This window comes from Amycolatopsis sp. NPDC049252 (assembly GCF_043197175.1).
Taxonomy (GTDB): Bacteria; Actinomycetota; Actinomycetes; order Mycobacteriales; family Pseudonocardiaceae; genus Amycolatopsis.
Window position 1 is genome coordinate 2,471 of record NZ_JBICSQ010000024.1, and the last position, 91,752, is coordinate 94,222.

99 protein-coding genes and 1 pseudogene are annotated in these 91,752 nt (G+C 72.5%); 59 read left to right on the plus strand and 41 right to left on the minus strand.

Annotated features, from left to right (window positions below; translation table 11 throughout):
- Window positions 1-182: 182 nt before the first annotated feature.
- The gene (locus ACGFMK_RS24505) at window positions 183-812 is read left to right on the plus strand and encodes a DedA family protein (RefSeq protein ID WP_392767357.1); all 630 of its coding nucleotides are present in this window, start codon (window positions 183-185) and stop codon (window positions 810-812) included.
- Window positions 813-1,049: 237 nt separating this feature from the next.
- Window positions 1,050-1,886 carry an undecaprenyl-diphosphate phosphatase gene (locus ACGFMK_RS24510; protein ID WP_392767360.1) on the plus strand — a complete coding sequence of 279 codons (837 nt, stop codon included), beginning with the start codon at window positions 1,050-1,052 and terminating at the stop codon, window positions 1,884-1,886.
- Between the two features lie 5 nt (window positions 1,887-1,891).
- Here ACGFMK_RS24510 and ACGFMK_RS24515 read toward each other — a convergent pair whose 3' ends face one another.
- Window positions 1,892-3,118, minus strand: a complete 1,227-nt coding sequence (locus ACGFMK_RS24515) for an alpha/beta hydrolase (RefSeq protein WP_392767363.1) — start codon at window positions 3,116-3,118, stop codon at window positions 1,892-1,894.
- Window positions 3,119-3,525: 407 nt separating this feature from the next.
- Between ACGFMK_RS24515 and ACGFMK_RS24520 the strand changes: the two genes are divergently transcribed.
- Together ACGFMK_RS24520 and ppdK are read left to right on the plus strand one after the other, a co-directional pair.
- Complete coding sequence (locus ACGFMK_RS24520; RefSeq protein WP_392767365.1) at window positions 3,526-3,903, plus strand: hypothetical protein; 378 nt, start codon at window positions 3,526-3,528, stop codon at window positions 3,901-3,903.
- 277 nt (window positions 3,904-4,180) lie between these two features.
- Window positions 4,181-6,862, plus strand: coding sequence for a pyruvate, phosphate dikinase (gene ppdK, locus ACGFMK_RS24525; protein WP_392767368.1), 2,682 nt, complete (start codon window positions 4,181-4,183; stop codon window positions 6,860-6,862).
- 62 nt (window positions 6,863-6,924) lie between these two features.
- On the opposite strand, the gene ACGFMK_RS24530 is transcribed toward ppdK, so the two are convergent.
- The 6 genes and pseudogenes from ACGFMK_RS24530 to ACGFMK_RS24555 all read right to left on the minus strand — a co-directional run bounded on the left by ACGFMK_RS24530 (window position 6,925) and on the right by ACGFMK_RS24555 (window position 12,400).
- Window positions 6,925-7,245 carry a hypothetical protein gene (locus tag ACGFMK_RS24530; RefSeq protein ID WP_392767371.1) on the minus strand — a complete coding sequence of 107 codons (321 nt, stop codon included), beginning with the start codon at window positions 7,243-7,245 and terminating at the stop codon, window positions 6,925-6,927.
- 270 nt (window positions 7,246-7,515) lie between these two features.
- Window positions 7,516-8,703 carry a GAF domain-containing protein gene (locus ACGFMK_RS24535; RefSeq protein ID WP_392767374.1) on the minus strand — a complete coding sequence of 396 codons (1,188 nt, stop codon included), beginning with the start codon at window positions 8,701-8,703 and terminating at the stop codon, window positions 7,516-7,518.
- 521 nt (window positions 8,704-9,224) lie between these two features.
- Window positions 9,225-9,989 (minus strand): annotated as a pseudogene (locus ACGFMK_RS24540) (IS5 family transposase).
- 118 nt (window positions 9,990-10,107) lie between these two features.
- Window positions 10,108-10,776, minus strand: a complete 669-nt coding sequence (locus ACGFMK_RS24545) for an NADPH-dependent F420 reductase (RefSeq protein ID WP_392767376.1) — start codon at window positions 10,774-10,776, stop codon at window positions 10,108-10,110.
- A gap of 4 nt (window positions 10,777-10,780) precedes the next feature.
- Window positions 10,781-11,737, minus strand: coding sequence for an SDR family oxidoreductase (locus ACGFMK_RS24550; RefSeq protein ID WP_392767379.1), 957 nt, complete (start codon window positions 11,735-11,737; stop codon window positions 10,781-10,783).
- 39 nt (window positions 11,738-11,776) lie between these two features.
- Window positions 11,777-12,400: an NADPH-dependent F420 reductase gene (locus ACGFMK_RS24555; RefSeq protein WP_392767382.1), complete on the minus strand. Its 624-nt coding sequence runs from the start codon at window positions 12,398-12,400 to the stop codon at window positions 11,777-11,779.
- 136 nt (window positions 12,401-12,536) lie between these two features.
- Here ACGFMK_RS24555 and ACGFMK_RS24560 point away from each other — a divergent pair, with 136 nt between their 5' ends.
- Entirely contained in the window at window positions 12,537-13,442 is a 906-nt protein-coding gene (locus ACGFMK_RS24560) for a LysR family transcriptional regulator (protein ID WP_392767384.1), read from the plus strand.
- A gap of 20 nt (window positions 13,443-13,462) precedes the next feature.
- On the opposite strand, the gene ACGFMK_RS24565 is transcribed toward ACGFMK_RS24560, so the two are convergent.
- The 3 genes from ACGFMK_RS24565 to ACGFMK_RS24575 are packed head-to-tail and all read right to left on the minus strand — an operon-like array spanning window position 13,463 to window position 15,783.
- On the minus strand, window positions 13,463-14,365 hold the full coding sequence (locus ACGFMK_RS24565; protein ID WP_392767387.1) for a TIGR03619 family F420-dependent LLM class oxidoreductase: 903 nt from the start codon (window positions 14,363-14,365) through the stop codon (window positions 13,463-13,465).
- Window positions 14,366-14,392: 27 nt separating this feature from the next.
- Window positions 14,393-15,016, minus strand: coding sequence for an NADPH-dependent F420 reductase (locus ACGFMK_RS24570; RefSeq protein WP_392767390.1), 624 nt, complete (start codon window positions 15,014-15,016; stop codon window positions 14,393-14,395).
- A 32-nt stretch (window positions 15,017-15,048) separates the two neighbouring features.
- Window positions 15,049-15,783 (minus strand): SDR family NAD(P)-dependent oxidoreductase, encoded by a 735-nt coding sequence (locus ACGFMK_RS24575; protein ID WP_392767393.1) that lies wholly within the window; start codon window positions 15,781-15,783, stop codon window positions 15,049-15,051.
- 127 nt (window positions 15,784-15,910) lie between these two features.
- Between ACGFMK_RS24575 and ACGFMK_RS24580 the strand changes: the two genes are divergently transcribed.
- The 5 genes from ACGFMK_RS24580 (at window position 15,911) to ACGFMK_RS24600 (ending at window position 19,652) form a co-directional block, all read left to right on the plus strand.
- Window positions 15,911-16,495 (plus strand): TetR/AcrR family transcriptional regulator, encoded by a 585-nt coding sequence (locus tag ACGFMK_RS24580; RefSeq protein WP_392767396.1) that lies wholly within the window; start codon window positions 15,911-15,913, stop codon window positions 16,493-16,495.
- A gap of 137 nt (window positions 16,496-16,632) precedes the next feature.
- The gene (locus ACGFMK_RS24585) at window positions 16,633-18,096 is read left to right on the plus strand and encodes a sulfatase (RefSeq protein ID WP_392767398.1); all 1,464 of its coding nucleotides are present in this window, start codon (window positions 16,633-16,635) and stop codon (window positions 18,094-18,096) included.
- Window positions 18,097-18,153: 57 nt separating this feature from the next.
- Window positions 18,154-18,546, plus strand: a complete 393-nt coding sequence (locus tag ACGFMK_RS24590) for a helix-turn-helix domain-containing protein (protein ID WP_392767401.1) — start codon at window positions 18,154-18,156, stop codon at window positions 18,544-18,546.
- A gap of 57 nt (window positions 18,547-18,603) precedes the next feature.
- Complete coding sequence (locus ACGFMK_RS24595; protein ID WP_392767403.1) at window positions 18,604-19,020, plus strand: VOC family protein; 417 nt, start codon at window positions 18,604-18,606, stop codon at window positions 19,018-19,020.
- Window positions 19,021-19,352: 332 nt separating this feature from the next.
- Window positions 19,353-19,652 carry a hypothetical protein gene (locus ACGFMK_RS24600; protein WP_392767406.1) on the plus strand — a complete coding sequence of 100 codons (300 nt, stop codon included), beginning with the start codon at window positions 19,353-19,355 and terminating at the stop codon, window positions 19,650-19,652.
- Between the two features lie 22 nt (window positions 19,653-19,674).
- On the opposite strand, the gene ACGFMK_RS24605 is transcribed toward ACGFMK_RS24600, so the two are convergent.
- Window positions 19,675-20,619, minus strand: a complete 945-nt coding sequence (locus ACGFMK_RS24605) for a LysR family transcriptional regulator (RefSeq protein ID WP_392767409.1) — start codon at window positions 20,617-20,619, stop codon at window positions 19,675-19,677.
- Between the two features lie 86 nt (window positions 20,620-20,705).
- On the opposite strand from ACGFMK_RS24605, the gene ACGFMK_RS24610 reads away from it, so the two are divergent.
- From ACGFMK_RS24610 to ACGFMK_RS24635, 6 genes are read left to right on the plus strand one after another with little or no spacing between them, the layout of a single operon-like run.
- Window positions 20,706-21,665 (plus strand): cyclase family protein, encoded by a 960-nt coding sequence (locus tag ACGFMK_RS24610; protein WP_392767411.1) that lies wholly within the window; start codon window positions 20,706-20,708, stop codon window positions 21,663-21,665.
- Between the two features lie 8 nt (window positions 21,666-21,673).
- On the plus strand, window positions 21,674-22,804 hold the full coding sequence (locus ACGFMK_RS24615; protein ID WP_392767414.1) for an FAD-dependent oxidoreductase: 1,131 nt from the start codon (window positions 21,674-21,676) through the stop codon (window positions 22,802-22,804).
- Window positions 22,805-22,823: 19 nt separating this feature from the next.
- The gene (locus tag ACGFMK_RS24620; protein ID WP_392767416.1) at window positions 22,824-23,762 is read left to right on the plus strand and encodes a VOC family protein; all 939 of its coding nucleotides are present in this window, start codon (window positions 22,824-22,826) and stop codon (window positions 23,760-23,762) included.
- The gene (locus tag ACGFMK_RS24625) at window positions 23,762-24,685 is read left to right on the plus strand and encodes a fumarylacetoacetate hydrolase family protein (RefSeq protein WP_392767418.1); all 924 of its coding nucleotides are present in this window, start codon (window positions 23,762-23,764) and stop codon (window positions 24,683-24,685) included. Before ACGFMK_RS24620 ends, ACGFMK_RS24625 begins: the two co-directional genes overlap by 1 nt.
- Entirely contained in the window at window positions 24,682-25,443 is a 762-nt protein-coding gene (locus tag ACGFMK_RS24630) for an SDR family NAD(P)-dependent oxidoreductase (protein WP_392767421.1), read from the plus strand. The genes ACGFMK_RS24625 and ACGFMK_RS24630 overlap by 4 nt, the downstream gene beginning before the upstream one ends.
- 2 nt (window positions 25,444-25,445) lie before the next feature.
- Entirely contained in the window at window positions 25,446-26,606 is a 1,161-nt protein-coding gene (locus ACGFMK_RS24635) for an alpha/beta hydrolase family protein (protein WP_392767424.1), read from the plus strand.
- A 129-nt stretch (window positions 26,607-26,735) separates the two neighbouring features.
- Here ACGFMK_RS24635 and ACGFMK_RS24640 read toward each other — a convergent pair whose 3' ends face one another.
- On the minus strand, window positions 26,736-27,302 hold the full coding sequence (locus ACGFMK_RS24640) for a CGNR zinc finger domain-containing protein (protein WP_392767427.1): 567 nt from the start codon (window positions 27,300-27,302) through the stop codon (window positions 26,736-26,738).
- Between the two features lie 140 nt (window positions 27,303-27,442).
- Here ACGFMK_RS24640 and ACGFMK_RS24645 point away from each other — a divergent pair, with 140 nt between their 5' ends.
- Window positions 27,443-28,372 carry an alpha/beta fold hydrolase gene (locus ACGFMK_RS24645; protein ID WP_392767429.1) on the plus strand — a complete coding sequence of 310 codons (930 nt, stop codon included), beginning with the start codon at window positions 27,443-27,445 and terminating at the stop codon, window positions 28,370-28,372.
- A 37-nt stretch (window positions 28,373-28,409) separates the two neighbouring features.
- Here ACGFMK_RS24645 and ACGFMK_RS24650 read toward each other — a convergent pair whose 3' ends face one another.
- Complete coding sequence (locus tag ACGFMK_RS24650; protein WP_392767432.1) at window positions 28,410-28,790, minus strand: VOC family protein; 381 nt, start codon at window positions 28,788-28,790, stop codon at window positions 28,410-28,412.
- A 3-nt stretch (window positions 28,791-28,793) separates the two neighbouring features.
- Window positions 28,794-29,540 (minus strand): ArsR family transcriptional regulator, encoded by a 747-nt coding sequence (locus ACGFMK_RS24655; RefSeq protein ID WP_392767435.1) that lies wholly within the window; start codon window positions 29,538-29,540, stop codon window positions 28,794-28,796.
- A gap of 49 nt (window positions 29,541-29,589) precedes the next feature.
- Between ACGFMK_RS24655 and ACGFMK_RS24660 the strand changes: the two genes are divergently transcribed.
- Complete coding sequence (locus ACGFMK_RS24660; RefSeq protein ID WP_392767438.1) at window positions 29,590-30,882, plus strand: APC family permease; 1,293 nt, start codon at window positions 29,590-29,592, stop codon at window positions 30,880-30,882.
- Here the strand turns inward: ACGFMK_RS24660 and ACGFMK_RS24665 are convergent.
- Entirely contained in the window at window positions 30,874-31,254 is a 381-nt protein-coding gene (locus tag ACGFMK_RS24665; protein ID WP_392767441.1) for a DUF6223 family protein, read from the minus strand. The two genes, ACGFMK_RS24660 and ACGFMK_RS24665, sit on opposite strands and share 9 nt — an antisense overlap.
- Before the next feature lie 186 nt (window positions 31,255-31,440).
- Between ACGFMK_RS24665 and ACGFMK_RS24670 the strand changes: the two genes are divergently transcribed.
- The 5 genes from ACGFMK_RS24670 to ACGFMK_RS24690 all read left to right on the plus strand — a co-directional run bounded on the left by ACGFMK_RS24670 (window position 31,441) and on the right by ACGFMK_RS24690 (window position 38,452).
- Window positions 31,441-32,556, plus strand: a complete 1,116-nt coding sequence (locus ACGFMK_RS24670; RefSeq protein ID WP_392767444.1) for a sensor histidine kinase — start codon at window positions 31,441-31,443, stop codon at window positions 32,554-32,556.
- Window positions 32,553-33,215, plus strand: a complete 663-nt coding sequence (locus ACGFMK_RS24675; protein WP_392767447.1) for a response regulator — start codon at window positions 32,553-32,555, stop codon at window positions 33,213-33,215. The genes ACGFMK_RS24670 and ACGFMK_RS24675 overlap by 4 nt, the downstream gene beginning before the upstream one ends.
- 179 nt (window positions 33,216-33,394) lie before the next feature.
- Window positions 33,395-34,339 (plus strand): ABC transporter ATP-binding protein, encoded by a 945-nt coding sequence (locus ACGFMK_RS24680; protein WP_392767450.1) that lies wholly within the window; start codon window positions 33,395-33,397, stop codon window positions 34,337-34,339.
- Window positions 34,336-35,691, plus strand: coding sequence for an ABC transporter permease (locus tag ACGFMK_RS24685; protein WP_392767452.1), 1,356 nt, complete (start codon window positions 34,336-34,338; stop codon window positions 35,689-35,691). Before ACGFMK_RS24680 ends, ACGFMK_RS24685 begins: the two co-directional genes overlap by 4 nt.
- 4 nt (window positions 35,692-35,695) lie before the next feature.
- Window positions 35,696-38,452, plus strand: coding sequence for a bifunctional YncE family protein/alkaline phosphatase family protein (locus ACGFMK_RS24690; protein ID WP_392767455.1), 2,757 nt, complete (start codon window positions 35,696-35,698; stop codon window positions 38,450-38,452).
- Between the two features lie 133 nt (window positions 38,453-38,585).
- Here ACGFMK_RS24690 and ACGFMK_RS24695 read toward each other — a convergent pair whose 3' ends face one another.
- The 8 genes from ACGFMK_RS24695 to ACGFMK_RS24730 all read right to left on the minus strand — a co-directional run bounded on the left by ACGFMK_RS24695 (window position 38,586) and on the right by ACGFMK_RS24730 (window position 44,756).
- The gene (locus ACGFMK_RS24695) at window positions 38,586-38,918 is read right to left on the minus strand and encodes a hypothetical protein (RefSeq protein WP_392767458.1); all 333 of its coding nucleotides are present in this window, start codon (window positions 38,916-38,918) and stop codon (window positions 38,586-38,588) included.
- 48 nt (window positions 38,919-38,966) lie between these two features.
- The gene (locus tag ACGFMK_RS24700; RefSeq protein WP_392767460.1) at window positions 38,967-39,533 is read right to left on the minus strand and encodes a hypothetical protein; all 567 of its coding nucleotides are present in this window, start codon (window positions 39,531-39,533) and stop codon (window positions 38,967-38,969) included.
- 50 nt (window positions 39,534-39,583) lie between these two features.
- Window positions 39,584-40,318: an FAD:protein FMN transferase gene (locus ACGFMK_RS24705; RefSeq protein WP_392767462.1), complete on the minus strand. Its 735-nt coding sequence runs from the start codon at window positions 40,316-40,318 to the stop codon at window positions 39,584-39,586.
- The gene (locus tag ACGFMK_RS24710; protein WP_392767465.1) at window positions 40,315-40,764 is read right to left on the minus strand and encodes an FMN-binding protein; all 450 of its coding nucleotides are present in this window, start codon (window positions 40,762-40,764) and stop codon (window positions 40,315-40,317) included. Before ACGFMK_RS24710 ends, ACGFMK_RS24705 begins: the two co-directional genes overlap by 4 nt.
- A 13-nt stretch (window positions 40,765-40,777) precedes the next feature.
- On the minus strand, window positions 40,778-42,169 hold the full coding sequence (locus tag ACGFMK_RS24715) for a ferric reductase-like transmembrane domain-containing protein (RefSeq protein WP_392767468.1): 1,392 nt from the start codon (window positions 42,167-42,169) through the stop codon (window positions 40,778-40,780).
- 50 nt (window positions 42,170-42,219) lie between these two features.
- Complete coding sequence (locus ACGFMK_RS24720) at window positions 42,220-43,599, minus strand: ATP-binding protein (protein ID WP_392767471.1); 1,380 nt, start codon at window positions 43,597-43,599, stop codon at window positions 42,220-42,222.
- Window positions 43,596-44,294: a response regulator transcription factor gene (locus ACGFMK_RS24725; protein WP_392767666.1), complete on the minus strand. Its 699-nt coding sequence runs from the start codon at window positions 44,292-44,294 to the stop codon at window positions 43,596-43,598. The genes ACGFMK_RS24720 and ACGFMK_RS24725 overlap by 4 nt, the downstream gene beginning before the upstream one ends.
- Window positions 44,295-44,528: 234 nt before the next feature.
- A complete protein-coding gene (locus ACGFMK_RS24730) occupies window positions 44,529-44,756 on the minus strand; it encodes a hypothetical protein (protein WP_392767474.1) in 228 nt (75 codons plus the stop codon).
- 183 nt (window positions 44,757-44,939) lie between these two features.
- On the opposite strand from ACGFMK_RS24730, the gene ACGFMK_RS24735 reads away from it, so the two are divergent.
- Window positions 44,940-46,229 (plus strand): acetyl-CoA hydrolase/transferase family protein, encoded by a 1,290-nt coding sequence (locus tag ACGFMK_RS24735; RefSeq protein WP_392767477.1) that lies wholly within the window; start codon window positions 44,940-44,942, stop codon window positions 46,227-46,229.
- A 64-nt stretch (window positions 46,230-46,293) separates the two neighbouring features.
- Here the strand turns inward: ACGFMK_RS24735 and ACGFMK_RS24740 are convergent, their stop codons facing one another.
- The gene (locus ACGFMK_RS24740; RefSeq protein WP_392767480.1) at window positions 46,294-46,425 is read right to left on the minus strand and encodes a hypothetical protein; all 132 of its coding nucleotides are present in this window, start codon (window positions 46,423-46,425) and stop codon (window positions 46,294-46,296) included.
- A 36-nt stretch (window positions 46,426-46,461) separates the two neighbouring features.
- Between ACGFMK_RS24740 and ACGFMK_RS24745 the strand changes: the two genes are divergently transcribed.
- A complete protein-coding gene (locus tag ACGFMK_RS24745; protein ID WP_392767483.1) occupies window positions 46,462-46,650 on the plus strand; it encodes a hypothetical protein in 189 nt (62 codons plus the stop codon).
- A 104-nt stretch (window positions 46,651-46,754) separates the two neighbouring features.
- Here ACGFMK_RS24745 and ACGFMK_RS24750 read toward each other — a convergent pair whose 3' ends face one another.
- The 6 genes from ACGFMK_RS24750 to ACGFMK_RS24775 all read right to left on the minus strand — a co-directional run bounded on the left by ACGFMK_RS24750 (window position 46,755) and on the right by ACGFMK_RS24775 (window position 50,703).
- Complete coding sequence (locus ACGFMK_RS24750) at window positions 46,755-47,363, minus strand: DUF4232 domain-containing protein (RefSeq protein ID WP_392767486.1); 609 nt, start codon at window positions 47,361-47,363, stop codon at window positions 46,755-46,757.
- The gene (locus ACGFMK_RS24755; protein WP_392767489.1) at window positions 47,264-47,929 is read right to left on the minus strand and encodes a phosphoribosyltransferase; all 666 of its coding nucleotides are present in this window, start codon (window positions 47,927-47,929) and stop codon (window positions 47,264-47,266) included. Before ACGFMK_RS24755 ends, ACGFMK_RS24750 begins: the two co-directional genes overlap by 100 nt.
- Window positions 47,930-48,256: 327 nt before the next feature.
- The gene (locus tag ACGFMK_RS24760; RefSeq protein WP_392767492.1) at window positions 48,257-48,919 is read right to left on the minus strand and encodes a DUF4232 domain-containing protein; all 663 of its coding nucleotides are present in this window, start codon (window positions 48,917-48,919) and stop codon (window positions 48,257-48,259) included.
- Between the two features lie 63 nt (window positions 48,920-48,982).
- On the minus strand, window positions 48,983-49,243 hold the full coding sequence (locus ACGFMK_RS24765; protein ID WP_392767494.1) for a hypothetical protein: 261 nt from the start codon (window positions 49,241-49,243) through the stop codon (window positions 48,983-48,985).
- 50 nt (window positions 49,244-49,293) lie between these two features.
- Window positions 49,294-49,770, minus strand: a complete 477-nt coding sequence (locus ACGFMK_RS24770) for a nitroreductase/quinone reductase family protein (RefSeq protein WP_392767497.1) — start codon at window positions 49,768-49,770, stop codon at window positions 49,294-49,296.
- A gap of 216 nt (window positions 49,771-49,986) precedes the next feature.
- Window positions 49,987-50,703, minus strand: coding sequence for a hypothetical protein (locus tag ACGFMK_RS24775; RefSeq protein WP_392767500.1), 717 nt, complete (start codon window positions 50,701-50,703; stop codon window positions 49,987-49,989).
- A 423-nt stretch (window positions 50,704-51,126) separates the two neighbouring features.
- Here ACGFMK_RS24775 and ACGFMK_RS24780 point away from each other — a divergent pair, with 423 nt between their 5' ends.
- Together ACGFMK_RS24780 and ACGFMK_RS24785 are read left to right on the plus strand one after the other, a co-directional pair.
- Entirely contained in the window at window positions 51,127-51,396 is a 270-nt protein-coding gene (locus ACGFMK_RS24780; RefSeq protein ID WP_392767502.1) for a hypothetical protein, read from the plus strand.
- Between the two features lie 166 nt (window positions 51,397-51,562).
- Window positions 51,563-54,208: a SpoIIE family protein phosphatase gene (locus ACGFMK_RS24785; protein WP_392767505.1), complete on the plus strand. Its 2,646-nt coding sequence runs from the start codon at window positions 51,563-51,565 to the stop codon at window positions 54,206-54,208.
- Here ACGFMK_RS24785 and ACGFMK_RS24790 read toward each other — a convergent pair.
- Window positions 54,180-54,437: a hypothetical protein gene (locus ACGFMK_RS24790; protein ID WP_392767508.1), complete on the minus strand. Its 258-nt coding sequence runs from the start codon at window positions 54,435-54,437 to the stop codon at window positions 54,180-54,182. The two genes, ACGFMK_RS24785 and ACGFMK_RS24790, sit on opposite strands and share 29 nt — an antisense overlap.
- Window positions 54,438-55,068: 631 nt before the next feature.
- Here ACGFMK_RS24790 and ACGFMK_RS24795 point away from each other — a divergent pair.
- Window positions 55,069-55,581 (plus strand): MarR family winged helix-turn-helix transcriptional regulator, encoded by a 513-nt coding sequence (locus ACGFMK_RS24795; protein ID WP_392767511.1) that lies wholly within the window; start codon window positions 55,069-55,071, stop codon window positions 55,579-55,581.
- A 5-nt stretch (window positions 55,582-55,586) separates the two neighbouring features.
- On the opposite strand, the gene ACGFMK_RS24800 is transcribed toward ACGFMK_RS24795, so the two are convergent.
- A complete protein-coding gene (locus ACGFMK_RS24800) occupies window positions 55,587-55,946 on the minus strand; it encodes a spore germination protein GerW family protein (protein WP_392767514.1) in 360 nt (119 codons plus the stop codon).
- 187 nt (window positions 55,947-56,133) lie between these two features.
- Between ACGFMK_RS24800 and ACGFMK_RS24805 the strand changes: the two genes are divergently transcribed.
- The 9 genes from ACGFMK_RS24805 to ACGFMK_RS24845 are packed head-to-tail and all read left to right on the plus strand — an operon-like array spanning window position 56,134 to window position 66,027.
- On the plus strand, window positions 56,134-57,027 hold the full coding sequence (locus ACGFMK_RS24805) for a class I fructose-bisphosphate aldolase (RefSeq protein ID WP_392767517.1): 894 nt from the start codon (window positions 56,134-56,136) through the stop codon (window positions 57,025-57,027).
- A 2-nt stretch (window positions 57,028-57,029) separates the two neighbouring features.
- Window positions 57,030-57,626, plus strand: a complete 597-nt coding sequence (locus ACGFMK_RS24810) for a 2-oxoacid:acceptor oxidoreductase family protein (RefSeq protein ID WP_392767520.1) — start codon at window positions 57,030-57,032, stop codon at window positions 57,624-57,626.
- Window positions 57,610-58,851 (plus strand): transketolase C-terminal domain-containing protein, encoded by a 1,242-nt coding sequence (locus tag ACGFMK_RS24815; protein WP_392767522.1) that lies wholly within the window; start codon window positions 57,610-57,612, stop codon window positions 58,849-58,851. The genes ACGFMK_RS24810 and ACGFMK_RS24815 overlap by 17 nt, the downstream gene beginning before the upstream one ends.
- Before the next feature lie 4 nt (window positions 58,852-58,855).
- Window positions 58,856-59,851 (plus strand): thiamine pyrophosphate-dependent enzyme, encoded by a 996-nt coding sequence (locus ACGFMK_RS24820; RefSeq protein WP_392767526.1) that lies wholly within the window; start codon window positions 58,856-58,858, stop codon window positions 59,849-59,851.
- Between the two features lies 1 nt (window position 59,852).
- The gene (locus ACGFMK_RS24825) at window positions 59,853-61,484 is read left to right on the plus strand and encodes an NAD(P)-binding protein (protein WP_392767529.1); all 1,632 of its coding nucleotides are present in this window, start codon (window positions 59,853-59,855) and stop codon (window positions 61,482-61,484) included.
- A gap of 16 nt (window positions 61,485-61,500) precedes the next feature.
- Window positions 61,501-61,767, plus strand: coding sequence for a DUF1876 domain-containing protein (locus ACGFMK_RS24830; RefSeq protein WP_392767532.1), 267 nt, complete (start codon window positions 61,501-61,503; stop codon window positions 61,765-61,767).
- Between the two features lie 11 nt (window positions 61,768-61,778).
- On the plus strand, window positions 61,779-62,291 hold the full coding sequence (locus ACGFMK_RS24835) for a flavodoxin family protein (protein ID WP_392767535.1): 513 nt from the start codon (window positions 61,779-61,781) through the stop codon (window positions 62,289-62,291).
- Window positions 62,292-62,314: 23 nt separating this feature from the next.
- Complete coding sequence (locus ACGFMK_RS24840) at window positions 62,315-63,415, plus strand: glutamate--cysteine ligase (protein ID WP_392767538.1); 1,101 nt, start codon at window positions 62,315-62,317, stop codon at window positions 63,413-63,415.
- Entirely contained in the window at window positions 63,412-66,027 is a 2,616-nt protein-coding gene (locus tag ACGFMK_RS24845) for a cation-translocating P-type ATPase (RefSeq protein ID WP_392767541.1), read from the plus strand. Before ACGFMK_RS24840 ends, ACGFMK_RS24845 begins: the two co-directional genes overlap by 4 nt.
- Here ACGFMK_RS24845 and ACGFMK_RS24850 read toward each other — a convergent pair.
- From ACGFMK_RS24850 to ACGFMK_RS24865, 4 genes are all read right to left on the minus strand, one after another.
- On the minus strand, window positions 65,987-66,271 hold the full coding sequence (locus ACGFMK_RS24850) for a hypothetical protein (RefSeq protein WP_392767544.1): 285 nt from the start codon (window positions 66,269-66,271) through the stop codon (window positions 65,987-65,989). The two genes, ACGFMK_RS24845 and ACGFMK_RS24850, sit on opposite strands and share 41 nt — an antisense overlap.
- Window positions 66,268-67,248, minus strand: coding sequence for a magnesium transporter CorA family protein (locus tag ACGFMK_RS24855; protein WP_392767547.1), 981 nt, complete (start codon window positions 67,246-67,248; stop codon window positions 66,268-66,270). The genes ACGFMK_RS24850 and ACGFMK_RS24855 overlap by 4 nt, the downstream gene beginning before the upstream one ends.
- Window positions 67,248-67,640, minus strand: coding sequence for a hypothetical protein (locus tag ACGFMK_RS24860; protein ID WP_392767550.1), 393 nt, complete (start codon window positions 67,638-67,640; stop codon window positions 67,248-67,250). The genes ACGFMK_RS24855 and ACGFMK_RS24860 overlap by 1 nt, the downstream gene beginning before the upstream one ends.
- Window positions 67,641-67,778: 138 nt before the next feature.
- A complete protein-coding gene (locus ACGFMK_RS24865) occupies window positions 67,779-68,630 on the minus strand; it encodes a universal stress protein (protein WP_392767552.1) in 852 nt (283 codons plus the stop codon).
- Between the two features lie 246 nt (window positions 68,631-68,876).
- Here ACGFMK_RS24865 and ACGFMK_RS24870 point away from each other — a divergent pair, with 246 nt between their 5' ends.
- A complete protein-coding gene (locus ACGFMK_RS24870; protein WP_392767669.1) occupies window positions 68,877-69,878 on the plus strand; it encodes a zinc-binding alcohol dehydrogenase family protein in 1,002 nt (333 codons plus the stop codon).
- 20 nt (window positions 69,879-69,898) lie between these two features.
- On the opposite strand, the gene ACGFMK_RS24875 is transcribed toward ACGFMK_RS24870, so the two are convergent.
- Window positions 69,899-70,093, minus strand: coding sequence for a hypothetical protein (locus tag ACGFMK_RS24875; RefSeq protein ID WP_392767555.1), 195 nt, complete (start codon window positions 70,091-70,093; stop codon window positions 69,899-69,901).
- Between the two features lie 183 nt (window positions 70,094-70,276).
- On the opposite strand from ACGFMK_RS24875, the gene ACGFMK_RS24880 reads away from it, so the two are divergent.
- Window positions 70,277-71,161, plus strand: a complete 885-nt coding sequence (locus ACGFMK_RS24880; protein ID WP_392767558.1) for a universal stress protein — start codon at window positions 70,277-70,279, stop codon at window positions 71,159-71,161.
- A 2-nt stretch (window positions 71,162-71,163) separates the two neighbouring features.
- Entirely contained in the window at window positions 71,164-71,793 is a 630-nt protein-coding gene (locus tag ACGFMK_RS24885) for a CBS domain-containing protein (protein WP_392767562.1), read from the plus strand.
- A gap of 78 nt (window positions 71,794-71,871) precedes the next feature.
- On the opposite strand, the gene ACGFMK_RS24890 is transcribed toward ACGFMK_RS24885, so the two are convergent.
- On the minus strand, window positions 71,872-72,105 hold the full coding sequence (locus tag ACGFMK_RS24890) for a DUF2188 domain-containing protein (protein WP_392767565.1): 234 nt from the start codon (window positions 72,103-72,105) through the stop codon (window positions 71,872-71,874).
- A gap of 45 nt (window positions 72,106-72,150) precedes the next feature.
- Window positions 72,151-73,158: an Acg family FMN-binding oxidoreductase gene (locus tag ACGFMK_RS24895; protein ID WP_392767567.1), complete on the minus strand. Its 1,008-nt coding sequence runs from the start codon at window positions 73,156-73,158 to the stop codon at window positions 72,151-72,153.
- Between the two features lie 164 nt (window positions 73,159-73,322).
- Here ACGFMK_RS24895 and ACGFMK_RS24900 point away from each other — a divergent pair, with 164 nt between their 5' ends.
- The 3 genes from ACGFMK_RS24900 (at window position 73,323) to ACGFMK_RS24910 (ending at window position 76,733) form a co-directional block, all read left to right on the plus strand.
- Window positions 73,323-75,614, plus strand: a complete 2,292-nt coding sequence (locus ACGFMK_RS24900) for a heavy metal translocating P-type ATPase (RefSeq protein WP_392767570.1) — start codon at window positions 73,323-73,325, stop codon at window positions 75,612-75,614.
- A gap of 98 nt (window positions 75,615-75,712) precedes the next feature.
- Window positions 75,713-76,546: a polyphosphate kinase 2 gene (gene ppk2 / locus ACGFMK_RS24905; protein ID WP_392767573.1), complete on the plus strand. Its 834-nt coding sequence runs from the start codon at window positions 75,713-75,715 to the stop codon at window positions 76,544-76,546.
- On the plus strand, window positions 76,539-76,733 hold the full coding sequence (locus tag ACGFMK_RS24910; RefSeq protein ID WP_392767575.1) for a hypothetical protein: 195 nt from the start codon (window positions 76,539-76,541) through the stop codon (window positions 76,731-76,733). The genes ppk2 and ACGFMK_RS24910 overlap by 8 nt, the downstream gene beginning before the upstream one ends.
- Here the strand turns inward: ACGFMK_RS24910 and ACGFMK_RS24915 are convergent.
- On the minus strand, window positions 76,724-77,341 hold the full coding sequence (locus ACGFMK_RS24915) for a hypothetical protein (protein WP_392767578.1): 618 nt from the start codon (window positions 77,339-77,341) through the stop codon (window positions 76,724-76,726). The two genes, ACGFMK_RS24910 and ACGFMK_RS24915, sit on opposite strands and share 10 nt — an antisense overlap.
- 154 nt (window positions 77,342-77,495) lie before the next feature.
- Here ACGFMK_RS24915 and ACGFMK_RS24920 point away from each other — a divergent pair, with 154 nt between their 5' ends.
- The 11 genes from ACGFMK_RS24920 (at window position 77,496) to ACGFMK_RS24970 (ending at window position 87,717) form a co-directional block, all read left to right on the plus strand.
- Window positions 77,496-78,305: a universal stress protein gene (locus tag ACGFMK_RS24920; protein WP_392767581.1), complete on the plus strand. Its 810-nt coding sequence runs from the start codon at window positions 77,496-77,498 to the stop codon at window positions 78,303-78,305.
- Between the two features lie 14 nt (window positions 78,306-78,319).
- Window positions 78,320-78,931: an HPP family protein gene (locus tag ACGFMK_RS24925; protein ID WP_392767584.1), complete on the plus strand. Its 612-nt coding sequence runs from the start codon at window positions 78,320-78,322 to the stop codon at window positions 78,929-78,931.
- A gap of 32 nt (window positions 78,932-78,963) precedes the next feature.
- Window positions 78,964-79,494, plus strand: coding sequence for a flavodoxin domain-containing protein (locus tag ACGFMK_RS24930; RefSeq protein WP_392767587.1), 531 nt, complete (start codon window positions 78,964-78,966; stop codon window positions 79,492-79,494).
- The gene (locus tag ACGFMK_RS24935) at window positions 79,491-80,900 is read left to right on the plus strand and encodes a DUF4389 domain-containing protein (protein ID WP_392767590.1); all 1,410 of its coding nucleotides are present in this window, start codon (window positions 79,491-79,493) and stop codon (window positions 80,898-80,900) included. The genes ACGFMK_RS24930 and ACGFMK_RS24935 overlap by 4 nt, the downstream gene beginning before the upstream one ends.
- Window positions 80,901-80,913: 13 nt before the next feature.
- Window positions 80,914-81,192, plus strand: a complete 279-nt coding sequence (locus ACGFMK_RS24940) for a DUF1918 domain-containing protein (protein WP_392767593.1) — start codon at window positions 80,914-80,916, stop codon at window positions 81,190-81,192.
- A complete protein-coding gene (locus tag ACGFMK_RS24945; protein WP_392767596.1) occupies window positions 81,176-82,087 on the plus strand; it encodes a universal stress protein in 912 nt (303 codons plus the stop codon). The genes ACGFMK_RS24940 and ACGFMK_RS24945 overlap by 17 nt, the downstream gene beginning before the upstream one ends.
- Window positions 82,084-82,491: a hypothetical protein gene (locus tag ACGFMK_RS24950; protein WP_392767599.1), complete on the plus strand. Its 408-nt coding sequence runs from the start codon at window positions 82,084-82,086 to the stop codon at window positions 82,489-82,491. Before ACGFMK_RS24945 ends, ACGFMK_RS24950 begins: the two co-directional genes overlap by 4 nt.
- A gap of 117 nt (window positions 82,492-82,608) precedes the next feature.
- On the plus strand, window positions 82,609-83,742 hold the full coding sequence (locus ACGFMK_RS24955; protein ID WP_392767602.1) for a CHAD domain-containing protein: 1,134 nt from the start codon (window positions 82,609-82,611) through the stop codon (window positions 83,740-83,742).
- A gap of 104 nt (window positions 83,743-83,846) precedes the next feature.
- The gene (locus ACGFMK_RS24960; protein ID WP_392767605.1) at window positions 83,847-84,458 is read left to right on the plus strand and encodes an HPP family protein; all 612 of its coding nucleotides are present in this window, start codon (window positions 83,847-83,849) and stop codon (window positions 84,456-84,458) included.
- Window positions 84,455-85,360, plus strand: coding sequence for a universal stress protein (locus ACGFMK_RS24965; RefSeq protein ID WP_392767608.1), 906 nt, complete (start codon window positions 84,455-84,457; stop codon window positions 85,358-85,360). Before ACGFMK_RS24960 ends, ACGFMK_RS24965 begins: the two co-directional genes overlap by 4 nt.
- Entirely contained in the window at window positions 85,357-87,717 is a 2,361-nt protein-coding gene (locus ACGFMK_RS24970; RefSeq protein WP_392767610.1) for a phosphoketolase, read from the plus strand. The genes ACGFMK_RS24965 and ACGFMK_RS24970 overlap by 4 nt, the downstream gene beginning before the upstream one ends.
- A 55-nt stretch (window positions 87,718-87,772) precedes the next feature.
- Here the strand turns inward: ACGFMK_RS24970 and ACGFMK_RS24975 are convergent, their stop codons facing one another.
- On the minus strand, window positions 87,773-88,234 hold the full coding sequence (locus ACGFMK_RS24975; RefSeq protein WP_392767613.1) for an ArsI/CadI family heavy metal resistance metalloenzyme: 462 nt from the start codon (window positions 88,232-88,234) through the stop codon (window positions 87,773-87,775).
- 83 nt (window positions 88,235-88,317) lie between these two features.
- On the opposite strand from ACGFMK_RS24975, the gene ACGFMK_RS24980 reads away from it, so the two are divergent.
- Genes ACGFMK_RS24980 through ACGFMK_RS25000 form a run of 5 tightly spaced genes read left to right on the plus strand, consistent with a single transcriptional unit; the run spans window position 88,318 to window position 91,735 of the window.
- Window positions 88,318-88,680 carry a metalloregulator ArsR/SmtB family transcription factor gene (locus tag ACGFMK_RS24980; RefSeq protein WP_392767616.1) on the plus strand — a complete coding sequence of 121 codons (363 nt, stop codon included), beginning with the start codon at window positions 88,318-88,320 and terminating at the stop codon, window positions 88,678-88,680.
- Window positions 88,677-89,726: an ACR3 family arsenite efflux transporter gene (gene arsB / locus ACGFMK_RS24985; protein ID WP_392767619.1), complete on the plus strand. Its 1,050-nt coding sequence runs from the start codon at window positions 88,677-88,679 to the stop codon at window positions 89,724-89,726. The genes ACGFMK_RS24980 and arsB overlap by 4 nt, the downstream gene beginning before the upstream one ends.
- Complete coding sequence (locus tag ACGFMK_RS24990; RefSeq protein ID WP_392767622.1) at window positions 89,723-90,130, plus strand: arsenate reductase ArsC; 408 nt, start codon at window positions 89,723-89,725, stop codon at window positions 90,128-90,130. Before arsB ends, ACGFMK_RS24990 begins: the two co-directional genes overlap by 4 nt.
- Window positions 90,131-90,173: 43 nt before the next feature.
- Window positions 90,174-90,500 (plus strand): ArsR/SmtB family transcription factor, encoded by a 327-nt coding sequence (locus tag ACGFMK_RS24995; RefSeq protein ID WP_392767625.1) that lies wholly within the window; start codon window positions 90,174-90,176, stop codon window positions 90,498-90,500.
- Complete coding sequence (locus ACGFMK_RS25000) at window positions 90,497-91,735, plus strand: GNAT family N-acetyltransferase (RefSeq protein WP_392767628.1); 1,239 nt, start codon at window positions 90,497-90,499, stop codon at window positions 91,733-91,735. Before ACGFMK_RS24995 ends, ACGFMK_RS25000 begins: the two co-directional genes overlap by 4 nt.
- The last annotated feature ends 17 nt before the right edge of the window (window positions 91,736-91,752 follow it).

A 91,752-nucleotide genomic window follows, 5' to 3' on the forward strand; every position in this document is an offset into this window, starting at 1 on the left:
GGGGGGGCGGGCCGGGCGGGCGGGGCGGGGGGGGGGGGGCGGGGGGCGGGGGGGGGGGGGGGGGGGGGGGGGGGGGGGGGGGGGCGGGGGGCCCCCCCCCCCCCACCCCTGCACTCCCCGTGCAATACGACACAGGTGTAGAAATACTACGTACGTGTCGAAGATGGAGGGCGGTCCGAGCGATGAACCCGTTGAGCGCGACATCCTGGTTGTCGAGCCTCGGCGCGGCCGGTGTGTTCCTCGTCCTGTTCGCCGAAACCGGCCTGCTGATCGGGTTCTTCCTGCCCGGCGACTCCCTGCTCTTCACCGCGGGCCTGTTCTGCACGACCAGCGCGACGGCCGCCGTGCACCTCTCCCTGCCCTTGGTGCTGATCGCGTCCGTCGCGGGCGCGCTCCTGGGTGCGCAGAGCGGATTCCTCATCGGACGGCGTGGTGGCCGCGCCCTCCTGGCCAGGACCCGCAACCAGCACCTGCATCGAGGGTTGACCAGGGCCGAAGAACTCTTCGGCCGCTACGGCCACGCCAAGGCCATCGTGCTCGCGCGGTTCATCCCCGTGGTCCGCACGGTCCTGAACCCGCTCGCCGGCATCCTCGCCGTGCCGGCCCGCACCTTCGTGGTGTGGCAGGTCGTCGGCGGCCTGCTCTGGTCGGTCGGCGTCACGCTCGCCGGGTACGTCCTCGGGTCGAGCGTTCCCGGGGTCGACCAGTACCTGCTGCCGATCATCGCGCTCGTCGTGATCGTGTCGCTCATTCCGCTCGGCCTCGAACTGCTCCGGAACCGCAAGCAGCGCAACGAGGCCGACGGCTCTTAGCCGGTCATCGGCACTTCGCCGCACTTCGGCGAACCCGGGCTTCGTCACCGTGAAACACGGCTGAACGCTGTCGTCGCGGATTTTTCCCGCCCGGAAGGGGCGCCTGCTCAGGCCGTCGGACGGTTGCCTATTCTGGCCACCGCACGACGGCCGAGCCCCCGCACCACTGCTTTCCCGCGCGGATCCGTTACGGATCCCGCCCCCAGACCGCCGTCCTCCTCAGAAGGAACAGTTCCCGTGAGCGTGATCGACATCGGCCAATCCGTGATCCTCGGCGTCGTGGAAGGCCTGACCGAGTTCCTCCCCGTGTCGTCCACGGGACACCTGAAGATCACCGAAGGACTGCTCGGCATTCCCGTCGACGACCAGTCCGTGGTCGGTTACACCGCGGTGATCCAGGTCGGCGCGATCGCCGCCGTGCTCGTCTACTTCTTCCGCGACATCGCGCGGTTCGCCGGAGCGTGGGGCCGGGGGCTCTTCAACGCCGAGGCCCGTCAGGAACACGACTACAAGTTCTCGTGGTGGGTCATTTTCGCGACGATCCCGATCGTGGTGGCCGGGCTGTTGTTCCAGTCGCTGGTCAAGGGTCCGTTGGCGTCGTTGTGGGTGGTCGCGGCCTCGCTGATCGGGGGCAGCGCGGTCATGTGGGTCGCGGACCGCTTCGGCACGGGCAAGCGCGCCGAAGGCGACGTCACCCTGCTCGACGCGATGCTCGTGGGCGCGTCCCAGATCCTGGCGCTGCTCTTCCCGGGGTTCTCCCGGTCCGGGGCGACGATCTCGACCGGCCTGCTGCGCGGCCTCGACCGCGTCGCCGCGACGCGGCTGTCGTTCTTCCTGTCGATTCCCGCGCTGACCGGTGCCGGGCTGTACGAGCTGAAGGACGCGCTGGGCGGCAGTCTCGACGTCGTGCCGCTGGTGGTCGGGACCATGGTGTCGTTCGTGGTGGCGTACGGGGCCATCGCGTGGCTGCTGAAGTTCGTGGCCGGCCACACGTTCACGGCGTTCGTCGTCTACCGGGTCGTCGTCGGTGTGGCGTTGCTGGCCCTGCTGGGCACCGGCGTGCTCCACGGCTGACCGGTTCAGGGTGTCGTGCGCTGCACCTCGACCTGGGGATACGGTGACGGCGTGCCCAGCACCGCTTCGGGGCGTCCGCGGACCACGTGGTCGACGAACGCGCCGAGGTAGGCGTTGGTGACGGTGAGGGCGACCCGGCCGTCGATCGGGCCGAGCGCCAGCAGGAGATCGGCCGGCGCGGCCAGGTAGTAGGCGCCGTAGTCGGTGAAGGCGAAGTGCTCGGCCCCGGCGAGCCGATAGCACCAGACAGGCCCGGTGCCGGCGTCCACCAGGGATCGCGCCGCATCCTGATCGGCGTGGTCGCTTGGCGTGGCCGGCTCGCAGATTCCGGTGATGCAGGAGTCCTGGCTGCCGATGAGCATCAGCGGTTTGGCGAGTCCGGAGTGGACGACGGTGCCGTACTGGGTGCCGTCGAGGTCGGCGGCGCCGGCGCAGTGCGGGTCGGTGCGGCAGGCCTCGAGGGCCGCGGCCCCGCCGAAGGAATGGCCGAGGTAGACGGTCGAGGCGGTGTCGACGTGGCCGGCGAACCGGCCCTGCGCCTGAAGCTGCGCGGCCTGTGCCGCGGTGAAGCGAGCGTCGGCCGCCCAGATGCCGACCAGCCGGTCGCCCGCGGCCTGCGCCTGGCCCTGGTGCAGGTCGGCGGAGTCGAACGCCGGCGGGTTGCCGGCTTCGTCGGAAGGCACGGTCGTTCCGTCGAGGACGGTCAGGTTCGCGCTGTAGGTGGGGGTGACCCCCGCGACCAGATATCCGTGGGAGGCGAGGTTTTCCGCGATCGTGGTGTACTGCGGCGCGGCGAACCCGAGTCCCGGTTCCAGGACGACGACGGGGAACCGGCCGGCCGCGACGGGAACGTCGGCGACCGCGTGGACGCGGATGTCGTCGAAACCGGTCTCACTCCAGGCGAGTACGCCGCCGAAGTGAAGTCCCGCCCACCCTCCGGGCGCGTACGGAGCGGATCTCGTCCCCGGCCCCGGCGCGGCGGGGTACCAGAGCCAGACCGACAACCGCCGTGGCGAGCCGGGTTGCGGCGCGAGCGAGTCGACGCGGGCGTGGTCGGTCAACTCGGTGATGGTGCGGCCGACGGGGTAAGGGCCGGTCGGAGCGGGCAGGCTTACCGGTTGTGCCGCGCGGATCGCGGCGTAGCCGACGTAGGCGATGAGCAGCAGGGCCACGGCGAAAAGGAGCTGCCACGCGCGACGCAGGTGCCGCTTGTGGGGCAGGTGCTCGTCCATGGCCGAATAGTACAGGACGCGTACTACGTGACGCGTACTATCCGGCCGGTGTGCGGCCGGTCCTCGGACTCCACGAGTTACCGCGAGCTCGTCGTGATCGCGCAGGGTTTCCGGCCTCGCCCGCCGGTGGGCAGAAGGACCCTCGAACGCGGGCCTTTACGTCCTGCCGGCGGCGCGAGACGCGTGGGTACGGTCCTTGCGGCCCTTGATTTCCCCGAGCAGCACCCGACGCGTCGGAGGTGAGCGGCGATGTCCCGAACGATTCTTCTCCTCGTGGGAGTTGCCGCCGTCGGGCTCGTCGTGCGTGGTTTCGCGGGTTTCCCGGCGCACGCCGTGTCTGGCAACGGGTCGGTGAGTCCGAGGGGCGGAGACGGGTCCGGCCGGCGCGGGCGGGTGTGGTTGCCACCGTGGCTTCTTTCCTCGCGGGTGTGGTGGCCGTGGCCGCGGCCGGGTGGTGGGTCCGGCGGCGAGCGCCGTCCCCGGTGGCGCGCGGCGCGCGCCGGCCGGCGGTGAGCGTCCGCTCGACCGTGGCCGGCTCGGCCACCGCGGAACTTTGCCTGGTCTGGCGCCGCAGTCACGAGGAGCTGGCGCGCCTGCCGGACGAAGACCCGGCCCGCGGGCGGCTGGCCGCGATCCGGCAGGTCCTGCTGGACGAGCTGGAAAGCCGCGAGGCCGCGGGGTTCCGCCGGTGGCTGGACAACGGCGCGATGGCCGGCGCCGATCCGCTCCCGTACCTGCGCGTGGAACACGGCCTCGCCGAACCTGGCCCTCCCGGAGTGGCCTGACGGGCGCCGGAAGACCAGCCGGTGCGGGCCGGCCTCGGCGTCACCGGTGGGCGAGCGGTGCCGCAGAGCTCGGCGAACAACTCGGCGGCGCGACCCCGGCCGCCCGGGCCTCGAGTTCGAGGCTGCCGCGTCCGCACCGGCGCGGCCGGCTCCCTGGGTGAGGACCACGGTCATCCCGGTTGAGGACCTAGGGCACCCAGCGGCGGACCGTTGTGCGGTGTCCGGCGCGCCGGTGGATCGGTGTGATGGAGACGAACCCCGCGACCAGGAGATGACGATGCGCAAGTATGTGTACGACTTCGCCGAGGGCAATCGCTCCATGGCGGACCTGCTCGGCGGCAAGGGCGCGAACCTCGCCGAGATGACCGTGATGGGGCTGCCGGTACCGCCGGGGTTCACGATCACCACCGAGGCCTGCCGGGCCTACCTGGCGACCGGCGCGCCACCCGAGGGGCTGACCGAGGAGGTGGGGGAGCACCTGCACGCGCTGGAGCGGGCCATGGGCCGCAAGCTCGGGCAGGTCGACGAGCCACTGCTGGTCTCGGTCCGCTCCGGCGCGCGGTTCTCGATGCCGGGGATGATGGACACCGTCCTCGACATCGGGTTGACCGACGAGTCGGTGGCCGGGCTCGCCGCGTGGTCGGGCGACGAGCGGCTGGCGTGGGACTCCTACCGGCGGCTGGTGCAGATGTTCGGCACGACGGTGCTGGGTGTCGACGCGATCCACTTCACCGGCGCGTTGCGCGCGGTGAAGCAGGCGAAGGGCGTCAGCGGTGATCTCGAGCTGGACGCGGCCGATCTGCGGGCGCTCACCGCGACGTTCAAGGACATCGTCCGCGAGCAGGCGGGCCGGGAGTTCCCGCAGGACCCGCGGGAGCAGCTGGACCTGGCGATCATGTCGGTGTTCCAGTCGTGGAACACCGACCGTGCCCACGTGTACCGCCGGGCCGAGCACATCCCCGAGGACCTGGGGACCGCGGTGAACGTGTGCGCGATGGTGTTCGGCAACCTGGGCGAGGACTCCGGTACGGGCGTCGCGTTCACCCGCGACCCGGCCACCGGCGAACCCGGCGTCTACGGCGACTACCTCGCCGACGCCCAGGGCGAGGACGTCGTGGCCGGCATCCGCAACACCCTGCCCCTGCACCGGCTCGCCGAGCTGCACCCGCGACCCTACGAACAGCTCACCGGGATCATGCGGACCCTGGAAGAGCACTACCGCGACCTGTGCGACATCGAGTTCACCATCGAGCGGGGCAGGCTCTGGATGCTGCAGACCCGGGTCGGCAAGCGCACCGCGGCCGCCGCGTTCCGCATCGCCGAGGCCCTGCGCGAGGAAGGCGTGATCGACGCCGACGAGGCGCTGCGGCGGGTCACCGGTGCACAGCTGGCGCAGCTGATGTTCCCCCGCTTCGCCGGCACCGCCACGCATCCCGTCGCCACCGGCGTCGCCGCGTCTCCGGGGGCGGCGGTCGGCGAGGTCGTGTTCGACTCGGCCACCGCGGTCCGCCGGGCCGAGGAAGGTGCCGCGGTCATCCTGGTGCGGAAGGAAACCAATCCGGACGATCTCGACGGGCTCATCCACGCTCGCGGCGTGCTCACCAGCCGCGGCGGCAAGACGTCGCACGCCGCCGTCGTCGCGCGCGGGCTGGGACGGACCTGCGTGTGTGGAGCCGAGTCCCTGAACGTCGACGCCGCGAACCGCCGGTTCACGACCGCGGACGGCACGGTCGTCGCCGAGGGTGACGTGATTTCGATCGACGGGACCGCGGGCGAGGTGTACCTCGGCGAGCTGGCCGTGGTGCCGTCCCCGGTCGTCGACTACTTCGAAGGCCGCCGCCCGCCCGGGAGCGACGCCCTGCTGCAGGCGGTCGACCGGATCATCACCCATGCCGACGCGCGACGCCGGCTGGAGGTGCGGGCGAACGCCGACACCGCGGAGGACACGCGACGGGCCCGGCGTCTCGGCGCGACCGGCGTCGGGCTGTGCCGCACGGAGCACATGTTCCTCGGTGACCGGCGGGTCCTGGTCGAACGGCTGATCCTCGCCGAGACCGACGCCGAGCGCGAATCCGCGCTCGCGGCGCTGCTTCCCCTGCAGCGCGAGGACTTCGTGCGGATCCTCGAGGAGATGGACGGGCTGCCGGTGACGATCCGGCTGCTGGACCCGCCGCTGCACGAGTTCCTGCCCGACCGCACCGCGCTGACCGCCCAGGTGGCGGTGGCCCAGGCCCTCGGCCGGGCGGACGCGCCGGAGACCCTGCTGCGCGCGGTCGACCGGCTGCACGAGCAGAACCCGATGCTGGGCACCCGCGGGGTCCGGCTGGGGCTGGTCGTGCCGGGCCTCTACGAGATGCAGGTACGCGCCGTCGCCGAAGCCGCCGCGACCCGGGTCCGTGCGGGCGGGACGCCGCGCGTGGAGATCATGATCCCCCTGGTCGGCGACGTGCGGGAACTCGACATCATGGCCGGGCGCGCCCGGCGGATCCTCGACGCGGTCGCCGCCGGGACGGAGTTCCCGTACGAGATCGGCACCATGATCGAGCTGCCCCGGGCCGCGCTGACCGCGGGCCGCATCGCCGGTTCGGCCGAGTTCTTCTCCTTCGGCACCAACGACCTGACCCAGACCGTGTGGGGTTTCTCCCGCGACGACGTCGAAGCGTCGTTCTTCCCCACCTACATCGCCGAAGGCATCTTCGGGGTGTCGCCGTTCGAGACGATCGACCGGGAGGGCGTCGGCAAGCTCATCGCCGAGGCCGTGGAAGCGGGCCGGGCCGCCCGCCCGGACCTCGTCCTGGGCGTGTGCGGCGAACACGGCGGCGACCCCGCGTCGATCGGGTTCTTCCACGAGGTGGGCCTCGACTACGTGTCCTGCTCGCCCTTCCGCGTGCCCGTTGCCCGGCTCGAGGCCGGCCGCGCCGCCGTCGGACAGGCCGACAGCGCCGTCGACAACCGCTAGCGTCGCGCATCCGTGGATCGTGGCGTGCGCGCGCCAGGCCGGCCGAGCCGCGGGCGATCTCGCTAGGACCCGATGGGCTCCGTCGAGCGCGCCGCCGCCGGGACGTCGGGTTCGAGCGGTGCGGGGCCGGCGAGGTCCGGGTAGGAACCGCTGACCGCGAAGCGCTGCTGGACGACCGCGAGGGCGTAGGTGAGCACGAGGTGAGCCGTGCGTGCCTGCCGCACATCCGGGTCGTCACGCCCGGCGCGGCCCAGTACGAGGCTCGCCTCCCGGCTCAACCAGCGGTTCCGCTCGCGGCGCAGGGCGACGACTTCCGGCCGTGCCGGGGCAGGTTCGGGAAACGGCGTGTCCGGCGGGGGCGAATGTTTTCGGGAACACCTCATGCACTCCATGGTAAAGACAACGGTGGCGAGTTTTCCGCTGAGCGATGGGACATTCGGACCGGTGTTTTCGTTTTTCCTGATATCTCGGCATCGAATCCTGGCACGCCGCCGGACGGGTGGAACATTTTCCGACTCGAGCGGGCCGGGGACCGCCGGTGCGGATCCGGAAAGCCCGCGCGATGGCATGACCCGTTCGTGGGCGCCGAGCCGGTTCAGGATGGGCGCGGACGAGTCGGAGATCGCCGTCCACGGTGCGCGAATGCGGTTCTTTCAGTCGAGTGCCGGCGCCGGGCGGCGCAGGGGATCGGAGATCCACGTCATCCGGACCTGCTGGGGCCCGGGGGTGTCGATCCGGTGGATGCCGCCGAGTTCGTCGGTGATGGTCTGCAGGGCGGTGAGCGGGGCGGCGTCGTCTTCGGGGCTTGGTGGCCGGCCGTAGTAGCCGACGGTCAAGGCGAGCTGTTCCTGGGTCGTCGTGCGGGTGGCGATGTCGACGGTGCGGGTGTAGCCGAGTCGGTCGGCCATGAGGAGCGCGATGGCGAGCCAGCGGCCGATCAGGTCGACCGTCGTGGCCGGCAGTTCGCCCGGCAGCGGATCGTGCACGGTGATCTGCTCGACCAGCTCCAGCGGCCGGGCGACCGTGGAGCACGTGTGCAGCAGGCGGGTGAGCAGAGGACCGGTCTCGTCGGCGGTGTTCGCCGGGTCGGCTTCGAGAGCACCGAACACGTGCTGACGGGTCGCGGTGATGGCCGTGGTGAGCGGGGTGAGCTGGGGCCAGTGCCGGGGCGGCAGCTGGGCGTGCAGTTGTTCGGTGACGAATTGGATCGCGGCCAGGTCGTGTCCGGTCACCTCGTGCAGGACGGTCGTGAGCCGGTCGTGGGCGGCGGCGTGCCGGGCCTCGATCCGGGCGGCGGTCGTGGCGGCGGCGGTGATCGCGGTCCACGCCTGGCGGGCGTACTCGGCGAAGAACTCGAGTTCGGCGGCGGGGAACTGGTCGGCGCCGGGGGGACGGCCGACCAGGAGAGTCCCGTCCCATTCCCCGGTTTCGGTGTAGAGGGGGGCGACCATGCTCGGCCCGATACCGGCTTTGCGGGCGGACTGGACGGTCCGCGGGTCCGAGGCGGTGTCGGCGACCCGGATGGCTTGGCTTTCGCGCCGGGTCAGCGCCGAGACCGATCCCTCGAGCGGGATGAGCCTGCCGGTCCACTCGGCGCCGTCACCGGTCGCGGCCGCGATCCGCAGCCAGCCCGGCAGGGGGACGCACAAGGTCACCGCCGCCGAACCGGACCCGGCGCAGCGGCGCGCGCCGTCGACGAGCAGGCTGAACACTCCAGCCAGACCTGGGCTGTTGATACCGGAACCGCCGAGTTCGGCGCCGGCCAGCGCCGTCAGCACCGCTGTCAGGGCTCGCTGCCAGGTTGTCGGCAGCTCTGTCGCCGCGATGCTCCTGCTTGTCATTGCCCACCACCTATTTCTTCGTCCGTGGCGCACTCGCATCGATCGGTGCCATTGCCCGGTGATCGACGGGGCGATCTCGGTGTCGTTGATATTTCAACTCTAGTAAGGGACGGTGGCGGGAGCCAGTGTGCTTCGTGGCTGCTTCGAATTCACCCGAACGGAGCACGGTGACGCTGGTCTAGCGATTTCGCGGCATTTCCGAAAGTCATTTTCCGACTCCGCTGGAAAGGAGTAAGCAAGCGGATATACGGTTTCCGGCGCGCATCCGGACAGCGCTTGAGGGTTGCCGGTGGCGGCTGGACGGCCGGCAACGCCAAGGACGGCTCGGCTGTCACTCGCAGATGGCTGGTGGCGCCCTCCATCCACCGGTCGCAAGTGTCCGTGCCACCGAGGACGTCGAAGCGGGGTCACCCTGGACTGCGACGTCCTGACCGTCGCCGGCAACGGCCTCCGCATCATGGTCCATGGCGACGCCCGGCACGCCGGATGCCTCGCGCTCGTGTCCGTCATCGGCCAAGGAGTCAGTTCGGAATGAGTTTGCGGAGGCAGATCACGGAGCAGGCGATGCTGAGGATGGCTTGGTGCACGTCGGCTCGTCGTTCGGTGCGGATGCGCAGCCGGCGGACGTTTTTGAGCCAGGCGAAGCTGCGTTCGACGGGCCAGCGGATGGTGTCCAGCCTTGAGCCGTGTTCGGTGCCGCGTCGGGCGATGAGCGGGGTGATGCCGCGGGCGCTGACCAGTCGGCGGCCCTTGTCGTGGTCGTAGCCGCGGTCAGCGTGGAGCCGGCACGGGCGGCGGCGTGGCTTGCCGACCGCGCCGCGGATCGATGGGATGGCGTCGAGCAGCGGGATCAGCTGGGTGACGTCATTGCGATGACCGCCGGTGAGCGTGACCGAGCGGAGTGCCGTGGGCGTCGGTGATCAGGTGGTGTTGGGCGCCGGGTTTGCGGCGGTCGACCGGGCTGGGGCCGGTGTGATCCCCCCTTTGAGGGCCCGCAGGTGGGTGGAGTCGACCAGCACGGCTGAGAGGTCCAGCAGGTCGACGGCACGCAGTTCGGCGAGCAGGCGTTCGTTCAGCTGCTGCCCGACGCCGGCCTCGTGCCATTCGGTCAGCCGCCGCCAGCAGGTGACCCCGGAGGCGCCGAACAGCGCGGTGGGCAGGCGGTTCCAGCCGATGCCGGTGCGGATGACGTACAGGATGCCTTCCAGCGCGGCGCGGTCGTCGGCGCGTTTGCGACCCGGGTAGCGGAACCGCCGGGGGTGCAGCGGAAGGACCTCCTCGCGCATACCAAGATTCTGGAAAGCATGGCAGTCCAAGCAAAGACGACACGCCGACTCATTCTGAACCGACTCCCAAGCCGCTCGGTGTGGCCGTCGCTCCACAGTGGATCGCCGCGGCCGGGGGTCACCGCGTCGCGGTGGCCAGGGCCGCGCGGATGGCGTTCTCGTCGGCCGGCTCGCCCTTCTCGTCCGAGTACGGCCCGTAGGGCGTCCCCCACACCGGCGTGCCCGTGGCCTGCCGCCAGCTGCCGGCCAGGGATCCCGCGTCCACGACGCCGTACCCGAGGGACTCGAGGAACGCGGTCACCGCCGCCTTCGCCGGTGCGGAGTCCCCGGCGATCGGCAGGTACGAGCGGTCGGGCGCCCCCGCCGGGCGGGCGAGGGACCGCAGGTGCTTGAAGAAGATGTTGTTGAACGCCTTCACGACCACGGCGTCCGGGAGGGACCGCCGCAGCAGCTCGCTCGAGGTGAGCGACGCGCTGTCGAGCTCGGGGATGGGCCCGTCGCGCTCGGGGCCGTAGTTGCCCGTGTCGATGACCGTCTTCCCGGCCAGCGGCAGGGCGGACAACTCGGGGAACGCCTTGACCGGCACCGAGACCACGACGATGTCACCGGCCGCCGCGGCCTCCCCGCTCGTCGCCGCGAACGCCCGTGGACCCAGTTCCGCGACGGTGTCCGCGAGCGTTTCGGGACCCCGCGAGTTGCTGAGCACGACCCGGTGCCCGGCCTCGACGGCGAGCCGCGCGACGGTGCTGCCGATGTTCCCGCTGCCGATGAATCCGACGGTCGTCATGTCCTCAGCGTCCTTCGGTCGAGCCGGCGGGGAAGTAGTGGCCGTTGTCCAGATCGGCGAGCAGGTCGGGCTGAACCGGCTCCCAGCCGAGGGTCCGGCGGGTGATGAGGCTGGACACCGGAAGGTCGAGCGTGACCACAGCCGAGAGGAATCCGAAGTATCCCGGCAGCATCAGCTCGTCCGCGGGAATGCTCACGGCGGGCAGGCCCAGACGACCGCCGATGGCCTCGGCGATCTCGCGGAGCGGGACGCCGTCGCCCTCGACCGCGTGCCAGTACCGCCCGGCCGGGCCCTTCTCCAGCGCCAGGCGGAACACGGAGGCGGCGTCGCGGACGTGTGCCGCGTTCCACCGGTTCGCGCCGTCTCCGGGGTAGCCGGCGACGCCCTTCTCCTTCGCGACGGCGATCAACGTGGTGAGGAAGCCCGCATCGGCCGTGCTGTGCATGATGGTGGGAAGCCGCACCACCGAAGACCGCACCCCCCGCTCGGCGAGGTCGATCACGGCGGCTTCCACGACGTTGCGAGCCCGCAGAGTGCCCCTGTGCTCATCGCCGACCGGCAGGGCCGGGTCCTCTTCGGTGGCCGGCCGGCCCAGGATCTTCCCGTTCCCGGGCGAGCCGATGCTCCCCGCCGCGACCAGCGGCTTTCCGGTTCCCGCGAGGGCCTCGCCGTACGCGAGCACGATCGGGAGCTCCGCGGCGGCCACGGCGTCCATCCCGCCGGAGGGCAGCAGGTCCTGCCGGTGCGCGACGTGGACGACGCCGTCGGAATCCGCGGCCGCCTCCTTGAGGCCGTCGAGATCCTCGAGGTCGCCGCGACGCACCTTCGCGCCGAGCGCGGACAGCGCCGCCGCGGCCGTGTCCGACCGGGCCAGTCCGGTGACCTCGTGCCCGGCGGCGACGAGCTCGGGGATGATGTGCGATCCGGCGTGGCCGGTCCCGCCGGTGACGAAAACGCGCACTTGCTGCTCCAGGTGAGGGGGTAGACGGTGGTGGTGTGCTCAGCCGGAAAGGCTGACGCCGAGGGAGAAGTCGAAGGTCCCTGCGCCGTGGCGGCCCAGGCTGATCATCAGCAGACCGGCCCCTTCCAGCCAGCGCGCCATTTCCAGGCCGCCGGCGTCCAGCGGGCGCAGCCCGAGGCTCTCGACGAACGCGGACACGCTCGCCTTGGCCTGCGCGTCGTCGCCGGCGAAGAGCACGTCCAGCGAACCGCCCCGAGCCAGGACGTGACCGAAAACGGTGTTGAACGCCTTCACGACGTGCGTGCTCGCCGGGGCGGCCTCGGCGATCTCCTGCGCGCCGGAAGTGCCGTCCGGGGTGACCAGCCCCGTGGCGTCGGCGTTGGCGGTGTTCGAGATGTCGACGACGATCTTGCCGGCCAGCGTGTCCCCGTACTCGGTGACGACCGGCACGGAGCCGGCGTGCGGCACGGCGAGGATGACGAGGTCACCGGCGGGGGTGGTGCCGAACGTCCCGGCCGTGGCGCCGCCGCCGAGCGCGGCGGCCAGGTCCTTGGCCTTGGCCTCGTCGCGGCCGACGACCTCGACGGCATGGCCGCTCGCGACCGCGCGAGCGCCGATGGCGCGGGCCATGCCGCCCAGGCCGATGATGCTGATGCTGCTCATGGTGTACTGCCTTCCGGAGTGGATGAGGACGCCGTGGCCGTCCCTGAATCCGACGTTGCCATCGGCCTGATCAGCTGTCCAAGACCTCTTTCGGCCGCTGCGATACCCTGGAGGCATCGCCAGACCGGGAGGCACCGTGGACCTGGACCTGCGCAAGCTGCGCTACTTCGTCGCCGTCGCCGAGAAGCTCCACTTCGGCCGCGCCGCCGACGAACTGCACATCGCGCAGCCGGTGCTCAGCCGGCAGATCCGCGCCCTCGAAAAGGATCTCGGCGCCCCGCTGCTGACCCGGGACAGCCACGGCGTCACGCTGACCGACGCCGGCCGGCAGCTGCTGACCGACGCCGGCCCGCTGCTGGCCTCCGCGCACGCGGCCCGCCGCCGGGTGACCGTGGCCGCGCGGGGCGACCGGCGGCTGATGGTCGGCTTCCGGGCCGGCGTCGCGGTCACCCCGGCGGTGAACCTGTTCGCCGCCCGGCACCCGGACGTCCTGGTGGACGTGCAACGGATCGAAGGGGACGACCAGGCCCCGATGCTGCTCGACGGCCGCATCGACATCGGCTACGTGCGGCCGCCCATCGACGAGACCGGCCTGCGCGTCGTCCCGCTCTACACCGAGCCACGCGTGGCGGTGCTGCCCGCTGCCCACCGGCTGGCCGGCAAGGAGGAAGTCACCGAGGCCGACCTGGCCGGTGAGCCGCTGGTCTGGCACGCCGGCCCGAGCACGCAGCCCACCCGGCACCCGCACCCCAACGCCGGGTACCGGGCGCGCGGGGTGGACGAAACGCTCGAGCACGTCGCGGCCGGCCGGGGCATCTCGTTCCTGGCCCGTTCGGCGACCGTGTTCTACTCACATCCGGAAGTCGTTTACGTGCCCGTCCCGGATCTGGCGCCCGACGAGGTGTGCCTCGCGGTGGCGGCCTCGCGCAACTCGCCGGTGATCGACGATTTCTTCGCCGCGGCTCAGGCGGCCGCCGAAGTCACCGCGGAATGCGGGAACTACGCTATGTGGCAGCGTGGGGGCGAAACCGCGGCACAATGATTCCGAGGCACCTTCGCCGGTCACAACCGGCCGGTACGCGCGATCACCTGCCCGGCGAAGTCGAGCATCCGGTCGAGGCTGGGAAGCACCGCGAAGGCGTCCACGTACGCCTCGTCCATCCCGGATTCGGCGTGCCGCTTCAGCTTGTCCGCGAGTGAGCCGGCGGACGTGCCCGGGCCGACGTTGATGCGCATGGCCTTCTTCAGCGCGTCGGGATCGCGGCCGGCGTCCTGTGCCGCGCGGCGCGCGATCGACCACAGGTGCTCGGCGTTCTCGTCCCGGCCGGAGATCGAGGCGGCGGCCGGCGGCCCCTCGACCGCGAGCCAGCCGGTGCCGAGGCGGCCGACCCGGCGCATCGCGGCTTCGCTGGCCCCGCCGATCCAGACGGGCGGCCCACCCGCCTGGACGGGGCGCAGGTCGGCGTGGACCGGCGGCAGCGAGAGGAACTCGCTGTCCCAGGACACCGGGGTGGTCGTCCACCACGCTTGCAGGAACGCCAGCATGTCGTCGAGCATCCTGCCGCGCCGGTGCCAGTCCGCGTTGCGGGCGATGTCGTACTCCTGCTTCAGCCACCCCAGCCCGACGCCGAGGCCTAGCCGGCCGTCGCTGAGCACGTCGAGCGTGGTCAGCAGCCGGGCGAGGTGTGGTGGCTCGTAGTAGAACGTGCTGAGCGTGCTGAAGTTCAGCCGTATCCGGCCGGTCGCCGTCGCGGCGGCCGTCAACAGCAGCAGCGGATCGAGGTAGCGGCCCATCTGCGGCCCGTGCGTCAGGTAGGTGCGGTCCATGTCGACCGGGGTGACCAGGCGATCGCCGACCCACAGGGTGTCGTAGCCGAGGTCCTCGAGCTCGCGGCAGAACGCACCCAGGCCGGCGGCGCTGCCGATGGCGGGCCCGACGACGGGAAGGGTGAAACCGAGTTTCATGGGGGGGTTTCCTCCGGTCGGTACGGGTCAGCCGGTGAATTCGTCGACGCCGAGGGCGAAGTCCCCGTGACCGACCCCGTGGCCGGCGAGGCTCACCGTGATCAGGCCCATGCCTTCCAGCCAGTGCGCCATCTTCAGGGCGCCGACGTCCAGCGGGCGCAGCCCGAGGCTCGTGACGAACTCCGCCACGCTCGCCTTGGCCGGTGCGTCGTCGCCGGCGATGAAGACGGTTGGCCGGCCGTTCTCGAGGACACCGCGGAGGATGGTGTTGAACGCCTTCACCACGCTGGCACTTGCCGGGGCCACCTTGGCGGCCTCCTGCGCGATCGAGGCCTCCTCGCGGTGGGCGAGCCCGTCGAACGTGGCGTTAAAGGGGTTGCTGATGTCGACGATGACCTTGCCGGCGAGGGCGTCTCCGTATTCGCTGACGACCGGGACGACACCGTCGTACAGCAGGGCCGTGATGACGATGTCCCCGGCCGGGACGGCGCCCCACTTGCCCGTCGTCACGCCGCTGCCCAGAGCCTTGGCCAGGTCGTCGGCCTTGGCCTGGTCGCGGCCCATGACCTCGACGGTGTTGCCGCCCGCCACCGCGAGCGTGCCGAGGGTGCGGGCCATGTTTCCGGTACCGATGAGGGTGATGGTGCTCATGAGGTGTGCTCTCTTTCTGTTTCGGGGCGGGTTCAGATGGCGGTGGCGCCGCCGTCGGTGACCAGTTCCAGGCCGTTGACGTAGCTGGAGTCGTCGGAGGCGAGGAAGAGGGCGACGGTGGCGATTTCGTCGGGGCGGCCCATCTTCCCGCGGGGGATGAGGGCCTCGAACGCGTCCTTGGTGGCCTCGTCGAACAGTTCTTCCTGCTTGGCGGTGGCGACCTGCCCGGGGGTCAGGACGTTGACCCGGATCCCGCGGTCGCGCAGTTCGTTGAGCCAGACGCGGGCCCAGGCCTGCTGGACGGCTTTGCTTCCCGCGTAGAGGCTCCAGCCGGGGAACGCGCCGAGGGAGGCGTTGGACCCGGTCATGAGGATCGAGCCGTTGTCGTTGAGCAGCGGAAGCGCTTTCTGCACGGTGAACAGGGTGCCGCGCGCGTTGAGCCGGAAGGCCCGGTCGAACTGTTCCTCGGTGATCTCGCCGAGGACGGCGGGTTCGCCCGTCCCGGCGCTGGCCCACAGCACGTCGATCGAGCCCTTTTCCCGCCTCACGGTGTCGTACAAGCGGTCCAGGTCGGCCAGGTCGGCCGCGTCACCCTGCACGGCGGTGACGTTGCGGCCGATCAGCTTGACGGCGTCGTCCAGTGCGTCCTGCCGGCGGGCCTGGATGAAGACGTGCGCTCCCTCCTCGACGAACAGCTTGGCGCCGGCCAGTGCCATGCCGGTGGATCCGCCGGTGATCACCGCTACCTTGCCTTCGAGCTTTCCCACGATCACTCCGTTGCGTTGCCGGGGGTTTGGCGTTATGTACACCAACTTGTGTATGTAACGTAGCCGGAGCCGGCCCGGAGCGCAAGCTATGTACACCGTTCCGTACCGAACGGTGTATGCTCCAGGCATGACGGAGTTGGAGAAGGGCCCGCTGGGCCGGCGCCGCGGCCGGGGTGCGCGCGAGCGCATCCTCGGCGCGTCACAGCAGCTGTTCCGCGACCAGGGCATCAACCGCACCGGCATGGACGAGCTCTGCGCCGTGGCCCAGGTGTCCAAGCGCACGGCCTACCAGCACTTCGCCGGCAAGGACGAACTCGTCACCGAATACCTGCGCCGATTCGATCCCGACGTCATGCCCGAAGTGTTCGACCGCCCCGGCCTCACGCCCCGCGAACGACTCCTCGCGGTGTTCGAGATGCCCGAGTCCACGCCCTTGTGCCCCTACATCGCGGCGGCCGTCGAACTCCACGACCCCCAGCACTCCGCGTCCCGGTACGCCCGCGACTACAAGACCGCCATCGCCGCGCGGCTCACCGAAGCCGCCCGCGAAGCCGGCGCCACCGACCCCGAGCAACTCGGCGAACAACTGGCCCTGCTCATCGACGGCGCCTCGGCCCGCACCCGGGTCCTCGACAGCGACTCTTTCCCCACCGCCGCCGCCATCGCCACCGTCCTCATCGACAACGCCATCCCCGCGCCAGCCCGGCGATGACCGGGTAATCACCAGGTCTTCCCGTGCCGGTGCTGGCCTGATCGTGTCGTGCTCCGGCCACCACGCGCGTGCACGCCTTTACCGGACCCGAACACAACACTGACCGGGCTCTGCGGTGGCGGCCTTAGCGTGCGGACATGTCCTCCCGTGTTCGCCTTCTTCTGACCTCGTTGCTGGTCGTGGCGCTGGCCTCGACCGCCGCGGCCTGCACCACCGGCAGTGCTCGGCCCGCCGCCGTTTCCGGGGCGGCGGGAAGCAAGCCGAACGTCGTCCTCGTGCTGACCGACGACCTGTCGATGAACCTGCTCCCGTACCTGCCGCACGTGCAGGAGATGGCCCGCAACGGCACCAGTTTCGCGAACTACACCGTCACCGACTCGCTGTGCTGCCCGTCGCGGTCGTCGCTGTTCACCGGGATGCTGCCGCACGACACCGGCGTGTTCACCAACGGAGGCAAGGACGGCGGCTACGGGGCCTTCCACGACCGGGGTGATGACAAGTCGACCTACGCGACGTCGTTGCAGCAGGCCGGGTACCGCACCGCGATGATGGGCAAGTACCTCAACGGCTACGACCCCAAAACCAACGGCATACCCCCGGGCTGGAACGAATGGGACGTCGCCGGCAACGGCTACGGCGAATTCGACTACGACCTCAACGAAAACGGCACGATCAAGCACTACGGGAAGACACCCCAGGACTATCTGGTCGACGTGATGGCCGGCAAAGCCGCGCGGTTCGTCACCGACTCGGCCGCCGCGCACACGCCGTTCGCGATCGAACTCGCCACGTTCGCCCCGCACGGCCCGTACACCCCGGCACCCCGCGACGCCGACGCCTTCCCCGGTCTCACCGCACCGCGTGGGCCGGCGTTCGACACCCTGCCGTCCTCGGCGCCGCCGTGGCTCGCTTCCCGCACACCGTTGACGGACAAGGAGAAGATGACCATCGACAAGGCGTTCCGCAAGCGCGCGCAGGCCGTGCAGTCGGTGGACAAGATGATCGGCACCGTGCAGGACGCACTGGACAAGGCCGGCGTGCGCGGCGACACGGACATCGTGTTCACCTCGGACAACGGCTACCACATGGGGGAGTACCGGCTCACCCCCGGCAAGCAGACCGCCTTCGACACGGACGTGCACGTGCCGCTGGTGGTCGCCGGACCCGGTGTCAAAGCCGGAGTGACCGTGAACCAGCCGGTGGAGAACATCGACCTGCGGCCGACGTTCGAGCAACTGGCCGGCGCCCCGACACCTTCGCAGGTGGACGGCGAGAGCTTGGTGCCGCTGCTGACCGGGGCGACGCCGGGGACCTGGCGCACGGTCGGGCTGGTCGAGCACCACGGACCGGACTTCGACAAGACCGACCCGGACCAGCCGAAGAAGAACAGCGGCAACCCGAGCACCTACGAGGCGATCCGCAGTGCCACCTACACCTACGTCGAGTACACCGACGGTACGAAGGAGTACTACGACCGCGGCACGGATCCGCAGGAACTGCACAACACCGCGGCCCAGCTGCCACCGGGCAAGGAGAAGCAGCTGCACGACACGTTGCAGGCCATGATCGCCTGTCACGGCGCGACCGCCTGCCGGCACTGACACCGCCTGCCGGCGCACGGGCCACCTCGGGGCCGGATGATGTGGTGTGATCGTGCTGTGAGCCGGGCCGTGGAAGAGCGCAACCGCCGCGTGCTGCGCGCACGCGACATCATGGACCGGGACTACGCGAAGCCGCTGGACGTGGCCGCCTTGGCCGGGGTCGCGCACGTTTCGCCGGTGCATTTCATCCGGACCTTCCGCGCGACCTTCGGGGAAACCCCGCATCGGTACCTGCAACGCCGGCGAGTGGAGCGGGCCATGTTCCTGCTGCGTTCGGGTGATCGGAGCGTCACCGACATCTGCCTGGAAGTCGGCTTCACCAGCCTCGGGACCTTCAGCAGGACGTTCCGCGCCGTCGTCGGCGAGCCGCCGACGGCGTACCGGCGGCATGGACCGGTGGCGGACGTGCCGACCTGCTTCGCCATGGCCTGGATGCGGCCGGCGAGCTGACCGGGACGATCATTTCGGATAAGCGTCTCGGCGTGCGGGTGAACTAGCCTCGCCGTCATGCTCAACGCCATCACGATTTCCCAGATCTTCGTGCTCGACCAGGACGAGGCCCTCGACTTCTACGTCGGCAAGCTCGGCCTCGAGGTCGGCACCGACGCCGACCTCGGCGTCATGCGGTGGTTGACGGTCCACCTGCCCGGCCGGCCCGACCGCGAGATCCTCCTGGAGAAGCCCGGGCCGCCCAGGCTGGACGAGGCCACGGCCGATCAGGTCCGGAACCTGCTGACCAAGGGTGCGATGGGTGGTTCGCTGTTCTTCGGCAGCGACGACTGCCGCAAGACCTATGAGAAGTTGCTGGCCAAGGGCGTGGAGTTCACCGACGAGCCGACCGAACGCCCCTACGGGATCGACTGCAGCTTTCGTGACCCGTTCGGCAACAGCATCCGGTTCAACCAGCCGCTGCCCGGTTCCTGACCCGGCCATCCGGAAACCGCCGGAGGGACGGTGTCGCGGCGCGAGCGGGGGAGCCCGGTCTCGTTCGCGTTTCGCAAGACCGTCGGATGTCCATTGTGGATGGATCCGGGCGGGATCGGTCCCCGGATTTCCGGCGCGCACGGAGTCGTGGTGCGGAACCGGTCGCACGATCGTCGCCCCGCGGACAAGGCAGGGGACTGGAGCGCGCGCGGCGACCGGGGGACGCGAGTCCACAGTGGCCGATCGCTCGCCGGAGCCGTAACGCTCAGGTAAGAATCAGGGGCGGCGTGACGTGGGACACTGGACGTATCACCGAATCGGGAGGGTACGTCATGACCCACCAGCATTCCTGGCGCACGATGGTCGCGAAGCCGGCCGGAATCCGTCCTCTGCACTGGCTGGTGATCATCGGCTACGCGTTGGTGGTCGCCGGTGGCGCCAAAGGTGTTTCGCTGTTCGCGGCCGGCATGATGACCGGCTTGCCGTTGGTGGGCGCGTGGCTGATGCTCGCTTTGGGGCTGGCCTACGCCGGGGTGCGTCTCCGCCCCGCCATCGGCGGTGCGCTACTCGTCGGGTTCGGCGTCGGAGTCGTCCTGGTCGGGCTCTTCGCCGGGATGCAGATGGTCGGCTGAAGGGGCGTTTCCGGAGCGGAAGTCACTTCTTCCGAAGGCCGGCGTCAGCCGGGGTGATGCCGATCATCCCCGCGACGGCCCGCTGGACGACGTCGCGCAGGTACCGGTGCTCGGGGTCGTCGTCGTACATCGGGTGCCACCACATCGCCTCCACCAGCGGGGTCGCGTCGAAGGGACACGGCAGGGCCCGCACGCCCAGCTCGGCCGGGATCTCGTCGGCGAGCCGGCGTTGCACCAGAGCCACGCGGCCGGAGCCCGCGATGAGCCCGGGCACGGTCAGGAACGTCTCGGTGACGACCTGGATGTGCGGTTCGATCCCGAGCATGCGCATCTGCCGCGCGGCCGGCGTCGACGCCGTCGGCCCGTGGTAGGTCACGACCCACGGCATGGTCTCCAGCTGCTCGACGGTCAGGGAGTCTTCGACGGCGGTGTTGCCCGCGGCGACTAGGCACACCCATTCGTCGCGGTAGAGGTCCTGGTGCGGCAGATCGTCGACGAACCCGTGCGGGATCACCAGCAGGTCGGTGTGGACCAGCTCCTGAGCGGCCGCGTCGACCATCCTGGGCGTGTTGGCGGGGAACCGCAGCCGGGTGCCCGGTGCCTCGTCGGCGAGCCGGGTCGCGATGCCGGGGCCGAGCATGGCGATCCCGTAGTCGCTCATGAGCATCGAGAACTCGCGCGTCGACGAGGCCGGGTCGAAGTCGGGCTCGGCGGCGAACACCCGCTCGGCTCCGGACAGGGCCACGCGCACGCGTTCCTTGAGCTGCACGGCCAGCGGCGTGAGCCGGTACTGGTTCCCGGAGCGGGTGAGCAGGTCGTCGTGGAAGTGCCGGCGCAGCCGGGCCAGCTGGGCCGACACCGCCGGCTGGCCGAGGCCCATCCGTGCCGCCGCGCGCGTCACGCTGCGTTCCTGCAGCAGAGCGTCCAGTGCCACCAGCAGGTTCAGGTCCAGCCGAGCCAGGTTCACAGCGAGCGACGGTATCAACGTTGTCGATACTCCGCATCACCGATCTGTTCTTCCCTGATAGCGCATCCGGCCTCGACAGTGAGGGGGTGGACCGAACCGATCCCGAAGGCGCGATCGCAGCAGCCGCTCAGCGCTGCTCCAACTGGGGCCGCTGGGGCGACGACGACGTACTGGGCACCCTGAACTTCCTGGACGACCCCAAACGCCGGGAAGGCGCCGCGCTCGTCCGGCGCGGGGTCAGCTTCTCGCTGGCGCAGCGCTTCGACGCGGACGGCCCGCAGAAGGGCTGGCGACGGCGAACCAACCCGATCCACACGATGCTCGACACCGGCTTGGACGCCGAGCGCGGGCAAGGGTTCCCGCACGGGCTGGGCGGCGCCGACGACGTCGTCTTCATGCCGTTGCAGGCCTCGACGCAGTGGGACGGTCTCGGCCACATCTTCGACCACGGCCTCGCGTGGAACGGCCGGCGCGCCGGAGACGTCGTGACCAGCGAAGGCGACCAGGTCACCGGGATCGAGACCGCGTCGGGCCGCCTCGCCGGCCGCGGCGTGCTCCTCGACGTCGGCCGGGTGCTCGGCGACGACGGCGAGCTGCCGGACGGCTTCGCGATCACCACCGATCACCTCGAGGCCACCATCGCCGCCCACGGCGAGACCGCGCGCGTCGGCCGTGGTGACCTGCTGCTGGTGCGGACCGGCCGGCTCGCCCGCGCCCGGCGCGAAGGCTGGGGCGACTACGCGGGCGGCCCGGCCCCTGGCCTGTCGTTCACCACGGCGGACTGGCTGCACGGCAGCGAAATCGCCGCCATCGCCACCGACACCTGGGGCTTCGAAGTGCGGCCCAACGAGTTCGACGACGCCTTCCAGCCACTGCACCAGGTCGCCATTCCCCACATCGGGCTGTTCCTCGGCGAGATGTGGGACCTCGACGCCCTCGCGGCCGACTGCGCCGCCGACGGGACGTACGAGTTCTGGCTGACCGCCGACCCGCTGCCCGTGACCGGCGCCGTCGGCGCCCCGGTCGCCCCGATCGCCGTCAAGTGAGGACCGCCATGCCCGCCGTCACCACCGTCCTCGTCGTCGGCAGCGGTCTCGCCGGCACGGCCACCGCGATCCACCTCGCCAACGGGGGAGTCGCGGTCGATCTCGTCGAGCTCGAGCCCGGCGTCGCCGCCCTCGGTTCCGGGATCACCCTGCAGGGCAACGCCTTGCGCGAGCTGCGCGCCCTCGGCGTGTGGGAGGAGGTCCGGGCGAAGGGGTACGGGTTCGACAGCCTGGGGCTACGCGCGCCCGATCCCGCCGGCACCCTGCTGGCCGAATTCCCGGACGCCCGCACCGGCGGCCCGGATCTGCCCGCCACCCTGGGCATGCCGCGTCCCGACCTCGCCCGGATCCTGCACGACCGCGCGGCCGCGGCCGGCGCGAAGATCCGCTTCGGCGACACGGTCACCGAGCTGCGGCAAGGAGACAGTCACGTCGACGTCACCTTCACGGACGGCTCGACCGGCCGCTACGACCTGGTCGTCGGCGCCGACGGGATCCGCTCGGCGATCCGCCGGCTCCTGGGCATCGAGCTGGAGACCCGTCCCACCGGCATGGGCATCTGGCGTGCCTTCGGGCCTCGGCCGGCGTCGGTCACGCGCACCGACCTCTTCTACGGCGGCCCGTGCTACATCGCGGGTTACTGCCCGACCGGGGAGAACTCGCTCTACGCCTACGTCGTCGAAGACGCGCAGGACCGCAGTGCCCTGAACTCGGAGCAGCGGCTCGCGACCATGCGCGCACTCGCGTCGGCCTACCACGGGCCGTGGGACGACATCCTCGCCACGCTCGACGATCCCTCCCGCGTCAACTACACCTGGTTCGAGACCCACGTGCTGCCCGCGCCGTGGCACCGCGGGCGCGTGGTGCTGATCGGCGACGCCGCGCACGCGTGCCCGCCGACCCTGGCCCAGGGCGGCGCGCAGGCGCTCGAGGACGCGACTGTCCTCTGTGAACTCCTGCTCGGCGCCGAAAGCCTCGACGACGCGGTGTGGAGCGCCTTCACCGAACGGCGCGTCGCCCGGGCGACGGCCGTGGTCGACGCTTCGAACCAGCTCGGCCAGTGGCTCCTCGACCACGAACAGGGCGACTTACCCGGACTGATGGACGCCGTCGCCGCCCTCGTCGCCCAGCCCGCTTGAACCCTTCCGGAGGAACGCCATGACCGACGGCCTGATCACCCACCTGCGGCACGTCGACCTCGCCGTGCCCGACCTCGCCCGCCAGCAGGACTTCTACACCGGCGCGTGGGGCCTGACCACCGAGCACACCGACACCGGGATCGCCTTCCTCGCCGCGGAAGGTTCACCCGAGCACTACATCGTCCGGCTGCGCCAGGCGGCGGACAAACGCATCGACCTGATCGCGTTCGGCGTGGCCACCGCGGCCGACGTCGACACCCTGGCCGCCCGCCTGACAACCGCCGGCGTCACCCTGGTCCACGAGCCGCGTTCGCTGCACACCCCGGGCGGGGGCTACGGGTTCCGGTTCTTCGACAACGAAGGCCGCACCATCGAGATCAGCGCCGACGTCGCGGTCCGCGCCCACCGGAAGATCGAGGCGGGCGAATCGGTCCCGGTCCGGCTGTCCCACGCCGTGATCAACTCCGCCGACCCCGAAGGCACCCGGCAGTTCTACGAGCGGCACCTCGGGTTCAAGCTGTCCGACACCCTGACGCACCCGCGGATGGGCGGGATGATGTGGTTCCTGCGCATCAACGCCTGGCACCACAGCCTGGCCATCGCCCGCGGCCCGCACCCGTCGCTGCACCACGCGTCCTTCGAGATGCGGGGGATCGACGAGTATCTGCGCGGCACGGGACGGCTCCTGCGGGCCGGGGTCGAGAAGATCTGGGGCCCCGGGCGGCACCTGGCCGGCAACAACACCTTCAGCTACTTCCTCGACCCGCACGGCAACACCGTCGAGTACACCACCGAACTCGAGCTGATCGACGAGGACACCTGGCACCCGCACCTCTACGACTTCACCCGGCCCGAGGTGTCCGACCAGTGGGGGACGGCCAACGCGATGAACGAGTTCGTCGCCTCCCGCTCCTTCAACGACCCCGACAAGGGCCTCTTCGTGGCCCCGCCGGTCTGATGCGCCTCGCCACCTACGAGCACGGCGGAACCGTGCAGGCGGGTGTGGTCTCCGGCGACGACGTTCACGCCTTCCCGGCCGGGATCACCGCGCTCGACCTGGTCCGCGGAGGCTTGCCCGCCGCCCTCGAAGCCGGCGCGGCCGCCCTCGGCGGGCCGGCCGTGCCCCTGGCCGAGGTACGGCTGCTGCCACCGCTCGAGCCACCGAGCGTCCGCGACTTCGTCGCCTTCGAGGAGCACGTCGAGGGCATGGTCGCGCCGGGGTCGGTGCCGCCGGAATGGTACGAGGCGCCGACGTTCTACTTCACCAACCCCGCCGCCCTGGTCGGCGCGCACGACGCCGTGCCGGTCCCGCCGGGCTCGCGGTCGTTCGACTTCGAGCTGGAGGTCGCCGCCGTGCTGGGGCCGGAGGCGATCTTCGGCTACACGATCATGAACGACTGGTCGGCCCGCGACCTGCAACGCCGCGAGATGCGCGTGAACCTCGGCCCGGCCAAGGGAAAGGACTCCGCGACCACCTTCGGGCCGTGGCTGGTCACCGCCGACGAGCTGGAGCCGTACCGGGATGCGGACGGCTTCCTCGCGCTGGACATGCGGGTCACGGTCAACGGCGTCGACGTGGGCCAGGACCTGCTGTCCAACATGGGCTGGCCGTTCGAAGAACTCGTCGCCTACGCCGGTCGCGGCACCCGGGTACGGGCCGGAGACGTCCTGGGCTCGGGAACGTGCGGCAACGGCGGCTGCCTGGCCGAGCTGTGGGGCCGCCGTGGCGAACAGCAGCCACCGCCGCTGAAACCCGGCGACGTCGTCGAGATGACCGTCGAAGGCATCGGGACGATCCGCAACACCGTCGTGCCCGGGCTGGTGCTGCCGCCGGTGCGTCCGGCGCGGCCGCGGCCACGAGCCCGGAAACGCGCGGTATGAGCGGCCGGGTCGCCGGCAAGGTCATCGTGGTCACCGGTGCCGCGCAAGGCCAGGGAGCCGCCGAAGCCCGGCTGCTCGCGGCCGAAGGCGCGACCGTCGTCGGCGTCGACGTGCGACCGGAGCCCGCCGAGGACCTGCCCGGGGTCGGCTACCGGTCGCTGGACGTCACCGACGCCCGCGGCTGGGATGCGCTCGCGGCCGACCACGGTCGGGTGGACGGCCTCGTCGCCAACGCCGGGATCACCTGGCGTGCCCGGCTGACCGAGGTGACTCCCGCGGACTTCCGGCGCGTCACCGAGGTGAACGTCGTCGGCACCCTGCTCGGAATCCAGGCTCTGGTGCCGCGGATGGGAACCGGGGCCTCGATCGTCGTGGTCGGTTCGGTGGCCGCGCTGACCGGCCACTACCCGGTCGCCTACACCGCCGCGAAGTGGGCGTTGCGCGGGCTGGCGAAGACGGCGTGCCTGGATCTCGGCCCGCGCGGCATCCGCGTCAACACCGTGCACCCCGGCCACATCGAGACACCGATGACGGAGTCCGCCTCACCCGCGTTCCGCGCGGCCAACGTCGCCGAAACACCACTCGGCCGCACCGGAACAGCCGACGAGGTCGCAGCCCTCGTCGCTTTCCTGCTCAGCGACGAAGCGTCGTTCATCTCCGGTGCGGAAATCCCCGTCGACGGCGGCCTGACCGCCCACGGCGGCGTCAAGTCGATCAGCGACGCCGTGCGCCCCGCTGACCCTCTCGAAAGGACCTGATCGTGTTCGAGTACTTCCCCGGCAACTACGTCTGGAACCTGGGCGTGGTCGCCGCGCTCAACTCCGGCGGCCTGATCGACGAGATCGACCGGGCCTGCCGGCCGATCCGCGAGGCCGCCGCGCAGGGCTCCGACGCCGGCACCCCGGACTTCCTGCGGGCCTGGACCGCCTTGACCGACCAGCTCGTCACGCAGGCCGAAGCCGCGGAGAAGGCCGGGCACGAGCGCACCGCCGGGCAGCTGTACTTCCGGGCCACCAACTACCTCTGCCAGGCCGAGCGCATGCTCGCGCACGCGAACCCCGACCGGCTGCCCACCTACCGCCGTGTCCTGGCCTTGGCGCAGAAGGCGTTCGACCTGCGCGACCCGCGCGTCTCCCGGGTCGCGATCCCGTACGAGGGAACGACCCTGCCCGCTTACTTCAGCGCGGCACCGGCCACGAGCGCCGGTCCGGCGCCGGTCGTGGTGCTGGTCAACGGCCTGGACTCGACGAAGGAGCACATGTACGGGTCGGCGCACTGGGAGGAGCTGGCCGCCCGCGGCATCTCGTGCCTCATGCTCGACCAGCCCGGCACCGGCGAAGCGCTGCGGCTGCAGGGGATCACGGCCCGGATCGACAGCGAGGTGTGGGCCGGCGCCGCCGTGGACTGGCTCGAACGGCGGTCCGACGTCGACCCGGCGCGGATCGGGATCGTGGGCTGGTCGCTCGGTGGCTACTTCGCCCCGAGGGCCGCGGCCTTCGAGAAGCGGTTCGCGCTCTGCGTCGCCTGGGGCGCCAACCACAACTGGGGCGCGGTGCAACGCCGCCGCCTCGAACGCGAGGGCGAGCGCCCGGTGCCGCACTACTGGGAGCACGTCCTGTGGGTGTGGGGCCAAGACGACCTCGACACGTTCATCGCTTTCGCCGACGACGTCCACCTCGACGGTGTCGTCGAGAAGATCACCGTCCCGTTCCTCATCGCCCATGGCGAGAAGGACCGCCAGATCCCGCTCGAGTACGCGCACCGCTCCTACGACCAGGCGGTCAACTCGCCCCGGCGCGAACTGCGGGTGTTCACCCCGGAAGAGGGAGCGACCGAGCACATCGGACTCGACCACCTTCCGCATGTGAGCACCTACATCGCCGACTGGGTGGCCGACACCTTCGCCATGAACCGCGGCTGAAGGGGCTGCGGTCCCCGGACCGGATGCCGTGGCGGCACCGCCTTCTGCCCGGAGCCCGCCGACGCCGATGTCCCGGCGCGGTCGACCGTCAAGATGCCGCGCGTCGGCCCGGGCGGCCGGCGCCGGTCGTCACGCTTGACGGCGAATGCGCATCGCGTCCTTCTTGGCCCGGTTGCCGCAGGTCCCCATCGAGCACCAGCGGCGGGCGCCGGCCCGGCTGGCGTCGAGGAACACCGCGACGCACCCCGTTCCGGAGCAGACCTTGATCGTCCCCACCTTGGCCCCGCCCAGCGTGTCCACGGCGTCGACGGCCACCACGGCCAGCGCCGACCGCGCCGCGGACTCGGCCGGGAAGCGCCAGCCGGCACCGGTGTCGTCGAGGACCCGGACCGCGGCGTTGCTCGCGGCCCATTCGTTGACGTGGTCGCGATCCTCCTCGGAGATTCGTTCTCCGTTCGCGACGGCGCGTGCCGCGCGATAGATCGATTCCCGCAGTTCGCGCGCGTTCAGCAGCAGTTCTTCGCTCACCTCCGGCGTGGGAACGCCCAGTTCGACAGCGTCCAGCCAGTCGGCAAGGTCCGACGGGCGGCGCAGGTGCTCCCGCGGTGTGGACGCGGTGCGCTCGGTCGCCGTGGCGGTGAAGCGAAGGCACAGTGGCTGGTCCCCGCGTCCTGCGAAAGCGCTGTTGGCCGTCATCGCTCCTCCTCTGCCGGTGTCGTGAACCACACTATGCGGTTCGCGAATGCTGCGCTACGTTGACTGAACCACATTAAGTGGTTCTCCGTCCTGGGAGTGGCTTGCTCCGATGCCGAGAACCTGTCCGAAGGAGGGATCACATGAGCCGCGTCCCAGCGGAGCCCGTGACCGGGTTCGGCACCGTCACCACGCTGCCCGACCTGCCCGCGCGGTTCGACGAACTGTTCCGCAGCGACCGCTACGACCTCGGCGACATCACGTTGCACGCCGTCACCGGAGGCTCGGGTCCTGCCCTGCTGCTGGTGGGTGGCTGGCCGCAGTTCTGGTGGCAGTGGCGCAAGGTCATGCCGAGACTGGCCCAGGACTTCTCGGTGGTCGCGGTGGATCCACGTGGCGTCGGCCGCTCCGACAAGCCGGAGACGGGCTACGACAGCGTCACCGCGGCCGATGACCTGGCTCGGCTGATGACCGCGTTGGGGCACGGCCGTTTCAAGGTGGTCGGCCACGACGTGGGCATGATGCTGGCCTACGCCCTCGCCGCGGACAATCCGTCCAGGGTCGAGCATCTGGTCCTGGCCGAGGCCGCCCTGCCGGGGATCTCCGACGCGCCCAGCGTCATTCCGTCCGTCAACCGCGCGGTGGACACCATGTGGCACTTCATGTTCAACCGGCTGGCTTCGGTCAACGAGAAGCTCGTCGAGGGACGCGAGGACGTCTACTTCCGCGATCAGTTCTCGGTGAAGGGCGCCACGCCGGCCACGATGCCGCACGACGTGGTCAGCGTCTACGTCGACGCACTCCGGCAGCCCGGGGCGCTGCACGCCAGCTTCCAGTACTACCGGGCGCTGGATGTGACGATCGCGCAGAACCAGGAGCGAACCCGCACCTTGCTGCCGATGCCCGTCCTGGCCGTGGGTGGGGCGACTTCCCGCGGCGCCGGCGTCGCCGCCGACGCGCGACGGGTGGCGGACCAGGTCACCGAACTCGTGCTCGAGGGATGTGGGCACTACGTGCCGGAAGAGGCGCCAGAGGCGTTGATCTCGGCTGTGCTCCCGTTCTTCGCCTCGTGAGGCCGGGCTGGGGGCTCAGAAGCCGCCGGTGAGGGGGTCAGTGAGCGGGCTGGAACAGCTCGACGAGGTTGCCGGCCGGATCGCCGAGCAGGATCTGCCGCCCGCCCGGGCCGGTGACCAGCTCGCTGCGGAAGGACAGGCCGGCGTCGCGGAGCCGGTCGATCTCGGCGTCGAGGTCGTCGACGACGAGGTGGATGCGGTTGCGCCCGGCGGCGGCCGCGTCCGCGGGGGTGGCGCGGGCGCCGGAGCTGGCCGGGCCGGACAGCAGCAGGCGCAGCGGGCCGCGGACCACGTCGGCGAAGGCGGGGGCGGCGCTCATCCGCAGGGTGAAGCCGAGATGCGTGGTGTAGAAGTCGATGGCGGCCTGGACGTCGTCGACGACGTAGCGGACTCCGGCGAACCGGTCGGGTGCGGTCACGGGTCAGCCCTCCGGGGGTGGGGTGGTGGCGAGCACGGGCAGCAGGTGGCGGACCCGGGTGTCGATCTCGGCCGCGATGCGGACGAAGTCCGGGTAGCTGCCCGCGGCCGGGTCGGGGATGCTCCAGTGGATCGGCCGGGAATCGAAGCCGGGGCAGACCTCGCGGACCTTGTCGCACAAGGTGATCACGTGGTCGAACCGGTGCTCCGCCAGCGTGTCCAGGTGCCGGGGGCGTTGGCCGTCGAGGTCGATGCCGAACTCCTCGCGTAGCGCCCGGACGGCGTGGGGGTGGAGGTGCGGTTTGGGGTTGCTGCCGGCACTCGTCACCCCGATCCGTCCTTCGGTGCGGTGGCGCAGCAGGGCTTCGGCGATCGGGGAGCGGGCGCTGTTCCCGGTGCACGCGAACAGCACGCGCATCCCGTCCGGCCACCGGGAAGGCGCCGCCGGCGGATCCAGGTGCAGCGCGGGGTGCAAGGTCGCGCCCGCGGCCGTCAGCGCCTGGGCGCAGCGGTCCAGGTCCAGGTGGTAGTAGCTGTCGCGGGCGTCGAAAGTGCTGCGCCGCACGGTGACCAGCTCCTCCTCGCGCAGCAGCCGCAGGTGGTAGGAGACCAGGTTCTGCGGCTGCCCGGTCCGTTCGGTCAGCTCGCGGACCCGGTAGTCGCTCCCGGCGAGTTCGGTCAGCAGCCGCCACCGCAGCGGGTGGGCGGCCGCGCGCACGAACGGCGGGGTGGCTTGACCGGACGACGCCATGCCCAGCAGGATACATCAAAATGGTTTGATGGAATGCCGGGAGGCGAGGGTGTCCGCACCGCGATCCGACAGCTCAGGGGTGCTGGCGCGGCGGCTGGGAACCGGTGACGCGGTGGTCATCGGCCTGGGCTCGATGATCGGCGCCGGGGTGTTCGCGGCGTTCGGTCCCGCGGCCCGCGCGGCCGGCACCGGCCTGCTGATCGGGCTGGCGATCGCCGCGGTGATCGCCTACTGCAACGCCACCGCGTCCGCGCAGCTCGCGGCGGCGTACCCGACCTCGGGCGGCACCTACGTCTACGGCCGGGAACGGCTCGGGGACTGGTGGGGGTTCACCGCCGGGTGGGGGTTCGTGGTCGGCAAGACCGCCTCGTGCGCGGCGATGGCGCTCACCTTCGCCACCTACGCCGTGCCCGGCCCGTGGTGGGCGCAGCGCGCGGTCGCGGTCGCCGCGGTGCTCGGGCTGGCCGCGCTCAACTACCGGGGCGTCACCAAGACGGCCCTGCTGACCCGGATCCTGGTCGGCACCAGCCTGACCGCGCTGGCCGCGGTCGTGATCGGGATCGCCGCCGGTGGCCGTGCCGGCCCGGCGAACCTGGGCGGCTGGGCGAGTCTGGGCTCGGGCGGTGTTTACGGCATCCTCCAAGCGGCCGGGTTGCTGTTCTTCGCCTTCGCCGGCTACGCGCGGATCGCCACGATGGGGGAAGAGGTCCGCGACCCGCGGCGCACGATCCCCCGCGCCATCCCGATCGCCTTGTTCATCACCGTGGCGGTCTACCTGGTGGTGGCCGTCGCTGCGTTGCTGGCCGCCGGTCCGGACCGGCTCGCCGCCACCGCCGCGCCGCTGACCGCCGCGGTCCAGGCCGCCGGGGCCGGCGGCCTGGAACCGGTGGTGCGCGCCGGTGCGGCGCTGGCCGCGCTCGGCGCGCTGCTGGCGCTGATCGCGGGCATCGGCCGCACCAGCCTGGCCATGGCCCGCCACCGTGACCTGCCCGGCTGGCTGGCTGCCGTCCATCCCCGCTACCGGGTCCCGCACCACGCCGAAATCGCGCTCGCGGTCGTCGTCGGCGTCGTGGTGGCTTTCGCCGACCTGCGCGGGGTGATCGGCTTCTCGTCGTTCGGCGTGCTGATCTACTACGCCATCGCGAACACCGCGGCGTTCACCCAGCCCCGCGAGCAGCGCCGCTGGCCCCGGTGGCTCAACCTGCTCGGTGTCCTCGGCTGCCTGGTGCTGGTGGCCACGCTGCCCTGGCCGTCGGTGCTGGCCGGGGTGGTGATGTTCGCCGTCGGGCTGATCGGCCGGGCCGTGGTGCTGCGGGCGCGTTCCCGGAGCCGATCAGCGTGAGGAGGCCCCCGACCCGGCGGAGCGGGCCAGGGTCAGACCCCCGAGAACGCCGGCCGTGAGACCGGCGACCACGGCCGCGGCGCCCCCGACGACTCCGTTGCCGGTTCCGGGACCGCCGTCGGCGACAGCGAGGTTGACCACCCCGCCGACGACGGCGATCAGCCCCGCCGCCAGCGCCACCAGAGCTCCCTTCCGCCCGTCGCCGGCGGGACGGCGGCCGCTGCGGGCGAGCGCCCGGCCGCCGAGGATCGCGCCGGCCAGCCCCAGCAGCGCGGCCGCCGTGGCCCAGGCTCGTGCGGCGGTCAGGGTGTACGCGTCGACGGCAGCGGGCGCCGCCGCGGCGGATGCGAGTGCGGAGTGGGTGACGGACATGGGTTTCCTCCTCGACCGGGTGCCGCCTGATCCTGTCCGCCGGACCCGGCCCGGTCGTCCGGCAGGCGCAGGCACTTCGCGCTGCCACGGACGCGGCAGGAGCCGGGAAAGTACTGCGGCCGCGGTAGTGCGCGGATCGTCCTCGCGCAGGATTCGCCCGGCCGGGCAGCCGGTTACGGTGCGGGCATGAGCACGGGACGGATCCCGCTCGGGGACGGGCTGATCGCCACCGGGGTGGCGACGGCCCTGCTCGCCGCGGGGCTGTACGGGCACCACCCCATCACAAACCTCGTCCCGCTGGGCTACGCGCTGCTGGTGCTGGGCGGCCTGGCGTTGGCCGCCTACCGCCGGGCTCCGCGCACCGTGCTGGCCGTGACCGCGTTGTGCGCGCTGGGACAGCAGGCCGCCGGGGTCGACGTGCCCGCCGTCGCGTACCTGCTCGCGGTGTACGCCGCGGTCCGGGCGGGACACCGCCTCCTCGCGGTGGCGAGCGCGGTGCTCATGGTGGGCGCACTTCCGCTCGCGCTCCTGGCGGCGCCCGGCGACCTGGCCGTGGGCGGGGCGTTCACGCACACCCGTGACGTCCTCCAGATCGCGTGGCTGATCGCGGCCGGCGCGGCGGGGGAGGCGCTGCGGCAGGCCGAGCGGCGGGCGGCGGAGGCCGAGCGCACCCGCGAGGAGACCGCGCGGCGCCGGGCCGACGAGGAGCGGCTGCACATCGCGCGGGAGCTGCACGATTCGCTCACCCACCAGATCTCCGTCATCAAGGTGCAGGCCGAGGTCGCCGTCCACCTCGCCGGCAAGCGGGGTGAGCCGGTGCCGGACGCGCTGCTGGTGATCCGGGACGCCGGCCGTGAGGCGGCGCGCGAGCTGCGCGCGACCCTGGAAGCGTTGCGCGACGACCAGAATCCCCCGCACGGGCTCGACGACGTCCCGGACCTGGTGCGGCGAGCCCGGGCGGGCGGTCTGGACGCGACGCTGACGATCGAGGGCGAGCGCGACGAGGTTCCCGTTGCGACGGACCGGACCGGCTACCGGATCGTCCAGGAGTCGCTGACCAACATCGCCCGCCACGCCGCCGCCGCGACCGCGTCGGTCCGAATCGGCTACGGCCCCGGCACGCTCGTCATCCGCGTCGACGACGACGGCCAGGCGACGCCGGACACCGCGCCGGTCCCCGGGGTGGGGCTGCTCGGGATGCGCGAACGGGTCACCGCGCTCGGCGGCCGGCTGCGGGCGGCGCCGCGCAGTGAAGGTGGCTTCACCGTCCACGCCGAACTTCCCGTGGGCCCGGCGTCGTGATCAGGGTCCTGCTGGCCGACGACCAGCCGCTCATCCGCAGCGGGTTCCGCGCGCTGCTCGACATCGAGGACGACATCGAGGTGGTGGCCGAGGCCGCCGACGGCGGTGAGGCCGTGGCGCTGGCCGAGCGGCACCTGCCCGACATCGCGCTCATCGACGTCCAGATGCCGGTCGTCGACGGCATCGAGGCGACCCGGCGCATCGCCGCCGACCCTGCGCTGGCCGGGGTGCACGTGGTCATCCTGACCAACTACGGCCTGGACGAGTACGTCTTCGACGCATTGCGCGCCGGGGCGGCCGGCTTCCTCGTGAAGGACATCCAGCCGGAAGACTTCCTGCACGCCGTGCGGGTCGCCGCCCGCGGTGACGCCCTGCTCGCCCCGTCGATCACCCGCAAACTGATCGACCGGTACGTCACCCAGCCCCTCCAGGCCGGCGCCCCGGCCGGACTGGCACACCTGACCAACCGCGAACGCGAGGCCGTCACCCTGGTCGCGCGGGGGCTGGCCAACGACCAGATCGCCGCCCGCATGGTGATCAGCCCGCTGACCGCGAAGACCCACATCAACCGGGCCATGACCAAGCTCCACGCCCGCGACCGCGCGCAGCTCGTGGTCCTCGCCTACGAATCCGGCCTCGTGGCCCCGCGCCAAAGCTGACGTCCCAGGTAAGGGAACGGTTAATTCGGCGCAAGCCCGTACCTTAACTCGGACATTTCACCGATGGGGCCGCCGCCGGACGGTTCTCGTTCGATCCGTGTTCACCTCGCGCGCCCGCCGAAGTCATTTGCCATGCCTAAGTTTTCTGACGCGAGCCAGGAAAGAAGGCAAGGGACGCCATGAGCACACCCGTCGCGGTACGAGCGCGCGGAATCACGAAGTACTTCGGTGAGGTCGTCGCGCTGGACGGCATCGATCTGGACGTGGCGCCGGGGCAGATCCACGGGCTGGTGGGGCCCAACGGCGCGGGGAAGACGACGTTGCTCGGGCTGTTGCTGGGCCTGGCCGTCGCCGACGAAGGCCGGCTCGAGGTCCTCGGCACGCCGATCGGGCGCGCGCTCGCCGCGCCGGGTGGGGTCGCGGGCTTCGTGGACGGTCCCGGCCTCTACCCGTCGCTCACCGCCCGGCAGAACCTCGCCGCGCTGGCGGCGCTGCGCGGCCGGGACCGCCGGACGGCCGACATCGCCGACGTGCTCGAGGAGGTCGGCCTCACCGACGTCATCGACGACCGCGTACGCGGCTTCTCCCTCGGCATGCGGCAGCGGCTCGGCCTCGCCGCGGCCCTGCTCACCGAACCGCGGCTGCTGGTGCTCGACGAGCCGGCCAACGGCCTCGACCCGGTCGGCAAGCGGCACGTGCACGGCGTCCTGGACCGGCTCGCGGCCGGCGGCACGACCGTGGTGCTCTCCAGCCACCGGATGGACGACCTCGAAGCCCTGTGCTCCGAGGTCACCATCCTCGCCGCCGGACGCGTCGTGTTCACCGGCCCGCTGGGCAAGCTGTCCGCCGAGAACCGCGAGCTCGACTACCGGCTGCGCACGTCCGACCCCGGCGCCGCCCGCCGCGTGATCGCCGGCACGGCCGGGATCCGCCTCGTCGAGGACACCCGGCGAGACGACGACGTGCTCGTGGTGCGCGCCCTGGTGCCCGCACTCGACGAACTGGTGCCACGCCTCGTGAAGGACGGCATCGCGGTGCGCGAACTCGCCCCCGTGGTGTCCCCGCTGGAGGCCGCGTTCCTCACCCTCACCGAAGCCCCCACCGAACAGGAGGCCGGCCGATGACCGCGACCGCCGCCGCGTCCCCGGTCGCCGCCACCAGGCCCGTCCCGCTGTCGCGTGGTTACCGCTTCGAACTGGTCAAACTGTTCTCGACCTGGCGGATCCGCCTGCTGGTCCTCGCCTGCTGGCTCGCGCCCGCGTTGTTCGTGGGCGCGGTGAGCGGGCAGAGCTCGCTGCCCGTCGACACCTTGTTCGGCCGCTGGATGAACGCCACGGGGTGGGCCGGGCCGCTGGTGATGCTCGGGTTCGCCGGCACGTACGCGCTTCCGCTCCTGACGTCGGTGGTCGCCGGTGACGTGTTCGCCGCCGAAGACCGGCTCGGCACCTGGCGGCACCTGCTGGTGGCGGTGCGGTCCACCCGGCGGATCTTCCTCGCGAAAGCGTTTGCGAGCCTCACCGTCATCGTCGTGCTCGTCGCCGGGATGGCCGTGTCCGGCACGGCCGGCGGGCTCGTGGCGGCCGGGAACCGGGCGCTGGTGGGCTTCGACGGCCACCTGCTCGCGCCGGGGGACGCCGCGGCGCAGGTCCTGCTGGCGTGGGTCTGCGTGCTCGCCCCGACGCTGGCGCTGGCCGCGGTCGGGTGGCTCGGGTCCGTCCTGTGGGGACGGTCGCCGATGGGCCTGCTGCTGCCCGCCGTCGTCGCCCTCGCGATGGCCTTGGCCCAGTTGCTGCCGCTGCCCGTCGCCGTCCGGCTCGCGCTGCCCAGTTACGCGTTCATCGCGTGGAACGGGCTGTTCACCGCCCCGGTTCAGCTCGGTCCGCTCCTGATCGGGGTCGGGGTGAGCGTGGCCTGGGCGGTGCTGGCGACCGCGTTGGCCTACTCGCTCTTCGTGCGCCGCGACTTCACCAACCTCGCCCACGACGGTTCGGGGCGCCGGGCGCTCGTCGTCGGCGCCCTGCCACTGGCCGCGCTCCTCGCCGTCACGGCCGGGATCATCGCCGCGGCCACGCCGGCCACCGGGTCCGGGATCGACCAGGACAAGGTGCAGCGCTCGCTCGCCACGGCGTTCGCCCACCTCTACCGCCTGCAGGCCGGGCAGCTCAACCGGCCCGACGTCACCGAAGAGCAGCTGGGAGCCACCGCCGCGTGCACCAAGGGCGACGGCCTGGTCGAGCCCGACGGGCCCGGCAACGACTGGCGGTGCGTCGTCTCCTGGCACCTGCCGGGCGTCGCCGCGACCGGGCAGGCCATCTACCAGCTGGACGTCACCTCGGACGGGCGGTACGTCGCCGACGGCGACGGACCGAAGGAAGTGAACGGCTACTTCCAGGTGCGGACCCCGGCCGGGGACCAACCCAACCCCCTGTGGCAGTTCGACGCGAACGTCGAGCTGCTCTCCTCCACGAAGGGATAACCCGATGCAGGTAACACGCCGCAGACGGCGTGTCGGGAAGGCACGCCTTCTCGGGCACCTCGGTGGTCACCGGTTCCGCTACGTGACAGCCGGTTCCGCCACGCTCGTGCTCGTCGCGACCGGCACCGGCGTCGGTGTCGCGTCGACGCAGCAGTTCGGCAAGGACCAGGTCGGCCAGGTCACCGAGAACGGCCAGGTCGTGTCCGCCGACCAGTACCTCAAGCCGATCGGTGACCGGCTGGTCGTCAACAACGGCAAGATCATGGCCTCCTCGGTCAGCCCCGACGGCGCCCACCTCGCCGCGCTGACCACCGACGGCGGCATCGCGCTCACGATCGTCGACCTCAAGAGCTGGAAGGTGCAGCAGCTCGTCGGCAACTCCGCGACGGCGAACCTGCGCATCCCCGGCAACGACGTCGGCCAGGAAGGGCCGTCCTACTCCCCGGACGGCAAGGCGCTGTGGCTGGCGCAGACCGACGGCTACACCCGGTTCACGGTGAACCCGGACGGCACGGTCGCCGCTCCCACGACGGTCAAGATCCCGGCCGACGGCGCCAAGCACGCCTTGGTGGCCCAGGCGGTGTTCTCGCCCGACGGGTCCACTGTGTACTCCGCCGTCAACGGCCAGAACCGCGTCGTCGCCCTCGACGCGGCGACCGGCGCGATCAAGCAGAGCTGGGCCGTCGGCAACGCGCCGCGTGACCTGGTCCGCGTCGGGACCAAGCTGTACGTCGGCAACGAAGGCGGCCGCGCGGCGCGGCCGGGCGAGCCGACGCTGAACTCCTACAACACGCAGGTGCCCGCGAGCGGGTTCACCGGCGCGACGACCAGCGGCACGGTCAGCGTCATCGATCTCGCGAACGCGGCCGCCACGCCGAAGAGCATCGACGTCGGCCTGCACCCGACCGCGGTGTACTTCGCCAAGGGCGCGCTGTTCGTCACGAACACGGCGAGCAACACCGTTTCCGTCATCGACACCGGCCGCGACAAGGTCGTCCAGACCATCGCGACCCAGCCGTGGCCGCAGGCCTCGGTCGGGTACGAGCCGGACGGCGTGACGCTGACCGACGACGGGCACCTGCTGGTGACGCTTGGCCGCGCCAACGCGGTCGCCGTCTACCGCTACCAGCGGGCGCAGGAGCCGGTGAGCTACGTCGGCCTGCTGCCGACGGACTACTTCCCGACGGCGATCACCACGGTCGGCAAGGACGTCGTCGTCTCCAACACCCGCGGCATCGACGCCCGCCGTCCCACCACGGCCGCCGGGCACGGCACCCACGACACGACGTCGAGCGTGCAGCGCTTCCGGCTACCCGACGACCGCGCGATCCGCGGCTACACCGGCCAGGTCTTCAAGCAGAACGGCTGGACGGACAACTCCGTCCAGGTGGCGCAGGACTACGGCCACCGCCGTCCGGTGCCAGTGCCCGCGCGGCTCGGCGACCCGTCGACGATCAAGCACGTCTTCCTGCTGGTCAAGGAGAACCGGACCTACGACCAGGTCTTCGGCGACGACGCGCGCGGCAACGGCGACCCGTCCGTGACGCAGTTCGGCGAGAACGTGACGCCCAACCAGCACGCGCTGGAGAAGCAGTTCGGCCTGTACGACAACACCTACGACATCGGCACGAACTCCGCGGAGGGCCACAACTGGCTGATGCAGGCCGACAACCCGGAGTACACCGAGTCGTCGGCGGGGGAGTACCTGCGCAGCTACGACACCGAGGACGACGCCCTCGGCCACCAGAGCAGCGGGTTCCTGTGGACCGGCGCGCAGGCGGCCGGGAAGTCGGTGCGGGACTTCGGTGAGTTCCAGCAGTTCCTGACCAAGCCGGCCGACGCGAGCTGGCAGAACCTCTACTGCGACAGCAAGAACATGGCGGCGACCGGGCAGCCCACCGCCTACCCGCTGGTGTCGTCGTCGCCGATCCCGTCGCTGAACAACGTTTCGGTGCCCGGGTTCCCGAAGTTCGACACCTCGGTGCCGGATCAGTACCGGTACCAGATCTGGAAGGACGACTTCGAGAAGCACGGGCCGGCCAACCTGAACATGTTCTGGCTGTCGAGCGACCACACCGGCGGCCCGCCGAACGCGGCCGCCCAGGTCGCCGACAACGACCTCGCGGTCGGCAAGATCGTCGACGAGATCTCGCACAGCCAGTACTGGAAGGACTCGGCGATCTTCGTCGTGGAGGACGACTCCCAAGCCGGTCTCGACCACGTCGACGGGCACCGGGCCCCGGTGCAGATCATCAGCCCGTACGCCCAGCACGGCGTCGTCGACAGCCACTACTACTCGCAGATCACGATGATCCGGACGATCGAGCAGATCCTCGGGGTCAAGCCGATGAACCAGAAGGACAGCGCGGCGACGCCGATGAGTGCGGCCTTCACGCAGAAGCCGGACTACACGCCGTTCACCGCGCTGCCGAACCGGACGTCGCTGACGGCCGGCCTGGCGACCCAGCCCTCCTGCGGCGCGGACACCCCGGCCCCGCCGAACCCCGCCGCGGCCCCGGTGCCGTCGTCGGCGGTGCCGGCGGACAAGGCACCGGTGGCGGCGCAGTGGCAGGAGTGGACGACGCACCAGCGGCTGACCGGCCCGAACGCGGTCGCCGACTACGCCAACCCCGCGCAGATGAACCACTACACGTGGTACCAGACGCACGGCTGGCGGCAGCCCTACCCGGGGGAGAACCAGGTGTTCGCCCCGGACCAGGTCCCGGGCGCCTACCTCCCGTCGCCGGAGTCCGACGGCTGACCTGACACGGCACGGGCACCTGGCCGGCGTTCCGGTCAGGTGCCCGTGCCGTCTTCGCGCTCAAGGTCGAGCGTGAGCTGCCGGGCGTGGAAGTCGAAGTGCTGCGTGGCGAAGTGGTAGACGTCGAGGGTGGTCATGTAGTCCGCGAAGAACGGGTCCCAGCGGGCCGGGTAGTGCATTCCGTGCCGCAGCGTCGTTTCGGTTTCGCGGTCGAGGTGCCGGTGCAGGCTCGTGACCGTCCGGCGAGCACCCGGGCGAAGCCCCGGCTGACCCGGTCGGGGAGCCGGCCGAACGGGTGGACCAGGACGAGGAGCGAGCGGACGACGAGGTAGCCGAAGAGCATGTGGTAGAGCAGCTGCTCGTTGGTCCACCGGGTGCCGTCCGACGGCCGGCGCAGGGCCGCGGCGGAGGCGCCGTCGACCAGCGCGCGGAAGGTGTCCCGCGCGCGGTCCAGCTCCTCGTGCACGGCCCGCCGGTCGATCGGCCCTCCGGTCCCGGGTTCACCCGGCCTTGGTCAACGGTCGGCGCCGCCCGGTGCCGGGGTGGAGCTGAACTGGCCCTGCCAGCTGGCCTGCGCACCGGAGTCGCCGATGCGGTAGATGTCGTAGAACGTCGCACCCGCGGCCACCACGGCCAGCACCGAGAGCACCACCGTGACCGCGGTCGACGCCGGGGCGAGGAACGTGCGGCGGCGCGTGGCGACCGCGGTCGAGCCGGTGCCGGACGCCGCCGAACCCGTGTCGGCGGCCTGCGACGTGAGGCTTTCCCGGCGGCGCCACCACACCAGCAGGGCGAGCACGGCGACGGGGACCGCGACCCAGAGGGCGGTGTCGCCGAGTTCGGTGTGGGTGCGCACCGCGGGCGTCGAGGCGACACGGCGTTCGAGCCATTCGCCGGCGTCGGTGGTGATCGGGACGAGGATCACGACCAGGACGGCCAGGATCGCGTTCGGACCGGCGAGCTTGGCGCGGGCGGCGGGCCAGAGCGCGCTCAGCACCAGCAGGAGTGCGGCCAGCGGCAGCAGCACGACGATGGCGTGCACGAGCAGGATGTGGGCGGGCAGGCCGTTGACGGTGGTCATGGTGTCCTTTGTGGAGTGCGGTTCGGGGCGTTCGTGTCCGGGCGGGGTCTTCAGGGGGCGCGGGCGACGGCCGCGACTTCGTAGTCCGGCGCGAGCGCGGTGACCCAGCGGGCCACGTTGCCGCCGCGGGCGAACGCGGCCGTGGCGAAGACGTCGGCCCACAGCAGGGTCGGGCCGATGACCGTCACCGACAGCAGGTTACTGGTGTGCAGGCCGGTGTGCGGGTCGACGATGTGGTCGCCGCGGGCGGCGGTGCCGGACGTCGCGAGACCGCCGGTGCCCAGGTCGAGGACGGCGAGGAAGGTGGCCGGGTCGGCCGGGTCTTCGACGCCGACCCGCCACGGCCGGGTGTGCGTGGCGGCGGTGATGTCGCCGCCGGCGTTGAGGTAGTGGTCGTAGCCGCACAGCCGGGCGAGGTGGGTGGCGGCGTTCTCGACGGCCCAGCCCTTCACGAGCCCGGAGGGGTCGAAGCCGCCGGGCAGGCGCCACGGGTCGAAGTAGCCGTCGGTGCGTTCACGCGCTTCTTCGCACAGGGCAACGACTTCGGCTACCCACGGGTGCCACTGGTCACGAGGGAGTTCGTCGCGGCGGAGGGCGCTGACCTGGCTGTCGGGCCGGTAGGTGCTGAACAGCTCGTCGGCGGTGCGCAGGTGCCCGAACACGGCGGCCACGGCCGGTTCGACGGCGGGGTCGGTGTCGACGCGGTGGCCGCGCAGGTGGAGGCTGACCTGCGTGCCCATGACGGCCCGGGTCCAGGACCGGCGTTGCCGGGGCGCGGTGCTCACCCGTGGGCCGCGTCGATCGCGGACTGCAGGGACTGCTGGTAACCCTCGGAGGTGTAGGTGGCGCCGCTGACGGTGTCGATCTGCGCGCTCTGGGCCTGCAGCGTCTCCTGGTTCAGCTCGGGCACGGCGGTGGAGTTGATCCGGACGTCACGACCGCTTTCCTGGGGGTATTCCACGGCCTGGGCGTCGGTGATCTTGCCGCCCGCCACGGTGATCTGCACCTGGACGGGCCCGTAGCGGGTGTCGGCCGCGCTCCCGGTGAACGTGCCGCCGCCGCTCGCACCCGGCGTGGGCGAGGGGCCGGGGCTCGTGGTGCGCGTCGGCTGGGTGCCGGTGCCGAGGGGGCGGCCCACGGCGACCGGGGTCGAATCGGTGCTGGTGCGATAGCTGAACAGCAGCACGACGACCGAGACGGTCGCGGCGAAGGTGATGGCGATCCTGCGCATCGGAAGTCCTTTCCTACCAGCCGAATCGTTCGGAGTGGACGCGGTCGGCGGGGACGCCCGCGCGGCGGGCCGTGTCGAGCACCGCTTCGGTCCAGGCGTCCGGGCCGCAGACGTAGACGTCGTGGTCGGCGATGTCGGGGACCAGGTGCCGCAGCACCTGCTCGTCGGGAACGGGGGCGTGGTTCGCCGGGAGCCACGACGCGCGGTCGCGGGAGCGGCGGCCGGGCAGGTAGTGGATCCGGAGGCCGCGGCGGGCGGCGAGCTCGTCCAGTTCGTGCCGGAACAGCAGGTCGGCGTGGCGCCCGGCCCGGTAGAACAGCACGGCTTCCCCCGGGCGGTAGGGCAGGTCCGCGAGCAGCGCGCGCAGTGGCGTGATCCCGATGCCGGACGCGAACATCGCCAGCTTGGGTCCTTTTCGGACGGTCCTGGTGAGCCGGCCGTAGGGCCCTTCGAACAGGGCCCGGGTACCCGGGCGCAGCCGGGCCAGCTTGCGGCTGCCCGGCCCGAGGTTCTTGGCCGTGATCCGGAGCCGGTTGCCGTGGCTGTCCGGGGCGGCCGACAGCGAGAAGGGCTTGCCACGCGTCCAGCCCGGTCCGGAGAGGAACCGCCAGATGAAGAAATGCCCTGCCTCGACCGGAAGCCGGTCCAGGTGGCGGCCGCGCAGGTGGATCGAGACGACACCGGGGGCCTCGCGCACGACCTGCTCGACGACGAGGTGGTGGCGCACGTTGAGCCAGACCGGCAGCCCGAGCCGGAACACCAGCACCGCGCCCGCGGCGGCCGCGTAGGCGGTCCACCAGAACGCCGTCGCGACGGGGGAGGCGGTGAAGTCGGCGCCCGTCCACAGCTGGTGCGGCAGCGCCAGGCCGGCGCCGAGGTAGGCGTAGAGGTGCAGCAGGTGCCAGGACTCGTACCGCAGCCGCCGTCGGGCCGCGCGCACCGACGTCACCGCGACCATGACCAGCGCGAGGGTCCCCGCGGTGGCCAGGAGCATGCCCGCGTAGGTGGTCACGAGCGTCCAGACCTCGCCGAGGACGCCGGAGCGGTCGGTGACGGCGTAGCCGATGCTGATCAGCACGATGTGCGCGGCCAGCAGCGTGATCGACGTGAACCCGACCAGCCGGTGGCGGCGGGCCAGCTCGTCCTGGCCGTAGCTGCGTTCCACCCACGGGATCCGGGCCATCAGGAGCAGCTGCAGCAGCAGGAGATCCGCCGACACCAGGCCGGTCAGGCGCCCGGTGGAGGTGAAGAAGTCCGAGGCGAGGTCCTGCAGGCCTCGGCCGGACACCCACAGGGCGACCACGAACAGCACGCTCAGCCAGGTGACCAGGCCCGCGGCGTCCCGCCACCACGCGCGGACCGGGCGCCGGAGCGCGCTGCCGGCGGGTGCGAGGGTGGTGGTCATCGGGGCTCCTGGGGGTGGTGATCGTTGTGGACCACCCTTCCGGAGCCCGGTTAGCCGTCGACGTGACGAGGGTGAGAATCCGGTAAGAGCCGTTCGGCGCCGACGGTGAACCCGACCACGGCCCCGCCGCCGGGGCGCGGCCCGGCGAACACGCCGCCGCCGTGGGCCAGCGCGATCTCGCGGACGATCGCCAGCCCGAGCCCGGAGCCGGGCAGGCTGCGGGCGCCGTCGGCCCGGTGGAACCGGTCGAACACCAGCGCCGCGTCCTCGTCACCGATGCCAGGGCCGCGGTCGAGCACCTGCACCCGGCCCTCGCGCACCACGACGTCGATCGCTTCTCCGGGGGCGAACTTCACGGCGTTCTCCAGCAGGTTCGACACCGCGCGTTCGAGCGCTTTCGCCTGGCCGGTGAGCGCGGTGGCGTCGGCCTCGACGGTGATGGCCCGGCTCGTCCGCCGCCGGACGCGGTCCGCTGCCCGCTCGACGATCTCACCCAGCTCGACCGGAGCGGGCTCCTCGGTCTCGTAGCGCCGGGTGGCCAGCTCGACGAGCTCGTCGATCAGATGGGTCAGCTCGCGGGCTTCGCCGTCGACGTCGTCGAGCAGCCGGGCCCGGTCGCCGGCGGCCAGCTCGGTGAACCGGCGCAGGACGCTGGCGTTGGTGCGCAGGCTGGTCAGCGGGGTCCGCAGCTCGTGCGCGGCGTCCTGGACCAAGCGTTCCTGGTCGGCGCGGGCGTCGGCGAGCCGGCCGAGCATGCGGTCGAACGACGTCGCGAGCCGCCCGACCTCGTCGCGGCCGCCGGCCGGGACCGCGACGTCGGCGAGGCGTCCGTCGCTGACCTGCTCGGTGGCCTGGGTCAGCCGGACCAGCCGCCGGGTGATCTGGCGGGCCAGCAGCCAGCCGGCCAGCGCCGCCCCGACGAGGACGAGCGCACTGACGCCGGTGATGCGGGCGGCCAGCTCGCGCAGCACGTGCCGGGACTCGTCGACGTCGATGCCGAGCTGGAGCGCCCCGCGGCCGCCGCCGAGGGCCACGGTGATGACCCGGTAGTCGTCCGGGGGGTCGGTGAAGTCCTCGTAGCGGCGGTCGCCGAAGGAGCCGGTCGCGGCCAGGGCCCGGTCCGCGCCGTCGACGTCGAGCTGGACGTGCCGGCCGCCGACGGGCCGGAGGGAGCCGTCGGGGGCGATCGCCTGGGCGACCATGGGCTGGGCTTCGTCGTGGTCGTCGTCATCGGGCCCGCGGGTGACCGGGCTGGGCGCGAGCACCTGGGTCGCCCCGGCCGCGACCTCGGCCGACGTCGTCAGCAGCGACCGGTCGAGTTCGGCGCTGATCCGCTGGGAGGCGGCTTGGTAGCTGAAGACGCCGACGAGGATGGCCGCGGCGGCGCCGACGCCGGCGAAGGCGATCGCGAGCTTGCTGCGCAGGTTCATACCGGCCGCACCGAGTAGCCGACACCGCGCACGGTGTGGATCAGCTCGGTCGCGCCGGCCTGGTCCAGCTTGCGGCGCAGGTAGCCGATGTAGACGGCGAGGTTCTTGGAGTCCGAGCCGAATTCGTAGCCCCAGATCCGCTGGTAGATCGTGGTGCGGTCGAGGACGATCCCGGCGTTGCGCACGAGCAGCTCGAGGAGGTCGAACTCGGTCTTGGACAGGCTGATCTCGGTGCCGTGCCACCAGACGCGCCGGGCGGCCGGGTCGACGGCGAGTTCGCCGAGGCGCAGCGTCCGCGGGGGAGCGGCCCCGGCGTCGGCGGAGGTGCGGCGCAGCAGCGCTCGCAGCCGGGCGAGCAGCTCGTCGAGTTCGAAGGGCTTGGGCAGGTAGTCGTCGGCCCCGGCGTCGAGCCCGGCCACCCGGTCGGCGGTTTCGACCCGCGCGGTCAGCATGAGGATCGGGGTCTGGTCCCCTTCGGCACGCAGGACGCGGCAGACGCCGAGGCCGTCGACGCCGGGCATCATGACGTCGAGGATCAGCACGTCGAAGTCGTCTTTCCGGGCCGTGGCCAGCGCGGAGACACCGTCGGTCACCTCGGTCACGTGGTAGCCCTCGAGATCGAGGGCCCGCACGAGCGATTCCCGGATGGCGCGGTCGTCGTCGGCGAGCAGGACACGGTGCGGCATGGGCGCCATCATGCCCGCGTGCCGCGGTCGTGTCCTGCCGGCGGCACCCCGGACACGCGCAGTCCGCGGAGGGGCAGGCCGGTGGCCTCGTTGTCGGCGTCGCTTGGCCCCCGCGGACCCGGCGAGCGGCAGGAACGCCTGGAAGTCCTTGGGTGGCAAGGAGATCCCGTACCGGGCGCCGGCGCAGCTCGTCCCGGGTGGCCGGCGCGGAGTCGGAACCGGCCAGGCCGGCACCGGGCTCGCTCAGCTGTCCGACATCTCGCTCGATCCGATGCGGTATCCGGGCACGAGCCGGACCAGGTCTTCGGTGAACTCGATCCACACCGAGCCGGGCCGGAGGTCGGGCGCGCGGTCCACGACGACGCCGGATCGGCCGTCGAAGCGGCCTCCGTGCACGCGGACGTTCAGCCCGGCGGGGAAGCCGCCCACCCGGGCCGGGCCCGGTTCGCGGCTGCGGTGGACGAAGGTCATGTCCAACCTGCCTTCCTGCCGGAGGACTACCTGCGGTTGCCGGCACTTCGATGCTGTCACCGCGGGCCGGCGACCTCCCAGGGGCGAAGGCCGGGTACCGGGCGGCCCATCGTCCCCACCGGTTGGGCAGTTGTGCCCCACCTCGATCGGGCATGATCAGGACAGGCGACCGGCAAGGAGGACGTGCGTGTCCCGACGTGGTGTGGTGGGCCCGGCCCGTGGGGCCGGTCGCTGATGCGGGTGCTGACGGAAGAGCGGCTGGGCGCGGTGCTGGCCGGCGTGCCAGGGCCACAGCCCCGCGTCGTGGTCAGCGGGAACTTCGCCACCCCGATGCGGGCGCTGGCGGTGCTGGACGCCGCCCTGGCGGAGTACCGGTTGTTCGCGCTGAACGCGCAGGCCGGCGTGCCGGACCGGGCCGGCGTGCTGCTGGAGACGCCGTTCGTGGGCGCGGGGATGCGTGGCCGGGCCGGGCTGCGGTACTTCCCGTCCCGCTTGTCCCTGGTGCCGCAGTTGCTCAAGGGGCCGCTGCCGCCGGACGTCGTCCTGGTGCACACCTCCGCCCCCGCGGGCAGTGTGGTGTCGCTGGGAACCGAGGTGAACATCCTGCCCGCGGCGATCGAGGCCGTGCGGGCCCGCGGTGGCCTGGTGGTCGCCCAGCTGAACCCGAACATGCCGTTCACCTTCGGTGACGGTGTGCTGCCGGTCGAGGAGATCGACTACGCCCTGGAGGCCGATGAGCCGCTGCTGTCACCGCGGCCGCGGCCGGTGAGCGACACGGCGCAGACCATCGGCACCCGGGTGGCCGGGCTGGTGGCGGACGGCGCGACCCTGCAGCTGGGCATCGGCGGGATCCCGGACGCGACGCTGGCGGCGGTCACCGGGCGGCGCGGGCTCGCGGTGTGGTCGGAGATGTTCAGCGACGGGGTGCTGGAGCTCGACCGGGCCGGGGCGCTCGATCCGGCGAAGCCGGTCACGGCGTCGTTCGTGTTCGGCAGCGACGAGCTGTACCGGTGGCTCGACCGCAATCCCCGGGTCCGCTTGCTGCGGACGGAGAAGACGAACGATCCCGCGGTGATCGCCCGGCAGCGCGGCCTGGTCTCGGTGAACAGCGCGCTCGAGGTCGACCTGTTCGCCCAGGCCAACGCCAGCCGTGTGCGCGGGGCGATCTACTCGGGGTTCGGCGGGCAGACCGACTTCGTGGTCGGAGCACTGCACTCGCCCGGTGGCCGGGCGATCATCGCGCTCCCGTCGTGGCACCCGAAGGCCGGCGTGTCGACGGTCGTGCCCCGGCTGGCCGGGCCGGTCACCTCGTTCCAGCACAGCTTCCTCGTCAGCGAGCACGGCATCGCGACCATCTGGGGCAACGACGCGGGCGAGCAGGCGCGGCAGATCGTGGACCACGTGGCCCACCCCGACGCGCGGGACGAACTCCGCGCGGAAGGCCGCGAACTGGGTTTCACCCTGCGCGGCTGACCGTCTTTGGTCCTCTCGGCGAGGGACTTCCGGTACTGGGGGAGACCGGTGCCGGGTAACAAGATCAGGACGTGCAGATCCAGATCACCACGGACAAGAACGTCCACGCGGTGACGACCTGACCCGGCGGCTCGAAGCCGAGTTCGAGACAGCGCTGGCCCGCTTCCGCGGCCGGATCACCCGCCTGGACGTCCACCTGACCGGCGAGCCCGCGGTCCCGAGGCGTGGTTGCGTGCTCGAGGCGCGTCCGGCCGGTCACCCGCCGGTCGCCGTCACCCACCACGCGGACTCGGTGGCGGACGCCTGCCACGGCGCCGTGCGCAAGCTCGAACACGTCCTGGAGACCCAGTACGGCCGGGCGTGGCACCACAAGGGCGGCGAGACGATCCGCCGGATGAGCACGCGAGCGGAGACGGACTGACCACCACGCTCCCGGCGGGAGCCGGCAGCGGAGCACGCTGACCACCCGCCACGTCGACCACCCGCCGCAGGGGCACACGCGCCTCGCGGTCTGTGCGTGGCGCGTCACCGGGGCGCACGTGTGGGTCGAAGAGGCCGGGGTTCAGCTGGTCGGTCGACGCCGAAGCGGACTGACCCCGCTGCAGCACCACCGCCGGTGTCCCGGGTCGCCGCTTCGCCGACCTGGTGGTGATCGCTGCCGGCGTAGAACGACACCCCCGGGTTGCCGGTGATGCGGCAGGGGCCGCCGGTGTCGGTGACGACGATGGGCGTGTAGCGGCGCCTTCGGTTCGCCCCAGCGCGGTTTTCGGGGTGGCGGTCGTGCACTGCCCGGCCGGTGCCGGGATCGCGGGCCGGGTGGTGTCCGCGGTCCGGGGCGGAGTCGGCGTGGCGGTGCCGCCGTCCGAGCCGCAGGCGGCCGGCGCCGGCAGTGGTCCGGTGGTCAAGACCACCGGGAGGGTGTCGGATCCGAGCTCGTGCAGGTGTCCTCCTCGTCCGTCGGCCGGTCCGCGCTCTCGATGGTGGCGCCCGGCCGCGGCGAAATGGCGGGGACAAGGTGTACGGGTTCGGGACCTTCAGGCCCTCTTCGCTTGCACCAGAACACTTTCTTCGGGTTCCCGGGCCAGCAGGCGGAGTGCCTCGGAGTCCTCCACCTTCGCGAAGTCGAGGTACCACGCGCCGACAGAGCTCATCCGGCGCAACGGCAAGGCACAGACGGTCTGCTCGACGGTCGGCGAAAGCGAACGAAGGACGTCCAGCGGCGCGACCGGCACGGCGAGGATGATCCGGGCCGCCTGGCGGGCCCGCAGCACCTGGATCGCGGCCCGCGCGGAGGCGCCGGTGGCGATGCCGTCGTCCACCAGGACGACGGTCCGGCCGGCGATCCTGAGCGGGTGCCGGCCCTGCTGGTAGCGCGACACACGCCGCGTGAGATCGGCCTTCGCCGACCGCGTCGCCCGGCCGAACTCCGCCGAGGTGACCCGGAGCGCCCGGATGGTCTTCGGGTTGCTCACGACGACTTCCCGTTCGCCGATCGCCCCGAGGACCGGTTCCGGGCGCCGGGGGATCCTGATCTTGTGCACCGGCAGCGCGTCCAAGGGGGCGTGCAGGGAGTTGGCGATCTCACGGGCGACGACCACGCCGCCGCGGGGCAGCCCCAGCACGATCGGCTCGTGCCCGCGCAGGTAGCGCAGCCGCGCCGCCAGGATTCGGCCGGCTTCCCGCCGGTCCCGGAACCGCATGGTGTGCCTCCCGCAGTAGCTCCTCACCGCCACCCTGCCGGGTGGGGCCGCCGGGCGGGAGGGCTGGAGGTCACGGACCCGGATGGCACAAAGTCCCGGTACGGGGACGAGGCGCCGCCGCCGCCCGACTCGGCGTGGTGGCCGGTGGGGTCCCGCGACCGGCTTCGCCGACGGCCGGGTCGCGCCGGCGGTCGCGCTGCCACGTCCTCGCGCACGGCTGCGCCGGGCCCGAGCAGCGAGCCGGGCCGTCCTCGAGCCGGGCATCACCGGCGCGTGAGCGTCGAACTGCGGCGAAGCCTCCGATGCCACGGCCGGCGGGAACCGGGCTCAACGCGAGCCGGTTCCGCGCTGCACGGCGCGGACGCTCAGCGGCCGTTGCTCCGGCATGTGCTTGGCGCAGGCGTGAGCATCGGGTTCGGGCAGCAGCACGGGGACGGTGTTGCCTGGCGGGTACACCCGGAGGCCGGTCACGGGGGTCGGGCCGCACGGTTCGGGGTCGTAGTGGCTGACGTTGATCTGGTCGACCGTCGCCGAGGCGGTCTGCCCCCGGTGCAGCACCACCACCGGTTCCGGGCCGGGATCCCGGCCCGCGGCGTCGCCCACCTGGTGGTGGTCGCCGCCGGCGTAGTAGGAGACCCCGGGGTACCCGGTGATCCGGCAGGGGGCGCCGGTGTTGGTGAAGAGGACGGCCACGTAGTAGTTCCCGGCGCCCATGTCGCCCGGTTCCAGCTTGATGGTCAACGCCGCTGTCGTGCATTGCCTGACCGGGACCACGGTCGCCGTCGTGGGTACCGGCGTCCGGGTGGGCACCGGGGGCACCGTGGGCGCTGTGCTCGCCGGAGCCGATGACCTTGCCGGGGGTGGCGTCGGCACGGGATCCGTGGTGGCGCTCGGACTGGCGGTGCCGGCGCCCGAGCCGCACGCGGCGGCGGCCAGGAGCGCCCCGGCGGTCAGGAGCACCAGGCGGATGTCGAACCCGAGTCTGCTCACCGTGTTCCCCTTCGTCCGTCGGTTCGTGTTCAGCGTCTTGCTGTTCCTCGATTTCGACCCCGGCTACCGGCGAGCGTGCCCGCTCGGCCGAGCCCTCCGGTTCTCAGGCGCCGCGAAGACTGCGAGCAAGTCGTGCAGTTCGGCTGCCGACAGCAGGTCGTGCGGGTGGTGTTTTTGCGGCGGAGCCGGCTCGTCCTGGTCCAGCCCGAGCATCGCGATCAGTTCGGCCTCGTCGCGGGTGTCGAGGGCGTGCCGCTTCACCACCTGCTCCACGCGACGTCTTTGCTCTCCTGCCGGGAGTGCGAAGAGTGTGTCGTCGAGCATGGCCGCTCCTCGGTTGTGTTGGGATGACGCCGGACGACCCACCCCGCCGCTCAGTCGTCGTCCCGCAGGGTGATCGTCGCCAGCGAGTACTCGCGGATCGCTGCCTCGAGCTCGGCGGGGCCGGGATCCCGGTCGTCGGGCAGCGCCAGGCCGAAGCGGCGTTGTGCGTTCTTCCGCCCGAGCCGCGTGATCGCCTCGCCCAGCCGGACGGCGACCGCGGCCGGGTCCTCTGTGAGCTGTGCGTGCATCCGCCGGGTGTGTCCCCGGTGGGTGACGGACACCGCGGTGGTGCCGCGCAGGTTGACCCGCCATCGGTGCCGGGTGACGACCAGCAGGGTGTCCCCGAGGTCGGCGAAACCGACCGGGATGTCGTAGTGGCGCCCGGTGCGCCGGCCCGTGACGTGCAGGACCAGCACGCTCGTGCCGAGCAGGCGGTGCAGGGGCGAGCCCGCGATCGCCCGCACCAAGGGGTTCATGGCGGTGATCAGTCGTTGCGGCGGAATCCGCCGGCTGATGGTGTCGCTCATGGTCGTGCTCCTCCGTTTCGTCGGGACGTCAGCGGTGGTGGAGACCGAACGGGGTCAGCTCGGTTGTTCCGCCGGGACCGGGGCACCCAGCCCCGGTTGCCGGCCGGCGCGGCGAACCCGGCCCACATCCTCCGTCGGTCGCGGAACATTTCGACCCTCCTGGTCGATCGTCGGCTTCGGCTGGTGGGTGAACGGCCGCGCCGGCCCCGCTCCGGGTCAGGCGGTCAGCGTCAGCCCGCGGTCCCGGATCCGGTCCCAGGCCGACACCGGCACGGTGACCATGACCAGCAGTTCGTCGACGCTGGAGAACCCGGAGTCCTGGCGGGCGCGGACGATGTCCTCGGCCGCGGGCAGGGGTATCTCGCACAGCTGGGCGATGGTCGTGGCCGGGGCGCTGTTGAGGTCGACGAGACCGCCGTCGTCGTAGTCGCGGGTGAGGTCGGGGCGGCCGATCCGCAGGTCCCGCGCCAGCAGGGGATCGGACTCGGCGAGCCGGCGCGCGGTGGTGCGCCGGCCCCGGGCGGCGAGGGCCCGGCTGATCCCGGGTTCCGGATCACCGGTGCGGCCGCGGGCGACGCGGCGCTGCACCACCCACTGGTGCGCGCAGGCGACGGGGAGCAGCACGAGCCAGCCCGTACCGGCGATGGTCGGCAGGACGGCTCCGGCGGTCCCGATCGCGTTGCCCTGCGCGTCGACCGGTGCGGCGGACGCGCACCCGAAGAGCCCCACGAGCACCGCGCCGTAAGCCGCCGCGACCCACCGCAGGCGGACACTGCCGAGCACCACGGCCGCGTGGAGGAACGGCACCCACGCGGCCAGCCCGGCGGTGAGGATCGTCAGGGGCAGGTACCACCAGCCCGCGAACGAGGACCGGGTCGTTCCCGGTACCGGCCCGGAGTCCCGGGTGCCGCCCGGGGAACCGCTGACCGTCATGTCGATCACCCTTTCCCACTCGTCAGGACCAGGCTCTCGCGCGGTACCGCGGGCGGGTAGGGAAGAAGGTCATCGCGGCAGGGGCGCTCCGGACCTCGTTCCCGCGCCACGGCAGGGTATTTCGGCACCCGAGCCTGCCGCCGGCGCGTCCAGTCGGGCAAGCGGAAGGCAAATCGCTCGGCCGCCGAAATTCTTCCGGATCGCTCGGCAGCGACCATTTTCGGTTTCCGAAACTCTCCGGAGAATTCTGCTCCGTTCGGCGGATCCGGTCGCGTTCGCCGGGATGTCAGCCTGGATGCGTCGTCCCGGGGGTCATCCGCCCCCTGATCACCCGGGGTGACGCACCCAGGAAGCTGCTGCCGGCGGCCCTGGCCCCCCGAGGGCCGCCGGCGGCACGGTGATCCGACCGGGACGGTGCCCACCATGGACGCACACGACGTCATGCTCTGCGAACGCTGCTGGCACCCGATCAGCGAGAACAGCGACCACGTCGTGCGGCAGTACCGCGACGACGCGCATCCCTTGCTCGCCAGCCTTTTCAGCTACTCCCACCTCGAAGACGACCCGGCCTGCCACGCAGCGCGGTCTTCGCGGGTGGAGGTCGTGCACGACGTCCGGGCGGTACCGGTCGTCGTCGAACAGCCGCGGCCCGAGACCGAGGGGGACGGGAAAACCGAGCCGGACGGTCGTTGAGGGCGTTTCGCCCGGTGGGGAATTCGCCCGCGGAATTCCGGTGTGTCGGTCCGTCGCGGAATATCTCGGAAAAGAAGTGTTTCGGCTCGGTGCGGGCTGTTGCTCCGCGGGGCCACGGTCCACCAGAGTGGGCCGGGCGCGCCGTGCGGCGCGCAGGGGAGTGGCGGTGGTGCGGGAAAAGCGGACGCTGCGGCGGCTGGGGCGGCCGGTCCTGTGGTGCGCGGTGGCCGGCGGTGGGTACGCGGCCGGCTCCCAGCTGGCGTTCACCGTGCTCGACGCGACCGGCGCGGGACCGACCTTCTTCCCGTCGGCGGGGCTCAGCGTCGCGCTCCTGTGCCTGCTGCCCCGCCGGGCCTGGCCGTTCGTCGCCGCGAGCATCGCGGCGATCGAGCTCGTGGTGGACCTCGTCGAAGGGCTCGGCCCGCTCGCCGCGACCGGATTCGCCGTCGGGAACACCATCGAGCCGGTGCTGGGCGCGGTCCTGCTCGGCGCGACGCGCCGGAGCCTCGAAATCGGCACCTGGCGTGGTCTCACGCGGTTCGTGGCCGCGGCCGTGCTCACCGCCCCGGCCGTGGGCGCGCTGATCGGGGCGACGACCGCGGTCACGGCCGGTGACACGGGCAGCTGGTGGGCCGTGGCCGGCCGGTGGTGGCTCGGGGACGGGCTGGGTGTCCTGGTGATCGGCACCGCGCTGCTGGTGTGGGGTGGCCGCGGGCCACGGCTCAGGCAGGCCGCGGCGGCGGTCGCGCTGGGTGGCGTCGCCGTCCTCGTTTTCTGGGCGGACGTCGTCGAGGCCGGGTACGCCGGGGTGTTCGCGCTCGTCTGGGTGGCCCTGCGGTGGGGCCTGCGGGCGGTGACGGCCAGCGGCGTGGTGATCGCCGTCGTGGCCACCACCGCCACGGCCGCGGGACGGGGGCCGTGGGCCGGGACCGCCCCGGCCTCGGGCCTGGTCCACCTGCAGCTGGTCCTGGCCCTGGTCCTGCTGACGACGCTGGTGCTCGCGGTGACGGTCACGGAGCGGGACGCCGCCGTGCGCGGCGCGGCACTGGCGGAGGAGCGGCGGCGGCGCGCGCAGTCGGTGGCCGAGGCCGAACAAGCGGCGCACGGACGAGCCAAGCTGCTGCGGGCCGTGGCGGACGCGCTGGGCGCCACGACCGACGTCAGCCAGATCGTGTCCGCCGTCGTGGACGTCCACGACGGCGGGCTGGCCGCGGTGGCGGTCGGCGTCCTCGGCGACGGCGAGGTGCTGCGGGTGCGGACCGGCACCGGCGCCGGGACGGGCACCGAGACGACGACGCCGGTCGCCTCCGACACCCCCGAGGCCGCCGTGGCGCGGGACGGCGAGCCGCGCTACCCGGCCACCGCCGCGATCCTGCCGCTGCGCACGTCCGGGGACGTCTTCGGGTTCCTGGGCCTGTACCACCGCGAACCCCGCGGATTCTCCCCGGCGCAGCGCACCGTCCTGCTGACGATGGCCGCGCAGGTCGCCCAGGCCGTCCACCGCGCTCAGCTGTACGAAGCCGAGCAGCGCCTGCGCCTGCGGGCGGAGGACGGGGAATGGCGGCAGCGGCTGATCGGCGACCTGATGGCGGCGATCAGCAAGCCGGGCAGCATGGCCGAGCGCGCGCAAGGGCTCGTCGACACGCTCGTGCCCGCGCTCGCGGACTTCGCCGTCGTCGAGTTCGGCGGGGACGACAGCGAAACCCCGGTCGCCGTGTCGGCCCACCGCGACCAGGACGGCCGGGCGGCCTTCGCGGCGTGGAGAACGGGCGGTGCGGGCGTTCCCGCGTTGACGACCGTCCTGGCGACCGGGCAGGACCTGTTCGTCCCGCACCTGAGCGGGAACCCGCCCGGCCCCGGTTCCCTGGTCGGGGTGCCGCTGACGGTGGAAGGCGCGGTGCAGGGAGCGCTCCTGCTCGGGCACGCGGCCTCCGGCCGCTCGTTCGCCGCGGGGGACCTCGAGCTGGCCCGCGACATCGCCGCGCGCGCCGTCCTGGTGCTGCACGCCGCGCACAGCGCCGACCGGGAACGGTCGATCGCGCTGACGCTGCAGACCAGCCAGCTGCCGCGGGACGTCCCCACGTCCCGCCGGGTGGCGGCCGCCGCCCGGTACCGGCCCAGCCAGCGGAACCTGTCGATCGGGGGCGACTGGTACGACGTGGTCGCCCACCCCGACGGGCGGATCGCGATCACCATCGGCGATGTCGTGGGGCACGGCCTGGCGGCCGCCGCGGCGATGGGGCAGATGCGCAGCGCGGCGACCGCGCTCATCCTCGCGGAGCTCGGCCCGGCGGCGGTCCTGGACCGGCTGGATCTCGTGGCCGCCCGCACGGCCGGCGCGGAGCACGCCTCCGCGCTGGTGGCCGAGCTCGACCCGGCGGCCGGGCGGTTCCGCTACGCCGTCGCCGGGCACCCGCCGCCGCTGCTCATCGCCCCGGACGGCACGGTCGCCCTGCTCGACCAGGCCCGGTCACCGCTGCTGTGCCTGCCGCCGCGCCACGGGCGTCCGGAAGCCGAACGGACGGTGCTGCCCGGCTCGGCGCTGGTCTGCTACACCGACGGGCTGATCGAGCAGAACCGGTTGCCCGCGGAGGAGGCGTTCGCCGAGCTGGTCGCGGCGGCGGCCGAACACGCCCGCCGGAGCCCCGGCGAACTCTGCGACGGCCTTCTCGACGCCCTCGTCGGCCACCTGCCCGCGCGTGACGACATCGCCGTCGTGTGCCTGCGTTTCCTGCCGGCGCCCTCGGCCCAGGTTGAGCGGGCTGTGGTGCCGCGGCGGGACCTCAGCCCTGGCCGCAGCGTTGCCGGGTGAGGTCCTGGAACGAGCCGACGACCGCCGGCCGCTGCTCGATGACCGCGAGGGCGTACGTGAGCACGAGATGCGCGGTCCGGGCCTCCCGCGCCGCGGCCTCGTCCGCGCCGCCTCGGCCGCGGCCGAGGATCAGGTTCGCCTCCCGGCGCAGCCAGCGGTTCCGCTCGCGGCGAAGGGCTGCAACCTCCGGTGGCGGCGTGACGGGTTCGGAAAACAGTCTGTCCGGCATTGGTGAATCCCCTCGGAAACGGCCTCTTCTGCCAAGGGTAACCGCGCCTTCGGGCAATTGTCAGATCGGTCCCGGAGTAGCGGGTCCGAGATTCTCGGAATGCAAGGATCTCGACGTCGAATTGCGGCACGGTTATGGTTTTTGTCGGAAATTTTTCGACTTGAGGCCGGGGGTTCGCCGGTGCCGGGCCGGCCGGCGGTGGCGGTGCGGCGTCGGCTCGCTTCTCGGATCCGGTCTTTCTCGGAAACCGAGAATCTCCGCGGCGCCTGGCCGCCTGGTGGTCTCGGCCCGCGGAAGCCGGTCGCCCGCTGCCCGGCCGGTTCCCGGTTCGCGTCAACCGGTCGCGCCGGTGCGGAGCTGGGAAGACGTGCTCGCGGTCCCGGGGTGGAAATTTTCGGCACCCGGTTCGAGGGTGTGCGATCTATTTCGTCGTCGGCGTGGCGGGGTCGGAATTCGGTATTGCTGCTTTATCTTTGCGCGGCGTGAGGTGAATCGGTTCTCGTTCGCGGGAGGTCCGGCGGAAGGGTGGCCGGGATGCCGGGTGGTGGCCGGTCGCTGCGCGGACGACTCTAGCTGGTCTAGTATCTAGTTTATCTAGGTACTCGGCGTCTGATCTTTGTGGTGAGCGTGGATGGAACGACTGGCTGAGCAGCTGCGAGCGGTGATCGTGGCCACCGACGAGTACCGGCGGGCGATGGCGGCCGCGCTCGGCGTGGGGGTGCACGAGGCCGCCGCACTGGGCGAACTGCTGCACCAGGGGCCGTTGCCGCCCTCGGCGCTGGTGAAGCGCCTGGGCATCGCCTCGGCGAGCGTCACCGCGCTGCTGGACCGGCTCGAGCTGGCCGGCTTGGCCCGGCGCGAGCGGCACCCGACCGACCGGCGCAGTGTCCTGGTGATGCTCACCCCCGCCGGGCACGCCGCCATCGACGCCATGTTCGCCATCTTCGGCGACGACGTCTACTCGGCCGTCGAGCGGTCGGAGCCGATGCACATCCGCGAGTTCACGGTCGTGCTGGCCAAGATCGCGGAGTCGCTGCGGGCCCGGGCCACGCAGTCGGCCGGGATCGCGGCCACGCTCAACGAACGGGTGCGGGACGCGAGCCCGGCCCGCAACGAGGAGCCGGGCGCCGGACCGCGCGGTTAGCGCACTCAGGACTCGCCGGCCGGTTCCCCGGCTCGGTACTTGAGCTTCGCCAGGCGCGTCGCCACGAAGAGCGCGGCGACGGCGATCGCGCCCAGGGTGGCCAGCAGGCGGTTGACGTCCACCGCCGGTTCCCAGCGCAGCTTGCCGTCCTTGATGACGTACGCGCCGACCGGCTTGGCGGACAGGCCGAACCCGCCGCCTTCGCCGGAGCGGCCGTTCTCGTCGCGGCCGTCGCCGCCACCACCGCCGCTGCTGACGGTCGAGGCCACGATCACGGTGACCCCGTCGCTCTCGTACGGCTCGCCGTAGACCAGCTTGGTCTCGAGCCCGTCCTTGGCCTTGGCGAGCAGTTCATCGATCTTCACGACGACCTCCCGGATGAGTTCCCCCTGGGCAGAGTCTCGCCGCCGGGGGGCCGGGAGCCGCAAGGGTCCAAGGTCCCCGGAGTTCCGGACCGCCGCCTCGGGTGCCGGGGGCGTTCGGCTGCTGCGGGCGGTGGCCTTCGCGCGATGTGCTGGGCACACCACGAAATCCGCGAACCCGGAGGCCGCCATGGCACACCGTCCCGCACTGGCCGCACTCGGGCTGAACACGGGCAAGAAGACGCGCCTGCACCGCATCCTGCACGAACACGGCCTGCGCAACGGGACCGCGTTCTTCCTGCCCTACGACCAGGGGCTGGAGCACGGGCCGCGGGACTTCTTCGCCAACCCGGCCGCAGGTGACGCGAAGTACGTCATCAAGCTCGCGCTCGAAGGTGGCTTCAACGGCATCGCGATCCAGATCGGCCTGGCCGAGAAGTTCTACTGGGAGTACGCGGGCGAACTCCCGCTGGTGCTGAAGCTCAACGGCAAGACCGAGATCCCGTCGGACGCCGAGGCGCTGTCCCCGCTGCACGGCAGCGTCGAGGACGCGGTCCGGCTCGGCGCGGACGCCGTCGGCTACACCCTCTACGTCGGAACTCCCGCGCAGGAACAGGACTTCGCCCAGCTGCGGCAGGTCCGCGCCGACGCGCACCGGTTCGGCATGCCGCTCATCGTCTGGGCCTACCCGCGTGGTTCGGCCATCGAGGGCAAGGGCGGGAAGGACTCCTTCTACGCGGTCGACTACGCCGCGCGCACCGCGTCCGAACTGGGCGCCGACGTCGTGAAGGTCAACTTCCCGCACCCGGCGAAGATCGACAACGTTCCCGCGCCGTACGCGAAGGAAACGACCAGCCAGCAGGCGATCGACGCCGTCGTCCGGTCGGCCGGGCGCACGCTGCTGCTCGTGTCCGGCGGCGGCAAGGCCGGCGACGACGCGATGCTCGAGAAGGCGCGCGAGTCGATGGAGGCCGGCGCGACCGGGCTGATCTTCGGCCGCAACGTCTGGCAGCGCGAGCACGACGAGTCCCTGCGGTTCGTCTCGGCCCTGCGCGACATCCTCGCGAAGTACCCGAGCTCATGACCATGACCATGACCGAGGTGCGCATCCACGGCCGCGGCGGCCAGGGCGTGGTGACCGCGGCCGAGCTGCTGTCGGTCGCCGCGTTCACCGAAGGGCGGCACGCGCAGGCGTTCCCGAGCTTCGGTTCGGAACGCACCGGCGCGCCGGTGGTGTCCTTCTGCCGGATCGCCGACCGGGCGATCCGCACGCGGGAACCGATCGTGGCGCCGGACGCGCTGATCATCCAGGACGCCACCTTGCTGCACCAGGTGAACATCTTCGAAGGTTTCAAGCCCGACGGCTACTTGCTGGTGAACTCCGCCCACAGCTTCGAGGAGCTGGGGCTGGGGGAGTTCGTCCGCGGCTTCCGGCGCGAGCGGCTGCTCGTCGTACCGGCGAGCGAACTGGCCCGGAAGCACCTCGGCCGGCCGATGCCGAACGCCGCGCTGCTCGGCGGGTTCGCCGCCCTGACCGGCGTCGTCGAGCTGCGCTCGGTGATCACCGCGATCTCCGGCCGGTTCAGCGGCGCGAAGGCCGACGGCAACATCGCCGCGGCCACCGCGGCCTACGGGTTCGTGCGTGCGGAACGAGAGGAACTGGCTCGTGCTCAGACAGATTGAGGGGTCCAAGGCCGTCGCCGACGCCGTCGCGCTGTGCCGCCCGGAGGTGGTCTGCGCGTACCCGATCTCGCCGCAGACGCACATCGTCGAGGGCCTGGCGGAGCTGGTGAAGTCCGGCGCGCTCGCGCCGTGCGAGTTCGTCAACGTGGAGTCGGAGTTCGCGGCGATGTCGGTGGCCATCGGCGCGTCCGCGGCCGGCGCGCGGGCCTACACGGCGACCGCGAGCCAGGGCCTGTTGTACATGACCGAGGCCGTGTTCAACGCCTCCGGGCTCGGCCTGCCGATCGTGATGACGGTGGCCAACCGGGCGATCGGCGCGCCGATCAACATCTGGAACGACCACAGCGACAGCATGGCGCTGCGGGACGCGGGCTGGATCCAGCTCTACGCCGAGACCAACCAGGAGGCCGCGGACCTGCACGTCCAGGCGTTCCGGATCGCCGAAGAGCTGTCCACGCCGGTGATGGTCTGCATGGACGGGTTCATCCTGACCCACTCGTGGGAACAAGTCGACACGCCGGACCAGGCGCAGGTCGATGCGTTCCTGCCGCCGTACGAACCCCGGCAGGTCCTCGACCCGGCGGAGCCGTCCTCGATCGGGGCGATGGTCGGCCCCGAGGCGTTCACCGAGGTCCGTTACCTCGCCCACGCCCGCCTGATGGAGGCCCTCGACGTCGTCCCCGACGTCTCGGACCGGTTCGCGGAGGCGTTCGGCCGCAACTCCGGCGGGCTGACCCGCGCGTACCGCACCGAGGACGCCGAGACGATCGTCCTCGCGCTCGGCTCGGTGCTGGGCACGCTCAAGGACACCGTCGACGAGCTGCGCGAGGACGGCCTGCGCGTCGGCGTGCTCGGCCTGACCTGCTTCCGGCCGTTCCCCACCGACGCCGTCCGCGCGGCGATCGGGCACGCCGCCCACGTCGTCGTCCTGGAGCGCGCCTTCGAGCCCGGTGTCGGCGGGATCGTCACGCAGAACGTCGTCACGGCGGCGCCCGCGACGAAGGTGCACACGGTCGTCGCGGGCCTCGGCGGCCGCGCGGTCACCAAGACCTCTCTGGACCGGGTGCTGCGAGCGGCGGACCGGTTGCCGCCGTTGACGTTCCTCGACCTCGACCGCTCGCTGATCGACCGGGAGCTGGGACGGTTCGCCGCTGCCCGGCGCTCGGGCCCCACGGCCGAAAACCTCCTGCGCGACCTCGGTGCGGTCGCCTCACGGATCGGGTAATGACATGGTGGTGACGCCGATCAAGTTCTACCAGACCGGCAGCTTCGCGGTCGGGGGCCGATTGCTCGGCGACGACCAGCGCAGCGTGCAGTCCGACCGGGAGCGGATCAACTCGATCGACTGCGGGCACCGCGCGTGCCAGGGGTGCGGTGAGGCACTGGGCGCGCGGTACGCGCTCGACGCGGCCATGCGGGCGACCGGGAACCAGCTGGTCGCCGTCAACGCGACCGGCTGCCTCGAGGTCTTCTCGACGCCGTATCCCGAGACGTCGTGGCGGATCCCGTGGCTGCACTCGCTGTTCGGCAACGCGCCCGCGGTCGCCACCGGCGTCGCCGCGGCGATGAAGGCCAAGGGCCGCACCGACGTCCGCGTGGTCGGGCAGGGCGGTGACGGCGGCACGGTCGACATCGGCTTCGCCTGCCTGTCCGGGATGTTCGAGCGCAACGACGACGTGCTCTACCTCTGCTACGACAACGAGGCCTACATGAACACCGGCGTCCAGCGGTCCGGCGCGACGCCGGCCGCGGCCCGCACGGCGACGACGCCGGCGGTCGGGCCGGAGCCCGGCGCGGTGTTCGGGCAGGGCAAGAACGTGCCGATGATCGCGCTGGCGCACGAGATCCCGTACGTGGCGACGGCGACCGTCGCGGACCTGCGCGACCTCGAAGCGAAGGTGACGCGGGCGATGGAGTTCCGCGGCGCCCGCTACCTGCACGTGCTGGTGCCGTGCCCGCTCGGCTGGGGCAGCGCGTCCCACGACACGATCCGGATCGCCCGCCTGGCCAAGGAAAGCGGGCTGTTCCCGGTGTTCGAGGCCGAGCACGGGGAGATCGTCGCGACGTCGAAGATCCGCCGGCAGGTGCCCGTCGAGGACTACCTGCGGCGCCAGACGCGGTACGCGCACCTGTTCGGCGAGCACCCCCGCCCGGACGTGGTCGCGCGGATCCAGGCGCAGGCCGACCGGAACATCCGCCGCTACGACCTGCTCGGAGAGGACTGACATGGAGCACGAGAAGCCGTTCGCGATCACGCTCGACGTCGGGTCCAGCCGGGCCAACAAGACCGGCGCGTGGCGCAGCGAACGGCCGGTCTACGTCGACCTGCTGCCGCCGTGCAACCAGGCCTGCCCGGCCGGGCAGGACATCCAGAAGTGGCTCTACCACGCCGAATCCGGGGACTACCAGGACGCGTGGCGCGGGATCATGGCCGACAACCCGCTGCCGGCCGTGCTCGGCCGGATCTGCTACCGGCCGTGCGAGAGCGCGTGCAACCGCGGCCAGCTCGACGAGGCCGTCGGGATCAACTCCGTCGAACGCTTCCTCGGCGACGAGGGCATCAAGCAGGGCTGGACGATGCCGGTCACGGCCGCACCGTCCGGCAAGCGGGTGCTCGTCGTGGGCGCCGGCCCGGCGGGATTGTCCGCGGCGTACCACCTGGCGCGGTTCGGGCACGCCGTCACGATCCGCGACGCGGAGGCCGCGCCCGGCGGCATGCTGCGCTACGGCATCCCGCGCTACCGCCTGCCGCGCGAGGTGCTGGACGCGGAAGTGGCGCGGATCCGGGCCATGGGCGTCGCGTTCGAGCAGGGCGCCCGGGTCACCGACGCCGCGAAGGCGATGGCCGACGGTGGTTTCGACGCGGTCTTCCTCGCCGTCGGCGCCCAGGTCGGCAAGCGGGCCTACATCCCCGCGGGCGACTCGGCGCGCGTGCTCGACGCCGTTTCGCTGTTGCACGACATGGAGAACGAGGAGCGTCCGCTGCTCGGCCGCCGGGTCGCCGTCTACGGCGGTGGCAACACCGCGATGGACGCCGCCCGCACCGCGAAACGGCTCGGCGCGACCGACGCCGTGGTCGTCTACCGCCGCACCCGCGACCGGATGCCCGCGCACGAGTCCGAAGTCGCCGAGGCCGTCGAAGAGGGCGTGTCCATGCGCTGGCTCTCGACGATCAGCGAGGTTGACGGCGACGGCATCACGGTCGAGAAGATGCAGCTCGACGAGTCCGGCTTCCCGCAGCCGACCGGCGAGTTCGAGCGCCTGGCCGCCGACAGTGTCGTGCTGGCCCTCGGCCAGGACTCCGACCTGTCCCTGGTGGACAACCTGCCGGACGTCGAGCACACCGGCGGCGTGGTGCGGGTCGGCGCGGGCCTGATGACCGGGCACCCGGGGATCTTCGCCGGCGGGGACATGGTGCCCTCGGGCCGGACCGCGACGGTCGCGGTGGGCCACGGCGCGAAGGCGGCGCGCGAGATCGACGGGTGGCTGCGCGGGATGCCCGTCGCCGAGCCGCCGGCTCCGCGTCCGGCGACGTTCGAGAACCTCAACACCTGGTACTACAGCGACGCCGACAAGACCGTCCGCCCGCACCTGGACCTGTCCCGGCGGGTGTCCACCTTCGACGAGGTGACCGGCGGGCTGGACCCGTCGACGGCGTTGTTCGAGGCCCGCCGCTGCCTGTCCTGCGGCAACTGCTTCGAGTGCGACAACTGCTACGGCGTCTGCCCGGACAACGCGGTCATCAAGCTCGAGCCGGGGGACAAGTACGCGATCGACCTGGACTACTGCAAGGGGTGCGGGATCTGCGTCGCCGAATGTCCTTGTGGCGCCATCGAAATGGTGCCCGAAGAAACCTGACCCCGAGGAGGTCGGCATGAACGAGAAGCGCTGGCACGTCGAACTGATCATCGACGAGGACGGTGAGCGCACCCGGGCCACGGCCCGGTTGCACACCGCCGACGACACCCGGATCTCCGGGACCGGCGCCGCCCGGCTCAACCCGGCCGACCGGGACGTGCCGGAGATCGGCGACGAGCTCGCCGCGTCACGGGCCTTGAGCGACCTGGCGCACAACCTGCTCGAATGCGCCGCCGGGGACATCGAGGAGCTGACCCGCAAGCGGGTCCGGCTCGAACACTGAGGAGCGGAACCATGCGCATCGTCATCGTCTTCGAGTCCATGTACGGCGCCACCGAGCAGGTGGCGCGCGCCGTCGCCGACGGGATCGACGGAGCGGAGGTCGTGAACGTCGACCACGCCCCGGCGGACCTGACCGGTGTCGAGCTGCTCGTCGTCGGCGGGCCCACCCACGCGCACGGCATGAGCCGCGCCGCGACGCGGGAGTCGGCCGCTCAGCGGGTGGAGCGCCCGATGCTGTCCCGGACCGGGGTGCGCGAATGGCTCGACTCCGTCGGGCCCGTGCCGCGGGGGCTCGCGACCGCCGCGTTCGACACCCGGCTGGAGAAGGCGCGGGTGCTGACGGGCGCCGCGTCACTAGGCGTCGCCAAGCGCCTCCGCCGGCTTGGGTGCCGCCTGGTGGTGCCCGCCGAAAGCTTCTTCGTCGGTACCGATCCGGCCGACGCCGGCCCGAAGGCCGGCGAGCTGGACCGCGCCCGGGCCTGGGGTGCGGCACTCGGCGCGGCCGTGCGCCGCACCGTCTCCTGAGCCCGGCCGTGGACCACGGGGGTGTGACGGTCGGGGTCGAAGAGGAGTTCGTGCTCGTGGACCCGCGGTCGGGGGTCACGGCCGCGGAGGCACCGCGAGTCCTCGAACTCTTGAAGGACGAACGGGGGGTGGTGGCGGAGTTCCTGCGGTACCAGGTGGAGTCCGTGACCGGGATCTGCCGCTCGCTGTCCGAGGTGCGCGCGGACCTGACGCGGCTGCGGGGCCGGGTGGCCGAGGCCGCGCAGGACGCGGGCTGTGTCGCCCTGGCCACTGGCGTCGCCCCGTTCGCGAGGGTGTCGCCGGTCACCGACGATCCGCGCTACCGCCGGCTGGCGGACCGGTTTCCGCGGCTCATCGGCGAAGCGGGTACGTGCGGCTGCCACGTCCACGTCGGCGTCCCGTCGCGCGCGGTCGGCGTGCGGGTGCTGGCCCGGCTGCGGCCGTGGCTCGCCACGGTGCTGGCGATCAGCGCGAACTCGCCGTACGTCGACGGCCTGGACTCCGGCTGGGCCAGCGCGCGGTACCCGCTGTGGTCGCGCTGGCCGACGGTCCGCCCGCCCAGTGCGTGGCACGGCACCGCGGGCTACGACGCGGCGGTCGACGGCGCCATCCGGGGTGGGAAGGCGATCGACGCCCGCAGCGTCCATTTCCACGCCCGCCTGTCCCCGCTGCACCCGACGGTCGAGGTGCGGATCGCCGACGTCTGCCTCGACGTGGACGACGCGGTGCTCCTCGCCGGCCTCGTGCGCGGCCTGGTGGGCACCGCGCTGGCCGAAGAACGCCGCGGCGTGCCGCTGCCACACGTGCCGGACGTGCTGGTCGAGCGGTCGCTGCGGGCGGCGGCCCGGCACGGCTTGGGTGGCCCGGGCGTCGACGTCCTGACCGGCGTACCCGTGGCGCACGAACGCTTGGCCGAGGACCTTCTGGTCCACGTCCGGCCCGCCCTGCGGGCGACGGGCGATCTCGAGGACGTCCGGTCCGGCCTGTGGGCGCTCACGGCCCGGGGCGGCGGCTCGGAGCGGCAGCGTGCCCTGCGCGCCGGGGCGGGCACACCGGCGGACTTCGTCGCCCGGCTGGCCGCCACGACCCGTGGCGGAGACCTGGAACGGAAGGCAGCACAGTGAAGACCACCGTCCACCCCGAGGCGTTCCACGCCCGGCCCGCGACCGCCGTCGCCGAGCAGCTCGGCGTCGACCCGCAAGCGGGTCTCGCCACCGCGGAAGCCGGGGCGCGGCTCGAGCGGTTCGGTCCCAACGAGGTGACCGCGCCGTCCGGGCCGGGGCCGGTGGTCCGGCTGCTGCGGCAGTTCCACGACCCGCTCATCTACGTCCTCCTGCTCGCCGGAGTGGTGACCGGGCTGTTCGGCGGCTACGTCGACGCCGGGGTCATCGGGGGAGTCGTGGCGCTCAACGCGATCGTCGGGTTCGTGCAGGAGTCGCGGGCGCAGCGGGCTCTCGACGCGCTGTCCAAGATGCTGCCGGCCGACGCGACCGTGCTCCGCGACGGCGTCACCCGGCGGATCCCGGCGGCCCGGCTCGTCCCGGGCGACGTCGTCGAGCTCGCGGCGGGCGACCGCGTGCCCGCCGACGTCCGGCTCGTCGAAGTCCGGCTGACGGAGGTCGACGAATCGGCCCTGACCGGCGAGTCCGTGCCGGTGCGGAAGTCCGCCGACGCGGTGGCCGAAGAGGCCGTGGTCGCCGACCGCACCGGCTGCGCCTACTCCGGGACGCTGGTGACGCGCGGCTGGGCCCGGGCGGTGGTCACCGCGACCGGCGGGCGGACCGAGCTGGGCGGCATCCAGCACCTGGTGGCCACCGCCGAGGTGGTCGTCACCCCGCTCACCCGCAAGCTCGCCCGGTTCTCCCGGCAGCTGAGCGTCGCCATCGTCGCGGTCGCCGCCGGGGCGTTCACGCTCGGCGTCGTCCGCGGCACGCCGGTGCCCGAGATGTTCACGGCGGTGGTCGCGCTGGCCGTCGGGGCGATCCCCGAGGGGCTGCCGGCGGCGGTGGCGATCGTGCTGGCGATCGGCGTGGTCCGGATGTCCCGGCGCGGCGCGATCGTGCGGAACCTGCCCGCGGCCGAGACCCTCGGCGGGACCACGGTGATCTGCACCGACAAGACCGGCACGCTCACGCAGAACCGGATGAACGTGACGACGCTCGCGGTGGCCGGGCGGCTGGTCCCGCCGGCCGAGGCCGGTGCGCTGCAACGGGAGTGCCTGGTCGCGGGGGTCCTCTGCAACGACGCGCAGCCCGGGGAAGGCGACCCGACGGAGATCGCCCTGCTCGAAGCGGCCGTCGAGGCCGGGCTGGATCCCGAGGCGATCCGCGCCGCCGCGCCGCGCACGGAAACGGTGCCGTTCGAGTCCGAGACCCGCACGATGACCACGGTGCACGGCGACGTCGGCTACCTCAAGGGCGCCGTCGAAGAGGTGGCGGCCCGGTGCGCGGACGAGGTCACCGCCGACGGCGTCCGCCCGCTCGACACGGCCGCGCTGGAGGCGCTGCAGGACACGCTGACCGCACAGGGGCTGCGGGTGCTGGCGTTCGCCCGGTTCATCCCCGGTTCGGCACCGACGTTGCTGGGCCTGCAGGCGATGCACGACCCGCCGCGGCCGGAGGCGGTCACCGCGGTCGCGGCGTGCCGGGAAGCGGGCATCGACGTCAAGATGATCACCGGCGACCACGCCGGGACGGCGCGCGCGATCGCCGCCGCGGTCGGGCTGGTGGACAGCGCGTCCTCGGCGCGGGTGCTCACCGGCGCCGAGCTGACGGCGCTGCCCGAGGCACGGTTCGACGACGTGGTGGCGGGCACGCAGGTCTTCGCCCGGGTGTCGCCGGGGCAGAAGCTCCAGCTGGTGCACGCGTTGCAGCGCGGCGGGCAGGTGGTCGCGATGACCGGCGACGGTGTCAACGACGCACCCGCGCTGCGCCGCGCGGACATCGGTGTCGCGATGGGCTCGGGTGGCACGGACGCCGCCCGGCAGGCCGCGGACATGGTGCTGACCGACGACGACTTCGCCTCGATCCAGGCGGCGGTGCAGGAAGGCCGGAGCGTCTTCGACAACCTGCGGAAGTTCATCGCCTGGACGTTGCCGGCCAACATCGGCGAGGGCATGGTCGTGCTGGTGGCGATCCTGCTCGGCTCGACGCTGCCGATCGTGCCGGTGCAGATCCTGTGGATCAACATGACGACGGCGGTGTTCCTCGGGCTGACGATGGCGTTCGAGCCGACCGAGCGGGACGTCATGCGGCGCCCGCCGCGGCCACCCGACCGCCCGTTGTTCACGGCCGCCCTGCTGCGCCGGGTCCTGCTCGTTTCGCTGCTGCTCGTCGTGGCGGCGTTCTTCGCCTACCGGGCGGAGCTGGCTTCGGGGGTGTCGATCGCCCAGGCGCGCACGACCGCGATCAACATGTTCGTCGGCGTCCAGGCCGCGTACCTGCTCAGCTGCCGGTCACTGGACCGGCCGGTGCTGGCGGCCTGGCCGGGCCACAGCCGGATGTTCGCGCTGGGCCTCGGGCTCACGGCCGCGCTCCAGCTCATGCTGACCTACGTCCCGGTGCTGAACACGGCGTTCCACACCGCGCCCGTCGGCGTCGTTTCCTGGCTGTGGGTGCTGGCCGCCGCGGCGGTCGCGTTCGTGGTGGTGGAGGCGGACAAGCTGCTCTGGCACCGGCTCGCGGCCCGGCGGTCGCTCAGCGCAGCCCGGGCAGACGGCGAAGCGCGACCGCGGTGACGGCCGAGGTGGTGGCGGCCATCAGCAGGCCGCCGAGGACACCGATCGCGATCGTGGTGAACGCGTGCTGGCCGGGCCGCCACAGCGGTGTGGTCACGCCCAGGAAGACCGCGAGACCGAGCCGCGTGCCGAACGGGAAAGGCGGCGGCGCAGGACCAGCCACGCAGCCGGCCGGCCGCGGCACGGGCAGCACGACGGCGGCGGAAGCGTCCGCGGTGAGCACCCACGCCCGAGCGGGCTTCACAGCCAGTCCCGCCGTTTGAACAGCACGAACAGCGTCGCCGAGATGACCAGGATGGCCACCGTCGAAACCCACACCCCGGACGCCTGCGCGAAGCCGGGGTAGGGGACGTTCTGGCCGTAGAACCCGGTGATCGCGGTGGGTACGGCGATGATCGCCGCCCAGCTGGTCACCTTCTTCATGATCGTGTTGAGCCGGTTGCCCTGGATGCTCAGCTGGGTCTCGCGGACCGTCGCGATCAGGTCGCGCAACGACTCCGTCCACTCGGTCACGCGCAGGACGTGGTCGTAGACGTCCTGGAAGTAGGGCAGCAGCGTGTCGTCGACCGTGCGGACCTCGCGGCGCATCAGCGAGCTGACGATCTCGCGCATCGGCAGGGCGAGGTGGCGCAGCCGGCTGAGGCTCTTGCGCAGCCGCAGGGAGCGGCGCTGCAGGTCCGTCGCGTCGGCTTCGTCGGCGAAGACCAGGTCCTCGAGCTCCTCGACCTGTTCGTCGAGGGTCTGCAGGGCGTCGAAGTGCCCGTCGACGAGCAGGTCGAGCAGGCCGTGCAGCAGGAACCCGGTGCCGGTCTTGGCCAGTTCCGGCGTGCTGTCCCAGCGCTCGGTGAGGGCGTCGATGTCCGCGGTGTTGTTGCGGTGCAAGGTGACCAGCACGCGGTCGGTGACGAACGCGTCGAGTTCCGACGCCGCGAGCACGCCGGTTCCCGGGTCGAACCGGACGGCGTACGCGGCCAGGAACGAGTGGTGGTCGTAGTGGACCAGCTTCGGCCGCTGGTGGTCCTCGTCGAGGACGGACGCGACGGCGAGCGGGTGCAGGCCGAGTTCGGTGGTGAGTGTGGCCAGGTCGGCCGCGGTGGGGGCGTCGATGTCCAGCCAGAGCGTGACGGCGGGGTCGGTGAGGTGCCGCGTGGCTTCGGCGACGGAGAGGTTCTCCCGCTCCAGGACACCACTGCGGTACAGGCGGCTCCGGCTCGCGGACATCAGCGGTCGGCCGCGGTGGCCAGGCTGGCGCGGCAGGCGCGGACCAGCTGGCGGGTGGCGCGGGTGGCCGGGGCCTCGCCGCAGGAGGGGCAGCGCACCGCGACGTCGCCGGCCAGCTGGTCGATCGCGACGTTCAGCGCGCACTCACACTTCCGGCACCAGCGGGTGCCGGTGACGATGACGACGTGCAGCGGCGAGGCCACGCAGTCGTGCAGCCAGCGCCGGTGCGTGCGGCACGTGACGCGCTCCAGCGGGTCCAGACCGTCCTCTTCGGACTGGTCTTCCGCGGTCAGGGTGCGGGCCAGGCGCTGATCGGCGACGCCGGTGTAGCGCGGCCCGGTGGTCTCGGACGACGGCTCGGCGGTGGTCGCCGGAGCGAAGGTGGTTTCCATGGTGTGCCTCACTTTCGTCGGTTCCCAGCCTCCGCCGGGCGGGACCGGGCGGGGAGGGCCGGACCGGCCCGGTCCGGGAGGTCCGGTGCCCCGGATCCGGCGGGCCCAAGGCCCGTCGAGGTGAGGACTTCCGTCCGCTCAGCCGACGCGGACGAGGTAGACCGGGCAGGCCGCGTTGTGCAGCAGGGCCTGGCCGGTGGACCCCAGCAGCAGGCCGGGGAAGCCGCCGCGGCCGCGGTTGCCGAGCACGACGAGCTGGGCGGTGGCGCTGCGCTCGATCAGCTCGCGCCGCGGGTGGGTCGCGACCACGGCTTCGTCGACCGCGACGCCTTCGGTGTCCTGGGCGCGGAGCCGGTCGGCCGGCAGCCGCTGCCCGGCGCCGACCGGGGATTCGCCGTGCCGGCTGTCATCCGCGGCCGCGTGCACCACGACCAGCGGGGCCTTGCGGACCCGGGCCTCGGTGAGCGCGGCCGCGAGGATCCGTTCGGTGGCCTCGCCGCCGTCCACCCCGGCGACGACCGGCCGGTCCGCCGCGCCGGGTTCGTCCCAGGTGTCACCGCGGACGACGACGGTGTCGCAGGAGGCGTGCGCGCTCACGGCCGAGGCGACCGAGCCGGCCAGGAGGCCGGTGAGCTTGCCGTGCCCGGACGAGCCGACCACGAGCAGCGAAGCCGTGCGGGAGGCGTCGATGAGCGCCAGGGCGGCGCGGTCGGGATCGAGCCGGGTCGTCGCGTCGGGCAAGCCCTGTGCGGTGGCGAGTTCCGCGGCGGCGCGCAGGTACCGGCGGCCCCGGGCGCGCACCACGTCCTTCATCTCTTCGGGCGGCGGCACGACTCCGCCGGCCAGCAGCGCGGAGAAGTCGAGGGCGTACACGATCTCGAGGGGCGCATCACGCAGTCGCGCGGCGCGGGCGGCCCAGCGGACGGCGTCGAGCGATTCGACGGATCCGTCCACCCCGGTGACGATCGGCGGTGCGGCTGCGGTGGTCATCGGCGGCTCCTGACGTGGTTGTCGTGTCCCGACCGTAGGCTTGCCGGTTGCGCGTCGGCTGCGGCCGGAAGTCCTTGCGGGGGAGGACTTCCGGCCGCAGCGATGGCTCCGCTGGGCGCGGGAGGAAGGGGCGAACGTCCCCGGCCGTGAGGACCACGGGACGTCGCGGCGCGCCGGCGGGGGCGGCCATGCTGACCGGGAACGCCGTGCTCGAGGAGGCCGACCGTGACGCAGCTGCCGACGACGATGACCGCGTGGCGGGTCACCCGGCCCGGGCCGATGGCTTCGGGGCCCCTGAACCGCTCCCGGGTTCCGGTGCCCCGCCCGGCGGCCGGGGAACTGCTGGTGCGGGTGCTGGTGTGCGGGGTGTGCCGGACCGACCTGCACGTCGCCGAGGGAGACCTGCCGGTGCACCGGCCGGGCGTGACGCCGGGACACGAGGTCGTCGGCGAGGTGGTCGCCACCGGAAACGCGGTCACCGGGTTCGCGACCGGCGACCGCGTCGGCATCGCCTGGCTGCGCGGGACCTGCGGCCGGTGCCGGTTCTGCCGGCGCGGCCGGGAGAACCTGTGCCCGGAGTCGCGCTACACCGGCTGGGACGCCGACGGCGGGTACGCGGAGTTCGCCGTCGTCCCGGCGGCCTACGCGCTGCCGCTGCCCGGCGGCTACGCCGACGACGAACTCGCGCCGCTGTTGTGCGCCGGGCTGATCGGGTACCACGCCCTGGCGCGGGCCGAGGTGCCCGAGGGCGGCCGGCTGGGGATCTACGGCTTCGGCGGCAGCGCGCACCTGACCGCGCAGGTCGCGCTCGCCCGCGGCGCCACCGTCCACGTGCTGACCCGCAGTCCCGAGGCCCGCGAGCTCGCGCTGGAGCTGGGCGCGGCGTCAGCCGGGGACGCCGCCGAGCCACCCCCGGAGCCGCTCGACTCGGCGATCCTGTTCGCCCCCGCCGGCGAGCTGGTCCTCCCGGCGCTGGAAGCGCTGGACCGCGGCGGAACGCTCGCGATCGCGGGCATCCACCTCTCGGACGTCCCGCGGCTGAACTACCAGCAGCACCTGTTCCAGGAGCGTCAGGTGCGCAGTGTCACGGCGAACACCCGCGAGGACGCGCGGGAGTTCCTGGCCTTCGCCGGGCAGCACCACCTGTCCGTCAGCACGGTGCCGTACGCCCTGGAGGCGGCCGACCAGGCGCTCGCGGACCTGGCCGCCGACCGGGTGAACGGGGCGGCCGTACTGCGCGCCGGCTGAGACGCCGGTGACCCGGACGGTCACGGCCGCCCGGCCGGCGTGCGCACGTGGCGGACGGTCGAAACCAGCCACAGCACCACGATCACCCCGACCAGCGCGGCGAGAGTGCCGTCGTCACCGGTGACGAGCGTGAAGACCGCGAACAGCAGCGCGGCCGTGCCGAGCGGGGCGCTGAGCCATACGGTCGCCGCCGCGTCTCGCCATTCCCGTTGCATCGGATCACGATGCGCTCGCGTGCCCGGCGGCCGGGAGCGGCCAAGGACTCCGTGCCGGGGGCCGAAAGTCCTTTCCGCCGGGCGCTGACCTTGGTCCTCGCGGGCGGGGACGAACGGCCGCATCAGCCGGGCACCGGCGCGGCCTACCTTTCGGTTCAGAAGCTCGCAACCGGAGGAAACGTCATGAGCGCAACCGGAAACCCGCCGATCGTCGTGGCCGTGGACGGCTCGGAAACCGCCGCCGCGGCGGCGCTGTGGGCGGCCGGGGAAGCAGCCCGCCGGCATGCCGCCCTGCTCGTCTTCACCGCCTACGGCCTCGAAGACGCCTCCTTCGGCGGCAAGGTCTACCCGCCGTCGGACTGGCTCGCGGTCAGGGAAGCGGCGGCGGACCAGCTGCTGCGCCAGACCCGGACCACGCTCGAAGCCGCCGTGCCCGGCCTGGAGATCACGACCGAAGCCGGCGACCGCGCGCCGGTCCCGGCCCTGCTGGCGGTCTCGGAGCGGGCGCGGATCCTGGTGACCGGCGAGCCGGTCGGCGCGATCGCCGGGCTGTTCAGCGGCTCCCCGGACGTCGACCTGGCCGCGAAGGCGCACTGCCCGGTCGTGGTCGTGCGTGGTTCGGAGAGCGTGGACGGCCCGGTGGTCGTCGGCACCGACGGCAGCCCGCTGAGCGAGGCGGCGATCGGGTGGGCCTTCGAGGAGGCCTCGATTCGCAACGCCCGGCTCGTCGCGCTCTACACCTGGCACGACGGCGACAGCGCCGGCCTGTTCCAGGACGGCAACGTCGCCTTCCAGGGTGAGTCCCTGCAGGACTCCTGCCGCCGCCTGCTCGCGCAGCGCCTGGCCGGCTGGCCGGAAAAGTACCCGGACGTCCAGGTCGAGCGTCGCGTCGACCACGACAAGCCGCGCGACCGCCTGCTGGAGGTCAGCCGGACCGCGCAGCTCGTCGTGGTCGGCAGCCGGGGCCGCGGCGGCTTCACCGGCCTGGTGCTCGGCTCGACCAGCCAGGCCCTGCTGCACCACGCCGCCTGCCCCGTGATGGTCGTCCGCACCGAGAAGGAGAACTGACCATGAACGCCGTGTCCTCGGTGATGACCACCGACCCGATCACCGTCCCCCTGCAGACACCGTTCAAGGACATCGCCGAGCTGCTCACCGGAAACGGGATCAGCGCGGTCGGCGTCCTGGACAAGACCGGCGCCCTCGTCGGCGTCGTCTCGGAGGCGGACCTGCTCCCGCACCTGTGGGAGGACGTGAAGCCCCGCCGGCGCGACCGCCGGCTGGCCCGCAAGGCCACCGCGTGTGTCGCGAAGGACCTGATGACGAGCCCGGCCGTCACGATCGAGGCCGACGCGACCCTGGCCGCGGCCGCCGCGCGGTTCGCGCACTCCGGCGTCCGCCGGCTGTTCGTCCTCTCCGGCCGCCGGGTCGTCGGGGTGCTGTCCCGCCGCGACCTGGTCGCGGTGTTCTGCCGCGGCGACGCCGACCTCGAGCGGGAGGTCACCCAGGGAGTCCTGCGCGAGAAGCTGGACCTCGGGCCGGACCGCGTCCGGGTGGAGGTGCGGGCGGGCGTCGTGACGATCGTCGGGCGCGTGGAGCGCCGCAGCGACATCGACCCGGTGACGCGGCTGGTCGCCGAGCTGTCGGGAGTGGTCGAGGTCCGCAACCGCCTGGACTACGTCTGGAACGACGGGTCCTGATCGCCGGTACGCAAATCTGTGGCCACCGCGAGGAACAACTTCGCGGTGGCCACAGATTTGTGAGCCTGCATTCTGCGATCAGTGTTTGTCGCGTGGCGGATTCGGGTCGTGCCCTTTCGGTGAAGTGTCCTTGCTTCGGATCTGGCCGTCTCGGCCGTGGACAACGGTTTCGCCGCCGGTGGTCGCGCTGATCCCGCGAGCGCGCGTTGTCGCCTCCGCTTGAGTCTGTGTGTGGGCGCTCGATCGGCTCGCCCCCGGCTTTCTTGACGTTCGTCGTGGACGACCTACAGGCGCAGAGAGCTTGCGCGGCAAAGCGAAAAAGTCCTCCGGCGCACCGGAGGACCTTTCGCGGTCGGTTCAGTGCCTGCGCAGCTGAGCCGGGATCGGCAGCCCGGCGCCGTACCCGTGCCCGAGCGGCCGCACGACCTCGCCGATCGGCCGGCGCGGGGTCGCCGGGAGCGGGGCCGCGCCCTCCGGGAGGTAACCGACCCGCACGACCAGCTGGGGCGCCAGCGCACCGCCGAGGACGCAGTCGCGGACGAGGGCGCGCGTGCTCGTCAGCTCCAGGGGCTCGGTGACCAGGCAGGACGCGAGGTTCAGCCGGGTCGCGGTCAGCACCACCGCGCTGGCCGCCTCGCCCGCGCGAAGCCGGTCGGCCGGTTCGTCGCCTCTGGTGGCCAGCACGGTCAGGGCCGCGCCGTCCGGGTCGGTGGTGTCGGCGAGTTGCGCGTCGGTGAAGTCACGGACCCGCGGGGCCTCGGTCGTGTGGACCGCGTTCTGCGCGGGGACGCCGTCGGGGGCGTAACGGCGTCCGCTCCAAGCCGCGAGTTCGATGCCGTAGTCCGTGTCGGCGCGGTGGAGTTCCTGAGCCGCCACGGACGCGCCGGTCAGCGCCGAGAGCTGCGGGGCATCGTCCAGGAAACGCAGCAGCGCGCCGTGGTCGCTCGCGCTCTTCGCGAGGAACACCTCGTCGCGCACCAGCAGGGGCCGCTCGGCGAACCGGCGGCGGTCGGACCGGCGCCGGGGGATGGCCGCGGCCAGGGCGATGTCGCCGTCGCGGGTGTCGTGGGGGACCAGCGTGATCCGGGCGAGCAGGCCGGGCTCCGGCGTCCGCTCGATCTGCGCGGCCCAGCCGAGCGCGGCGGCCGCGACGGTGAAGTGGTGCAGCACGCACCCGCAGCTGACGAGCAGGTCGCGCCCGTCGGGGTCGGCGTGCCGCAGGTGGCGGCCGGGGTCGGCGCGCAGTTCGACCGTGCGGCCGCTGAACCGCCAGTCCCAGGGCTGGGTGTTGTGCACCGACGGTGCGCGCACGGCGAGCGCGATGGCCGCCCTCACCGTGTACGCGTCAGGCAGGTACTGGTCCATCGCTTCCTCCTCGGGTCGGTCTGCTTCCATGCTTGTCGTGGCGGCCGCGGCGCCCCAGGGGCGAAGTGCTTCCACCACGGGACCGGGTTGAGGCCCTTGGACCCTTTCCCGGCGACGGCGAACGGCCGACCCTGGACTTCCGATCCGTCCGCCGGGAGGAAGCCGTGCCGCACTCGACCCACGGGGACAACCGGCCGTCACGGGTGCGGGAGATCGGGCTGCTCATCGGCGTCCTGGTACTCGTGGCCGCCGGGGGAGCGGCCTGGTGGGCGGGCGCGAGCGTCGCCGCGAACGTCGTGTGGGCGGCCGCCGACGTCGTCACCCTGGTGCCGGCCGTCGTCTGGGTCGCCGCCGACCTCCGGGCCCGGCGGTGGGGTGCCGACCTGCTCGCCGTGCTCGCCCTGGCCGCCACCGTGGCCGTCGGGGAGTACCTGGCCGGCGCGATCGTCGCGGCCATGGTCGCCACCGGGCGGGTGCTCGAAGCCGGCGCCCAGCGGCGCGCGAGCCGGAACCTCACCGCGCTGCTGGACCGCGCGCCCCGGGTGGCGCACCTGCGCACCCAGTCCGGCCACGAGACCGTCCCGGTCGACGCCGTGCGCGCCGGGCAGCTGGTCGTCGTGCTGCCGGGCGAGGTGGTGCCGGTGGACGGTGACCTGCCCGACGGTGGCCTCTTCGACGAGTCCGCCCTCACCGGCGAACCGCTGCCCGTCGCGCGGCAGGCGGGCGAGACCGTCCACAGTGGAGTCGTCAACGCCGGTGCGGCCGTCGACGTCCGGGCCCGCGCGACCGCCGCGGACAGCGCCTACGCCGGCGTCGTCCGGCTCGCCGAACAGGCCGCGGCTCGCACCGCGCGGCTGGCGCGGCTCGCCGACCGGATCGCGATCTGGTTCCTGCCGGCCTCCCTGTTGATCGCGGGCTTGGCCTGGGCGCTCACCGGCGACGCCGGGCGGGCGGTGGCGGTGCTGGTCACCGCGACGCCGTGCCCGCTGCTGCTGGCCGTCCCGATCGCGATCACCGGCGGCATGTCGCGGGCGTCGAAGGCCGGTGTCGTGGTCAAGGACGGCGCGGCGCTCGAAGCCCTCGGCCGGGCCACGGTGCTGCTGATGGACAAGACCGGCACGGTGACCCGGGGCCGTCCCGAGATCACCGACGTCGTCTGCGCGCCCGGCCACGACGCGGCGGAGGTCCTCGGACTCGCCGCCGGGGTCGAGCGGTACTCGCCGCACGTGCTGGCCGCGGCCGTGGTCCGCGCGGCGGCGTCGGCCGGTGTCGAACCGGCCGACGCCGAGGACGTCACCGAGCAGCCCGGTTCGGGTGTCGCGGGGCGGGTGCGCGGCCGCGAGATCCGCGTCGGACGGCCGCCCGGCGGGAGCGAACTGCCGGACTGGGCGCGCGGCGCCGCCCGCCGGAGCCGGTTGGACCTCGCGTCGGTGCTGTGGGTCGAGGCCGACGGCGAGCCCGTCGCCGCGTTGCTCGCGAAGGACCCCGTCCGGCCGGACGCGGCTCGCACGATGCGCCGGCTGCGCGCGGCCGGGATCACCCACGTCCAGCTGCTCACCGGCGACCGGGTCGGCAACGCCCGCGAAGTCGCCGCCATGCTGGGGCTCGACGAGGTCCGTGCCGAAGTGACCCCCGCGGAGAAGGTTCACGCGGTCGAAGCCGCGAGGGCGCGCGGGGTGACGGTGATGACCGGCGACGGCGTCAACGACGCGCCCGCGCTGGCCGCCGCGGACGTCGGTGTCGCGCTCGGCTCCCGCGGGGCGACCGCGGCCGCCCAGGCCGCCGACGCGGTGATCCTCGACGACCGGCTCGACCGCCTCGCCGACGCCGCCGAGATCGCCCGCCGCTCGCACCGGCTGGCGGTGCAGAGCGCCGTCGCGGGGACCCTGCTGTCGGTCGTGGCGATGCTCGCGGCCGCCGCGGGGTACCTGGTGCCGGTCGCCGGGGCCGTGGTGCAGGAGGCCATCGACGTCGTCGTCATCCTCAACGCGCTGCGCGCGCTGGGCGGCCCGAAGCCCGGCGGCCCGGCGCCCGCCGGGCTGGTGCGGCGGTTTGAGTCCGAGCACGAGCACCTGCTGCCCGCGCGAGCGGCGGTGCGGCAGGCCGCCGACGCGCTCGCCGAGGGGGCGACCGCCCAAGCCGACGCCGCCGCCCGCACCGCCGCGCGGTTGCTGGCCGAGCAGCTGCTGCCGCACGAGCACGCCGAGGAGACCGAGCTGTACCCGGCGCTGGCCCCCGCACTGGGCGGACCCGAGGGCACGGTCACGATGAGCCGCGAGCACGCCGAGATCGGCCGGCTCGCACGGCGGTTGGAGCGGCACCTGGCCGAGGCCCCGGACGGCATCCAGCCCGACCAGGTCAACGACCTGCGCGCCACACTCTACGGCTTGGACGCGGTGCTGACCCTGCACTTCGCGCAGGAGGAGGAAGCGTATTTCACGCTCCCGTCGCGGTGACGCGCCCCGGCGGGGCTCCGGGGAAAGGACCAAAGACCCACGCCGCGCCGACGTCCGGCCACAGACCGCCGGTAGGTGCGTTTCGTAGCGTCGAGGGCATGGCGGGAAAGAAGAAGGCGCGCGTACCGCGCGAGCTCTACGAGCGGGAACTGCTGCGGCTGCAGGCCGAACTGGTCAAGCTCCAGGAATGGGTGCGCCACGAAGGCGCCCGCCTGGTCGTGGTGTTCGAAGGCCGCGACGCCGCGGGCAAGGGCAGCACGATCAAGCGCGTCACCGAGCACCTCAACCCGCGCGTGGTGCGGATCGCGGCGCTGCCGAGCCCGACCGAACGCGAGCGCACCCAGTGGTACTTCCAGCGCTACATCGAGCACCTGCCCGCCGCCGGTGAAATCGTGCTGTTCGACCGGAGCTGGTACAACCGCGCCGGGGTCGAGCGGGTGATGGGGTTCTGCACCCCCGAAGAGCACCGCCGGTTCCTGCAGCAAACGCCCATTTTCGAACGGCTGCTGGCCGACGACGGCATCCTGCTGCGCAAGTACTGGTTTTCGGTCAGCCTCGACGAGCAGGAGCGCCGGTTCTCCGCGCGCATCGACGACCCGATGCGCCGCTGGAAGCTCTCGACCATCGACCTGCAGTCCGTGACGCACTGGGAGGACTACTCGCGCGCGAAGGACGACATGTTCGTGCACACCGACACCGCCGAATCCCCTTGGCACGTGGTGGAAAGCGAGGAGAAGCGGCGCGGGCGGCTGAACATGATCGCGCACCTGCTCGCGAGCGTGCCCTACCACGAGGTGTCCCGGCAGGCGGTGTCGCTGCCGCCTCGGCCGGAGCCGACCGGTTACTTCCGGCCGGACCGCCGGCTGCAGACCTACGTTCCCGACCACGCGGCGACCCTGCTGCGCCCAACCGGAGGAGGAGACCATGGATGACAAGGAAAAGGCCGCCATCGAGGCCGAAGCGCGCCGGGACGTCGCCGAACGCGGGCGCCACGGCCTGAAGCTGGTGCCGTACCTGCACGCGGTGGAGCACCACGCGATCAAGGAGAACGAGGAGGACGTCGTCCCGGCCGCCGCGGACGACGAGCCGCGGCGGCCGGCGGGGGAAGGTCAGGCCTGATCGGCCCGCGCGTAGGCCGTGAGCGCCCGCCTCCGGGCGTTCGCGGCCATCGTGCGCACCAGGGCCGTGTGCACCGAACTGATGGCGGGGTAAGCGATCCGCCAGTAGCGGCGGAACTTCAGCCAGCTTTCCGGATCGGTCAGCGCCACCCGCGTGTGCACGGTGAGCAGGGTGCGGTGCGGGCCGTAGGGGAGCGTGGACACGGCCACGACGAGCTTCCCGTAGCCGGGCTCCTCGAACGCCGCGAAGTCCTCCGCCGCCACCCGGCGCCACTGGATCACCGGCCGCCAGAACCTCCCGGCCACGCCCAACGCGAACTCGGTGGGCGGCCGGTCGCCGAGCAGGGTCCACGCCGTGCCGGCGTCCAGGTCGTCGGCGGTGAGCCGGGTCGGTTGCCGGGGCGGGCCGTGGCGGCGGTTGTGCCAGCGCTCGGGCAGCATCCGCAGCCACCCCGCGACGGACACCGCCCCGCCGCGGACGTCGGTGAAGTCGAGTTCGCGCGCCGCGGCGTAGGTCTCCTTCACCGGCGCGTCGACGATGGTGGTGCGCACCAGCGAGAAGTGCGGGTGCGGCAGGTAGTGGTCGATCAAGAGGTCGTGTTCGGTCATCACCCCAGCGTCGGTGACGGGACCGCCCGGGACAGGAAGCGGAAGTCCGGTGCCCGGCGGATTTGGTCCCCGCCGGAAGGGACTTCGTGCTCTGACCGGCGAGTACGCGACGCGCCATGCTGGGCGCGAGAACCGTGACCACAGGAGGAAACCGATGACCGCAACCGTGAACCGGCCGGTGGTCGCCGGAGTGGACGCCTCCGTGGCGTCCGTCGCCGCGATCCGCTGGGCGGCCCAGGAAGCCCGCCGCCAGGGCACGACGCTGCGGCTGGTGCACGCCTGCGTCTTCGAAGGCCGGGCCCCGCTGGCCGGTGCCGATTCGGATCTGCTCCTCGAGCACGCCGGCCGCTGGCTCCGGCGCGGTGCCGGGATCGCCCGCGAAGCGGCGCCTGGTGTCCAGGTCGAGGTCGCGCTGGAGACCGGGCTCGCCGTCGACCTGCTGCTCGCCGAGTCGGCCGACGCGGCCGTCGTCGTCCTCGGCTCCCACGGTCTCGGCGGCCTGCGTGGCGCCTTGATCGGGTCGGTGGCCCTGCGGGTGGCGGCCGAAGCCTCGTGCCCGGTCGTGGTCGTGCGGGGGCACGCCGACCCGGCCGGTCCCGTGGTCGTCGGCCTGGACGCGACCGAGTCGAGCGAGCACGCGCTGCGGTTCGCCCTCGACGAGGCGTCGGTGCGCCACGCGCCCGTGCTCGTCGTGCACGTCTTCGGTGACGGCACCGAGCCCACCGAACAGCGGGGCCAGGAAGCGCGGGTGGCGACCTGGGCCCGGAAGTACCCGGCGCTGACGATCTCCTCGCGCGCCGTGCGGGACCGCACTCCCTCGCACGCGCTGCTGCACGCGGCACCCGCGGCCCAGCTGATCGTCGTCGGCACCCGTGGCCGCGGCCCGGTCGCCGGCGGGCTGCTCGGCTCGACCGGCAACGCCCTGCTCTCGCACGCGGCCTGCCCGGTCGCGGTGGTGCACTGAACGAGAGGAACGCCGTGAAGGCACAGGACATCATGACGCGGCCGGTCGTGCGGGTCGGCCCGGGAACGCCGGTGCGCGAGGCCATCGTGCTGCTCACCGAGCACTGCGTCGCGGCCCTGCCGGTGGTGGGCACCGACGACGCGGTGCTCGGCATGTTCACCGAGGCGGACGCGCTCCGCAGCGGGGTCGCCGGCAAGGGCCCCGAGCCCGACCTCCTGGTGTGCTCGGCGATGACCGTGCCCGCCGAGACCGTCGGCCTCGACACCGACGTCAGCGAGATCGCCCGGCGCATGCTGGGCGACCGGCTGCGCAGCATCCCGGTGGTGGACGACGGGGTGCTCGTCGGGATCGTCAGCCGCCGCGACATGCTCACCCCGCTGGTGCGCCAGGACGACTCGATCGCCTCGCACCTCAACGCGCTGCTCACCGACTACTCGGGTCACCGCGACCGCTGGACGATCTCGGTCACCGGCGGCATGGTGACCATCCGCGGCGCCTTCTCCGACGAGGCCGAGCGCCGGGTGGTGACCGCTCTCGCGAAGACGGTGCACGGCGTGCTCGACGTCGAGCTGTGGGAAGAGACCTCGGTGACTTTCGGCGGGCCTCACGGGGTCGTTGGCCCCTAAGCCGGGGGCGCCGCCCGCGTGAGGCTGGAAGCATGAGAATCCTCGTGACGGTGGCCACCCGGCATGGCGCCACCAGGGAAATCGCCGAGACCATCGCCGCCACGGCCGGCTCCGCGCTGACCGACGCCGGGGTGGCGTCCCAGATCGAAGTCCGTGACGCGAGCCTGGTGACCTCGGTCGACGGCTTCGACGCCGTGGTACTCGGCTCGGCCGTCTACATGGGACACTGGCTGGACGCCGCCACCGAGTTCGCCGTCAAGTTCGCCGACGAGCTGCGTGCGCTGCCGGTCTGGGTGTTCTCCAGCGGCCCCGTCGGCGAACGCGACCACCCGGCCGACGAACCGGGCAACGCCGCCGACACGGTGCTGCGGCTCGGGGCCCGCGGGCACCGGCTCTTCGGCGGCAAGATCGACCGCCACACGCTGCACCTGCCGGAGCGGGCGATGGTCGCCGCGCTGCGGGTCAAGGACGGCGACTACCGCGACTGGCCATCGATCCGGGCCTGGGGCCGGGAAATCGGCGCGACCCTCGCGGTGACCGAAGTCGCCGGGAGCGCGTCGTGACCGCCCCGCGCGCCTACCCGGTCCGGGTCGAAGCGACCTTGGACGAGCCGCTGTCGCGCGGCCTGTGGCTGGTCAAGTGGCTGCTGGCGATCCCGCACTACGTCGTGCTGGCGTTCCTGTGGTTCGCCTACCCGTTCGTCACCATCGCGGCGTTCTTCGCGATCCTGGTGACCGGCCGCTACCCGCGCTCGCTGTTCGCGTACACGTCGGGTGTGCTGCGCTGGAGCTGGCGGGTGCAGTTCTACTCCTACGCCGCCCTGGGGACCGACCGGTACCCGCCGTTCACCTTCGCCGACGTCCCGGACTACCCGGCCCGGCTCGAAATCGCCTACCCCGAAAAGCTTTCGCGCGGCCTGGTGCTCGTGAAGTGGTGGCTGCTGGCCCTCCCGCACCTCGTGATCGTCGGCGTGTTCGCCGGCGGCGGCAGCTGGCTGGCCGCCCGCTCCGGCAGCGACGACGGCTTCACCTGGGCGGCCGGCGGTCTCGTCGGCGTGCTGGTCCTGGTCGCCGGGGTGGTGCTGCTGTTCACCGGCCGTTACCCGCGGCCGATCTTCGACTTCGTGCTCGGCATGGACCGCTGGGTGCTGCGCGTCGCGGCCTACGTGTCGCTGATGACCGACGAGTACCCGCCGTTCCGCCTCGACATGGGCGGCACCGAGGCCGGTGGCGAGCCGCCGCACCCGGAACCGCACCCGGTCCGGGTGGGGAGCTGGACCGCCGGGCGGATCGTCGCCGTGGTCGCCGGTGCGGTGCTGGTGCTCGGCGCGGCGGGCCTGCTGACCGGCGGCGGCACGCTGCTGTGGGCCGATCGCACCCAGCGCGACGCCGACGGCTACCTCACCGCGTCGGCCACCGTAGTAGCGAGCGGCTACGCGGTCTCGACCGACCCGGTGCAGGTGACCGGCGCACCGAACGTCTTCGCGGCCGTCGGCGACGTCCGGCTCCGCGCGACCACCACCGACGGCCGCCCGGTCTTCGTGGGCATCGGCCGTTCCGCCGACGTCGCCGGCTACCTGGCCTCCACCGAGTACACGACGCTGGGTGGCGTGTCCGGCGACCGCTCCGGCGACCGGGTGCACCCCGGTGGTGCCCCCGCGACGTCACCGGGTGACGCCGGGGTGTGGGCCGCGAAGGCCGCCGGCGACGGCACGCAAAGCGTCGCCTGGCCGGCGAACGACGGGCAGTGGACCGCCGTGGTGATGAACGCCGACGGCTCGCGCGGGATCTCCGTGCGCGCCGAGGCCGGCGCCACCGTGCCCGCCCTCGGCTGGGTCGCCCTCGGCCTGCTGATCGCCGGAGCCGTGTTCCTGGCCGGTGGTGCCCTGCTCATCGGCTTCGGCGCGCACCGCGCGTCGCGGCGCCCGGAAGCCCCTCGTACCCCCGAACCGTCCACTGTGGACATCTGAGGAAGGAAGACCGATGCACGCACAGCCGGGCGACTGGCTCGTCGTCAAGGGCCCGCGGACCGGCGCACCCGAGCAGCGCGGCCGGATCCTGGAGGTCCCTTCGGCCGACGGCACCCCGCCGTACGTCGTCCGCTGGACGGCCGACGACCACGTGTCGACGGTCTTCCCCGGCCCGGACGCGATCGTGCTGACCGCCGCCGAGGAACAGGCCGCCGAGGAACACGCCCGCACCCGGTACGACCGCGTGCAGCGGTTCATCCACGAGGAGGACGGTCATGCACGGGTTTACTGACGGCGCGGTCGTCGCCGGTATCGACGGCTCCGCCTCGGCGGTGCAGGCGGCCGTGTGGGCCGGGGCCGAGGCGCGCCGCCGCGGCCGCCCGCTGCGGCTGGTGCAGATCTACACCTTGCCGCAGGTGAGCGCCCCGGTGGCCTTCGGCTCTGCGGACCAGGTCCGCGAGGGCCTGGCGCAGCGGGCCGGAGAATGGCTGGCCGGCGCGCGGACCGCCGTGCTCGCCGAGCACCCGGACCTCGAGATCACCACGGCTGCCCGGGAATGGAGCCCGGTCACCGCGTTGACGCAGGAGACGCAGCACGCCGAGCTGGTCGTGCTCGGCTCGCGCGGGCTCGGCGGCTTCACCGGCCTGCTCGTCGGCTCCACGGCCGTCTCGGTGGTGGCGCACGCGCACTGCCCGATCGTCGTGGTCCGCGGCCGGACGCCGCACGATCCGCCGCCGGCCACCGGGCCGGTGCTCGTCGGCGCCGACGGTTCGCCCGACAGCGACGCCGCGCTGGCGTTCGCCTGTGAGGAGGCGCGGCTGCGCGGCACCGGGCTCATCGCCGTGCACACCTGGAGCGACGTCCTCGCCGACGGCGTGCTGCGGCCGCACCCACTGCAGGAGAACCCGGTGGACATCGCGGCGGCGGAGCGCGCCAAGCTCGCCGAGCAGGTCGTGGGCTGGCAGCGGAAGTACGCGGACCTGTCGATCGAGTTCGAGGTCACCCGCGGCCGTCCGGTCCGCACGTTGCTCGAACGAGGGGAAGACGCCCAGCTGATCGTGGTCGGCTGCCGCGGCCGCGGCGGGTTCACCGGAATGCTGCTCGGTTCGACGAGCCAGGCCCTCATCGCGCACTCGCCGTGCCCGGTGGCCGTCGTCCGGCCCCAGCAAGCCGGGAGCGGGTCATGACCACCTTGCGGACCCGGGCGACGATGCGCCTGCTGGGCACGTTCGAGGCGCTGTTCGCCGCGAGCGCGGTGTACGGCGGGATCTCGCTGATCGCCGGCGCGCCGGGGTTCACGATGCCCGTCGAGTGGCTGGCGCCGCTCGGGCTCACCAGCTGGATGCTGCCGGGAATCGCGCTGGCGCTCGGCATCGGCGGGACACTGGCCTGGGCGTCGGTGTTCGCCTGGCGGGCCGACTTCCGCGCGCCGACGGCGGCTTTGGCCGCGTGCGGGGTCCTGACCGGCTGGCTGGCGATCCAGTTCGGCGTGATCGGCGTCCGCGCGCCCGTCCAGTGGGTGACCGTCGGGCTGCTGGCCGTCCTGCTCGGGCTCGCGCTGCTGGCCCGGCGCCGGCTGGCGACGTCGTGAACCCGCCAGGGTCCCCGGGATCCCGCCGCAGGACGCGGTCCGGGACTTGATGACCCGTCACCGGATCGGGTACCTCCCGGTGATGGAGGCCCGGCACCGGCTGGAAGGAGAAAAGCCATGAGCGCGACCGTCACCCCGCTGCGCGAAGCGGAGTACTTCGACACGGATTCGCTGCGCCTGCTCCGGAACGGCTTGGCGCTGAGCTGCCACGACGGTCACTGGCGGCTCGACACCCCGGCCGGTCCGGTCCGGTTCGCCGGTTCCGCGGACTACGTCCCGCCGACGCTGTCCCGGCTGGTGCGGGCCTACACCCGCGACGACGAGCTCGTGCGCGTCGCGCGCCTTCACGACGGCGGTCTGGCGGAGCTGCGTGAGGAACTGGGCAGCCGGATCGTGGTGCCGCGGCGGCCGCCCGACGATTCGGCCCGCGGTGTGGTCCTGCGGTACGTGCGCACCCAGCTGGCCGCGCTGGCCGCGGCGGATCTGGACGTCCGGCAGGACCGGCCCGATTCCGTGCACCGGATGCGGGTGGCCGCACGGCGGCTGCGCGGTGTCTTCTCCGCCTACGCTCCGGTGCTGGGCGGGCGGAAGTTGCTGCGGGAACTCAGCTCCGCTCTGCGCTGGCTCGGCGGCGAGCTCGCTCCCGCCCGGGACGTCGAGGTCCAGTGGGCCCGCGCCCGGACCTGGGCGGGGGACCGGATGGACGCCTACTTCGCGGTGCTCACCGAGGAAGCGGCCACACGCGTACGGCGGGCGCTGGACAGCCGCCGGTACGTCCAGCTGCTCAACGCGCTCGACGTGCTCGAAGTGGTGCTGAGCGAACAGCCCCGGCGCCACTGGCGGAAGCCGGCCCGCCGGCCCGCCACGAAGGTGCTGCCCGGCCTGGCTCGCGCGGTGGCCGGGCACGTGGACCGGCGGGTGGCCCGGGTGGCGGCCCGGCCCGCCGGGCCCGAGCGGGACCACGCGGTGCACGACGTCCGGAAGGCCGCCAAGCGGCTGCGCTACGCACTGGAGGCCGGTGCCGAGGCCCTGCCGGTCGACGCCAAGCCCGCGTTGCGCGCGTTCCAGGACCTGCTCGGCGAATTCCAGGACGCCGTGGTCGCGGGGGAACTCCTGAGCGCGATGGACGGCCCGGACGAGGCGTTCGCGGCGGCCCGGGCCGCCGAGGCGGTCGCCGCCGCCCGGTCCGTCGAGGCGTTGCCCGCCGCGTGGCACGACCTCCGCGAGGACCTTGGTCCTTTGTGGACGTGACCGGCCGAAGGGACGTAAGTCCTCACGACCGGTGACCGACGCCAGCGGTGCCCCGGGTGCCGCCTTCCTAGGTTGGGAAGTGACACGAAAGGCAGGAACACCCGATGCGAGCACGCGACCTGATGACCTCCCCGGTGATCGCCGTGCAGCCGTGGACGTCCGCCAAGGAGGCGGCCGAGCTGCTGTCCACGCACGGCTTCACCGCCCTCCCCGTGGTCGACGACGACGAGCGCCTGATCGGCATCGTCACCGAGGCGGACCTGATCCGCGACCGGATCCCCGTCGACCCCCGGTACACCCACGAGCACCATGAGACCACCGCGGCGGGCAAGACGGTCGGCGACCTGATGACCTCCCCGGTGACCGCCATGAGCACCGGCACCGACGTCGCCGACCTCTGCCAGGCCCTGGTCGACGACCGTATCCGGGCGATGCCGATCGTCGACGGCTCGGCCGTCGTGGGCATCGTGACCCGCGGTGACATCGTCCGCGTGCTCGCGCGCGAAGACACCGAAATCGCCAAGGACGTCAAGCACCGGCTGGAGATCTACGGCGGCAGCGGCCGCTGGAAGATCAACGTCCGCGACGGCTACGTCCACATCACCGACCAGTTCGACGACGACTCCGACCGCCACGTCGCCCAGCTGCTGGCGCTGGCCGTGCCCGGCGTCGTCTCCGCCGACACCGCCTACGCGGGTGAGGAGCAGAGCCGATGAGCACCACCGACCCGAGGATCACCGTGGGGGTGGACGGCTCCGCCGGTTCCACGGCCGCCCTCGTCTGGGCCGCCAAGACCGCCTCGGCGCGCCACCTGCAGCTCCGGATCGTCCACGGGCTGCAGCTCACCGGCCTGTACTACGGCGGCGGCCTGCCCGGCGCCGGCGCCGAAGCGCTGTTCGACGCGATCCAGGCCGACGGTGTACGGATCATCGCCGAGGCCCGCACGCTGGTGGCGTCCATCGACAAGGACCTGGTCATCACCACCGAACTGCCGAACGACCCGCCCGTGCCGATGCTGATCGACGAGTCCCGGCACGCCCGGATGCTCGTCGTCGGCCGGTCCGGTACCGGCGGGTTCGCCGACATGCTCGTCGGCGGGACCGCGGCGACGGTCGCGAGCCACGCGCACGGCCCGGTCGCCGTCATCCGCGGCCGCCAGGACACCACGATGGTCCCGGATTCGGGTCCCGTCGTGGTCGGCGTCGACGGCAGCGCGAACAGCGAACTGGCGATCGGCGTCGCGTTCGAGGAGGCTTCGCTGCGCGGTGTGCCGCTCGTCGCGGTGCACGCCTGGAACGACGTCACCTACGAGGACACCCGCGGCACCGCCCGGATCCTGACCCAGGCCGGCACCCTGGAAGAGGGGGAGCAGCGGCTGCTCGCCGAGCGGCTCGCGGGCTGGCACGAGAAGTACCCCGACGTCACGATCCGGCCCCGGCTCGTGCACGACCGCCCCCGCCACGTGCTGCTCGAAGAGAGCGAGACCGCGCAGCTGGTCGTCGTCGGCAGCCGCGGCCGTGGCGGCTTCACCGGGATGCTCCTCGGCTCGACCAGCCAGGCGCTGCTCCAGCACGCCCGGTGCCCGGTGCTCGTCGTCCGCCCGGAGCGAAAGGGATGACCGCCCTCGACGCCCGTCCCGCGGTACTCGGCCGCACCGAGCTGGCCCAGGTGGATGCCCTCTGGCGGGCCGCGAACTACCTCGCGGCCGGCCAGATCTACCTGATGGCCAACCCGCTGCTGCGCGAACCGCTGCGCCCCGAGCACATCAAGCCGAGACTGCTCGGGCACTGGGGGACCTCACCCGGCCTCAACTTCGTCTACGCCCACCTCAACCGCGCCATCCTGACCCACGACCTGAACGCCATGTTCGTCACCGGCCCGGGCCACGGCGGCCCGGCGCTGCTGGCCAACACCTGGCTCGAAGGCAGCTACACCGAGGCGTGGCCCGAGGTCACTCGCGACGCCGAGGGCATGGGAGGGCTGTTCAAGCAGTTCTCCTTCCCCGGCGGCGTGCCCAGCCACGTCGCCCCGCAGGTCCCCGGCTCGATCCACGAAGGCGGGGAACTGGGCTACTCGCTCGCGCACGCCTTCGGCGCGGCGTTCGACAACCCGGGCCTGATCGTCGCCTGCGTGGTCGGCGACGGGGAAGCCGAGACGGGTCCGCTCGCGACGTCGTGGCACGCCAACAAGTTCCTCGACCCGGTCCGCGACGGCGCGGTCCTGCCGATCCTGCACCTCAACGGCTACAAGATCGCCAACCCGACCGTGCTGTCCCGGATCGCCCCGGCCGAACTCGACGCGCTGCTGCGCGGCTACGGCTACGAGCCGATCTACGTCGAAGGCAGCGACCCGGAGACGATGCACCAGGCGATGGCCGCCGCGCTCGACTCGGCCGTCGCCGACCTCGCGGTGATCCGCCGGAGCACCGGCCGGCCGGCGTGGCCGATGATCGTGCTGCGCAGTCCCAAGGGCTGGACCGGTCCGTCCGTTGTGGACGGTCTGCCGGTCGAGGGCACGTGGCGCGCCCACCAGGTGCCGCTGTCGCAGGTCCGGCAGAACCCGGAGCACCTGCGCCAGCTGGAGGAGTGGATGCGCTCCTACCGCCCGGAGGAGCTGTTCGACTCCCACGGCCGCCCGGTCGCCGACGTCACGGCGATGATCCCGGCGGGGGAGCGCCGGATGGGCGCCAGCCCGCACGCCAACGGCGGCGTGCTCCTGCAGCCGCTGACGCTGCCGGACATCGCGGCCCACGCCGTCGAGGTGCCCGCGCCCGGGGCGACGCAGGCCGAACCGACCCGCGCGCTGGGCCGGTTCCTGCGGGACGTCTTCGCGCTCAACGCCGACCGGGCGAACTTCCGGCTCTTCGGCCCGGACGAGACGGCGTCCAACCGGCTCGACGCGGTCTACGACGTCACCGGCAAGCAGTGGCAGGCCGCGCTCGAACCGGTCGACGAGCACCTGTCCCACGACGGCCGCGTGCTGGAGGTGCTGTCCGAGCACCTGTGCCAGGGCTGGCTCGAGGGTTACCTGCTGTCCGGCCGGCACGGGCTGTTCAACTGCTACGAGGCCTTCGTGCACATCGTCGACTCGATGGTGAACCAGCACATCAAGTGGCTGCGGGTGCACCGCCAGATCCCGTGGCGGCGCCCGGTCGCGTCGCTGAACTACCTGCTGACCTCCCACGTGTGGCGGCAGGACCACAACGGCTTCTCCCACCAGGACCCGGGTTTCGTCGACCACATCGCCAACAAGAGCTCGGAGGTCGTCCGGATCTACTTCCCGCCGGACACCAACACGCTGCTCGAAGTCGCGGCGCACTGCCTGCGCAGCCGGGACTACGTGAACGTCGTGGTGGCGGGCAAGAACGACAGCCCGAACTGGCTCGACACCGAGCAGGCCGCGCTGCACTGCGCCCGCGGCGTGAGCATCTGGGAGTGGGCGAGCACGCACACCGACCGGGAGCCCGACGTCGTCCTCGGCTGCGCGGGTGACGCCCCGACCCTGGAAGTGCTGGCGGCCGCGCAGATCCTGCGCGCGGAACTGCCGGACCTCGCGGTGCGCGTGGTCAACGTCGTCGACCTGATGCGCCTGCAGCCGGAGGCCGAGCACCCGCACGGCCTCGGCGACCGTGAGTTCGACGCGCTGTTCACCCCGGACCGGCCGGTGATCTTCGCCTACCACGGGTACCCGTGGCTCATCCACCGCCTGGCCTACCGCCGCACCAACCACCACGACATGCACGTGCGCGGCTACACCGAGCACGGCACGACGACCACGCCGTTCGACATGCTGGTGCTCAACCACATGGACCGCTTCCAGCTGGTGATCGACGTGATCGACCGCGTGCCGGGCCTGGTCGCGACGGCGGGCGTGCTGCGGCAGCGGATGACCGAGGCCCAGGGCCGCCACCGGCGCTGGATCCTGGCGCACGGTGAGGACATGCCGGAGATCCTGAACTGGGCCTGGGAAGGCTGAGCCGTGACCGCCGCGGGTGCGCCCGCGGCGGTCACGTCGTCCCGGGCCGTCGCCGTCAGGAGCAGCAGCCTTCGGGCTGAGCCTGGGTGGCGTCGGCTGTGCAGCACGTGGCCGGAGTGGCGAGCGCGGCGCTGTCGGCTCCGTAGGTCCGGGAGTCGGCCTTGACGGTGTAGACCTCCCACGGCTCCTGGCCGGGACCGTGCACCCAGACCTTGTCCTGCACGGCGTAGCAGCAGGTGGTGTCGTCCTCGGTCAGCGTCTCCAGGCCTTCGCCGGTGAGCCGCTTGCTGGCCTCATTCACCGCGTTCGTGGTCTCGACCTCGACGCCGAGGTGGTCCATGACGGTCGCCTGGCCGGGCTCGCCCTCGAGGAGCACGAGCTTGAGCGCGGGCTCGGCGATGGCGAAGTTGGCGTAGCCGGGCCGGAGCTTGGCGGGCTCGGTACCGAACAGCTTCGAGTAGAAGTCGATCGAGCCTTCGAGGTCCCCGACCCGCAGCGCGAGCTGTACGCGTGACATCCGGTTCTCCTTGGATAGACGTTCATCAAAACAACGACGAGGCTTAGATTGCTCTCTAGATAGACGTGTGTCAACATAGACGCATGCCGAAACAGCTGCCGCTCGTCGCGATGGACGCCTGCTGCTCACCGCTCGCCCGCGAGCCGCTGACGGAACCGCAGGCCGTCGAGCTGTCGAAGCTGTTCAAGGCGATGGCCGACCCGGTGCGCCTGCGGCTGCTGTCGCTCATCGCCTCCCACGCCGGGGGCGAGGCGTGCGTGTGCGACCTGACCGACGCGTTCGACCTGACCGGCCCGACCATCTCCCACCACCTGAAGGTGCTGCGGGAATCCGGCCTGATCACCGGCGAGCGCCGCGGCACGTGGGTGTACTACCGCGTGCACCCCGAGGTGCTGGCCCGGCTCTCGGCCGTGCTGGTCCCCGGCGACGCGGTCGTCCCGGCGTGACGACGCCCGGCCGGCTGTCCACACTGGACCGTTTCCTGCCGGTGTGGATCGCGGCCGCGATGGCCGCCGGGCTGCTCGCCGGCCGCGGGATCCCCGGCCTGAACACCGCGCTGTCCGCGGTCGAGGTGGACGGGATCTCGCTGCCGATCGCGCTCGGGCTGCTGGTGATGATGTACCCAGTGCTGGCGAAGGTCCGCTACGACCGGCTCGGCGCGGTGACCCGCGATCGACGGCTGCTGTGGCCGTCGCTGGTGCTGAACTGGCTGATCGGCCCGGCGCTGATGTTCGCGCTGGCCTGGCTGCTGCTGCCGGACCTGCCGGAGTACCGGACCGGGCTGATCATCGTCGGCCTCGCCCGCTGCATCGCCATGGTGATCATCTGGAACGACCTCGCCTGCGGCGACCGGGAAGCCGCCGCCGTGCTGGTCGCGCTGAACTCGGTGTTCCAGGTGCTCGCGTTCGGCCTGCTCGGCTGGTTCTACCTCTCGGTCCTGCCCGGCTGGCTGGGGTTGCCGCAAGCCGACCTCGCGGTGTCGGGATGGCAGATCGCCAAAAGTGTCCTCATCTTCCTGGGCATCCCGCTCGTCGCGGGCTACCTGACCCGCCGGCTCGGCGAACGCGCGAAGGGCCGGGACTGGTACGAAACGCGGTTCCTGCCGAAGATCGGGCCCGCCGCGCTCTGCGGGCTGCTGTTCACCATCGTGATTCTCTTCGCCCTGCAAGGCGAACAGATCACCGCGAGGCCGCTCGACGTCGTCCGGATCGCGGTGCCGCTGCTGGTCTACTTCGGCCTGATGTGGGCCGGGTCGTACGCGTTCGGCACCGCCGTCGGCCTGTCGTACGAACGCACCACGACGCTTGCCTTCACCGCCGCGGGCAACAACTTCGAACTCGCCATCGCGGTCGCGGTCGCGACGTTCGGGGCCACGAGCGGGCAGGCGCTGGCCGGGGTCGTCGGACCGCTGATCGAAGTCCCCGTGCTCGTCGCCCTCGTCTACGTCTCCCTCGCTCTGCGCCGCCGCCGTCGCCTGGAGGTCACCGCGTGAACACCCCGGAAGTCCTGTTCGTGTGCGTCCACAACGCCGGCCGCTCCCAGATGGCCGCCGCCCTGCTGCACCACCACGCCGCCGGTCGTGTCACCGTCCGGTCCGCGGGCTCGGCCCCGGCGAACGAGGTCAACCCGGCCGTCGTGGCGGTCATGGCCGAGCTCGGCATCGACGTCTCCCGCGAGTTCCCGAAGCGCCTGACGACCGACGCGGTCGAGGCCGCCGACGTCGTGATCACCATGGGCTGCGGCGACGCCTGCCCGATCTTCCCCGGCCAGCGCTACCTCGACTGGCAGCTCGACGACCCCGCCGGCCTTCCCGTCGAGCAGGTCCGTCCGATCCGGGACGAGATCGACCGCCGCGTCCGAGCCTTGCTCGCCGAGCTGGTGCCCGCTTCCGCCTGAGCCCTTCATCGTCTATCGTCGATGGACGATGAAAGGGGCCGCCGTGCTGGACCGTGCCACCGCCGAGACCTACGCCGGGTGGTTCCGCGCGCTCGCGGATCCGACCCGGGTGCAGATCCTCAACCTGATCGCGGCCGCCGGCGGCCCGGTGACGGTCGGCGAGATCGTCGAGCGGGTGAGCGTGGGCCAGTCCACCGTCTCGGCGCACCTGAAGATCCTCACCGACACCCGCTTCGTGCTCGTCGAACCACGGGGGACCGCCCGGCTCTACCGGGTCAACCAGGCGTGCGTGTCCTGCTTCCCCAGCGCGGCGGACGTCGTCATGGGCCGTGACGCCGTCGCGTTCCCCTCGTGCGAGGCCGGCCGATGAGCCCGGACCGCGACGCCGTCCACGACCGGTACGCCGCCGCGGCCCGCCAAGCCCTGGCCGGCGAGGGAACCGGCCTGCTCACCGGCGAGGGCGACGCCGGCCGGCTGGGCGCCGTCCACTACGCGGGGGAGGAGATCCCGGCGGAGGTGGCCGCGACCAGCCTCGGCTGCGGCAACCCGCTGGCCGTCGCCGATCTGCACCCCGGCGAAACCGTGCTCGACCTCGGCTCCGGTGGCGGCCTCGACGTCCTGCTCTCCGCCCGCCGCGTCGGCCCGGCCGGCCGCGCCATCGGTCTCGACATGACCGACGAGATGCTCACCCTCGCCCGCCGGCACGCCGAGCGGGCCGGCGTGGCCAACGCCGAGTTCGTCCGAGGCACGATCGAACGGATCCCGCTGCCGGACGCCTCGGTCGACGTCGTCATCTCCAACTGCGTCATCGCGCTCTCGCCGGACAAGCCGGCCGTCTTCGCCGAGATCGCCCGGGTCCTGCGTCCCGGCGGCCGGCTCGGCATCACCGACATCCTGGCCGGCGACACGCTCACCGACGCCGAACGCGCGTCGCGCACGGGCGCGGTCGAGTGCGTCGGCGGCGCGCTCACCGCCGGGCGGTACCGGGACCTGCTGCGGGACGCGGGGTTCGTCGGCGTCGACGTCCGGGTCACGCACGAGGTCGGCGACCGGCTGCACTCCGCGATCATCCGTGCCACCACACCGATTCCGGTCGACGTCGCCGCGATGACGGCCGGGCACGGGGACCAGGTGCTGGCGATCTACCAGGCCGGGCTCGACACCGGGGACGCGAGTTTCGAGACGACCGCCCCGGACTGGGCCGGCTGGGACGCCGCCCACCTCCCGGCGCACCGGCTGGTGGCCCTCGCCCCGGCCGGCCGGGTGCTCGGCTGGGCCGCGGTCACGGCGGTGTCTTCGCGCTGCGTCTACGCCGGGGTCGTCGAGCACAGCGTGTACGTCCACCCGGAGGCGCGCGGCCGCCGGGTCGGCGACGCCCTCCTGACCGCGTTGATCGCGTCGACCGAGGACGCCGGGATCTGGACGATCCAGAGCGGCGTTTTTCCCGAAAACCACGCCAGCCGGCAGCTGCACGCCCGAAACGGGTTCCGCGAAGTCGGCGTCCGGCAGGCGATCGGCCGGCATCGAGGCCGCTGGCGCGATGTCTTGATGATCGAGCGTCGCAGCCCGGTCGTGGGGGGGGTGCAGCTTTTTAAAACACTGTAGCCCCCCCCCCCCGCAAA

Excerpts from the sequence above, each read along its gene's own strand:
- ACGFMK_RS24950 (WP_392767599.1), top strand. The coding sequence starts at position 82,084 with ATGACCACCTTGCGGACCCGGGCGACGATGCGCCTGCTGGGCACGTTC.
- ACGFMK_RS24795 (WP_392767511.1), top strand. The coding sequence starts at position 55,069 with ATGGAACGACTGGCTGAGCAGCTGCGAGCGGTGATCGTGGCCACCGAC.
- ACGFMK_RS24595 (WP_392767403.1), top strand. The coding sequence starts at position 18,604 with ATGCTCAACGCCATCACGATTTCCCAGATCTTCGTGCTCGACCAGGAC.
- ACGFMK_RS24725 (WP_392767666.1), bottom strand. The coding sequence starts at position 44,294 with ATGGCGCCCATGCCGCACCGTGTCCTGCTCGCCGACGACGACCGCGCC.
- ACGFMK_RS24645 (WP_392767429.1), top strand. The coding sequence starts at position 27,443 with ATGAGCCGCGTCCCAGCGGAGCCCGTGACCGGGTTCGGCACCGTCACC.
- ACGFMK_RS24830 (WP_392767532.1), top strand. The coding sequence starts at position 61,501 with ATGAACGAGAAGCGCTGGCACGTCGAACTGATCATCGACGAGGACGGT.
- ACGFMK_RS24690 (WP_392767455.1), top strand. The coding sequence starts at position 35,696 with ATGCAGGTAACACGCCGCAGACGGCGTGTCGGGAAGGCACGCCTTCTC.
- ACGFMK_RS24870 (WP_392767669.1), top strand. The coding sequence starts at position 68,877 with ATGACCGCGTGGCGGGTCACCCGGCCCGGGCCGATGGCTTCGGGGCCC.
- ACGFMK_RS24700 (WP_392767460.1), bottom strand. The coding sequence starts at position 39,533 with ATGACCACCGTCAACGGCCTGCCCGCCCACATCCTGCTCGTGCACGCC.
- ACGFMK_RS24855 (WP_392767547.1), bottom strand. The coding sequence starts at position 67,248 with ATGTCCGCGAGCCGGAGCCGCCTGTACCGCAGTGGTGTCCTGGAGCGG.
- ACGFMK_RS24895 (WP_392767567.1), bottom strand. The coding sequence starts at position 73,158 with ATGGACCAGTACCTGCCTGACGCGTACACGGTGAGGGCGGCCATCGCG.
- ACGFMK_RS24880 (WP_392767558.1), top strand. The coding sequence starts at position 70,277 with ATGAGCGCAACCGGAAACCCGCCGATCGTCGTGGCCGTGGACGGCTCG.
- ACGFMK_RS24730 (WP_392767474.1), bottom strand. The coding sequence starts at position 44,756 with ATGACCTTCGTCCACCGCAGCCGCGAACCGGGCCCGGCCCGGGTGGGC.
- ACGFMK_RS24755 (WP_392767489.1), bottom strand. The coding sequence starts at position 47,929 with ATGCGGTTCCGGGACCGGCGGGAAGCCGGCCGAATCCTGGCGGCGCGG.
- ACGFMK_RS24565 (WP_392767387.1), bottom strand. The coding sequence starts at position 14,365 with ATGAAACTCGGTTTCACCCTTCCCGTCGTCGGGCCCGCCATCGGCAGC.
- ACGFMK_RS24920 (WP_392767581.1), top strand. The coding sequence starts at position 77,496 with ATGACCGCAACCGTGAACCGGCCGGTGGTCGCCGGAGTGGACGCCTCC.
- ppdK (WP_392767368.1), top strand. The coding sequence starts at position 4,181 with ATGCGCAAGTATGTGTACGACTTCGCCGAGGGCAATCGCTCCATGGCG.
- ACGFMK_RS24535 (WP_392767374.1), bottom strand. The coding sequence starts at position 8,703 with ATGACAAGCAGGAGCATCGCGGCGACAGAGCTGCCGACAACCTGGCAG.
- ACGFMK_RS24805 (WP_392767517.1), top strand. The coding sequence starts at position 56,134 with ATGGCACACCGTCCCGCACTGGCCGCACTCGGGCTGAACACGGGCAAG.
- ACGFMK_RS24655 (WP_392767435.1), bottom strand. The coding sequence starts at position 29,540 with ATGGCGTCGTCCGGTCAAGCCACCCCGCCGTTCGTGCGCGCGGCCGCC.
- ACGFMK_RS24915 (WP_392767578.1), bottom strand. The coding sequence starts at position 77,341 with ATGACCGAACACGACCTCTTGATCGACCACTACCTGCCGCACCCGCAC.
- ACGFMK_RS24970 (WP_392767610.1), top strand. The coding sequence starts at position 85,357 with ATGACCGCCCTCGACGCCCGTCCCGCGGTACTCGGCCGCACCGAGCTG.
- ppk2 (WP_392767573.1), top strand. The coding sequence starts at position 75,713 with ATGGCGGGAAAGAAGAAGGCGCGCGTACCGCGCGAGCTCTACGAGCGG.
- ACGFMK_RS24885 (WP_392767562.1), top strand. The coding sequence starts at position 71,164 with ATGAACGCCGTGTCCTCGGTGATGACCACCGACCCGATCACCGTCCCC.
- ACGFMK_RS24515 (WP_392767363.1), bottom strand. The coding sequence starts at position 3,118 with ATGGACGAGCACCTGCCCCACAAGCGGCACCTGCGTCGCGCGTGGCAG.
- ACGFMK_RS24955 (WP_392767602.1), top strand. The coding sequence starts at position 82,609 with ATGAGCGCGACCGTCACCCCGCTGCGCGAAGCGGAGTACTTCGACACG.
- ACGFMK_RS24555 (WP_392767382.1), bottom strand. The coding sequence starts at position 12,400 with ATGAGCAGCATCAGCATCATCGGCCTGGGCGGCATGGCCCGCGCCATC.
- ACGFMK_RS24780 (WP_392767502.1), top strand. The coding sequence starts at position 51,127 with ATGGACGCACACGACGTCATGCTCTGCGAACGCTGCTGGCACCCGATC.
- ACGFMK_RS24600 (WP_392767406.1), top strand. The coding sequence starts at position 19,353 with ATGACCCACCAGCATTCCTGGCGCACGATGGTCGCGAAGCCGGCCGGA.
- ACGFMK_RS24775 (WP_392767500.1), bottom strand. The coding sequence starts at position 50,703 with ATGACGGTCAGCGGTTCCCCGGGCGGCACCCGGGACTCCGGGCCGGTA.
- ACGFMK_RS24620 (WP_392767416.1), top strand. The coding sequence starts at position 22,824 with ATGACCGACGGCCTGATCACCCACCTGCGGCACGTCGACCTCGCCGTG.
- ACGFMK_RS24670 (WP_392767444.1), top strand. The coding sequence starts at position 31,441 with ATGAGCACGGGACGGATCCCGCTCGGGGACGGGCTGATCGCCACCGGG.
- ACGFMK_RS24875 (WP_392767555.1), bottom strand. The coding sequence starts at position 70,093 with ATGCAACGGGAATGGCGAGACGCGGCGGCGACCGTATGGCTCAGCGCC.
- ACGFMK_RS24765 (WP_392767494.1), bottom strand. The coding sequence starts at position 49,243 with ATGCTCGACGACACACTCTTCGCACTCCCGGCAGGAGAGCAAAGACGT.
- ACGFMK_RS24860 (WP_392767550.1), bottom strand. The coding sequence starts at position 67,640 with ATGGAAACCACCTTCGCTCCGGCGACCACCGCCGAGCCGTCGTCCGAG.
- ACGFMK_RS24770 (WP_392767497.1), bottom strand. The coding sequence starts at position 49,770 with ATGAGCGACACCATCAGCCGGCGGATTCCGCCGCAACGACTGATCACC.
- ACGFMK_RS24680 (WP_392767450.1), top strand. The coding sequence starts at position 33,395 with ATGAGCACACCCGTCGCGGTACGAGCGCGCGGAATCACGAAGTACTTC.
- ACGFMK_RS24980 (WP_392767616.1), top strand. The coding sequence starts at position 88,318 with ATGCCGAAACAGCTGCCGCTCGTCGCGATGGACGCCTGCTGCTCACCG.
- ACGFMK_RS24720 (WP_392767471.1), bottom strand. The coding sequence starts at position 43,599 with ATGAACCTGCGCAGCAAGCTCGCGATCGCCTTCGCCGGCGTCGGCGCC.
- ACGFMK_RS24545 (WP_392767376.1), bottom strand. The coding sequence starts at position 10,776 with ATGACGACCGTCGGATTCATCGGCAGCGGGAACATCGGCAGCACCGTC.
- ACGFMK_RS24825 (WP_392767529.1), top strand. The coding sequence starts at position 59,853 with ATGGAGCACGAGAAGCCGTTCGCGATCACGCTCGACGTCGGGTCCAGC.
- ACGFMK_RS24685 (WP_392767452.1), top strand. The coding sequence starts at position 34,336 with ATGACCGCGACCGCCGCCGCGTCCCCGGTCGCCGCCACCAGGCCCGTC.
- ACGFMK_RS24930 (WP_392767587.1), top strand. The coding sequence starts at position 78,964 with ATGAGAATCCTCGTGACGGTGGCCACCCGGCATGGCGCCACCAGGGAA.
- ACGFMK_RS24570 (WP_392767390.1), bottom strand. The coding sequence starts at position 15,016 with ATGAGCACCATCACCCTCATCGGTACCGGAAACATGGCCCGCACCCTC.
- ACGFMK_RS24715 (WP_392767468.1), bottom strand. The coding sequence starts at position 42,169 with ATGACCACCACCCTCGCACCCGCCGGCAGCGCGCTCCGGCGCCCGGTC.
- ACGFMK_RS24630 (WP_392767421.1), top strand. The coding sequence starts at position 24,682 with ATGAGCGGCCGGGTCGCCGGCAAGGTCATCGTGGTCACCGGTGCCGCG.
- ACGFMK_RS24505 (WP_392767357.1), top strand. The coding sequence starts at position 183 with ATGAACCCGTTGAGCGCGACATCCTGGTTGTCGAGCCTCGGCGCGGCC.
- ACGFMK_RS24975 (WP_392767613.1), bottom strand. The coding sequence starts at position 88,234 with ATGTCACGCGTACAGCTCGCGCTGCGGGTCGGGGACCTCGAAGGCTCG.
- ACGFMK_RS24940 (WP_392767593.1), top strand. The coding sequence starts at position 80,914 with ATGCACGCACAGCCGGGCGACTGGCTCGTCGTCAAGGGCCCGCGGACC.
- ACGFMK_RS24530 (WP_392767371.1), bottom strand. The coding sequence starts at position 7,245 with ATGAGGTGTTCCCGAAAACATTCGCCCCCGCCGGACACGCCGTTTCCC.
- ACGFMK_RS24820 (WP_392767526.1), top strand. The coding sequence starts at position 58,856 with ATGGTGGTGACGCCGATCAAGTTCTACCAGACCGGCAGCTTCGCGGTC.
- ACGFMK_RS24965 (WP_392767608.1), top strand. The coding sequence starts at position 84,455 with ATGAGCACCACCGACCCGAGGATCACCGTGGGGGTGGACGGCTCCGCC.
- ACGFMK_RS24665 (WP_392767441.1), bottom strand. The coding sequence starts at position 31,254 with ATGTCCGTCACCCACTCCGCACTCGCATCCGCCGCGGCGGCGCCCGCT.
- ACGFMK_RS24960 (WP_392767605.1), top strand. The coding sequence starts at position 83,847 with ATGCGAGCACGCGACCTGATGACCTCCCCGGTGATCGCCGTGCAGCCG.
- ACGFMK_RS24615 (WP_392767414.1), top strand. The coding sequence starts at position 21,674 with ATGCCCGCCGTCACCACCGTCCTCGTCGTCGGCAGCGGTCTCGCCGGC.
- ACGFMK_RS24835 (WP_392767535.1), top strand. The coding sequence starts at position 61,779 with ATGCGCATCGTCATCGTCTTCGAGTCCATGTACGGCGCCACCGAGCAG.
- ACGFMK_RS25000 (WP_392767628.1), top strand. The coding sequence starts at position 90,497 with ATGAGCCCGGACCGCGACGCCGTCCACGACCGGTACGCCGCCGCGGCC.
- ACGFMK_RS24865 (WP_392767552.1), bottom strand. The coding sequence starts at position 68,630 with ATGACCACCGCAGCCGCACCGCCGATCGTCACCGGGGTGGACGGATCC.
- ACGFMK_RS24810 (WP_392767520.1), top strand. The coding sequence starts at position 57,030 with ATGACCATGACCGAGGTGCGCATCCACGGCCGCGGCGGCCAGGGCGTG.
- ACGFMK_RS24580 (WP_392767396.1), top strand. The coding sequence starts at position 15,911 with ATGACGGAGTTGGAGAAGGGCCCGCTGGGCCGGCGCCGCGGCCGGGGT.
- ACGFMK_RS24640 (WP_392767427.1), bottom strand. The coding sequence starts at position 27,302 with ATGACGGCCAACAGCGCTTTCGCAGGACGCGGGGACCAGCCACTGTGC.
- ACGFMK_RS24945 (WP_392767596.1), top strand. The coding sequence starts at position 81,176 with ATGCACGGGTTTACTGACGGCGCGGTCGTCGCCGGTATCGACGGCTCC.
- ACGFMK_RS24625 (WP_392767418.1), top strand. The coding sequence starts at position 23,762 with ATGCGCCTCGCCACCTACGAGCACGGCGGAACCGTGCAGGCGGGTGTG.
- ACGFMK_RS24585 (WP_392767398.1), top strand. The coding sequence starts at position 16,633 with ATGTCCTCCCGTGTTCGCCTTCTTCTGACCTCGTTGCTGGTCGTGGCG.
- ACGFMK_RS24710 (WP_392767465.1), bottom strand. The coding sequence starts at position 40,764 with ATGCGCAGGATCGCCATCACCTTCGCCGCGACCGTCTCGGTCGTCGTG.
- ACGFMK_RS24790 (WP_392767508.1), bottom strand. The coding sequence starts at position 54,437 with ATGCCGGACAGACTGTTTTCCGAACCCGTCACGCCGCCACCGGAGGTT.
- ACGFMK_RS24910 (WP_392767575.1), top strand. The coding sequence starts at position 76,539 with ATGGATGACAAGGAAAAGGCCGCCATCGAGGCCGAAGCGCGCCGGGAC.